This is a genomic window from Pseudomonas sp. SW-3, assembly GCF_016615645.1.
Lineage (GTDB): Bacteria > Pseudomonadota > Gammaproteobacteria > Pseudomonadales > Pseudomonadaceae > Aquipseudomonas > Aquipseudomonas mandelii.
Map to the genome: position 1 here is coordinate 5465776 of NZ_CP067098.1, position 114465 is coordinate 5580240.

General features: G+C 59.0%; 107 protein-coding genes, 6 tRNA genes, 3 rRNA genes and 1 pseudogene (1 of these 117 only partly in view). 52 read left to right on the forward strand and 65 right to left on the reverse strand.

From position 1 onward, the window contains the following. The first annotated feature begins 77 nt into the window (after nucleotides 1-77). Both JIO00_RS24685 and JIO00_RS24690 read left to right on the forward strand, forming a co-directional pair. The gene (locus JIO00_RS24685) at nucleotides 78-380 is read left to right on the forward strand and encodes a type II toxin-antitoxin system HigB family toxin (protein WP_200667017.1); all 303 of its coding nucleotides are present in this window, start codon (nucleotides 78-80) and stop codon (nucleotides 378-380) included. Nucleotides 381-383: 3 nt separating this feature from the next. Continuing rightward, nucleotides 384-755: a helix-turn-helix domain-containing protein gene (locus tag JIO00_RS24690; RefSeq protein WP_077749022.1), complete on the forward strand. Its 372-nt coding sequence runs from the start codon at nucleotides 384-386 to the stop codon at nucleotides 753-755. Nucleotides 756-831: 76 nt separating this feature from the next. Here JIO00_RS24690 and JIO00_RS24695 read toward each other — a convergent pair whose 3' ends face one another. Together JIO00_RS24695 and ddlA are read right to left on the reverse strand one after the other, a co-directional pair. Beyond that, nucleotides 832-1176 (reverse strand): gamma-glutamylcyclotransferase family protein, encoded by a 345-nt coding sequence (locus JIO00_RS24695; protein ID WP_010458309.1) that lies wholly within the window; start codon nucleotides 1174-1176, stop codon nucleotides 832-834. A gap of 33 nt (nucleotides 1177-1209) precedes the next feature. Next, nucleotides 1210-2304: a D-alanine--D-alanine ligase gene (ddlA, locus tag JIO00_RS24700; protein WP_010458310.1), complete on the reverse strand. Its 1095-nt coding sequence runs from the start codon at nucleotides 2302-2304 to the stop codon at nucleotides 1210-1212. Nucleotides 2305-2490: 186 nt separating this feature from the next. On the opposite strand from ddlA, the gene JIO00_RS24705 reads away from it, so the two are divergent. Together JIO00_RS24705 and JIO00_RS24710 are read left to right on the forward strand one after the other, a co-directional pair. Next, complete coding sequence (locus JIO00_RS24705) at nucleotides 2491-3300, forward strand: AraC family transcriptional regulator (RefSeq protein ID WP_077749037.1); 810 nt, start codon at nucleotides 2491-2493, stop codon at nucleotides 3298-3300. 76 nt (nucleotides 3301-3376) lie between these two features. Next, the gene (locus JIO00_RS24710; protein ID WP_077749023.1) at nucleotides 3377-3745 is read left to right on the forward strand and encodes a cupin domain-containing protein; all 369 of its coding nucleotides are present in this window, start codon (nucleotides 3377-3379) and stop codon (nucleotides 3743-3745) included. A 12-nt stretch (nucleotides 3746-3757) separates the two neighbouring features. Here JIO00_RS24710 and JIO00_RS24715 read toward each other — a convergent pair whose 3' ends face one another. From JIO00_RS24715 to JIO00_RS24725, 4 genes and pseudogenes are all read right to left on the reverse strand, one after another. Beyond that, nucleotides 3758-4363, reverse strand: a complete 606-nt coding sequence (locus tag JIO00_RS24715; protein ID WP_200667018.1) for a flavin reductase family protein — start codon at nucleotides 4361-4363, stop codon at nucleotides 3758-3760. 56 nt (nucleotides 4364-4419) lie between these two features. Further along, on the reverse strand, nucleotides 4420-5028 hold the full coding sequence (locus JIO00_RS30255; RefSeq protein WP_372242823.1) for a methyl-accepting chemotaxis protein: 609 nt from the start codon (nucleotides 5026-5028) through the stop codon (nucleotides 4420-4422). Then, nucleotides 5008-5784: pseudogene (locus JIO00_RS30260) on the reverse strand (PAS domain-containing protein); the annotation flags it as partial. The pseudogene JIO00_RS30260 and the gene JIO00_RS30255, both read right to left, overlap by 21 nt. An 80-nt stretch (nucleotides 5785-5864) precedes the next feature. Then, nucleotides 5865-7178, reverse strand: coding sequence for an MFS transporter (locus JIO00_RS24725; protein WP_102594943.1), 1314 nt, complete (start codon nucleotides 7176-7178; stop codon nucleotides 5865-5867). 202 nt (nucleotides 7179-7380) lie between these two features. Here JIO00_RS24725 and JIO00_RS24730 point away from each other — a divergent pair, with 202 nt between their 5' ends. Continuing rightward, the gene (locus JIO00_RS24730; RefSeq protein WP_010458328.1) at nucleotides 7381-8799 is read left to right on the forward strand and encodes a short-chain fatty acid transporter; all 1419 of its coding nucleotides are present in this window, start codon (nucleotides 7381-7383) and stop codon (nucleotides 8797-8799) included. Between the two features lie 35 nt (nucleotides 8800-8834). On the opposite strand, the gene JIO00_RS24735 is transcribed toward JIO00_RS24730, so the two are convergent. Both JIO00_RS24735 and JIO00_RS24740 read right to left on the reverse strand, forming a co-directional pair. Further along, nucleotides 8835-9179, reverse strand: a complete 345-nt coding sequence (locus JIO00_RS24735) for a HepT-like ribonuclease domain-containing protein (protein ID WP_010458329.1) — start codon at nucleotides 9177-9179, stop codon at nucleotides 8835-8837. Further along, nucleotides 9176-9466 carry a nucleotidyltransferase family protein gene (locus JIO00_RS24740; RefSeq protein WP_010458330.1) on the reverse strand — a complete coding sequence of 97 codons (291 nt, stop codon included), beginning with the start codon at nucleotides 9464-9466 and terminating at the stop codon, nucleotides 9176-9178. Before JIO00_RS24740 ends, JIO00_RS24735 begins: the two co-directional genes overlap by 4 nt. A gap of 234 nt (nucleotides 9467-9700) precedes the next feature. Between JIO00_RS24740 and JIO00_RS24745 the strand changes: the two genes are divergently transcribed. From JIO00_RS24745 to JIO00_RS24760, 4 genes are all read left to right on the forward strand, one after another. Continuing rightward, complete coding sequence (locus tag JIO00_RS24745) at nucleotides 9701-11398, forward strand: molecular chaperone HscC (protein WP_077749025.1); 1698 nt, start codon at nucleotides 9701-9703, stop codon at nucleotides 11396-11398. 11 nt (nucleotides 11399-11409) lie between these two features. Beyond that, complete coding sequence (locus JIO00_RS24750) at nucleotides 11410-13131, forward strand: J domain-containing protein (RefSeq protein ID WP_154501756.1); 1722 nt, start codon at nucleotides 11410-11412, stop codon at nucleotides 13129-13131. Nucleotides 13132-13204: 73 nt separating this feature from the next. Beyond that, the gene (locus JIO00_RS24755; protein ID WP_077749027.1) at nucleotides 13205-14377 is read left to right on the forward strand and encodes a hypothetical protein; all 1173 of its coding nucleotides are present in this window, start codon (nucleotides 13205-13207) and stop codon (nucleotides 14375-14377) included. 177 nt (nucleotides 14378-14554) lie between these two features. Beyond that, on the forward strand, nucleotides 14555-15079 hold the full coding sequence (locus JIO00_RS24760) for an SET domain-containing protein-lysine N-methyltransferase (protein ID WP_102594945.1): 525 nt from the start codon (nucleotides 14555-14557) through the stop codon (nucleotides 15077-15079). A 7-nt stretch (nucleotides 15080-15086) separates the two neighbouring features. On the opposite strand, the gene can is transcribed toward JIO00_RS24760, so the two are convergent. Next, nucleotides 15087-15731, reverse strand: a complete 645-nt coding sequence (can, locus tag JIO00_RS24765) for a carbonate dehydratase (protein ID WP_010458342.1) — start codon at nucleotides 15729-15731, stop codon at nucleotides 15087-15089. 142 nt (nucleotides 15732-15873) lie between these two features. Between can and JIO00_RS24770 the strand changes: the two genes are divergently transcribed. After that, nucleotides 15874-16278 (forward strand): hypothetical protein, encoded by a 405-nt coding sequence (locus JIO00_RS24770; protein WP_010458344.1) that lies wholly within the window; start codon nucleotides 15874-15876, stop codon nucleotides 16276-16278. A 107-nt stretch (nucleotides 16279-16385) separates the two neighbouring features. Here the strand turns inward: JIO00_RS24770 and rimI are convergent, their stop codons facing one another. Both rimI and JIO00_RS24780 read right to left on the reverse strand, forming a co-directional pair. Continuing rightward, the gene (gene rimI / locus JIO00_RS24775; protein ID WP_077749029.1) at nucleotides 16386-16838 is read right to left on the reverse strand and encodes a ribosomal protein S18-alanine N-acetyltransferase; all 453 of its coding nucleotides are present in this window, start codon (nucleotides 16836-16838) and stop codon (nucleotides 16386-16388) included. Continuing rightward, the gene (locus tag JIO00_RS24780) at nucleotides 16831-17583 is read right to left on the reverse strand and encodes an energy transducer TonB (protein ID WP_200668669.1); all 753 of its coding nucleotides are present in this window, start codon (nucleotides 17581-17583) and stop codon (nucleotides 16831-16833) included. Before JIO00_RS24780 ends, rimI begins: the two co-directional genes overlap by 8 nt. Before the next feature lie 219 nt (nucleotides 17584-17802). Here JIO00_RS24780 and mksB point away from each other — a divergent pair, with 219 nt between their 5' ends. From mksB to mksF, 3 genes are read left to right on the forward strand one after another with little or no spacing between them, the layout of a single operon-like run. After that, entirely contained in the window at nucleotides 17803-19080 is a 1278-nt protein-coding gene (gene mksB / locus JIO00_RS24785) for an Mks condensin complex protein MksB (RefSeq protein ID WP_010458351.1), read from the forward strand. Continuing rightward, entirely contained in the window at nucleotides 19070-19771 is a 702-nt protein-coding gene (gene mksE, locus JIO00_RS24790; protein WP_077749032.1) for an Mks condensin complex protein MksE, read from the forward strand. The genes mksB and mksE overlap by 11 nt, the downstream gene beginning before the upstream one ends. Next, the gene (gene mksF / locus JIO00_RS24795; protein WP_010458353.1) at nucleotides 19768-22608 is read left to right on the forward strand and encodes an Mks condensin complex protein MksF; all 2841 of its coding nucleotides are present in this window, start codon (nucleotides 19768-19770) and stop codon (nucleotides 22606-22608) included. The genes mksE and mksF overlap by 4 nt, the downstream gene beginning before the upstream one ends. Nucleotides 22609-22823: 215 nt before the next feature. Here the strand turns inward: mksF and JIO00_RS24800 are convergent, their stop codons facing one another. From JIO00_RS24800 to JIO00_RS24865, 14 genes are all read right to left on the reverse strand, one after another. Beyond that, entirely contained in the window at nucleotides 22824-25127 is a 2304-nt protein-coding gene (locus tag JIO00_RS24800; RefSeq protein WP_010458354.1) for a PqiB family protein, read from the reverse strand. Next, nucleotides 25120-25743, reverse strand: a complete 624-nt coding sequence (locus tag JIO00_RS24805; RefSeq protein WP_010458355.1) for a paraquat-inducible protein A — start codon at nucleotides 25741-25743, stop codon at nucleotides 25120-25122. Before JIO00_RS24805 ends, JIO00_RS24800 begins: the two co-directional genes overlap by 8 nt. After that, nucleotides 25730-26389, reverse strand: a complete 660-nt coding sequence (locus JIO00_RS24810; protein ID WP_077749035.1) for a paraquat-inducible protein A — start codon at nucleotides 26387-26389, stop codon at nucleotides 25730-25732. The genes JIO00_RS24805 and JIO00_RS24810 overlap by 14 nt, the downstream gene beginning before the upstream one ends. 150 nt (nucleotides 26390-26539) lie before the next feature. Continuing rightward, nucleotides 26540-26655 (reverse strand): 5S ribosomal RNA (gene rrf, locus JIO00_RS24815). Between the two features lie 158 nt (nucleotides 26656-26813). Continuing rightward, a 23S ribosomal RNA gene (locus JIO00_RS24820) occupies nucleotides 26814-29705 on the reverse strand. Nucleotides 29706-29945: 240 nt separating this feature from the next. Continuing rightward, nucleotides 29946-30021, reverse strand: a tRNA-Ala gene (locus JIO00_RS24825). 10 nt (nucleotides 30022-30031) lie between these two features. Then, a tRNA-Ile gene (locus JIO00_RS24830) sits at nucleotides 30032-30108 on the reverse strand. Between the two features lie 123 nt (nucleotides 30109-30231). After that, nucleotides 30232-31770: ribosomal RNA gene (locus JIO00_RS24835) — 16S ribosomal RNA — on the reverse strand. The 16S, 23S and 5S rRNA genes sit together here with 2 tRNA genes alongside, the layout of an rRNA operon. 544 nt (nucleotides 31771-32314) lie before the next feature. After that, nucleotides 32315-32935 carry a protein-methionine-sulfoxide reductase heme-binding subunit MsrQ gene (gene msrQ, locus JIO00_RS24840; RefSeq protein ID WP_010467642.1) on the reverse strand — a complete coding sequence of 207 codons (621 nt, stop codon included), beginning with the start codon at nucleotides 32933-32935 and terminating at the stop codon, nucleotides 32315-32317. Beyond that, the gene (gene msrP, locus JIO00_RS24845) at nucleotides 32935-33948 is read right to left on the reverse strand and encodes a protein-methionine-sulfoxide reductase catalytic subunit MsrP (RefSeq protein WP_200667020.1); all 1014 of its coding nucleotides are present in this window, start codon (nucleotides 33946-33948) and stop codon (nucleotides 32935-32937) included. Before msrP ends, msrQ begins: the two co-directional genes overlap by 1 nt. A 63-nt stretch (nucleotides 33949-34011) precedes the next feature. Next, nucleotides 34012-34869, reverse strand: coding sequence for a CDP-diacylglycerol--serine O-phosphatidyltransferase (pssA, locus tag JIO00_RS24850; RefSeq protein ID WP_010467638.1), 858 nt, complete (start codon nucleotides 34867-34869; stop codon nucleotides 34012-34014). A gap of 145 nt (nucleotides 34870-35014) precedes the next feature. Then, a complete protein-coding gene (ilvC, locus tag JIO00_RS24855) occupies nucleotides 35015-36031 on the reverse strand; it encodes a ketol-acid reductoisomerase (RefSeq protein WP_007948647.1) in 1017 nt (338 codons plus the stop codon). Between the two features lie 48 nt (nucleotides 36032-36079). After that, nucleotides 36080-36571: an acetolactate synthase small subunit gene (gene ilvN, locus JIO00_RS24860; protein WP_003205610.1), complete on the reverse strand. Its 492-nt coding sequence runs from the start codon at nucleotides 36569-36571 to the stop codon at nucleotides 36080-36082. Between the two features lie 2 nt (nucleotides 36572-36573). Then, a complete protein-coding gene (locus tag JIO00_RS24865; RefSeq protein WP_010467631.1) occupies nucleotides 36574-38298 on the reverse strand; it encodes an acetolactate synthase 3 large subunit in 1725 nt (574 codons plus the stop codon). 399 nt (nucleotides 38299-38697) lie between these two features. Between JIO00_RS24865 and JIO00_RS24870 the strand changes: the two genes are divergently transcribed. Continuing rightward, on the forward strand, nucleotides 38698-39111 hold the full coding sequence (locus JIO00_RS24870; protein ID WP_083375742.1) for a DUF4124 domain-containing protein: 414 nt from the start codon (nucleotides 38698-38700) through the stop codon (nucleotides 39109-39111). A gap of 18 nt (nucleotides 39112-39129) precedes the next feature. Here the strand turns inward: JIO00_RS24870 and JIO00_RS24875 are convergent, their stop codons facing one another. Genes JIO00_RS24875 through mrcB form a run of 3 tightly spaced genes read right to left on the reverse strand, consistent with a single transcriptional unit; the run spans nucleotide 39130 to nucleotide 42540 of the window. Beyond that, nucleotides 39130-39465 (reverse strand): YqcC family protein, encoded by a 336-nt coding sequence (locus JIO00_RS24875; protein ID WP_010467628.1) that lies wholly within the window; start codon nucleotides 39463-39465, stop codon nucleotides 39130-39132. Further along, complete coding sequence (locus tag JIO00_RS24880) at nucleotides 39465-40199, reverse strand: hypothetical protein (RefSeq protein ID WP_010467627.1); 735 nt, start codon at nucleotides 40197-40199, stop codon at nucleotides 39465-39467. Before JIO00_RS24880 ends, JIO00_RS24875 begins: the two co-directional genes overlap by 1 nt. A 16-nt stretch (nucleotides 40200-40215) precedes the next feature. After that, nucleotides 40216-42540, reverse strand: coding sequence for a penicillin-binding protein 1B (gene mrcB / locus JIO00_RS24885; protein ID WP_010467626.1), 2325 nt, complete (start codon nucleotides 42538-42540; stop codon nucleotides 40216-40218). Between the two features lie 118 nt (nucleotides 42541-42658). On the opposite strand from mrcB, the gene JIO00_RS24890 reads away from it, so the two are divergent. From JIO00_RS24890 to JIO00_RS24900, 3 genes are all read left to right on the forward strand, one after another. Then, entirely contained in the window at nucleotides 42659-44215 is a 1557-nt protein-coding gene (locus JIO00_RS24890) for a bifunctional aminoglycoside phosphotransferase/ATP-binding protein (RefSeq protein WP_077750438.1), read from the forward strand. Nucleotides 44216-44305: 90 nt separating this feature from the next. Beyond that, nucleotides 44306-44650, forward strand: coding sequence for a pentapeptide repeat-containing protein (locus JIO00_RS24895; RefSeq protein WP_010467624.1), 345 nt, complete (start codon nucleotides 44306-44308; stop codon nucleotides 44648-44650). A gap of 243 nt (nucleotides 44651-44893) precedes the next feature. Next, nucleotides 44894-45166 (forward strand): TfoX/Sxy family protein, encoded by a 273-nt coding sequence (locus JIO00_RS24900; RefSeq protein WP_010467623.1) that lies wholly within the window; start codon nucleotides 44894-44896, stop codon nucleotides 45164-45166. A 265-nt stretch (nucleotides 45167-45431) separates the two neighbouring features. Here JIO00_RS24900 and JIO00_RS24905 read toward each other — a convergent pair whose 3' ends face one another. The 4 genes from JIO00_RS24905 to JIO00_RS24920 are packed head-to-tail and all read right to left on the reverse strand — an operon-like array spanning nucleotide 45432 to nucleotide 48976. Next, entirely contained in the window at nucleotides 45432-46283 is an 852-nt protein-coding gene (locus JIO00_RS24905) for a ChaN family lipoprotein (RefSeq protein ID WP_200667021.1), read from the reverse strand. Between the two features lie 19 nt (nucleotides 46284-46302). Then, complete coding sequence (locus JIO00_RS24910; protein WP_010467621.1) at nucleotides 46303-47070, reverse strand: heme ABC transporter ATP-binding protein; 768 nt, start codon at nucleotides 47068-47070, stop codon at nucleotides 46303-46305. Beyond that, on the reverse strand, nucleotides 47070-48107 hold the full coding sequence (locus JIO00_RS24915; protein WP_145308742.1) for a FecCD family ABC transporter permease: 1038 nt from the start codon (nucleotides 48105-48107) through the stop codon (nucleotides 47070-47072). Before JIO00_RS24915 ends, JIO00_RS24910 begins: the two co-directional genes overlap by 1 nt. Next, nucleotides 48104-48976 (reverse strand): heme/hemin ABC transporter substrate-binding protein, encoded by an 873-nt coding sequence (locus JIO00_RS24920; RefSeq protein WP_200667022.1) that lies wholly within the window; start codon nucleotides 48974-48976, stop codon nucleotides 48104-48106. The genes JIO00_RS24915 and JIO00_RS24920 overlap by 4 nt, the downstream gene beginning before the upstream one ends. Nucleotides 48977-49142: 166 nt before the next feature. Between JIO00_RS24920 and JIO00_RS24925 the strand changes: the two genes are divergently transcribed. Then, the gene (locus tag JIO00_RS24925) at nucleotides 49143-49460 is read left to right on the forward strand and encodes a Rieske (2Fe-2S) protein (protein ID WP_102595139.1); all 318 of its coding nucleotides are present in this window, start codon (nucleotides 49143-49145) and stop codon (nucleotides 49458-49460) included. On the opposite strand, the gene sfsA is transcribed toward JIO00_RS24925, so the two are convergent. Next, entirely contained in the window at nucleotides 49457-50170 is a 714-nt protein-coding gene (gene sfsA, locus JIO00_RS24930) for a DNA/RNA nuclease SfsA (protein ID WP_010467613.1), read from the reverse strand. The two genes, JIO00_RS24925 and sfsA, sit on opposite strands and share 4 nt — an antisense overlap. Continuing rightward, nucleotides 50170-51342, reverse strand: coding sequence for a pyridoxal phosphate-dependent aminotransferase (locus tag JIO00_RS24935; protein WP_010467611.1), 1173 nt, complete (start codon nucleotides 51340-51342; stop codon nucleotides 50170-50172). The genes sfsA and JIO00_RS24935 overlap by 1 nt, the downstream gene beginning before the upstream one ends. A gap of 333 nt (nucleotides 51343-51675) precedes the next feature. On the opposite strand from JIO00_RS24935, the gene dksA reads away from it, so the two are divergent. From dksA to JIO00_RS25010, 15 genes are all read left to right on the forward strand, one after another. After that, the gene (dksA, locus tag JIO00_RS24940) at nucleotides 51676-52116 is read left to right on the forward strand and encodes an RNA polymerase-binding protein DksA (RefSeq protein WP_007902025.1); all 441 of its coding nucleotides are present in this window, start codon (nucleotides 51676-51678) and stop codon (nucleotides 52114-52116) included. A gap of 194 nt (nucleotides 52117-52310) precedes the next feature. Beyond that, nucleotides 52311-53207, forward strand: coding sequence for a tRNA glutamyl-Q(34) synthetase GluQRS (gluQRS, locus tag JIO00_RS24945; RefSeq protein ID WP_077750276.1), 897 nt, complete (start codon nucleotides 52311-52313; stop codon nucleotides 53205-53207). A gap of 77 nt (nucleotides 53208-53284) precedes the next feature. Further along, nucleotides 53285-53461 (forward strand): hypothetical protein, encoded by a 177-nt coding sequence (locus JIO00_RS24950; protein ID WP_003176118.1) that lies wholly within the window; start codon nucleotides 53285-53287, stop codon nucleotides 53459-53461. After that, the gene (locus tag JIO00_RS24955; RefSeq protein WP_031319123.1) at nucleotides 53445-56399 is read left to right on the forward strand and encodes a sensor histidine kinase; all 2955 of its coding nucleotides are present in this window, start codon (nucleotides 53445-53447) and stop codon (nucleotides 56397-56399) included. Before JIO00_RS24950 ends, JIO00_RS24955 begins: the two co-directional genes overlap by 17 nt. Before the next feature lie 22 nt (nucleotides 56400-56421). Continuing rightward, nucleotides 56422-57858: a sigma-54-dependent transcriptional regulator gene (locus JIO00_RS24960; RefSeq protein ID WP_077750275.1), complete on the forward strand. Its 1437-nt coding sequence runs from the start codon at nucleotides 56422-56424 to the stop codon at nucleotides 57856-57858. Nucleotides 57859-58596: 738 nt separating this feature from the next. Next, nucleotides 58597-59997: a polynucleotide adenylyltransferase PcnB gene (locus JIO00_RS24965; protein ID WP_010467601.1), complete on the forward strand. Its 1401-nt coding sequence runs from the start codon at nucleotides 58597-58599 to the stop codon at nucleotides 59995-59997. A 3-nt stretch (nucleotides 59998-60000) separates the two neighbouring features. Then, nucleotides 60001-60486, forward strand: a complete 486-nt coding sequence (gene folK, locus JIO00_RS24970) for a 2-amino-4-hydroxy-6-hydroxymethyldihydropteridine diphosphokinase (RefSeq protein WP_077750274.1) — start codon at nucleotides 60001-60003, stop codon at nucleotides 60484-60486. 364 nt (nucleotides 60487-60850) lie between these two features. Further along, entirely contained in the window at nucleotides 60851-61651 is an 801-nt protein-coding gene (gene panB / locus JIO00_RS24975; RefSeq protein ID WP_010467597.1) for a 3-methyl-2-oxobutanoate hydroxymethyltransferase, read from the forward strand. After that, nucleotides 61648-62508: a pantoate--beta-alanine ligase gene (gene panC / locus JIO00_RS24980; RefSeq protein ID WP_102595137.1), complete on the forward strand. Its 861-nt coding sequence runs from the start codon at nucleotides 61648-61650 to the stop codon at nucleotides 62506-62508. The genes panB and panC overlap by 4 nt, the downstream gene beginning before the upstream one ends. 194 nt (nucleotides 62509-62702) lie before the next feature. After that, entirely contained in the window at nucleotides 62703-63083 is a 381-nt protein-coding gene (gene panD / locus JIO00_RS24985) for an aspartate 1-decarboxylase (protein ID WP_003228271.1), read from the forward strand. A gap of 225 nt (nucleotides 63084-63308) precedes the next feature. Further along, entirely contained in the window at nucleotides 63309-64973 is a 1665-nt protein-coding gene (gene pgi / locus JIO00_RS24990; RefSeq protein WP_200667024.1) for a glucose-6-phosphate isomerase, read from the forward strand. A gap of 230 nt (nucleotides 64974-65203) precedes the next feature. Then, nucleotides 65204-67141, forward strand: coding sequence for an acetate--CoA ligase (gene acs / locus JIO00_RS24995; protein WP_010467593.1), 1938 nt, complete (start codon nucleotides 65204-65206; stop codon nucleotides 67139-67141). Nucleotides 67142-67316: 175 nt separating this feature from the next. Further along, nucleotides 67317-68333 (forward strand): class I SAM-dependent rRNA methyltransferase, encoded by a 1017-nt coding sequence (locus JIO00_RS25000; protein WP_010467591.1) that lies wholly within the window; start codon nucleotides 67317-67319, stop codon nucleotides 68331-68333. Between the two features lie 104 nt (nucleotides 68334-68437). Next, complete coding sequence (locus tag JIO00_RS25005) at nucleotides 68438-71392, forward strand: DUF748 domain-containing protein (RefSeq protein WP_200667026.1); 2955 nt, start codon at nucleotides 68438-68440, stop codon at nucleotides 71390-71392. Then, a complete protein-coding gene (locus tag JIO00_RS25010) occupies nucleotides 71392-71688 on the forward strand; it encodes a DUF2845 domain-containing protein (protein ID WP_154501766.1) in 297 nt (98 codons plus the stop codon). The genes JIO00_RS25005 and JIO00_RS25010 overlap by 1 nt, the downstream gene beginning before the upstream one ends. 285 nt (nucleotides 71689-71973) lie before the next feature. On the opposite strand, the gene JIO00_RS25015 is transcribed toward JIO00_RS25010, so the two are convergent. Together JIO00_RS25015 and JIO00_RS25020 are read right to left on the reverse strand one after the other, a co-directional pair. Continuing rightward, the gene (locus tag JIO00_RS25015; protein ID WP_010467586.1) at nucleotides 71974-72327 is read right to left on the reverse strand and encodes a BON domain-containing protein; all 354 of its coding nucleotides are present in this window, start codon (nucleotides 72325-72327) and stop codon (nucleotides 71974-71976) included. Nucleotides 72328-72639: 312 nt separating this feature from the next. Continuing rightward, nucleotides 72640-73047, reverse strand: coding sequence for a pilin (locus JIO00_RS25020; protein ID WP_010467585.1), 408 nt, complete (start codon nucleotides 73045-73047; stop codon nucleotides 72640-72642). A 225-nt stretch (nucleotides 73048-73272) separates the two neighbouring features. Here JIO00_RS25020 and pilB point away from each other — a divergent pair, with 225 nt between their 5' ends. Genes pilB through yacG form a run of 5 tightly spaced genes read left to right on the forward strand, consistent with a single transcriptional unit; the run spans nucleotide 73273 to nucleotide 77884 of the window. Beyond that, complete coding sequence (gene pilB, locus JIO00_RS25025) at nucleotides 73273-74973, forward strand: type IV-A pilus assembly ATPase PilB (protein WP_200667028.1); 1701 nt, start codon at nucleotides 73273-73275, stop codon at nucleotides 74971-74973. Between the two features lie 2 nt (nucleotides 74974-74975). Then, nucleotides 74976-76193: a type II secretion system F family protein gene (locus tag JIO00_RS25030; protein WP_010467583.1), complete on the forward strand. Its 1218-nt coding sequence runs from the start codon at nucleotides 74976-74978 to the stop codon at nucleotides 76191-76193. Between the two features lies 1 nt (nucleotide 76194). Next, on the forward strand, nucleotides 76195-77067 hold the full coding sequence (locus JIO00_RS25035; RefSeq protein WP_145308756.1) for a prepilin peptidase: 873 nt from the start codon (nucleotides 76195-76197) through the stop codon (nucleotides 77065-77067). Further along, complete coding sequence (coaE, locus tag JIO00_RS25040) at nucleotides 77064-77687, forward strand: dephospho-CoA kinase (protein ID WP_042932554.1); 624 nt, start codon at nucleotides 77064-77066, stop codon at nucleotides 77685-77687. The genes JIO00_RS25035 and coaE overlap by 4 nt, the downstream gene beginning before the upstream one ends. Beyond that, a complete protein-coding gene (gene yacG / locus JIO00_RS25045; RefSeq protein WP_010467579.1) occupies nucleotides 77684-77884 on the forward strand; it encodes a DNA gyrase inhibitor YacG in 201 nt (66 codons plus the stop codon). Before coaE ends, yacG begins: the two co-directional genes overlap by 4 nt. A 3-nt stretch (nucleotides 77885-77887) precedes the next feature. Here yacG and JIO00_RS25050 read toward each other — a convergent pair whose 3' ends face one another. The 3 genes from JIO00_RS25050 to JIO00_RS25060 all read right to left on the reverse strand — a co-directional run bounded on the left by JIO00_RS25050 (nucleotide 77888) and on the right by JIO00_RS25060 (nucleotide 79320). Then, the gene (locus JIO00_RS25050; RefSeq protein WP_010467577.1) at nucleotides 77888-78103 is read right to left on the reverse strand and encodes a hypothetical protein; all 216 of its coding nucleotides are present in this window, start codon (nucleotides 78101-78103) and stop codon (nucleotides 77888-77890) included. Between the two features lie 63 nt (nucleotides 78104-78166). Beyond that, nucleotides 78167-78856, reverse strand: a complete 690-nt coding sequence (locus tag JIO00_RS25055; protein WP_083375730.1) for an energy-coupling factor ABC transporter permease — start codon at nucleotides 78854-78856, stop codon at nucleotides 78167-78169. After that, nucleotides 78853-79320 carry a hypothetical protein gene (locus tag JIO00_RS25060; protein WP_010467572.1) on the reverse strand — a complete coding sequence of 156 codons (468 nt, stop codon included), beginning with the start codon at nucleotides 79318-79320 and terminating at the stop codon, nucleotides 78853-78855. Before JIO00_RS25060 ends, JIO00_RS25055 begins: the two co-directional genes overlap by 4 nt. Nucleotides 79321-79449: 129 nt before the next feature. Here JIO00_RS25060 and JIO00_RS25065 point away from each other — a divergent pair, with 129 nt between their 5' ends. From JIO00_RS25065 to JIO00_RS25085, 5 genes are all read left to right on the forward strand, one after another. Then, a complete protein-coding gene (locus JIO00_RS25065) occupies nucleotides 79450-80076 on the forward strand; it encodes a DUF1780 domain-containing protein (protein ID WP_007970534.1) in 627 nt (208 codons plus the stop codon). Further along, nucleotides 80073-80600: an MOSC domain-containing protein gene (locus tag JIO00_RS25070; RefSeq protein ID WP_010467568.1), complete on the forward strand. Its 528-nt coding sequence runs from the start codon at nucleotides 80073-80075 to the stop codon at nucleotides 80598-80600. Before JIO00_RS25065 ends, JIO00_RS25070 begins: the two co-directional genes overlap by 4 nt. Nucleotides 80601-80651: 51 nt before the next feature. After that, entirely contained in the window at nucleotides 80652-80825 is a 174-nt protein-coding gene (locus tag JIO00_RS25075) for a DUF3094 domain-containing protein (protein ID WP_008028730.1), read from the forward strand. Nucleotides 80826-80885: 60 nt separating this feature from the next. Then, a complete protein-coding gene (locus JIO00_RS25080; RefSeq protein WP_010467566.1) occupies nucleotides 80886-82184 on the forward strand; it encodes an NAD(P)/FAD-dependent oxidoreductase in 1299 nt (432 codons plus the stop codon). A gap of 304 nt (nucleotides 82185-82488) precedes the next feature. Next, nucleotides 82489-82887, forward strand: a complete 399-nt coding sequence (locus tag JIO00_RS25085) for an HvfA family oxazolone/thioamide-modified RiPP metallophore (protein WP_010467563.1) — start codon at nucleotides 82489-82491, stop codon at nucleotides 82885-82887. Nucleotides 82888-83049: 162 nt separating this feature from the next. Here the strand turns inward: JIO00_RS25085 and JIO00_RS25090 are convergent. The 7 genes from JIO00_RS25090 to rluD form a co-directional block, all read right to left on the reverse strand. Beyond that, nucleotides 83050-83126: transfer RNA gene (locus JIO00_RS25090), tRNA-Pro, on the reverse strand. A gap of 95 nt (nucleotides 83127-83221) precedes the next feature. Beyond that, nucleotides 83222-83297: transfer RNA gene (locus JIO00_RS25095), tRNA-Lys, on the reverse strand. A 5-nt stretch (nucleotides 83298-83302) separates the two neighbouring features. Continuing rightward, a tRNA-Pro gene (locus JIO00_RS25100) sits at nucleotides 83303-83379 on the reverse strand. Between the two features lie 9 nt (nucleotides 83380-83388). Beyond that, a tRNA-Asn gene (locus tag JIO00_RS25105) sits at nucleotides 83389-83464 on the reverse strand. Between the two features lie 300 nt (nucleotides 83465-83764). Further along, nucleotides 83765-86329, reverse strand: a complete 2565-nt coding sequence (gene clpB / locus JIO00_RS25110; protein ID WP_010467561.1) for an ATP-dependent chaperone ClpB — start codon at nucleotides 86327-86329, stop codon at nucleotides 83765-83767. Between the two features lie 156 nt (nucleotides 86330-86485). After that, nucleotides 86486-87205 (reverse strand): peptidoglycan editing factor PgeF, encoded by a 720-nt coding sequence (pgeF, locus tag JIO00_RS25115; RefSeq protein ID WP_200667030.1) that lies wholly within the window; start codon nucleotides 87203-87205, stop codon nucleotides 86486-86488. Next, complete coding sequence (rluD, locus tag JIO00_RS25120; RefSeq protein ID WP_007942311.1) at nucleotides 87202-88164, reverse strand: 23S rRNA pseudouridine(1911/1915/1917) synthase RluD; 963 nt, start codon at nucleotides 88162-88164, stop codon at nucleotides 87202-87204. Before rluD ends, pgeF begins: the two co-directional genes overlap by 4 nt. A gap of 151 nt (nucleotides 88165-88315) precedes the next feature. Here rluD and JIO00_RS25125 point away from each other — a divergent pair, with 151 nt between their 5' ends. The 4 genes from JIO00_RS25125 to JIO00_RS25140 all read left to right on the forward strand — a co-directional run bounded on the left by JIO00_RS25125 (nucleotide 88316) and on the right by JIO00_RS25140 (nucleotide 92607). Then, a complete protein-coding gene (locus tag JIO00_RS25125; protein WP_010467556.1) occupies nucleotides 88316-89338 on the forward strand; it encodes an outer membrane protein assembly factor BamD in 1023 nt (340 codons plus the stop codon). A 113-nt stretch (nucleotides 89339-89451) separates the two neighbouring features. After that, nucleotides 89452-89685 (forward strand): PP0621 family protein, encoded by a 234-nt coding sequence (locus JIO00_RS25130; protein WP_010467554.1) that lies wholly within the window; start codon nucleotides 89452-89454, stop codon nucleotides 89683-89685. Beyond that, nucleotides 89675-91264: a sensor histidine kinase gene (locus JIO00_RS25135; protein WP_083375728.1), complete on the forward strand. Its 1590-nt coding sequence runs from the start codon at nucleotides 89675-89677 to the stop codon at nucleotides 91262-91264. Before JIO00_RS25130 ends, JIO00_RS25135 begins: the two co-directional genes overlap by 11 nt. Nucleotides 91265-91266: 2 nt before the next feature. Continuing rightward, on the forward strand, nucleotides 91267-92607 hold the full coding sequence (locus JIO00_RS25140) for a sigma-54-dependent transcriptional regulator (RefSeq protein WP_200667032.1): 1341 nt from the start codon (nucleotides 91267-91269) through the stop codon (nucleotides 92605-92607). A 129-nt stretch (nucleotides 92608-92736) separates the two neighbouring features. Here JIO00_RS25140 and thiO read toward each other — a convergent pair whose 3' ends face one another. The 7 genes from thiO to JIO00_RS25175 are packed head-to-tail and all read right to left on the reverse strand — an operon-like array spanning nucleotide 92737 to nucleotide 99505. Beyond that, a complete protein-coding gene (thiO, locus tag JIO00_RS25145; RefSeq protein ID WP_200667034.1) occupies nucleotides 92737-93837 on the reverse strand; it encodes a glycine oxidase ThiO in 1101 nt (366 codons plus the stop codon). Between the two features lie 58 nt (nucleotides 93838-93895). Further along, entirely contained in the window at nucleotides 93896-94297 is a 402-nt protein-coding gene (locus tag JIO00_RS25150; RefSeq protein ID WP_077749389.1) for a type IV pilin protein, read from the reverse strand. A 14-nt stretch (nucleotides 94298-94311) separates the two neighbouring features. Then, entirely contained in the window at nucleotides 94312-97422 is a 3111-nt protein-coding gene (locus JIO00_RS25155) for a pilus assembly protein (protein WP_200667036.1), read from the reverse strand. After that, nucleotides 97409-97879, reverse strand: coding sequence for a pilus assembly PilX family protein (locus tag JIO00_RS25160; RefSeq protein ID WP_200667037.1), 471 nt, complete (start codon nucleotides 97877-97879; stop codon nucleotides 97409-97411). The genes JIO00_RS25155 and JIO00_RS25160 overlap by 14 nt, the downstream gene beginning before the upstream one ends. Next, on the reverse strand, nucleotides 97876-98589 hold the full coding sequence (locus JIO00_RS25165) for a PilW family protein (protein ID WP_200667039.1): 714 nt from the start codon (nucleotides 98587-98589) through the stop codon (nucleotides 97876-97878). The genes JIO00_RS25160 and JIO00_RS25165 overlap by 4 nt, the downstream gene beginning before the upstream one ends. After that, nucleotides 98586-99035, reverse strand: a complete 450-nt coding sequence (gene pilV / locus JIO00_RS25170) for a type IV pilus modification protein PilV (RefSeq protein ID WP_200667041.1) — start codon at nucleotides 99033-99035, stop codon at nucleotides 98586-98588. Before pilV ends, JIO00_RS25165 begins: the two co-directional genes overlap by 4 nt. Then, on the reverse strand, nucleotides 99032-99505 hold the full coding sequence (locus JIO00_RS25175; RefSeq protein ID WP_200667043.1) for a GspH/FimT family pseudopilin: 474 nt from the start codon (nucleotides 99503-99505) through the stop codon (nucleotides 99032-99034). Before JIO00_RS25175 ends, pilV begins: the two co-directional genes overlap by 4 nt. A gap of 131 nt (nucleotides 99506-99636) precedes the next feature. Here JIO00_RS25175 and JIO00_RS25180 point away from each other — a divergent pair, with 131 nt between their 5' ends. Then, nucleotides 99637-100194 (forward strand): GspH/FimT family pseudopilin, encoded by a 558-nt coding sequence (locus JIO00_RS25180; RefSeq protein ID WP_200667044.1) that lies wholly within the window; start codon nucleotides 99637-99639, stop codon nucleotides 100192-100194. On the opposite strand, the gene ispH is transcribed toward JIO00_RS25180, so the two are convergent. The 6 genes from ispH to murJ all read right to left on the reverse strand — a co-directional run bounded on the left by ispH (nucleotide 100163) and on the right by murJ (nucleotide 107668). Beyond that, complete coding sequence (gene ispH / locus JIO00_RS25185; RefSeq protein ID WP_010467539.1) at nucleotides 100163-101110, reverse strand: 4-hydroxy-3-methylbut-2-enyl diphosphate reductase; 948 nt, start codon at nucleotides 101108-101110, stop codon at nucleotides 100163-100165. The two genes, JIO00_RS25180 and ispH, sit on opposite strands and share 32 nt — an antisense overlap. Nucleotides 101111-101267: 157 nt before the next feature. Continuing rightward, a complete protein-coding gene (fkpB, locus tag JIO00_RS25190) occupies nucleotides 101268-101705 on the reverse strand; it encodes an FKBP-type peptidyl-prolyl cis-trans isomerase (RefSeq protein WP_010467538.1) in 438 nt (145 codons plus the stop codon). Nucleotides 101706-101712: 7 nt separating this feature from the next. Beyond that, nucleotides 101713-102225: a signal peptidase II gene (lspA, locus tag JIO00_RS25195; protein WP_010467537.1), complete on the reverse strand. Its 513-nt coding sequence runs from the start codon at nucleotides 102223-102225 to the stop codon at nucleotides 101713-101715. After that, nucleotides 102218-105049 (reverse strand): isoleucine--tRNA ligase, encoded by a 2832-nt coding sequence (gene ileS / locus JIO00_RS25200; protein WP_200667047.1) that lies wholly within the window; start codon nucleotides 105047-105049, stop codon nucleotides 102218-102220. Before ileS ends, lspA begins: the two co-directional genes overlap by 8 nt. Beyond that, on the reverse strand, nucleotides 105050-106000 hold the full coding sequence (ribF, locus tag JIO00_RS25205) for a bifunctional riboflavin kinase/FAD synthetase (protein WP_010467535.1): 951 nt from the start codon (nucleotides 105998-106000) through the stop codon (nucleotides 105050-105052). Nucleotides 106001-106129: 129 nt separating this feature from the next. Continuing rightward, complete coding sequence (gene murJ, locus JIO00_RS25210) at nucleotides 106130-107668, reverse strand: murein biosynthesis integral membrane protein MurJ (RefSeq protein WP_010467534.1); 1539 nt, start codon at nucleotides 107666-107668, stop codon at nucleotides 106130-106132. Nucleotides 107669-107920: 252 nt separating this feature from the next. Between murJ and rpsT the strand changes: the two genes are divergently transcribed. Further along, the gene (rpsT, locus tag JIO00_RS25215; protein WP_008154937.1) at nucleotides 107921-108199 is read left to right on the forward strand and encodes a 30S ribosomal protein S20; all 279 of its coding nucleotides are present in this window, start codon (nucleotides 107921-107923) and stop codon (nucleotides 108197-108199) included. A 184-nt stretch (nucleotides 108200-108383) separates the two neighbouring features. On the opposite strand, the gene JIO00_RS25220 is transcribed toward rpsT, so the two are convergent. The 5 genes from JIO00_RS25220 to rplU form a co-directional block, all read right to left on the reverse strand. Then, nucleotides 108384-108848: a CreA family protein gene (locus tag JIO00_RS25220; RefSeq protein WP_010467533.1), complete on the reverse strand. Its 465-nt coding sequence runs from the start codon at nucleotides 108846-108848 to the stop codon at nucleotides 108384-108386. Between the two features lie 12 nt (nucleotides 108849-108860). Next, nucleotides 108861-109979: a glutamate 5-kinase gene (gene proB, locus JIO00_RS25225; RefSeq protein WP_010467532.1), complete on the reverse strand. Its 1119-nt coding sequence runs from the start codon at nucleotides 109977-109979 to the stop codon at nucleotides 108861-108863. A 123-nt stretch (nucleotides 109980-110102) separates the two neighbouring features. Then, entirely contained in the window at nucleotides 110103-111326 is a 1224-nt protein-coding gene (cgtA, locus tag JIO00_RS25230; RefSeq protein ID WP_010467530.1) for an Obg family GTPase CgtA, read from the reverse strand. A gap of 193 nt (nucleotides 111327-111519) precedes the next feature. Next, on the reverse strand, nucleotides 111520-111795 hold the full coding sequence (gene rpmA / locus JIO00_RS25235) for a 50S ribosomal protein L27 (RefSeq protein ID WP_003215862.1): 276 nt from the start codon (nucleotides 111793-111795) through the stop codon (nucleotides 111520-111522). Between the two features lie 34 nt (nucleotides 111796-111829). Then, nucleotides 111830-112144 (reverse strand): 50S ribosomal protein L21, encoded by a 315-nt coding sequence (rplU, locus tag JIO00_RS25240; protein WP_003176051.1) that lies wholly within the window; start codon nucleotides 112142-112144, stop codon nucleotides 111830-111832. 240 nt (nucleotides 112145-112384) lie between these two features. Between rplU and JIO00_RS25245 the strand changes: the two genes are divergently transcribed. The 3 genes from JIO00_RS25245 (at nucleotide 112385) to JIO00_RS25255 (ending at nucleotide 114338) form a co-directional block, all read left to right on the forward strand. Then, nucleotides 112385-113353: a polyprenyl synthetase family protein gene (locus tag JIO00_RS25245; RefSeq protein ID WP_010467528.1), complete on the forward strand. Its 969-nt coding sequence runs from the start codon at nucleotides 112385-112387 to the stop codon at nucleotides 113351-113353. Nucleotides 113354-113533: 180 nt separating this feature from the next. After that, nucleotides 113534-113875, forward strand: coding sequence for a zinc ribbon domain-containing protein YjdM (locus JIO00_RS25250; RefSeq protein WP_010467527.1), 342 nt, complete (start codon nucleotides 113534-113536; stop codon nucleotides 113873-113875). A gap of 205 nt (nucleotides 113876-114080) precedes the next feature. After that, the gene (locus JIO00_RS25255) at nucleotides 114081-114338 is read left to right on the forward strand and encodes a PA4570 family protein (protein ID WP_010467526.1); all 258 of its coding nucleotides are present in this window, start codon (nucleotides 114081-114083) and stop codon (nucleotides 114336-114338) included. Between the two features lie 113 nt (nucleotides 114339-114451). Here the strand turns inward: JIO00_RS25255 and JIO00_RS25260 are convergent, their stop codons facing one another. Next, nucleotides 114452-114465 carry the final stretch of an FKBP-type peptidyl-prolyl cis-trans isomerase gene (locus tag JIO00_RS25260; protein ID WP_010467525.1) on the reverse strand. The gene runs 604 nt beyond the window's last position, so only the last 14 of its 618 coding nucleotides appear in the window; its start codon lies off the right edge, out of view — the gene reads right to left on this strand; its stop codon occupies nucleotides 114452-114454.

Here is a 114465-nt window from a genome sequence, read left to right on the forward strand (position 1 = left end):
AAAGTCGAATCCGCACCTCCCATCGGCCACACATCCACAGACTTGCATCAGTCCCATCACGGGACTAGGATCACGCCATGAGAATTATCGCCATTAGTAAGCTTAAAAGTTTTTGGGAGCGCTACCCGGACGCAGAACAATCCTTACTAGCTTGGATTGACGAGGCAAGAAATGCCGAGTGGAAAACACCTGCGAACATAAAAGCGCACTTTGCTACCGCCAGCATTCTCAAGAGCCGTAGAGTCGTGTTCAACATCAAGGGTAATGACTTTCGGCTGGTAGTCGCTGTGGCTTATCGCTTCGGCGCCGTTTACATAAAATTTGTCGGCACTCACAAGCAGTACGACGCAATCGACGCCGATACCGTCGAGATGGAGTAACCAATGAACATTCGTCCGATTCACACCGACGAGGACTACCGCGCAGCCCTCAAGACTGTATCTGCCCTTTTCGACAATGAGCCAGAGCCTGGCACGCCTGAAGGGGATTATTTCGACATCATGATCACACTGATCGAAGCTTATGAATCGAAGCAGTTTCCAGTTGATCTGCCCAATCCAATCGATGCGATAAAATTTCGCATGGAACAATCAGGTCTGTCCGCAGCGGACCTTGCGCCTGCCATTGGCCGGACAAACCGGGTTTACGAAGTGCTTAATGGCAAGCGTGCGTTGACGCTCCCGATGATATGGAAACTACATGATCTGTTCGGAATACCAGCAGAGAGCCTGATTAAACCTATGAAACAAGCTTGATCAAACGTCGGTCGAAGCATACTGGCCGACGCTGAAAATCTCCCCTCCCCGGCTCATCGGATATCACGCAGGCACACTACACGCTCACGTACACCCACGCTTCAATCCCGGATTGAAGGACTACGCTGACACGCTTGTAATCCGATACCTCATAACTGTCGGCGGCGGCTAGTTCCTCGGGTGTGATCTGGAACACCATGCCGGGAATCGGGACGCTGCTATCGCTTCCCGGACGAAGAATCGGATGGTGAGTCTTGCCGCTGGTGGCCAACACCTCTGGGTCGGTGATTTCGACCCAGGACTGCTCGTACCCCAGCATCGCATCGGCACTGCCGCTGAGCTCGCGCCCGAAGTTGGCCAGTTGCACGACTTTGTCCTGCAAGGTGCCGTAGGAAAACAGGTACTCCGTTTTATCGCTCATCCATAAATCCTTGTTTGAATAGTCCCGAGTAGCTTATCGGGTGATCTTCAACGCTTGCCGTGCCTTGTGCTTCTCCAGCGCCAGATCGATCAAGCGGCTGACCAGCTCGCTGTAAGTCATGCCGGTGGCTTGCCAGAGCTTGGGGTACATGCTGATTCGGGTGAAGCCGGGCAGCGAGTTGATTTCGTTGATCAGCACTTCGCCGCTGTCGGTCAGGAACACATCGACCCGCGCCAGCCCGGAACAGCCGAGCACCTGAAACGCCTCGACAGCCAAGGCGCGGATGCGCTCACTGGCCTCGCTGCTGATGTTGGCCGGCACCACGACCTCTGCCGCTTGAGCGTCGATGTATTTGCTGTCGTAGGAATAGAAGCCGCTGCGCACCACGATCTCGCCACAACCGCTGGCGATGGCATCTTCGTTGCCCAGCACCGCGCACTCGATCTCGCGACCGTTGACGGCGGATTCGATCAATACTTTTTCATCGAAACCCAGGGCCAGTTCCACTGCCGCCGTGTACTCGGCTTCGTCACTGACCTTGCTGACGCCCACGGACGACCCCTGGTTCGCCGGCTTCACGAACAGCGGCAGACCGAGTTTGGCCTGGACCTCGGCGAACCCGGTGCGCGCGGCGCTGGCACGAGTCAGGGTCACGAAGGGCGTGACTGCAATCCCGGCGTCACGCAACAGCCGCTTGCTGATGTCCTTGTCCATGCACACCGCCGAGCCGAGCACATCGGAGCCGACAAAGGGTAAATCCGCCATGCGCAGCAGGCCTTGCAGGCAACCGTCTTCACCCAGCGTGCCGTGCACGATCGGGAAGATCACGTCGACGTGACCCAGCATTTCCTGACTCGAGGTTTCGACCAATTGCTGGCTGGCCTTGCCCGGCACCACGGCCAGTTCCCGGTTGGACTGGTTGAGGGCGATCAGGGCCGGATTTTCCTGGTTGAGCAGGAAGTTCGATGGATCATTGAGGTGCCAATGGCCTTGCTTGTCGATACCGATCAGCACCGGTTCGAAGCGCGACCGATCCAGCGCATCGACGATGTTTTTCGCCGATTGCAGCGATACTTCGTGCTCCGCCGAACGACCACCAAAAATAATCCCTACCCGCAGTTTGCTCATACCAGACACCTCGACGAACGATCAAACGCACCCGCGCCTCGATGGCTTACAGGGTGCAGAGAATGCTCGATACCTTGCTACATTTGTATGCGGTTTTCTACCAGCCCCATGGGTTTTGTCGGCCAGCAGACAGGTGGCCGGTCCCTGGGTTACCGTGATCGACATTGCGCTCAAGACAACGACACCATGGCCAAGCACACGCCTCCCATCGACTGGTTCCATCGCGCCCCCGACGTGGGCGGGGTTCAGCGTTTCGAGGCATTTTTTGCCGGCCACGGCTACGACCTTCACCGCCATGACACCTACGCAATCGGCCGGACCCTGGCCGGCGTGCAGAGTTTTCAATACCGCGGCGGCTGGCGCCACAGCCTGCCCGGCGGGACCCTGGTGCTGCACCCGGACGAAGTCCACGATGGCGAGGCTGGCACCGAGGCCGGCTTCAAGTACCGGATGATGTACATCGAGCCGGCGCTGATCCAGCAGATACTCGGCGGGCAACCGCTGCCGTTCATCAAGACCGGATTGTCGACCGACCCACGCCTGTTCGCCGCCACCGACGTGCTGCTGCGAAGCCTGGATTGCCCCCTCGATCCACTGGAAGAGCAGGACGCGCTGTTCGATCTGGCGCAGGCATTGAGCACTGTCTCCGGCGCGCCCGGTAAACGCCAACGCTTCGACTACGTGGCGGCGGAGCGCGCGCGGGAGTTCATCCACAGCGCCCTGGATCGCACGGTGACACTGGAGGAACTGGCGCAGCACAGCGGTCGGGATCGCTGGAGTCTGTCGAGGGATTTCCGCCTGTTGTTTGGCACCAGCCCTTATCGATACCTGACCATGCGTCGCCTGGACCTGGTCCGCGCCCTGCTGATCCAGGGCCAGTCTCTGGTCAGTGCCGCACTGATCGCCGGTTTCACCGACCAGAGCCACATGACCCGGCAATTCAGCAAGGCATACGGCCTCTCACCGGCCCGCTGGATGAAAATGCACCGCCGCTGAGCGCGCACAATCGTACAAGAAGCCCGCTGCCGTGCTGACTATCGTGGCTTCACGATCAACCACGAGAGCTTTCTTCATGAACGCCTACCAAAGCCTGAACTTCGCTGAAAAAATCGCCCGGATCGACTCGCACTGGAGCCCTCGGGTCATCGCCGAGATGAACGACTACCAGTTCAAAGTGGTGAAACTGCTGGGGGATTTCATCTGGCACGATCACCTGGACACCGACGAGACCTTCATCGTGCTCGAGGGGCAGCTGCGCATCGACTTTCGCGATGGCCACGTCCTGCTGAACGCGGGCGAAATGTACGTGGTGCCAAAGGGTGTCGAGCACAAACCCTCTGCCGCGCAGGAAGTGAAACTGCTGCTGATCGAGCCCAAGGGTGTGCTGAATACAGGCAGCGAAGGCGGCGAACGCACGGCGCAGAATGACGTCTGGGTGTAAAAGGCAGCCGGTTTACGGCTGCAGAGTCTTGCCGTCCACCGGCTCACCGATCGTCAGGAAATGCCCGCCCGCCACATGATGCAGGGTGCGTAGCGCATCGTGTCCCTCGAAGTGCCAACGGCCTTCGCTGAACACGCGCTCATCGGCCTGGGCGGCAATCACCTCGGCCAGGAACAGGTCGTATTGCTGATGGTTGTTGGGCTCCGGCAGCAGTCGGCACTCCAGCCAGGCGACGCAACCTTCAAGCATCGGCACATCGATCAGCTCGCCACTGAACGTCTGCAGGCCGTAGACCTGAAACTTGTCCAGGCCCTGGCCCTGGCCCTGAGTCAGCTCCAGGCCCGACGTCGAGCCCACAGTCTGGGCGATGTCGGCCTGGGCGGCGCAGGGAACGTTCAGCACGAAGGTGCCCGACGCTTCCAGCAGTTGTCGGGTCCAGGTGGACTTGTCCAGCACCACGGCGATTTTCGGCGGTTCGAAGTCCAAAGGCATGGTCCAGGCCGCGGCCATGATGTTGCGCTTGCCGTCATGCGCCGCGCTGACCAGCACGGTCGGCCCGTGATTGAGCAAGCGATAAGCCTTGGACAAGGGAACCGGACGGCGGTGAGAAACGCTCATGAGGGCTGCTCCTGGGAAAACGCCGATTGTAGCGATTTCCACCAGGAGGTCAGGTATCAAGTCGCCAGTTGATTGGCAAACTGCCCGACCGCGTTCACCACTTTCTGTGCGCCGTCCTGAATCTCGACGATCACCGTGCCCGCTTCCGCCGCCAGCGCCAGGCCTTGTTCAGCCTGAAGTTTGCCGTCGGTCATCAGGGCCACGGCATTGCGCGCCATGTCCTGGTTCTGGCGTACCACGCCAACGATTTCATCGGTGGCCTGGCTGGTACGGGACGCCAACTGCCGGACTTCATCCGCCACCACCGCAAAACCTCGCCCCTGTTCACCGGCGCGCGCCGCTTCGATGGCCGCGTTAAGCGCCAGCAGGTTGGTCTGTTCGGCAATGCCGCTGATGGTTTTGACGATGGTGCCAATCACCAGCGACTGCTCGTTCAACGCTTCGATGCCTTCGCCGGCGGTTTGCATGTGCCGGGCCAGGTCACGCATTACGTCCACCGCCTGAGTCACCACGGCGGTTCCACGCTGAGCGCTTTGATCGGTTTGCTGGGAGGTGCTGTAGGCGATGTTGGCCGCTTCGGCGACCGCCTGCTCCTGATTGACCTGATCGGTAATCACCGTGGCGAATTTCACCACTTTGTAGAGCGTGTTGTTGGCATCCACCACCGGGTTGTAGGACGCCTCCAGCCAGACCACACGACCGTGGTTGTCCACACGCTTGAAGCGGCCTGCCACGAATTCGCCGGCGTTCAGGCGGCGCCAGAAGTTCTGGTATTCCGCGCTGTTGTACTCTTCAGGCTCGCAGAACGTACGGTGATGTTTGCCCTTGATTTGCGCCAGGCTGTAACCCATGCCGCTGAGGAACCGCTCGTTGGCCGCCAACACATTGCCATTGAGATCGAACTCGATGACCGCCGTCGAACGCACCAGCGCGCCGATCAGGTTCTCATGCTCGCGGGACGCCTCGATGGTGCGGGTCAGGTCGCTGGAATAAATCGAGAAGTGCTTGATCCGCCCCTCCGAGGACAACACGGGCTGCACAATCGAACGCAACCAGGCTTCCTTGCCATTGCCCCGCAGCAAACGCACGGCGCCGGCAAAGTGCTCGCGGCGGTTCAGTGCAGCCTTGAAGCGGAGGTGGAATTCGTCCGATTTCACATGGGGCGGGACGATGTCTTCAATGTGCCGGCCGATCAGGTCGCTGCTTTTGTAGAGCATCTCGCCGAGGAAGTTCTGGTTGACCAATTGAATCCGTCCATCAGGATCCAGGGTCAGGACCAGCATCTCGCTTTCCAGACTGTCCTTCACTTGCTGAAGGCTGGAGAGTTCTTCGCGAAGAGCCGACAGCTCCTGCTTCAAGCGTTTGTTGAACATGGAAAGCACCGATGGACAGGAATGGAAAGCGGCATGCAGCCTAGCCATCGGCCTTGCGGATATTTTCTGAAGAGCGTTTCAGGGTTGTCCTACAAAAATAGTTGCGGCACGCCTGCGTGACCTTGCGTTCATGCCGTGCCAGCGGCCGGGCAATGCTCAACCCGGGGCATCCGTGTGCCGAAATAAGCAGCGCTGCTCACGCCCACCGCGCCCATCACCGCGCTGAAGATCACGCAAATCCACGGACTCCACGGCATCAGACCGATCAGCAACAACGGTGTGACACTCGCCCACGCTGCGTAGGCAATGTTGTAGGTGAAGGAAATCCCCGAGACGCGAATTCGCGCGGGAAACAGGCTGATCATCACCGACGGCACCGCGCCGACGACCCCGCAACCGAGTCCGGCAATCGCGTAGGCCAAGCCGATCCATTGGCCCCCGGTGATCAGGCACGTATAAAGCACGCCGATGCCCAGCGGCAGCAGCAGGCTATAGAGCATGACCGTGCGCCAGGCGCCGATGCGATCGACGAGCAGCCCGGCGAGTACACAGCCGATGTTCAGGAACACAATGCCCAAGGCACTCAAGGCGAAGGTGTGGCTGGCAGTCATGCCGAAGGTTTTCTGCATCATGGTCGGGGTGATGACCACGAACACCACCACCGCCGACGTCAGTACGCAGGTGAGGAGCATCGCTGGCAATATCGCCAGGCGATGTTCGCGCAAGACCGTGCGCAGCGGCAGTTCGACAGCGGCCTCGCGCTTGGCCTGCATGGCCATGAACACCGGGGTTTCGCTGAGCCAGCGGCGTAGCCAGACGCCAATCACCCCAAACACGCCGCCCAGCAGGAACGGGTAACGCCAGGCGTAATCGAGGATTTCCGCCGGGGTGAACGCCTGCGCCAGAAAGGTCGCGGTCAGGGCGCCGATCAGGTAGCCAAAGGTCAGCCCGGCTTGCAAGAAGCCCAGGGCATAACCGCGATGCCCGGCCGGCGCGTGCTCGGCGACGAACACCCAGGCGCTCGGCACTTCACCGCCGACCGCAGCGCCCTGCAGGACCCGCAGGACCAACAGCAGCAGCGGTGCGAAATAGCCGATCTGGGCGTAGGTCGGCATGATGCCGATCAGCAGGCACGGCAGCGCCATCATCAGGATGCTCAGGCTGAAGACCTTCTTGCGCCCCAGCCGGTCGGCGAAATGCGCCATCAGAATGCCGCCCAATGGGCGCGCCAGATAACCCGTCACGAAAATCCCGAAGCTTTGCAGCAAGCGCAGCCACTCGGGCATTTCCGGTGGGAAAAACAGCTGGCTGAGGGTCAGCGCGAAAAAGACGAAAATGATGAAATCGTAGATTTCCAGGGCGCCGCCAAGGGCCGCCAGGCCAAGGGTCTTGTAGTCCGAGCGGCTGAACGGCGCCGGGCGCGAATCGGTATTGGCAGTCATGAAAAGAACTCTGGCACGGGCAAAAAACCAAGGCGCCCATGGTCTACGCAAACGCGTCCACCGACAACCCGTTAGACCAAAGTCTCAGTCTGGTTAATCTTCGTCACAAAAAAATGACCGATTGAATTACTGTTGGCACCTGTCCAGACGGGCCTTTGCCGCCCCAAAGACCACAATAAACATAAAAATTCGAGGTACTCCCGTGGCCGCTGATATCGAAGATACCCGCTCCGCCCGCTTTGCCCTGCGCTGTTCAAGTTTTGCCGAACGCTGGTTCCCCGACTCGTGGGTATTTGCCGCGTTGGCGGTGATCATCGTGGCCGTGGCGACCCTGTTCATGGGCGCCAAACCCACTGACGCGGCCATGGCTTTCGGTGATGGGTTCTGGAGCCTGATCCCGTTCACCATGCAGATGGCGTTCGTGGTCATCGGCGGTTATGTGGTCGCCAGCTCCCCGCCCGCAGTAAAACTCATCGACCGCCTGGCCCGGATCCCGAAAAACGGCCGCTCGGCCGTAGCCTGGGTCGCGTTGATTTCCATGGTGGCGTCGCTGCTGAACTGGGGCCTGTCGCTGGTGTTCGGCGGTCTGCTGGTGCGCGCCCTCGCTCGCCGCACCGACCTGAAAATGGATTACCGCGCCGCCGGTGCTGCCGCGTATCTGGGCCTTGGCGCCGTGTGGGCCTTGGGCCTGTCGTCGTCCGCCGCGCAATTACAGGCCAACCCGGCCAGCCTGCCGCCCTCGATTCTGTCGATCACCGGCGTCATTCCGTTCACCCAGACCATTTTTCTCTGGCAGTCCGGCGTCATGTTGCTGGCACTGATCGTGATTTCGCTGATCATCGCCTACGCCACCGCGCCGGGGCCGAAAACAGCCCGCGACGCCGAAGCCTGCGGCATTGACCCGAGCTTCAACCTGCCACCGCTGCAACCGCGCACCCGCCCCGGCGAATGGCTGGAGCACAGCCCGTTGCTGACGATTTTGCTGGTGCTGCTGGCCGCAGGGTGGCTGTTCCACGAGTTTTCGACTAAACCGGCGATCAGCGCGATCTCGGGCCTGAACACTTACAACTTCCTGTTCATCATGCTCGGCGCGCTGCTGCACTGGCGCCCGCGCAGCTTCCTCGATGCCGTATCCCGAGCGGTGCCGACCACCACCGGCGTGCTAATCCAGTTTCCGCTCTACGGCTCGATCGCTGCGCTGATGACCACGGTCAAAGGTACTGACGCGCAGACCCTGGCCCACCACATCTCGACCTTCTTCGTCAGCATTGCGTCCCACGACACTTATGCGCTGCTGATGGGCGTTTACTCGGCGATTCTCGGTTTCTTCATTCCATCCGGCGGCGGCAAATGGATCATCGAAGCGCCTTATGTCATGCAGGTGGCCACCGACCTGAATTACCACCTGGGTTGGGCCGTGCAAATCTACAACGCGGCTGAAGCCCTGCCGAACCTGATCAACCCGTTCTACATGCTGCCGCTGCTGGGCGTGCTCGGGTTGAAGGCGCGGGACTTGATTGGCTTCTCGTTCGTGCAATTGCTGGTGCACACGCCGCTGGTGCTGTTTTTGCTGTGGGCGCTGGGGACGACGCTGACGTATACGCCGCCGGTGATGCCGTAAACGAAGTTGATTGCACCTGTGCAAAGCAGGTGCAATCAGATTTGATCGGAGGGTAAAACCTTCAACAACTCAGGCAAGGCCGTCTGAACGGTATCCCACACCACTTCGAGATTGATATCGAAATAGCCGTGAGCAATGCGGTTGCGCATACCTCGCATGCTGCGCCATGGCACTTGTGAATTTTCGCTCGCAAAATCCGCATAGCCATCCATTACTTTGGTGGCTGCTTCACCAATAATGATGAGGCTCATGATCACAGCTTGCTGGGTACGTTTGTCTTCGGAAAACTCTTCTTTACTCAAGCCTTCGACAAAAATCAGCGCATCGCTTGCGGCTTGCCGCATATGGTCAAGGTAATCTGCGAGACGGTTAACAGTCATACGGGACGAGCCTGTTCGAGTACCTGCTGACGAAACTTCAACGGAAGATCTCCCGGCGTCAGCAGATCAACACTGACCCCCAGCAAATCTTCGAGCTCGACTTGAAGCCCTCCGAGATCGAAAAGCGTGGCCCCTGGGAGAGCGTCCACCAGTAAATCAAGGTCACTCCCTTCTTTATCTGTCCCGAGTAACGCGGAACCAAATACACGAGGGTTGGACGTACGAAATCGACCGACGACCTCGCGGACGGCTGCTCGTTTTAGATCCAGTGCAGTAGAAGGTTTCATGGGTGACCTTTGCCAAGTCCAATACTGCGCCAGTCTAGCAGTGCTCGAGAGCGGTAGACACTGCACCTCTTGTAACCCTCTGTCACATCCCACGCTTGCGGACCAAACCACGTCCCGCCGCAAATAATAGCTCAGTGCCACTACTTTCCTTTACCGCCCCGCTGCTCCGGTAATATCCTTGCGCGAATATTATCTGTATCAACTTTTTGCAGGCCGGAAAGGGAGTTCATCGCCATGATCGTAGGGATTGACCTGGGAACCACCAACAGCCTCGTTGCCGTCTGGCGCGGGGAGTCCAGCGAGTTGGTGCCCAATGCACTCGGCCAGTTCCTCACTCCCAGCGTGGTGGGTCTCGATGATCAGGGCCGGGTTCTGGTCGGCCAGGCTGCCCGCGAGCGTTTGCACACTCACCCGCGCCAGACCGCTTCGCTGTTCAAGCGGCACATGGGCAGCGCTACGGAAGTGCGTCTGGGAGACCGGTCATTCCGTCCCGAGGAGCTTTCGGCGCTGGTGCTCAAGAGCCTGAAGGAAGACGTCGAGCGGGCCTTCGGCGAAACCGTGCATGAAGCGGTGATCAGCGTGCCGGCCTACTTCAGCGATGCCCAGCGCAAGGCCACGCGCATTGCCGGTGAGCTGGCGGGTCTGAAGGTTGAAAAACTGATCAACGAGCCAACCGCTGCGGCGCTGGCGTATGGACTGCATCAACGGGACAAGGAAACTTCGTTCCTGGTGTTCGACCTCGGCGGCGGCACCTTCGACGTGTCGATCCTGGAGCTCTTCGACGGGGTCATGGAAGTGCGCGCCAGCGCGGGCGACAACTTCCTGGGTGGTGAAGATTTCGACAGCGTGCTGCTTGAGCATTTCCTTGAGCACCATCGCAACACCGACAACTTTCCTGACCGCAACAGCATCATCCAGCCTTTGCGTCGCGAGGCCGAGCGCGTGCGCAAAGCCCTGGGCCAGGACAGCAGCGCCGAATTCAGCCTGCGGGTCGACGGCCAGCAATGGACGCAAACCATCACCCAAGCGCAATTGGCCACGCTCTACACGCCGCTGCTCGAACGCCTGCGCACACCGATCGAGCGGGCCCTGAGAGACGCGCGGATTCGGGTCAGTGATCTCGACGAAATCCTGCTGGTGGGCGGTACGACGCGCATGCCGCTGGTGCGCAAACTGGCGGCCGGCCTGTTTGGGCGTTTCCCTTCGATCAGTCTCGATCCGGACGAAGTCGTGGCCCACGGTGCGGCGATCCAGGCTGCCTTGAAAGCACGCTCCGCCGCGCTGGAAGAAGTGGTGCTGACCGACGTCTGTTCTTACACATTGGGCATCGAGACTTCGACCCAAATCGGCCAGCAGTACGAAAGCGGGCATTACTTGCCGATCATCGAGCGCAACAGCATCGTGCCGGTGAGCCGGGTCAAGACGGTGTACACATTGCAAGATAACCAAGAGCACGTGCTGCTGAAGATCTTTCAGGGCGAAAGCCGCCTGGTCAAAGACAACGTGGCATTGGGCGAACTGGACATCAAAGTGCCGAAACGCAAGGCCGGCGAAGTCGCCCTCGACGTGCGTTTCACCTACGACAACAACGGTTTGCTCGAAGCCCAGGTGGTCATTCCCCTGACGGGCGACAAGCATTCGCTGGTCATCGAAAACAACCCCGGCGTGCTCACACCCGAAGAGATTCAGGAACGCCTGGAGGGCCTGGCGCTGTTGAAGATTCATCCGCGCGATCAGCAGGTCAATACGGTGTTGACCGCACGTCTTGAGCGTCTCTATCAGGAAAGTCTGGGGCAGATGCGTGAACAGATTGCTCATTGGGCCAAACAGTTTCAGCACGTGCTTGATTCGCAGGATGAACGGCGGATCCGTGAAGCGCGCAGTGAACTGACCCAGCAACTGGGCACGCTGGACAACGGTCTCTGGCACTAAGGAGCAGCAATATGGATTGCTGGTCTGTGCTGGAACTGCCCGAAGACGCTGATGCGCGCACCCTCAAGCGAAGCTATGCAAGGCTGCTGAAAACCTTCCGGCCCGATGAAGATCCCGAAGGCTTTCAGCGCTTGCGTGAAGCCTATGAGCAGGCGCTGGGTGTTGCGCAATGGCGAGCCGAATACGCCGCCGAAGAACATGAAGTCGCAACGGTCGACATTGTCGAGAAGCCCAATCACACCGACCTCCAGGCAGGGTCCGATGTGCTCGGCGTGCGTCCGTTGAGCCTTCAAAATCCGCCTCCACTTCGGCCCTTGAACCTTGAAAGTCCGCCCCCTCTGCACTCGCTGAACCTTGCACCGTCCAACTCCCAGCCCCTTCACGAACCGGTTGCAGCGCCGGACGAACTCGCGGCGCGCGCCTTGCTCGACGGACTCTCCGAGCAGAATCTGTCCGAGCGCTGGGCCCAAGCGCAACAACAGCACTGCGCCAAGGCGTTTGAACAGCGATTGCTGGCGTTGTGCTTCGATCATCCGGGCTTGCGCAATTCGATTGCCGCCTGGGCGGTCCAGCACCTCGATTGGCTCGCGCCCTGGCAAAACGTCGAAATGACCGATTGGCAGCGAGACGCTCTCGCCAGCGGCTTGCTGCAGGATTATCGGCAGGCGTTGCAGGAGTTGCTCGAAGCCGGCAAGGAGCGGGAATTCCTGACACAGCTCAAAAGTTACACCGTGCAACCCTGGCTGCAGGTGTTCGATCGACGTCAGGAGTGGCAGCGGATCCTCCTGCAATTGTTCAACGACACCGAATGGAGCCTGCCACTGTTCGATCGCGTCGGTCAGGTGTTTGGCTGGGACGATAAAAAAGGCATTCATCCTGAACCGATGTCGCTCTGGCAGGCACTGATTGAGCGCTGCAATCAGGAAAGCTTCTACGCAAGCCTGCAGGCCAAGGCCCAAGACAACCGGACCTGGGCCGCTGACGTTCAAGCCGCGCACTTGCTGATGAATCCGATGCAGCCTGGCCAACAAAAGAAAATGATCGACGGCTTTGGCCAGAACGAATGGCAGGCCTGTCATGACCTTGCGCAAACCCTCAAGTGGCGTTATCCGCAATTGCGTTTGCGGTTGCCCCACGCCGATGTTTTTCACTGGCGACGTTTCCTGCCGCGCCCCATCGCCGACGAAACCTGGGTGCGTGTCTGGGCGGGCATCGCACTGGCGCTGTTTTTGTTTTATTTCCCGACCGAATACAAATCCAAAGGCTTCAGCATCAGCATCCCAATGATATTTATCTCGTTGGCATTCGCCTGCGTGCCGGTCTGGTTCTTCCGTTTCGCCATGAGCTGGTGGGTGCCGATCATCTCGCATGTCGTTGTCCAGGACCTGTGGCTGACCGAAGGCCTGGTCCCCCGCCACTGGAACCCGGATACCCGTTGGCTGGTGATGCGACACGGTGTTCCGCAAGCCGTCCTCACGTTGCTGTTCGGGCTTCTGTTGGGTTGGCCGGGCATGGCGACTTATGTCGGTTTCATGCTGATCGGTCTCTTGCACAAACGCCGTATCGGTCAGCTCGACCCTGAACTGGCCGCTCGGCGTCCCTGGCTGACGGCGCTGCATTGGGCGCACTTCAGTCCGTTGCAGTTGGTGTTTTTGCTGGTGATGGTCGGCGTCATCTTCGTGTGTCGGATGTATTTCCCGGAATATCACCTGACTCATTTGATGTTCAGGTGAGCGATTGCCGGCCGATCTGCTTAAGTAACTATCGCCCGCGATCAACGCGGCCCACGCTGAAAAGGATCTGAGCATGTTCAAACTGACAGGACTTACCCTCGCGGCCCTTACCCTGAGCGCCGCCGCCCACGCCAATGTCGATCTGAAACTGGGCAGCACCGAACGCGTCACGCGGCTGTTCGCCTACCCCAACAACTGCAACGTCGTCTGCTTCCGCAACTGGACGCTTGAGCAAACCGTCGAGCACTACCTGACCCAAAGCGTACAGCGCGATGGCTACAGCACTGCGAAAGTGCGGGTCAAAACCGATAACGGTCAGCTCTACGCCGACATCAGCGGCGTGCCGAAGGGTTACGAAAAACCGTTGTCCGCGCTGCTCAATGCCGGTGATCTGGCCTACACGGGCGCCAAAAAGCTCAACGTTGATGGCAAGTGGGCTTACAGCTGGTATCTGTTCCTGCCACTGGGCATGGCCCTGGAAAACCGCAAGAGCGTCGAGCTGCTGCATTTCCCGCCGGATTACTCCCTGACACAGGCCCAGGATTACCTGCGCTCCGCCACCACGGATCGCTGGGCCACGCTGCTGACCGACAACGGTATCCCCGCCGATCAGACGCCGGGTTACCAGACCATCATTGATATCGCGCCGATTGCGGCGCCGGCCAGTGCAGGCAAGGATCTGGAAGGTGTCTACGACTACTTCAAGGACTACCAGACCACCATGGTCAAGGAAGTCAGCCAGAACGCCAGCGGTGCCACGTTGCCGATGGTCGCGTTTGGCGCACCGGTGCGTAACTGGATCAAGCAGCAATACGGGCCGACCGTGAATGTGCTGGGTCTGGCCACGATCAGCCCGAGCGCCGGGGTGAAGGTGCCGGTGCTGGGCTCCAACCACCCGAGCTACATCTGGTACGCCGCCAACCCAGAGAGCTACACCGGCGACGATGCTCAGGCCAAGGCCGATGCCGCGGGCCTGAAAGTCATGGGCCAGGATTTGAGCGCCGCCTGCTGGCAGGCCGGTATGGGCAGCAAACCCGGGACCGACCCGACCGCTCAGCTGAAAGGCTGCACACAGACGTGGCAAGTGACCCAGAAAGAAAAAACCTGCGAGCTGTTCTACACCTCGATCCGTAACCTGACGCCTGAACAAGCCGTGGCCAAATGCGCGACGACGCCGATCCAGTCCGAGCTCAAACAGCTGCAAGCCCCGGCACCTGTGACTGCGGCTCCGGCGCCTGCGCTGTAAACGCCCTTGCACGTTTGCGTGTGAGCGAAGGCTTACGCGCAAAAGCGCACTTTCCTTCTGTCAGTTCTGACAGTAGACCCGTCGTTTCATTTGCGAGATCTTGAGGTAACCCCCTGTGTTGCAGGGCTGACAGGACGTCAGTTGGGAAGTCGCAACGCGCTGCCGACAAGGATCGTTATGAAACCTCATTCCCTGCACGGGCCCCTGGCGCAAGCTCCCGATGGATTCTATCCATTCCCGGAGCTACCGCCAGGCCTTGGATTTCCTTCCCGGGTCGATTTCGAGATTATCTACAACGCGAGTGGATTGGCCGCGGCCATCGTAGCCCTGCGCGAATTTCCACAGATCAGCCGAATCTGCCGCGTGTCGGGGCATCTCGTGCCTTATCGCCATCGACATACCCGGCAGCTGGCGCCTGGTATCCACGTCTACGACCCACACTTCAGCGGGCTGCTGAGGCACTCCTGCGACCCCAATGTCTTTCTCGACATGAGCGAAATGTGGTTGTGGGCACTGACGGATATTAATAAAGGCGACAACTTGACGATGGATTACGCCACGACCGAAGACAAACTGCTGCGCCAGTTCGCCTGTCAGTGCGGGTCCCCGGAGTGTCGAGGCTGGATCTGCGGCTACGATGAACAGCCGAACGCCGACGGCCAGTTGTATTTCCACCACTGGCGTCGGCGCAGTCTCTGTTGAACCGTTTTTACAGCGTTTCGACCGGACGCAGTCGGTACTGCGGCGGCAATTGCTCAAAACCGCTGATGGTCGTGTTCAGGCTTTTCCAGCGGCCATCCTTGATGCCGTAGATGCAACCATGGATCGACAGGTTCTGCCCGCGATGCCAGGCGTTTTGCACAATGCTGGTATGGCCGACGTTGGCCACTTGCTGGATCACGTTGAGCTCGCAGAGACGGTCGACCCGTTCTTCTTCGGTCGGCAACCCGGCCAGTTCTTCACGCTTCTCGTAATAGAGATCACGGATCGAGCGCAGCCAGCCGTCGATCAGGCCCAGCTGGCGATCCTGCATCGAAGCGCGCACACCGCCGCAGCCGTAGTGGCCCGTGACGAGGATGTGTTTGACCTTGAGCACGTCGACCGCGTACTGAATCACCGACAGGCAGTTGAGGTCAGTGTGCAGCACCACGTTGGCCACGTTGCGGTGGACGAACAGGTCGCCGGGCAGCATGCCGACGATCTCGTTGGCAGGCACCCGGGCGTCGGAACAGCCAATCCACAAGTATTCCGGCGTCTGTTGGCGAGCCAGCTTGGAGAAGAAGTCCGGATCTTCCTGTTTGATCGCCTCGGCCCAGCGTTCGTTGTTATCAATCAGATCTTGTAATTCGTTCATGCTGTAAAGCCTCAAGAATGATGCGCTGGTTTGACAGACAACCGCCCGTCGGGGTCACGCGCTTGATGCAAGTAATGCCGGGTGGAATTCTCAGGAGTTCAGCGGGTCCACCCTAGTAAGGCCCACAGTATGAGGAATTGCCATGACTGATTCACGACGTCCGTACGATGCGGTGCAGCCCGAGCCCATCGACGACAACGAAGACCGCATGGGTTCGATGCATGAACTGGATTTCGACGAGGAAGAACCCAGCGCGAAAATAGGCGACGAACTGCCGGAAACCGAGCGCGAACGGCTGATGCCTCGGGAACGTGTGCGTGAAGCGGGCATGACGGGGGCCTCGACCGATGACCATGAGTCTACAGATGATGACATGAGCCCGGAAACGTTGATCCGTGAAGACGGTGCGCGGGATGCCCATGAGGCCGGTGAGGGCAATCAGGCGGATTGGGATTTGAGTATTGTCGATGAAGACGATATTGGCGGGGGCAATGGGCTGGATGAGGCGGAGATGGCGCGGCGGGATCCGATGGACGGTAATCGTTGATCGTAGATGTCAGTCAGGACGCCTTCGCGGGCAAGCCTCGCTCCTACGGGATGGGTAAGACACCAGTCCTGTAGGAGCGAGGCTTGCCCGCGAAGCTTCAAAAAGGCTCAGTCGACCAAAGTGCAGGCCATGACCACGGCATCTTCCCGCCCTCCCACCGCGGGGTAGTAATCCCGCCGCCGCCCAATCTCGTTAAACCCATAACGCTCATACAACTTGAACGCGCCACGGTTGCTGTCGCGCACTTCCAGAAAACATTCCCGCGCCTTGGCGTTATACGCCCGGGACATCAAATGCTCCAGCAGCGTCAAACCCAGCCCACGGCCCTGATTCTCGGGCTTGACGGTGATGTTGAGCAGATGCGCTTCATCCAGAATGATCTGCACCACGCCGTGACCGACCTGTTGCTGCCCTTCGAACATCAGCCAGATCTGGTACTTGCCCAGCCCATCCAGAAAAATCCCGCGGGTCCAGGGATGGCTGTACGCCGCGTATTCGATTTTCAGTACAGCGTCCAGGTCCGCCTCGGTCATCGGGCGGAACGATACAGCGTCACTCATTTGATTCTTTCCAGCGCGCCATCAGCCGACGCATGGCTTGCCAGACATCAGCCTTACGCTGTGGCTCTTCCATTAATAATTCCAGGCCCGGCAGGGCCCAGACCGAGCCCAGGCCTTCGACCTGGAGTTCACGGTTGAAGGATTCGGCGTTCGCCTCACCGGCAAAACGCACCGCTGGCAGGCCGATCAGCCACACGCAAACGCACGGAGCGTCTTCCAGCCGGGCCGAGAGAAAACCTTGCACGAAGTCCCGAGCGGCTTCCGGCCCCTGATCCATGGTGCCCCGGGCCAACAGCGGCCAGCGCACCGGCTCGCCGATGATCTGCGGGCTGTCTGGCAGACCGGCGGCGCGCAGCATGTCTTTGAGCAGCAGATAGGCTGGATCGCGGGTCTGGAACGTTTCGCCTGTGGGTAACTCGACCAACAGCAGGCACCGACCAGCGCGCAGCAATTGCAGGGAAAAACGCGGTGGCGGCACTGGCACAGACTTGGCGACGACCGGCGCGGCTTCTTCTTCGACCTTGGCGTTCGTGCGGGTGCTGGCCAGCGATGGCCGCGGCACCTCGATCTTGACGCGCTCCGTCGGTGCCATCACCGGCGCAGCGGCAGCGACAGCGGCAGGTGCTGGCGCGGAGGCAGGCACCACCGGCGCGACGACCAACGGCTCCGGCATCTCCATCAGCTCGGGACGCGATGGCGCGGCAAAGGGCAATTCAGTGCGCGGCAGCCAGTTGACCACCTGCATGGCAGTCAAATAGGCGCGGCGACGGGACTCGATTAGCAAAGGTCGGCCACTTGAGGATAACTAAAGTGCGCTGATTCTACCGCCCTTCGCTCAAGATCGCCCGCGCTTGATCGATACTCTTTCCCTTAGAAACAGCGACAGCCCGTCCCGAGAGTGAATCGCATCGGTCCCGATGCAGTACAATCGCGGCTTTTAATCGCCAACCAGCCGGCCATTCCGATGATCGAACCCAAGCGCGTCTTGCGCGCCCTCGCTGAACACTGGGCACTTCTAGAGCCACTGTGCGAGCACTTCGACCAAGGCACATTGAGCCTCAACGAACTGCGTTCACAGTTGGCCGCCCAGCAACTCGACAGTACGCCGCAGGACATCACCAGCCTGCTGGACGTGTGGATCCGCCTCGACATTCTGGTTCCCGTGGCAAAAAGCCCGAACCGTTTCGAGCTCAATGCGCAGATCCACGACTTCCTCGCTTACCTGCGCCGTGAGCACCGTCTGGGCCTGTGCCTGGAGATCGAAGCCTATCTGCGTCACCTCGAACGTCTGGCCGGTTATATCCAGGACGCTTTCGACATTCGCGATGGCCACGATCTGGCGCGCCAATTGCGTTTGCTCGACATGCGCGTACGCGATGTATTGAAGAAACTCGCCAACGACGAACAGGCCCTGGTGGCCGTCGCCGAACGCGCCAAGACCAGCGACCGGCAGATCCCGCTGCGTCAGCGTTACGCCGAAGTACTGGCGACCTGGGACGAATACGTCGAGCCGATGATTCAGTTGGTGAACGCCGACGGCGCCTTCGAGCAAGGCGTGCGCAAGGTCGAGAACGTCCTGCTGCGCATGCTCACCGAACAACAGCGCCTCGGTCACCTGGTCGACGACGACATGCTGCTGCGTACTCACGCGCGCATCCTCGAAATGCAGACAAGCGCCCAACTGACCCTGCGCCACGCCCGCGAATTGCTGCTGCCGTTGCGTGAAGAAGCCCGTCGACACAACGCCGTGACCCGTGGCGCTGCGCTGGCCTTGTCGGCCATTCGTCGCAAAGGCATCGATGCGGTGCCGCAAGCGGCGATGCCGATGTTCACCCGCCCGCAAAGCACCTTCCTCGGCAGCGCCAGTCAGGTCGAAGCCTACGTTTATGCGCTGGCCCGATTCGAGCCGAAACCGGCGCGCTTCCCCAAGGCCCACAAAACGCAGAAAGGTGAAGCGCCGCGCGCGCCACGCACGGTTCGGGAAATGCTCGAACGCTGCGAAGACGCCCTGCCGATGCCGGACCTGATGACCTGGCTGCTGGAGCAGGAGCCGGACGGCGCCACCGACGAATTGCTTTACTGGTTCTCGCGCCTGTCGCGGGAAAAACGCTTCACACGCGAGCGTCTGGAACGCCGCGATTACCACACTCACGAGCACCAGGTCAGCCTGCGCTCCTTCGCCCTGCTCTCGGCCCGCGACACCGCCGCCGAGGATTCTGCGAGCACCCCACATGCATCTTGATCTATCCGAACTGTCCCAACTGGCGCCGATCTTTCGCGAGCTGTTCAAGGGCTACCACGTCAGCCGCCGCGACCCGGAGTTGTACGCGCAACTGTCGAACTTCCAGGACCAGTACCGCACGCTGTTCAGGGCGCTGGGCTATGAGTTGGTCTGCGACACCCGTGGTTTCTATTACTTCGTGCCGGACCTTGCGGCGGCAGCGGTGAACAAGACTGCGCAACGTCTGGCGTTGTTCACCTTCATCCTCGTCGAGCACTTGGCGGATCAGGGCCGTGACCCGGTCGCCGTGCTCGACGGTGGCAGCCTCGGCCGCGATGAATTGCCGTCCTTGCTGGAAAAATACCGCGACCTGTTCATCCAGGCCGAAGTGCAGACCGTGGAAGAACTCGAAGAAAAAATCATGCGCCGCATGACCCAGCTCGGTTTTGCCGGCGAAGAAAACGGCATCTACCGCTTCCTGCCGCCGATGCATCGTTTCCTCGACGTTTGCCTGTCGGTTCAACAAGACCGCGATCTGGCGGCCAGCCTGCACAGCGTCTTACCGCTGCCGGTTCCGGTGCTGATCGATGACGACAGCGACGAAAAACTGCTGCAAACCGATGATCCGCTCGATCTGAGTGACTTCGAAGAAGAAAGTGAAGAAGACGCCATGGCCCGCGCCATTGCAGAAGAACAGGAGACCGACGCATGAGCAAGGAACGCTACGGCATTCGCCGCTTTGCCCTTTTGAACACCGCCGGTTACAGCCTCGGCCTGTTCCCGCTGGAAGAACCGTTGTCGGTCTACGGCGCGAACAACCTCGGTAAATCCGCCTCGATCAACGCGTTGCAGTTTCCGATTCTGGCGCGCATGTCGGACATGAGTTTCGGCAAGTACAGCCTGGAACAATCCCGTCGTTTCTACTTCGCCTCGGACACCAGTTACATCCTGGTCGAAGTCTCGCTGCCCCACGGCCCGCACGTAATCGGCGTGGTCGGGCGCGGCCCGGGCGGTGGTTTCGGTCACCAGTTCTTTGCCTACGCCGGCAAACTGGACCTGGCGCATTACCAGAAGAACGACACCTGCCTGCGCCAGAAAGAGCTGTTCACCAACCTTGAGCGTGAGGGCTTGAAAGCCTATGAACTCAAGCCGGATGAGCTGCGTCGCTTGCTGGTCGGCGGTCACACCTCAATCCCGCTGGACTTGACCCTGATCCCGCTGCGCTCCACCAGCGAGCAGAGCCTGAAGACGTTCCGCGCACTGTTCATCAACTTGCTGCACATGCGCGAAATCACCGCGGCCAAGCTCAAGCAACTGTTCCTCGATGCGTTTGAACACAGCTTGCGTTCCGGCAGCGTCGATTACATTGCCGCGTGCGAAGAAGCGTTCCGCGATGTACGACGCATGGAGCAGGATTACAACTCGCTGGTCACCGCCGGCCCATTGGTTGAAGCCCTCGCCGCCGGCGTGACCCAGCGCAATATTCTGCGCGGCAAGTTGCACCGGATCTCGCCGTTGCTCGACTCGCTGCTCGGCACCTGGTCGGATTACGCCAGTGCGCGCAAGGAAGAGCTGACGATTCAGGCCGAGCACTACCGCAACGAGCAGGACGCGCTGCAAAACGATCAGCGTGGCGGCACTCAGGAGTTGATGCGCCTGGAGCGGGAAATCACCGGCATCCAGCGTTGGCTCGGCGAACTCTCGGCGTTGAAGAATCGCTTCGCGTTGGTCGATGACGTCAAAGTGCTGGAGCAGCAGTTGCTCGCGGCCAAGGACGCGCACGATGAACTGGCCGGTGCGCTGGCCCAGTCGCGGCAGTTCTCTGCCGAAGACCTCGAAGAACGTCTGCGGGACCTGGAAAAACGCCTGAAATCGGTGAAACAGCAACTCGATCACGCCGACAACAACAGCTACGCCCGTCTGCGCGAAGAGTTCTCGCAGCAGGACGTTGAGCGTTTGATGCGTCTGTTCAACAGCGCGCTGTTCAGCCTGCCGCTGGGTGAGCATGGCATTACGCTGGATGAGGACGGTCAGTGGGTCAAATCCCTGGAGCTGATCCTCGACGGCTTCAAAGGCGAGCGTTTCGAAGTACCAGGCCTGGCCATCGACATCTCGCACATTGAGCCGCCAGCCCTGCAAGCCTTGGCCGACCGCGCGGCATTGCGCGATCAGAAAGACCGCCTGGAGAAAGAACTCAAGCAACTGAAAACCCAGGCTGCCGTGGTCGCCGACCGCGCAGCGAGCAAGACCCAGACCGAAGCGCTGTACCAGCAAGTGCTGGATGCGCAAAAAGCCCTGGAAGATTTCCGCCGTGCACAAACCCTGAGCGCCGAAGAAGGCGACAAGCTGGAGCAACTGGCGCAGATGGAAGCGGCGCAGGACGAATTGAAGCGTTCCAGCGATGCCTTCACCGAGCGCGTCCAGCAACTGTCCGCCAAGCTGCAACTGGTCGGCCGGCAGATCGGCGACATGGAAGCCAAGCAACGCACCCTAGACGACGCCCTGCGCCGCCGTCAGCTGTTGCCCGCAGACCTGCCGTTCGGTACGCCGTTCATGGACCCGATCGATGATTCCATGGACAACCTGCTGCCGCTGCTCAACGACTATCAGGACAGCTGGCAGGGTTTGCAGCGCAGCGATGGCCAGATCGAGGCGCTTTATGCGCAGGTTCGCCTCAAGGGCGTGGCCAAGTTCGACAGCGAAGACGATATGGAGCGTCGCCTGCAACTGCTGATCAACGCTTACGCGCACCGCACCGACGAAGCGCTGACCCTCGGCAAGGCGCGTCGTGCGGCGGTGACCGACATCGCCCGGACCCTGCGCAACATCCGCAGCGACTACGACAGCCTTGAGCATCAACTGGCGCTGTTCAACCGCGAGATCAACAAACGTCAGGTCTCCAACCTGCAGAGCTTTCGCATCGTGCTCGCGCCGAACAAGGAGGCCCTCAAGCACATCGACCAGATCATCCACAGCGCCGGTCAGTACGAGGAAGGCGAAACCCTTTCGGTCTTCGACCTGAGCCAAAGCGCCGATCAGGACAACAAGAACGAAGAAGCCAAGGAATACCTGGCGCGTCTGGTGGCGGCTAACCACAACCAGCTGGGCCTCAAGGACTTGTTCGAACTGGCGTTCGAGATCACCAAGGTCAATGGTCAACCGGTTATCCACACTGACATCGATGGCGCGGCCTCCAACGGCACCACGATGACCATCAAGGCGCTGACCAACATGTACTTGTTGCTGCACTTGATGGACCGTGATCAAGCCGGTCGCGTGCGCCTGCCGTACTACCTCGACGAGGCGGCGGACATCGACGAGAAGAACCAGGCTGCGCTGCTGGAAACCAGCCTGCAACTGGGCTTTGTGCCGATCCTGGCGAGTGTGAAGCCGCAGGTCTGTGCCAGTGTGGCGATTGACCTGGAAGGTGGCAGTGGGCCAAACGGGATCTACATCGATGAGGCGGACTGGAAGTACATCCGTCGTCATGATGAGGTGAAGGCTGTGGTCAGCGTTGAAGCAGATGAGCCGGAGCTGGACGCGGTTTGATTTGCGTTAATCGAAGGCATTAAAAAGGCCGCGATCCAATGGATCGCGGCCTTTTTTTGGGCATGTCTTTTTAGTGATTCAGTGTACTTGAGGGCCTCTTCGCGAGCAGGCTCGCTCCCACAGGGGGTTGGTGTCGATCACAAATTCCGTGGTCACAGCAAATCCTTTGTGGGAGCGAGCCTGCTCGCGATGGCGGCAACAGGGACACCAATAGTCTATTTACCGAGTGAAATCTTCGGCGCCCAGGTCAGCCATTCATCTTCAAACTTGTCGAACAGCGGGAACGTCTGCTCAGGCCGCGCCGGATTGCCCATGCGATCACCCTCCGGCGTGGCGAAGGCGATACCGCCCTGAATCAGCGTTTCCAACGATTCGGTACGGACCGTCGCGCCTTTGAACAAGCCGTAGTCGAACCCGAAACCGCTGGTGTTCCAGAAACGCGTGCCGCTGCGCACCAATGGCGCGTATTTCGGCTCGATCAGAATGTGCACCAACACACGGTCAGCGGTCTGACCCAATTCATAGCCCGTCACCTTGCCCACGGTGACCTCGCGGTACGTTACCGGCACACCGGTTTTCAGTGAACCACGGCGAGCGGCGCTCAACACCAGACTCAAACCGGCTTCTTGCTTGGCCGATTCCGGTGGAGTGGCCAGGGCGACGAAGTTCTTCTGCGGCCCCAGATTCTTCGCTGCTGGCTGCACTTCGATGTATTGGCCAGTTACCAGCGTTTCCAGGTTGGAGGTCTTGATCAGGCCCAACTCAGGCTTGACCACCCAGAACTGACTGCCGACCCGCGCAATGCGCTCCGGCACTTCGGTGATTCGTGCGGTGAGCATCACCGATTGCAGGTCATCACTGAGGTCGACATCTTCGATCTTGCCGACATCCAGGCCTTTGAATCTCACGGGAGTGCCACTGCGCAAGCCATCGGCGCGATCGACCTTGATCGTAACCACGGCGCCTTTCTGGTTGGCTTCCTCATGGCTGGCAAACAGGCGGAAACGCGGAATGCGTTTTTGCAACGGCGCCTTGGCTTCGGGGGTTTCGAAAGCGATGCCGCCGGCCATCAGGCTTTGCAACGATTCACTTTTGACCTGGATTCCACCGGTCAGTCCGCCTGTGAGCGTGATTCCGCTGGCATTCCAGAAGCGTGTCGAGGCATTGACCAAGCCTTCGTATTCCTTCTCGATGTGGACACCGATCACCAGTTGCTTCTTCTTTTTGGAGAACTGATAGCTCTGCACCGAACCAACCTTGACCTGCTTATAGAGAATCGGACTGCCGACTTCCAGCGAACCCAGGTTTTCGGTGAACAACACCAGGTGCAGACCGGGCGAACGCAGGTCCAACGGCGGCGCCTTGGGTCTGGCCACAAATTCACGTTGCGGCGCGGCCCCTTTGTCGCCCGGTCGCACAGCGATGTAGTTACCTTTGACCAAGGCCTCCAGCCCGGTGATGCCCGCAAGGGAAATCGACGGTTTGACCACCCAGAACTGAGTGCCTTCGACCAGGTAATCCTCGGCCAGTGGATCAAGTGTCAATTCGGCAGTGGCGGCATTCAGGTCCGGATCGACCTTCAGTGCTTTCAGGTTGCCGACCTGGATGCCTTTGTACATGACCGGAGTACGGCCGGCCTGCAGGCCTTCGAAATCGCTGAGTTTGACCTTGACCCGAATACCGGCAGCGGCGGCATCGAAGTCCTCGTAGAGGCGAAACGGCAGGCTTGGATCGGTGGGCGGGCTGTCCTTGCGGTTCTCCGGCGTGGCGAAAGCGATACCGCCGGCGACGATGCTGGCGAGCGATTCGCTACGCACTTTTACACCAGACAGGTTGGCGTCGATGCTGATGCCGCTGGCGTTCCAGAAACGGGTGTGTTTGCGCACCAGATTGGCGTAGGTGGGCTCAATGAACACTTTGAGCTCGACTGTGCTTTGATCTTCCGACAGCAAGTAGCTTTTGACCTGGCCGACCTTGATCTGCTTGTAGAACACGGGGCTGCCGCGATTCAGTGAACCGAGACGATCAGCCTTGATGGTGAGGTGCAGGCCGGGCTGAGAGTCTGACAGCGGGGGCTCTTCAGCCAGGGCCTTGAACTTGCGGGTAGGCTCGCCCTCGCCGGGGCTGATGGCCACGTAGTTGCCGGACACCAGCGTTTCCAGTCCGGTGATACCAGCCAGGGTCACGCTCGGTTTGACCAGCCAGAAACGGGTGCTGGTCTTGAGGTATTGCTCCACGTCCTTGTTCATCTCGACGGTGGCGATCACACCTTTGGAACTGCCTTCATCATCGAGCTTAAGGGTTTTCACCTTGCCGACTGGCATGCCCTTATAGACGACTTCAGTCTTGTTGGCCTGAATGCCTTCACCGCTTTCGAAACGCACCTGTATCTCGATGCCAGTTTCGCTATAGGCACGCCAGCCGAGCCAGCCGCCGATGATCAGGGCGATCAGGGGCAGCACCCAGATGGCAGACCAGTTCGAAGCCGGTCGGGTTTTAGCTGTAGGCAAATCAGTCATGGTCGTCGTCCGACTCCGTGTTATCCCAAATCAGTCGGGGATCGAAAGTAACTGCGGCAAGCATCGTCAAAATCACCACACTGGCGAAAGCGATGGCGCCAAGATTGGCTTCGACGCTGGCAAGCCGTCCGAAATTCACGACCGCCACCAGGATGGCGATCACGAAGATGTCCAGCATCGACCAGCGGCCGATGAACTCGATAAAGCGGTACATCCAGATTCGTTGGCGTGCCGAGAGGGGCTGGCGACGTTGTACTGAAAACAGCAGCAGTGCGATGCCCACCAGCTTGAACGTCGGCACCAGAATACTGGCGATAAAAACCACGGCGGCGATGGGAATCATACCGTGCTGAACCAGCTGGATAACGCCCGACATGATGGTGCTGGGATCGCCCTGCCCTAATGAGCTGACAGTCATGATCGGCAGCACGTTGGCCGGAATGTAGAGAATCGCTGCGGTGACCAGCAGTGCCCAGGTCCGCATGACACTGTTCGGGCGACGGGCGTGCACCAGCGCACCGCAACGGGTGCAGGTTTGCTCGTCGGTGTCGGCTTCCTGCTTGTTCAATTCATGGCATTCGGTGCAAATCAGAATGCCTGCATCAATCGCCCGCATGGGCATCCTCTCCTGACAAAGCCTGCCAGATCTGATGAGGCGACATCACGACCTCCAACCAGACCTGGACCAACAACAAACTGATAAAGCAGGCCAAACCGAGACCTACTGTAATGGCTGCCATATCTGCCAGTTTTACGATCGCCACCAGTACGCCCATGAGGTAAACCTCGAGCATCCCCCAGTCCCTTAGATGGTGATAAATACGGTAGAGCAGCAAACCGTAGCTGCGTCCGATATCAAACCGGATGCTCAACAGCACGGCCAATTGGCAGAGCAACTTGAGCAACGGGATTCCCATGCTGCACAGGAACACAATCACCGAGACGCCTTGCATGCCGGTATCGAACAGACCGACAACGCCGGTCCAGACGGTGTCTTGCGACGATTGCCCGAGTAGATTGAGCTGCATGATGGGTAAAAAGTTCGCCGGGATGTACAACAACAGCGCGGCGATGACCAACGCGAGACTGCGCTGCACTACGTTGTGCCGATGGGCGTAGAGTTCGTAACCGCAGCGCGGGCACAGGGCTTTCTCGCCATGGGCAAGCTCAGGCTTGCGCATCAGCAAGTCACACTCATGGCAGGCCACCAAGTCGTCCAGCGGTAATTCTGACAGCCCGGGGGCGTCAACCGGATCTGGCATAAGGGCTCTGGCTCCGAAAAAAGTTGGACCTATTCTAGTGTCATGAGTCGAAAATAACTGTGCAAATTTGTGTTGTAGCTTGAGGAGAACTTTCCTGCGGACAAAACAAAACCCCTACCTGCATACGCAGATAGGGGTTTCGGAATTTAATCTTGACGATGACCTACTCTCACATGGGGAAACCCCACACTACCATCGGCGATGCATCGTTTCACTGCTGAGTTCGGGATGGGATCAGGTGGTTCCAATGCTCTATGGTCGTCAAGAAATTCGGTAGCCAGGTCGCTTGCCTTACGGCGCACGCTCCAGCGAATGGGTATGTGATAGATCTCGGTGTTTGTGAACAATCGAACTTTCGGTTCGTTTCGTCTTCACACACCGCAATCTGGTGCCTTTTCAGGTCAGCAAATTGCTTGGGTGTTATATGGTCAAGCCTCACGGGCAATTAGTATTGGTTAGCTCAACGCCTCACAGCGCTTACACACCCAACCTATCAACGTCGTAGTCTTCGACGGCCCTTCAGGGGACTCAAGGTCCCAGTGAGATCTCATCTTGAGGCTAGTTTCCCGCTTAGATGCTTTCAGCGGTTATCTATTCCGAACATAGCTACCCGGCAATGCCACTGGCGTGACAACCGGAACACCAGAGGTTCGTCCACTCCGGTCCTCTCGTACTAGGAGCAGCCCCTCTCAAATCTCAAACGTCCACGGCAGATAGGGACCGAACTGTCTCACGACGTTCTAAACCCAGCTCGCGTACCACTTTAAATGGCGAACAGCCATACCCTTGGGACCGGCTTCAGCCCCAGGATGTGATGAGCCGACATCGAGGTGCCAAACACCGCCGTCGATATGAACTCTTGGGCGGTATCAGCCTGTTATCCCCGGAGTACCTTTTATCCGTTGAGCGATGGCCCTTCCATACAGAACCACCGGATCACTAAGACCTACTTTCGTACCTGCTCGACGTGTCTGTCTCGCAGTCAAGCGCGCTTTTGCCTTTATACTCTACGACCGATTTCCGACCGGTCTGAGCGCACCTTCGTACTCCTCCGTTACTCTTTAGGAGGAGACCGCCCCAGTCAAACTACCCACCATACACTGTCCTCGATCCGGATAACGGACCTGAGTTAGAACCTCAAAGTTGCCAGGGTGGTATTTCAAGGTTGGCTCCACGCGAACTGGCGTCCACGCTTCAAAGCCTCCCACCTATCCTACACAAGCAAATTCAAAGTCCAGTGCAAAGCTATAGTAAAGGTTCACGGGGTCTTTCCGTCTAGCCGCGGATACACTGCATCTTCACAGCGATTTCAATTTCACTGAGTCTCGGGTGGAGACAGCGCCGCCATCGTTACGCCATTCGTGCAGGTCGGAACTTACCCGACAAGGAATTTCGCTACCTTAGGACCGTTATAGTTACGGCCGCCGTTTACCGGGGCTTCGATCAAGAGCTTCGCGTTAGCTAACCCCATCAATTAACCTTCCGGCACCGGGCAGGCGTCACACCCTATACGTCCACTTTCGTGTTTGCAGAGTGCTGTGTTTTTAATAAACAGTCGCAGCGGCCTGGTATCTTCGACCGGCATGGGCTTACGCAGTAAATGCTTCACCCTCACCGGCGCACCTTCTCCCGAAGTTACGGTGCCATTTTGCCTAGTTCCTTCACCCGAGTTCTCTCAAGCGCCTTGGTATTCTCTACCCAACCACCTGTGTCGGTTTGGGGTACGGTTCCTGGTTACCTGAAGCTTAGAAGCTTTTCTTGGAAGCATGGCATCAACCACTTCGTGTTCTAAAAGAACACTCGTCATCAGCTCTCGGCCTTAGAATCCCGGATTTACCTAAGATTCCAGCCTACCACCTTAAACTTGGACAACCAACGCCAAGCTGGCCTAGCCTTCTCCGTCCCTCCATCGCAATAACCAGAAGTACAGGAATATTAACCTGTTTTCCATCGACTACGCTTTTCAGCCTCGCCTTAGGGACCGACTAACCCTGCGTCGATTAACGTTGCGCAGGAAACCTTGGTCTTTCGGCGTGGGTGTTTTTCACACCCATTGTCGTTACTCATGTCAGCATTCGCACTTCTGATACCTCCAGCAAGCTTCTCAACTCACCTTCACAGGCTTACAGAACGCTCCTCTACCGCATCACCTAAGTGATACCCGTAGCTTCGGTGTATGGTTTGAGCCCCGTTACATCTTCCGCGCAGGCCGACTCGACTAGTGAGCTATTACGCTTTCTTTAAAGGGTGGCTGCTTCTAAGCCAACCTCCTAGCTGTCTAAGCCTTCCCACATCGTTTCCCACTTAACCATAACTTTGGGACCTTAGCTGACGGTCTGGGTTGTTTCCCTTTTCACGACGGACGTTAGCACCCGCCGTGTGTCTCCCATGCTCGGCACTTGTAGGTATTCGGAGTTTGCATCGGTTTGGTAAGTCGGGATGACCCCCTAGCCGAAACAGTGCTCTACCCCCTACAGTGATACATGAGGCGCTACCTAAATAGCTTTCGAGGAGAACCAGCTATCTCCGAGCTTGATTAGCCTTTCACTCCGATCCACAGGTCATCCGCTAACTTTTCAACGGTAGTCGGTTCGGTCCTCCAGTTAGTGTTACCCAACCTTCAACCTGCCCATGGATAGATCGCCCGGTTTCGGGTCTATTCCCAGCGACTAGACGCCCTATTAAGACTCGCTTTCGCTACGCCTCCCCTATTCGGTTAAGCTCGCCACTGAAAATAAGTCGCTGACCCATTATACAAAAGGTACGCAGTCACCCAACAAAGTGGGCTCCCACTGCTTGTACGCATACGGTTTCAGGATCTATTTCACTCCCCTCTCCGGGGTTCTTTTCGCCTTTCCCTCACGGTACTAGTTCACTATCGGTCAGTCAGTAGTATTTAGCCTTGGAGGATGGTCCCCCCATATTCAGACAAAGTTTCTCGTGCTCCGTCCTACTCGATTTCATGACTAAGAGATTTTCGCGTACAGGGCTATCACCCACTATGGCCGCACTTTCCAGAGCGTTCCGCTAATCTCAAAGCCACTTAAGGGCTAGTCCCCGTTCGCTCGCCACTACTAAGGGAATCTCGGTTGATTTCTTTTCCTCAGGGTACTTAGATGTTTCAGTTCCCCTGGTTCGCCTCTTAAGCCTATGTATTCAGCTTAAGATAACCATCTTATGATGGCTGGGTTCCCCCATTCAGACATCTCCGGATCAAAGTCTGTTTGCCGACTCCCCGAAGCTTTTCGCAGGCTACCACGTCTTTCATCGCCTCTGACTGCCAAGGCATCCACCGTATGCGCTTCTTCACTTGACCATATAACCCCAAGCAATCTGGTTATACTGTGAAGACGACATTCGCCGAAAATTCGATAATACTCAATTAAGAGCAACTCACAAATTTTACCTTAGCCTGATCCGCTACCAGTGAAAGTAACGTTCAGTCTATCTTTCTATCACATACCCAAATTTTTAAAGAACGATCTAATCAAAGACTAGAAATCAATATTCACACCGGAATATTCATTTCTAAACTCTAACAGCAGAAGCAGTTATATGGTGGAGCCAAACGGGATCGAACCGTTGACCTCCTGCGTGCAAGGCAGGCGCTCTCCCAGCTGAGCTATGGCCCCATAACAAAATTGGTGGGTCTGGGCAGATTCGAACTGCCGACCTCACCCTTATCAGGGGTGCGCTCTAACCAACTGAGCTACAGACCCAATTTCGAGCGCGCAACTGTTAGCTTGGAGCTATCAGCTTGGAGCTTAAAGCTGCTTCTATCGTCTTCTTCAATGAATCAAGCAATTCGTGTGGGAACTTATGGAGCAGCTGATGTCGTCGATTAAGGAGGTGATCCAGCCGCAGGTTCCCCTACGGCTACCTTGTTACGACTTCACCCCAGTCATGAATCACACCGTGGTAACCGTCCCCCCGAAGGTTAGACTAGCTACTTCTGGTGCAACCCACTCCCATGGTGTGACGGGCGGTGTGTACAAGGCCCGGGAACGTATTCACCGCGACATTCTGATTCGCGATTACTAGCGATTCCGACTTCACGCAGTCGAGTTGCAGACTGCGATCCGGACTACGATCGGTTTTCTGGGATTAGCTCCACCTCGCGGCTTGGCAACCCTCTGTACCGACCATTGTAGCACGTGTGTAGCCCAGGCCGTAAGGGCCATGATGACTTGACGTCATCCCCACCTTCCTCCGGTTTGTCACCGGCAGTCTCCTTAGAGTGCCCACCATTACGTGCTGGTAACTAAGGACAAGGGTTGCGCTCGTTACGGGACTTAACCCAACATCTCACGACACGAGCTGACGACAGCCATGCAGCACCTGTCTCAATGTTCCCGAAGGCACCAATCCATCTCTGGAAAGTTCATTGGATGTCAAGGCCTGGTAAGGTTCTTCGCGTTGCTTCGAATTAAACCACATGCTCCACCGCTTGTGCGGGCCCCCGTCAATTCATTTGAGTTTTAACCTTGCGGCCGTACTCCCCAGGCGGTCAACTTAATGCGTTAGCTGCGCCACTAAGAGCTCAAGGCTCCCAACGGCTAGTTGACATCGTTTACGGCGTGGACTACCAGGGTATCTAATCCTGTTTGCTCCCCACGCTTTCGCACCTCAGTGTCAGTATCAGTCCAGGTGGTCGCCTTCGCCACTGGTGTTCCTTCCTATATCTACGCATTTCACCGCTACACAGGAAATTCCACCACCCTCTACCATACTCTAGCTTGTCAGTTTTGAATGCAGTTCCCAGGTTGAGCCCGGGGATTTCACATCCAACTTAACAAACCACCTACGCGCGCTTTACGCCCAGTAATTCCGATTAACGCTTGCACCCTCTGTATTACCGCGGCTGCTGGCACAGAGTTAGCCGGTGCTTATTCTGTCGGTAACGTCAAAACAGATACGTATTAGGTAACTGCCCTTCCTCCCAACTTAAAGTGCTTTACAATCCGAAGACCTTCTTCACACACGCGGCATGGCTGGATCAGGCTTTCGCCCATTGTCCAATATTCCCCACTGCTGCCTCCCGTAGGAGTCTGGACCGTGTCTCAGTTCCAGTGTGACTGATCATCCTCTCAGACCAGTTACGGATCGTCGCCTTGGTGAGCCATTACCTCACCAACTAGCTAATCCGACCTAGGCTCATCTGATAGCGCAAGGCCCGAAGGTCCCCTGCTTTCTCCCGTAGGACGTATGCGGTATTAGCGTCCGTTTCCGAGCGTTATCCCCCACTACCAGGCAGATTCCTAGGCATTACTCACCCGTCCGCCGCTCGCCACCAGGTACAAGTACCCGTGCTGCCGCTCGACTTGCATGTGTTAGGCCTGCCGCCAGCGTTCAATCTGAGCCATGATCAAACTCTTCAGTTCAAACATCTTTGGGTTTTTAAGAAACCCTAAACTTGGCTCAGCAATCGTTGGTTACATCTTTGATTTCTCGCGGAGTAACTTGTGATGCTGATAATCTTGTTGACTATCAGTCTGACTCCACAAGCACCCACACGAATTGCTTGATTCAGTTGTTAAAGAGCGGTTGGTTAAGATCTTTCGTCTCAACCGAGGCGCGCATTCTACAGCAGCCTCTGTTGCTGTCAAGCGGTTATTTTCAGAAGTTTTCAAAGTTTCCTTTGCAACTTCAACCACTTGCGCTTCCGATCTCTCGTTAGCGGGAGGCGAATTATACAGCGTTACTCGCTGCTGTCAACACCTCTTTTTCTCCGCTTTCGACCGAGAAGATCGAACCGTCAATCAAGCCAAACAACCCCGCTTGATCAACTCCTTCTGGGCTTCGATGACCTGAAGCAACTCGCTGTCGAAAACTGCGTAACTCTTTGTTTATCAAGGAGTTTTCCGTTTCGACTGCGCCGGAAGTGGGGCGAATTATAGACTTCCAGAATCTGCCGTCAACACCTATTTATGCTTTTCTTGCAGAAGGCGCTTTTTTGGCTATTAAACGCGGGATTCGACGGGCCACAGGCGGAATGCGCAACACTAATAACAGCGCACCTATAGAAGCATAGATCGCCCATTCCTTGAGATCGGCACGAACGATCCACAACATATGCAGCAATCCAAGCCCGAGAATGACATACACCAGCCGATGCAGCTTCTTCCAACGAACACCCAGCCGGCGCTGACTGTAACGATTAGAAGTCATCGCCAATGCCAATAAACAGAGAAAACCCAACGTCCCGACAATGATGTACGGCCGTTTGCGCAACTCGACACCCAGCTGCGACCAATCAAATCCAAGAATAAACGCCGTGTAGCCGCTCAGATGCAGAACCACATAAGCGAAACACCACAACCCCAGCTGCCGGCGCACAGCGATCCACCCCGCCCAACCGGTGAGTTTCTGCAGAGGCGTCATGCTTAACGTTATTAGCAGCAGGATAAGCGTCCCCAGCCCCAGCCGATCAACCAGGACCTTGCCCGGATCGGGACCCAACACATCCTGCCAGGCCTGATACAACCAAAGCAGCGGCCAGACCGCCGCCGCTATAAAGACGCCAATTCGCCAAAACGGATAACGCATCAGTAGTTCTTCCGCAGATCGAGCCCTGTATAGAGAGAAGCGACTTCATCCGAGTAGCCGTTGAACATCTGTGTGTCCCGAACATTGGGCTTGAACAGGCCGCTCGGCAAACGACGCTCACGAGCCTGAGTCCAACGCGGGTGATCAACTATAGGGTTCACGTTGGCGTAGAAGCCGTATTCATCCGCGGCAATGCTCTGCCAGGTGGTTTTCGGCTGTTCGCTGACCAGACTGATCCGCACGATGGATTTGACGCTCTTGAAGCCATACTTCCAGGGCACCACCAAACGCAGAGGCGCCCCGTTCTGATTCGGCAGTTCACGCCCATACATGCCCACCGCAAGAATGGCCAACGGATTCATCGCCTCATCCAGGCGCAAACCCTCTACATAGGGCCACTCGATCAAGGCAAAACCAGAGCGCTGCCCAGGCATGCTCTTGGGATCTTGCAGCGTTTCAAAGCGGATGAACTTGGCCTTCGATGTCGGCTCGACTTGCTTCAGCAACGCCGAAAGAGGAAAACCAATCCAGGGAATAACCATCGACCAGGCCTCGACACAGCGAAGACGATAAATACGCTCCTCCAGCTGATAGGGTTTCATGAAGTCTTCCAGCGCATACCGACCCGGCTTACCTACCTCTCCATCCACCACCACGGTCCAAGGCTCAGTCTTCAGCGAACCGGCATTGGCGGCAGGGTCGCCTTTATCAGTGCCGAACTCGTAGAAGTTGTTGTAGTGGGTCGCATCCTTGAATGGCGTGATCGCCTCATCCTTGACGTTGACTGCCCCCCATTTAGTAGCAGGAAGCTTTTCGGCAAACCAGGAAGGCGCCTTGCCTGGCTCGACATCTGCGTAACGAGCGGCTTCGTCAGCACTGGCCCAGCGCGGCAGACTGCTCACGGCCAGACCGGCAACGGCTGCACCCAGTAGATTGCGTCGAGAAAGATAGAAGGATTCAGGCGTGACGTCCGACTCGTGACAGTCAGACGCTTTGGGGACTTTGATCAGCATGGCAACTCCGCAGCATTGGAGGACAGATGCACCAATAGACTGCGGAGTATGAGGGAAATTACATCACTCGGCGTTTTTGTGCCGACGAAGATGCAACAGGTATTGCACCGGACCAGACGCCGCGTAAGCGAGGAAAACCAGCAGTAGAATGCGCGGCGGATCACTGAAGACCACGGCAAACACCAGGACTACCGCGAGGATCGCGACAAAGGGCACTCGCCCCTTCAAGTCCAGCTCCTTGAAGCTGTTGTACTTGATGTTGCTGACCATCAGCATGCCGGCGGCGGCCACCATCAGCGCAACCAGGAACGACATCTTGGAACCCTGAATGCCGTAGTCACTGAACGCCCAGACAATCCCCGCGACAACACCCGCTGCAGCCGGACTGGCCAGACCGATGAAGTAGCGTTTATCCGCGGTGCCGACTTGCGTATTGAAGCGTGCCAGGCGCAACGCTGCACCCGCGACATAGATGAAGGCAACCATCCAGCCGACCTTGCCCATGTCGCCCAAAGCCCAGCCAAACGCCAGCAACGCCGGCGCGACACCAAAGGCGACCATGTCCGACAGCGAATCGTACTCGGCGCCGAAGGCACTCTGGGTATTGGTCATGCGGGCAACGCGACCATCAAGGCCGTCGAGCACCATGGCGACGAAAATCGCAATCGCGGCAAACGCAAAATACTTGCTCGCGCCAATCGAATCACCGGCACTCAAGGCACTCTGGGCGCTCATCGAGCTGATGATGGAATAAAACCCTGCGAACAGGTTCGCGGTGGTGAACAGATTCGGCAGAAGATAGATACCACGATGCCGGACTTTACGACCTTCAGCGTCATGCCCTTCCTCGATGTGTTCATCGATGGGCAGCAGGCTTTCGGCGTCAGAAGCCTTGTTTGGCTCTTCGGGACGTTCGCTCATGGACATTACCTTGCAACGGGGTGGAAAGTTTCGACAGGTGTCTGGGACGACGGTTCGGCCGCAAACGATGCAGCTTTATACCAGAACCTTTCAGCCCAAACGAAAAAACGCGGCCTAAGCCGCGTTTTTCGTACAAGTGCGCGACTTAGTTTTTAGCTTTGTCGACGATCTTGTTGGCACCGATCCACGGCATCATGGAGCGCAGTTGCTCGCCGATGATTTCGATACCGTGAGCGGCGTTGTTACGACGCTTGGCGGTCATCGAAGGATAGCCGGTCGCGCCTTCGCTGATGAACATCTTGGCGTATTCGCCGTCCTGAATACGTTTCAGGGCGTTGCGCATAGCCTGACGGGACTCGGCGTTGATCACTTCCGGACCCGTCACGTACTCGCCGTATTCAGCGTTGTTGGAGATCGAGTAGTTCATGTTGGCGATACCGCCTTCGTACATGAGGTCAACGATCAGCTTCAGTTCGTGCAGGCATTCGAAGTAGGCCATTTCCGGCGCGTAGCCAGCTTCAACCAGGGTTTCGAAACCGGCTTTGACCAGTTCAACGGTACCGCCGCACAGAACGGCTTGTTCGCCGAACAGGTCCGTTTCGGTCTCGTCCTTAAAGGTGGTTTCGATGATGCCGGTACGACCGCCACCGACGCCTGCGGCGTAGGACAGTGCAACGTTTTTGGCGTTGCCCGAAGCATCCTGATAGATAGCGATCAGGTCAGGGATACCGCCGCCTTTGACGAACTCGGAACGCACGGTGTGGCCCGGTGCTTTCGGCGCGATCATGATCACGTCGAGGTCAGCACGCGGAACAACCTGGTTGTAGTGGATCGCGAAGCCGTGGGAGAAGGCCAGGGTGGCGCCTTTCTTGATGTTCGGCTCGATTTCGTTTTTGTACAGGGCAGACTGGAACTCGTCCGGGGTCAGGATCATGACCAGGTCGGCAGCGGCAACAGCGGAAGCAACGTCGGTCACTTTCAGGCCGTGAGCTTCGGCTTTGGCAACAGTGGCCGAACCTTTGCGCAGACCGACAGTCACGTCAACGCCGGAGTCTTTCAGGTTGCACGCCTGAGCGTGGCCCTGGGAACCGTAACCGATGATGGCAACTTTCTTGCCCTGGATGATCGACAGGTCGCAGTCTTTTTCGTAATAAACTTTCATGAAATTCCCCTATATATCCAGGCCGTTCAGGCCGTTCGCTAATTTGGTTTAGATGCTGAGTACTTTGTCGCCGCGAGCGATACCGGTTACGCCGCTACGGACGGTTTCCAGGATCGAGGCGGTGCCAATGGACTGAATGAAGCTGTCGAGCTTGTCGCTGGTACCGGTCAATTGAACGGTATAAACGCTGGCGCTGACATCGACGATCTGTCCACGGTAAATATCGGTGGTGCGCTTGATCTCGGCGCGCTGGGCGCCGGTAGCCTTGACCTTGACCAGCATCAGTTCGCGCTCGATGTGAGCACTCTCCGACAGGTCGACCAGTTTGACCACTTCGATCAGCTTGTTCAGGTTTTTGGTGATCTGCTCGATGATTTCATCGTGGCCGACAGTGGTCAGCGTCAGACGCGACAAGGTCGGGTCTTCGGTAGGGGCCACGGTCAGGCTTTCGATGTTGTAGTTGCGCTGCGAGAACAGGCCGACTACACGAGACAGAGCGCCGGGTTCGTTTTCCAGAAGCAGGGAAATAATATGTCGCATGATTAAGTACGCTCCGTCTTGCTCAGCCACATATCGCGCATGGAGCCGTCTTTGATCTGCATCGGGTAGACGTGTTCAGCTGCGTCGACCTTGATGTCGATGAACACCAGACGATCCTTCATCGCGAAGGCTTGCTCCATCATCGGCTTCAAATCCTTCAAGTCCGTGATGCGCATGCCGACGTGACCGTAGGCTTCAGCCAACTTGACGAAGTCCGGCAACGATTCCATGTAGGAGTGCGAGTGACGCGCGCCGTAGCTCATGTCCTGCCACTGGCGGACCATGCCGAGCACGCCGTTGTTGAGCAGGATGATCTTCACCGGCAGGTCATGTTGCAGGCAAGTGGACAGCTCCTGGATGTTCATCTGGATGCTGCCTTCACCGGTCACGCAAGCCACATCGGCTTCCGGGAAGCTCAGTTTGACGCCCATTGCTGCCGGGAAACCGAAGCCCATCGTGCCCAGGCCGCCGGAGTTGATCCAGCGATTAGGCTTGTTGAAGCGGTAGTATTGCGCCGCGAACATCTGGTGCTGACCCACGTCGGACGCAATGTAGGCATCGCCCTTGGTCACTTCGTGCAGGGTTTCGATAACGGTTTGCGGCTTGATGATGCTGCCGTCCCCTTTGTTGTAAGGGAACATGTCGCGATCACCGCGCCACTCTTCAACCTGCTTCCACCAGGCAGCCACCGAGTCCTTGTTCGGGGTCTCGCCGATTTCCTTGAAGGTGGCGACCATCTCGGTCAGTACGCTTTCCACCGGGCCTACGATAGGAACGTCGGCCTTGATGGTTTTGGAGATCGAAGCCGGGTCGATGTCGATGTGGATGATCTTGGCGCTTGGGCAGAACTTCGATGCACCGTTGATAACACGGTCATCGAAACGCGCGCCCACGGCCATGATCACGTCCGCATGGTGCATCGCCAGGTTGGCGGTGTAGCTGCCGTGCATACCAAGCATGCCGAGGAACTGACGGTCGCTGCCCGGATAGGCGCCGAGGCCCATCAAGGTATTGGTGACCGGCACGTTCAGCAGTTGCGCCAGTTCGGTCAATGGCGCGGAGCCGTTGCCCAGAATGACGCCGCCGCCGGCATAGATGATCGGCCGCTTGGCTGCCAACAGCATTTCCACCGCTTTGCGGATCTGGCCCGAATGGCCACGAACCGCTGGGCTGTAGGAGCGCAGCTTGGCTTTTTTCGGGAAGATATATTCGAACTTCTCGGCCGGGTTGGTCATGTCTTTCGGAATGTCGACAACGACAGGACCAGGACGCCCCGATTGCGCGAGGTAGAAAGCCTTTTTCATGATCTCCGGGATTTCCGAAGCATGCTTGATCATGAAACTGTGTTTCACGATCGGCCGGGAGATACCGATCATATCGGTTTCCTGGAAGGCATCGGTCCCGACCATGGTGCTAGGCACCTGGGCGGTCAGGATCACCATCGGAATCGAGTCCATGTACGCGGTAGCAATGCCGGTAATGACGTTGGTCGCACCGGGACCGGAGGTCACCAGTACAACGCCGGCCTTGCCGGTGGCGCGCGCATAGCCGTCAGCCATGTGAGTGGCAGCCTGCTCATGACGAACGAGAATATGTTGAACGGCTGGTTCTTTGAACAGCGCGTCGTAGATATGCAATGCGGCACCACCTGGGTACCCATAGATATATTTAACGCCTTCGTCACGCAAAAAGCGGACGAGCATCTCACCGCCAGATAAAAGCTCCACGTTGCTCACCTCTAAAACGCCAGAATACCGCCCACATAAACGGGGACGGGTCTTAATAGGTTTACTTCTCAGCAGAGCATGAGCGACGGTGGTCGCCGACTACGTCAGCACTGACTGAGCAAGTATTGGGATCGTCCCAAGTGTTGCGGGCCTTTCCCACCCAGCGCGAGGTAACGCGTTGCGGGTGTAACAGGTCGGCGCGGATGTGCGCCTCATGATCTGCTGAGTGGGTCTGCTTCTGGCAGTCCCTCTACAGCGGACTTTGGATTCTTCTGTTTCGTCCTCTGCAAGTCAAGCCGTCTATGTGCTTTATTGAAGTAAGCACATGAGAAAGCAAGAAAAAACCGCTAAACCGCAACTGTGTTAGCTTCAATTGCGCAACTCTGGCAAGGAAATGGCATGCGAACGTTCTTAATGATCACTTTGCTGATCAGCCCTTTGTGTATGGCCGCTCAGATCTATAAATGGGTCGACGCCCAAGGCGTTACCCACTTCGACGCGCAACCGCCTCAAGGCCAGGAGGCCACCACCGTGGTGACGCCCTCCCCGCCTGCCGGCAAACCCGCCGCACCAACGCGCAGCACGGCGATTGGCGATCAACAGGCCATCGACAACACAGTGAAAAAGCAGGTTGCCGAGCAGCAAGCCCAGCTAAAGGTATTCTGCGAGCAGGCGCGAACGAACCTGGCCCAGCTGCAGAACAATCCGCGATTGCGTGAGGACGTGGACGGTGAGAGGCGCCGCCTGACCGATGAACAACGTCAGGAGCGCACTACCGAAGCACAGAAACAGATTGCGGATAACTGCCAGTAGGCACTGGCAGTATCCGATTCAGCGAGAGGCGGTGATCAGCAGATCGAACTCTTTGAGCAAGACCTGCAACTGCCGGTCCCTGCCTTGGACATTGCGGGCGGCGAAGACCATTTCGGCCATCTCCTGAATTCCTGACGCGTTGGGCAGCGGCAGATCCTGTTCGAGGATGACCTTCATCTTCGGCAGGAAGATCCATTGCAGCCACTGCTCGAAATCGAGCGTATCGACCGAAAACGGTTCAACGCTGGATAACGCTTCAGCGGATGGTGAAACGTCATCCCACCAACCCTGAACCCGTAGCTCACGTTCGATCAACAGCAGTTGCTCGGCAATCTTGGGGAAGCGTGCGTCCATCACGACACAACCTTGGCCTTCTGACGGGCCAGTGCCGCACCTGCGGAATCACCCTGTTTCTCACGCGCTTGGGCGATCAGTTCCCACAGGCTGGCCTGAAGCGCCGGACGACCATTGGCGAACGTCAGGCCACGGCGGGCGAACTGTTCAGCCTGTGGCGCATCGCCTTGGGCCATGCGCACCTGAGCCAGACGATAAAGCACTTGCGGCTCACGCGGTGCAACTCGCTGGGCGCGCTCGAGGCTGGAGGACGCACCGTTGAGATCGCCGCCGGCCTGTTGCTGCTGAGCAGTGGTCAACAGCGCCAGCACCGGACCGTCCAGTTGCTCATCGGCAGACAATCCACCGGAGCTCGCCGAAGGAATCCCGCTCGGCGTCGACGGCATGCTGTAGCTGCCCTGATTGATCGGTGCCGACTGTACCGGCGAGGTGTCAATCGGCCCTGGGGTAATCGGGCCAGGCGTAATCGGACCGGTGCTGATCGGGGCCGACGCCACTGCGCCGCCACCTGGCACCATCACGACGACACCCGTGTCACCTTGCGGAATCGCTTGAGTCTGGGCTTGCACAGGACGTTTAGTCGTCGTCTTGCGGAAACCGCCATTTGCCGACACTCGCTCACTGTTGGAGACAGCACTGCCAGAGTCCACAACCGGAATCGAACCGCGTTGTACGGAGGAACAACCGCTGAGCAAAGCCACGGCGGTAACCGCTGGAATCAACCACTTGTTCACTTGAAACCCTCTTTGCTTAATTCATCCAGCCCTTGACCCAATCCATCACAGTTTCGCCGGATGCGGGACTGTCGCCACCGCAAGCCGCGCCGGGAGGCGGTTCGCTGCCGCGAATATACGGCATCTGCACGGCACCTGGGCAGCTGCCTTCGGAACCTTGCCCGGTCCGCGAATCGACCCAGGCCTGAACAACATTGTCAGGTTGCGGCATGTCCAGCGGCAATGGATCGGCCTTGCGCATGAAACTGGTCCAGACCTGCAATGCACCGGTGGCACCGGTGAACGGGGTCTTGCCGTTGTCATCGCGTCCCAGCCACACCACCGCCAGCAAGTCCTGGCTGAAACCGGCGAACCAGCTGTCTCGCGAGTCGTTACTGGTACCGGTTTTACCCGCCAGGGTCAGGGTTTTCGGCAGCACGTTGTAAACCGAACTGCCGGTACCTTCACGCATGACTCGCTGCATGGCGCTCTGAATCAGGTAAATGGAGGCCGGATCGAAACGCTGCTCAATCTGGAACGGATAACGCTTGAGCGGCTCGCCTTCGGCGGTCAATACGCTACGAATCCCGCGCATCGGCGTATTGAAGCCGCCGTTGGCCAGCGTCTGGTACATGGTCGCCACTTCGATCGGAGTCAGACCACCGGCTCCCAGCAACATCGAAGGGAACGCCGGGAACTCGCGACTGACACCCAGGCGCGCCAATGTCTTCAGGACATTCGGCACGCCAACCGCCAACCCGAGGCGCGCCGTTGACAGGTTGTAGGAATGGGCCAGGCCTTGGTACAGGAAAACCGTACCGTGGGAACGGCGATCGTAATTCTGGGGTTTCCAGACCTGACCGTCCGCGCCTTTGACCGAGAAGGATTCGTCCGACAGCCAACTGGTCAGCGTGTACTGGCTCGGCTTCTCAAGGGCTGTCAGATAAACCGCAGGCTTGATCAACGAACCGATTGGTCGCACTGCATCCAGCGCCCGGTTGAAGCCGGCGAAACTTGCCTGACGGCTGCCGATCATGGCCTGGACTTCACCGGTTTCCGGGTTGGTCACGACCATCGCCGCCTCAACCTCATCGGAACCCTTGCGTCCGGACAAGCGTTTAAAGGTGTCGTTGACCGACGCTTCGGCTTTCATCTGCAGGATCGGGTCGAAACTGGTGAAGATCCGCAGGCCTTCTTCGGTCAAGTCTTCGTCGCGATAGTCTTCGCGCAGCTGACGTTTAACCAGGTCGAGGAAGCCCGGGAATGAACTGTCCGCCAGCTTGCCGCGCGTCGTCACGCCCAGAGGCATATTCTTCGCCGCTGCGACCTGCTCGGCGGTGGCGACGCCTTGTTGCTCAAGCACATCGAGCACCAGATTGCGCCGCTCCAGCGCCCGTTCCGGGTTGCGACGCGGATTGTAATAGGACGGCCCCTTGACCATCCCCACCAGCATGGCGACTTGATGCAGTTTCAGCTCGGACAATGGCTGCCCGAAGAAGAACTGGCTGGCCAGGCCGAAACCGTGCACCGCGCGCTGCCCATCCTGACCGACGAACACTTCATTGAGGTACGCCTCAAGAATTTCCCGTTTGTCGTAATGCAGCTCAAGCAGCATCGCCATCATGGCTTCGGTGAGTTTGCGGGTCAGGCTGCGTTCGCTGGTCAGGTAGAAATTCTTCACCAACTGCTGGGTCAGCGTACTGCCGCCCTGGGTCATCTTGCCGCCGGACGTGTTGACCCACACAGCTCGGGCAATCGACTTGGGCGACACGCCCCAGTGGCTATAGAAATCCCGGTCTTCCACGGCGACCAGGGTTTCCAGCAGGTACGGCGGGACCTGATCGATTTTGATCAGAATGCGGTCTTCAAGATTTTTCGGGTAAATGCCACCGATCAGCAGAGGCTCCAGACGCACGACTGAAAGCTTCGAACCGTTGGTCGCCGAAAGGTCAGCCACGTAATCGCCGGAGAAACGCACGCGCACCGGCTGAGCTTTTTCCAGGCCTTCATAGAACTGGAAGCCACGGGTATTCAAGTCGACGGTGTTGCCGTTGACCGCCGCTGCGCCGGGGCCGTTGCTCACGGCTTCGCGGCGATAGCCCAAGGCGTCGAGCTCGGTGAGGAAGTCTTCCTTGCTCAGCTTCTGGCCGGTGAACAGCTCCAGCGGGCGCGCATACACCTTGGCCGGGATGGTCCAGCGCTTGCCGGAGAACTTCTCCTGGACCACGGCGTCGAGGTAAACCGCGAACCCGGCGAGCACCACGAGGCCGACCAGACTGAGTTTAAGGGCCCAGCCCAGCCAGGGGCTCAAGCCCCGGGAAGGTGGTTTTTTGGGGGTACGGGGGGATCGAGTACGAGTCATGGCGGCGGATTATACGCACTTTATTCATACTCAACAGGAGCCCTCCGAGGTTTGCGTCAGACGGACTTGCAGCCATAATGGCGGCCGTGAATTTTCCCCAGACTCTGAAGGATCGCCTGTGAGCCAGTCCCTGATCGCCGCCCTGCAAAACCCGGCCCTCTACCCGCATCCTGTCGACGGGTTCCAGGTCATCGAGACCCACATCTCCTGGGTCATCCTCACCGGTCCCTTTGCTTATAAAGTGAAGAAGCCCGTGAATTTCGGCTTCCTCGACTTCACCAGCCTCGACGCTCGCGAGCATTTCTGCGGCGAAGAGCTGCGCCTCAACCAGCGCCTGACCCACGATTTGTACCTGGAAGTGTTGCCGATCACCGGCAGCGAAGCTGCGCCACAACTGGGCGGCGAAGGTCCGGTTGTCGATTTCGCACTGAAAATGCGTCAATTCCCACAAAGCCAGTTGCTCAGCACCCTGCAAGCCAATGGTGAGTTGACCACCGCGCACATCGACGAGATGGCCGCACAGATCGCCCAATTCCACCTCACTGCACCGAAAGTGCCTGGCGAACACGAAGCCGGCACCCCGGACAGCGTGATGGCACCGGTACGCCAGAACTTCGAACAGATCCGCCCGTTCCTCAGCGACAAGGCCGATCTGCTGCAACTTGATGCGTTGCAAGCCTGGGCCGAAAGCAGCTTCGAACGCCTGAAGCCGCTGTTCGCCCAGCGCAAGGCTGAAGGCTTCATCCGCGAATGCCACGGCGACATCCACCTGGGCAACGCCACCGTGATCGATGGCAAGGTCGTGATCTTCGACTGCATCGAGTTCAACGAACCGTTCCGCTTCACCGACGTTTATGCCGACACCGGTTTCCTGGCCATGGATCTGGAAGATCGCGGCCTGAAAAGCCTGGCGCGTCGTTTCATCAGCCAGTACCTGGAACTGACCGGTGACTATCAGGGCCTTGAGCTGCTGAACTTCTACAAAGCGTACCGCGCACTGGTTCGCGCCAAGGTCAGCCTGTTCAGCATGCCGGCCGAAGCCGACCCGGTGCAACGCGCCACCACCCTGCGTCAGTACCGCAACTACGCCAACCTGGCAGAAAGCTACAGCACCATTCCTTCGCGGTTCATGGCGATTACCCACGGCGTTTCCGCTGTCGGCAAAAGCCACGTCGCCATGCGTCTGGTGGAAGCGCTGGGCGCCATTCGCCTGCGTTCGGATGTTGAACGCAAGCGTTTGTTCGGCGAGCAAACCGTACCGAATGACCCGCAGGCCGGTATTTATAGTGCCGACGCGAGCGCCGCCACTTACAGCCGCCTGCATGAGATTGCCGCGGTGATCCTGCGCGCCGGTTTCCCGGTGGTCATCGATGCGACATACCTCAAGCGCGCTCAGCGCGACGGCGCGGCGAAAATCGCCGAAGCCACCGGGGCACCGTTCCTGATCCTCGATTGCAATGCACCACAGGCAGTCATCGAGAGCTGGCTGGCCTTGCGTCAGGCAGACAAGAAGGATCCGTCCGACGCCAACCTCGCTGTTATCGCCGCCCAGCAGGCGAGCCGTGAGCCCCTGACGCCAGCAGAAATTCTGTGCAGCAAACGCGTCCAGACCAATGAAAGCGGGACGCTCGACACCGTTGTTGCCCAGATTCGCCAGCGCATGCCGGGTCTGTAAAAACTATTTCAGCCGTGAAGCCATCGCCGGCTTCACGGCTGCCAAATAGTGGCACTATACTGGCGTCATAAAACCATCAGGTGATGCGACATGAGCCAGCCGAAACTTCTCGACACCCCGCTTTATGCCTTGCTGCACAAAGACGACATCGCAGGCTTTAATGCCGAGCGCGCCAGTCATGCCTCTGTCGACATGGTCGGCGGCGATTTTCGTGGTCTGGACCTGCGTGAGCTGAACGCCGATGGCGTCGATTTCACCGATGCCTATTTCCGCTCCGCTGATTTGCGTGGTATCGACTTCCGCAACTCCTGCCTGGAAGGCGCGAGCCTGGCTCACGCACAGATCTCCGGCGCCTACTTTCCGCCAGAACTGAGTGCTGACGAGATCCTGATGTCGATGAATTTCGGTACTCGCTTGCGTTATCGCACCCGCTAAAAACGACGTTCTACCTGACAAGTCCAGCGCCCCCGCATCGCGCTGGGCGCTGGATTTTTTGTCGGGAAAGTTGATTCCTCCGCGCTTCCTCCGACTGCTCCCGCAGACCTTCACGCAGCTATCTGAGTCTTCCTCTTAGAAGCTTTTGCGTCGAAACCGACCAAACAATCACGCTTTTCCTACTGATGGCTACACTCCTGAGAGGCTCGCCCACGCACCGTTCGGCCGTCGCAAGGAGGCTTGATGAATGATGAACTGCAACACCTGAAGAATCTTGGCAAGACGTCGGCACAGTGGCTGCATGCCGTGGGCATCCACAGCGCGTCGGACTTGCGCCGCCTGGGAGCGGTGGATGCTTATCGGGCCGTGCGTACGCGCGGGTTCCGGGCGTCCAAGGTGTTGTTGTATGCGATCGAAGGCGCGCTGATGGACGTGCACTGGAACGACATTCCAGCTGATCGCAAAGAAGCCTTGAACAAACAACTGGAAGCCATCTCGTCCCGTCACAAGAACTGAACAGGCAGATTCGCCTCAGGATTACCGACTCAGGCGCAATGATTACGGGCTTTCGCGCAAGGAAAAAGGGGATTGCAAAGAAATCAAAAAAACAGCGGTTGACTTGGTAATGAGAATCGCTATGATTATCACAACTGGTCGCGAGACTGGTCGATATTTGAAAAGCCCTTGGTTCGGACTCTCAGATATCTCCTCATCAGGCTAATCACGGTTATTTGACCCGGCTCTTGCCGGGTCTTTTTTTGCCTGTGGAAAAGTCGTCTGTTTACTTGCCGAACTGCTTACGCATTTGGGCGCAGTAATCCTGAGCCGGCTTGGCAGGCGTGTACCAGACGTAATCAGCCATGGCCGACGTGACCTCACCCCCCTCCTCCGCCAGCATCAACACCGTCGGTGCTTCAGGCTCGCCAAGATCAAGGACGTGGATCGGCACGCCAACATCCTTGCGCGCGTGGTAAGCGCCGGCAAACAGCAGCGAAGGCGTCGGTGCCGACAACAAGCGCTCGGCCATCCGACGATCACGTTGTTGCTGGACCGCCAGCATCGCGGGCATCTGCGAGGTGGGCAGCAAGCCGCAATGGGAGTCGTTGATCTGCGCCAGCAACTCATCCTTGACCGACGGAGCATTGGAAAGCCGACCGTTTAATGTCGGTGGCTTGGCATAAACGGTACGGACTTCAAGAGTGTCCAGATTGGCCGCCAACAGCGGGTAGGGTTGAGTCAGCACAAAGCGCACGATCGGCCCGTACAGATTCCAGTCCCACCCCGACTGCCAGTTCAACGCGCCGGGAAGATCTGCGGGTAGCGTCGAGGCACGGCGAATGTCATCGACGCGCGATTGTTGATCCGGCGTGAGCATTTCCAGCAGCAAACTGCCTTGGGGTCGACGTTCGGCCAGCGCCTGTAGCAACCAAAATTGCAGTTGATGGTGATCAGAATTGTCGTGCTGCTCACCGACGATCAGCCGCGACGGCACGGCCAACCGTTCGACCAATTCCGCGGGTGTCAGGATCTGGCCACTGCGCAGGTCCTGAATATCACCGACGACCGGAGGCGGTGCCGAAACGTGCTGGCAGGCACTCAACAACACGACCGCCAGTAGCAAAATTCCTCGCATGCTCACCTCGATGTCTTTCTCAGCGGGCGATGATCAGCGGATGACCACGCTCCGGATGCCGCTGCACCAGCACTTCCAGCCCGAATACCGCTTTGAGTGGTTCCGGGCGCAAGACGTGCTCAGGGGTGTCCAGCGCCACCGGCCGCCCACCTTCGAGCAGTAGAAGGCGATCACAATAGCGCGCCGCGAGATTCAGATCATGCAGGATCACCAGCACCGCAGCGCCATGATCGGCGAACTCGCGCACTGCTTGCAGGGTGGTGTGCTGGTGCAGCGGGTCGAGCATCGAAGTCGGTTCATCGAGCAACAGCGTCTGCCCCACCTCCCCCGGCCAGAGCTGCGCCAGTACCCGCGCCAGGTGTACCCGCTGCCGCTCGCCGCCGGACAGCGCCAGATAGCTGCGGCCACTCAGGTGTCCCGCATCGGCAGCGTGCAAGGCGGCGGCGACGATCTCGTCATCCCGGACCCGCCCGCTTTGATAAGGCAAACGCCCCATGCCGACCACTTCCTCCACACGGAAGGCGAAGTCCAGGGTCGACACCTGCGGCAAGACCGCCAGTCGCTGGGCTCGCTGCGCGCCGGTCCAATGGCTCAATTCGCGCTCATCGAGCCAGACGCTGCCGTGGTCAGCCTTCAACTCGCCGCACAAGGCGCCGAGCAAGGTGCTTTTGCCCGCGCCGTTGGGGCCCAACACACCGAGCACTTCGCCCGGCCTGAGCTCAAGCGTGATGTCCGTCAGTACGATTTTTGCGCCTCGACGGATTTGCAGGCTCTGGGTTCGCAACATCAGGCACGCCCTCTGAGCAGTAAATACAGAAAGAACGGCGCACCGATGAAGGCCGTGACAATTCCGATCGGCAACTCTGCTGGCGCCAGGGCCAGCCTTGCGACCAGGTCGGCAAACAGCAGGAGACTCGCACCGGCCAGCACTGAGGCCGGCAACAACACCCGATGATCAGGACCGGCCAGCAGGCGCACCAGATGCGGCACCACCAGACCGACAAACCCGATCATCCCCGCCGCCGCCACGGCCGCGCCAACTCCCAGCGCGGTGCAAAACACCAATTCGCGCTTGAGCCCTTCGACGTCAATGCCCAGGTGACCGGCCTCCGACTCGCCCAGCAGCAACGCATTCAAGGCCTTGGCCCGGCGCGGCAACCAGAGCGCCACACCGGCGCTCACCAGCAATAAAGGCCAGAGCCGTGAATAGCTGGCGCCGTTCAGGCTGCCGAGGTTCCAGAACGTGAGGGTGCGCAAGGTCGCGTCGTCGGCCAGATAGGTGAACAAACCGACCGCCGACCCCGCCAGCGCCGTTAACGCAATACCGGCCAGGAGCATGGTCGCGACGTTCGTCTGCCCGTTGCGCCGCCCCAGCCGATACACCAACGCCGTCACACCCAACCCGCCGAGAAATGCGCACACTGACAACAGATAAGGCCCGAACGATTCAGGCAGACCACCAAACACCGAACCACCGACAATCGCGATAGCGGCGCCCAGCGCAGCACCGCTGGACACCCCGACCAACCCCGGATCAGCCAGCGGGTTACGAAACAATCCCTGCATTGCCACGCCGGACAACGCCAGTACGCCGCCCACTGCCAGGCCCAACAAGGTTCGAGGCAAGCGTATTTGCCCGAGGATCAGCTCGGCCTGCTCCAGCCCATCAGGGGCAATGGGCAGGCCGATCATGCGCAACGCCGCACGTAGGGTATCGAATAAAGGCAGGCTGACCGGCCCCAGCGCCAAGGACAGCCAGATCGCCACTAAACACAGCAGGCTCAGGCCAATGAACAACGCACGGGGTTTAACCAGAACGGTCATTGGGCCGTATTGCCTGGGAAGAAACCATCAGACAGCGTTTTCAACGCATCGGGCAACCGAGGCCCCAATCCACCTACCAACAAGGTCGGATCGAGCTCCATGACGCGTCCGTCCCTGGCCGCACGGGTCGAGGACAGAATCGGGTTTTCCTTGAACAACGCCGCGCGCGCGGCATCGCCGGTCATCGCTCGGTCAGCAAACACCAGCACGTCGGGGTCAAGACTGACCAGCGACTCAACGGAAAAGGGTTTGTAGCCAGTGTGCGTGGCCAGATTGTGCCCGCCGGCCTTTTGGATGAGCCAATCGGCGGCGGTGTCTTTGCCGGCGATCAGCGGCTTGCCGCCCGCATGGCCCAGCAGCAACAGCACGCCCGGCGATTTTTCCTTCGACTGCGCGCGAGTGACCCGGACCTTCTGCTGTTCGAGTTGCTGCTGGTAGGTCTGGAGCAATTGCGCAGCCCGGTCTTCAGCACCGAGCAACTTGCCCAGATGCGCAAGATTGCCCTGCAACGTCGGCAGATCGGGCTGGGCCGAGAACAGTTCGACCTGCACGCCCGCGCTACGAACCTGCGACAGCACCGGCGGCGGCCCCATTTCTTCGGTGCCGACCAGGATCTGCGGGCGTAAGCTCAAGATGCCCTCCGCCGACAGTTGCCGCTGATAACCGATGCTCGGCAGCGCCTTCAACGAGGCCGGATGCTGACTGGTGGTATCGACGCCGACCAGTTTTGACTCACCGCCCAGCGCGCTCACCCACTCCGACAAGGCGCTACCGGCACTGACCCAACGCTGTGGCAACTCGGCCGCTGCGGCGTGGTGGCTGACGAGGAGTCCGACACACAGCGCAACAACGCGGGTACTCAGGCGCATAAACAGCTTCCTTTTAAGTTTTCCCAGGCATCGAGATGACAGGCCAAGTATCCTCGGCATCCGGCACCTGCACCCGACGGGGCGAAGCGGCCATTTGATAATTGTTTGCATTTGAACGTCAAGCTCGGACATATCCGGTCACGAGCCGCCGAAACAGAGGATAGACATGAAGTTGATTTGTACAGGTGCCGAACTGGCTGACAACAGTAGTCGCGGATTCGACATCGACAGTCAGAAACTTTTTGCTGTGCGCCGGGGCGGCCAAGTGTACGTCTACATCAATCGCTGCCCGCACCGGGGTGTCGGGCTGGAATGGAAACCCGATCAGTTTCTCGACCCCAGCAACAGCCTGATCCAGTGTGCGACCCACGGCGCACTGTTCCTGATCGAAGACGGCGAATGCGTCGCCGGCCCGTGCGCCGGGCAATCCCTCACCCCCGTTGCCTGCCGCGAAGACGAACAAGGTATCTGGATCAACCTTTAACTGTTCAGCAGCACCTCCAGGCGTCGATCGACCACCATCTCTTCATGGGTCAATCGCACGCCATAGGCCATTACCTCGACGCCGCATGCCACCGCCTCTCGCAATGCCACTGCGTAGGCCGAATCGATCTCTTCTGCCGGACGCACCGCTTCAATGCCGGTCAGGTTGACGCAATACAACTGCACCGCGCGAATCCCGTCCCGAGCCAAGTGAGCCAGTTCCCGCAAATGCTTGGCGCCCCGTTGCGTCACTGCATCGGGAAATGCCGCCACCGATGAACCGTCGAAGCCCAGGGTCACGCTTTTGACCTCTACATACGCCGGCCCGCCCGGGTAATCGAGACGGAAATCGATGCGGCTGCTTTCCTGCCCATAGGCCACTTCGCGTTTCAATTCGGTAAAGCCGTTCAGCTCGGTAATCACGCCCGCCCGCAACGCCTCTTCGATCAACCCGTTGGCGCGCCCGGTGTTCACGCAAAACAACCGGCCCTGCGGGGTTTCACCGACTTCCCAAGTGCCGGGCAATTTGCGCTTCGGGTCGTCGGAGCGGCTGAACCAGACCTGCCCACCTTCCACCTGGCAATTGAGCATCGAGCCGGTGTTCGGGCAGTGAATTGTCAGCAATTCGCCGCCAACGGTTTCGATATCGGCGAGAAAACGCTTGTAACGACGGATCAGGCGACCTTCTTCGAGGGGAGGATGAAAACGCATCAGCCTTGCCAGCTCCGCAATCCACGTGCGATCCGCTCGACCGCTTCTTCCAGGCGCGGCAGGCTTTGGGTGTAGGCAAAACGCACATGATGCCCGGCCTGATAACGTCCAAAGTCCAGGCCCGGGGTAATGGCGACATGCTCGGTTTCGAGGAAATGTCGGCAGAATGCGAAGGCATCGCCGCCGAACTTGCTGATATCGGCGTACAAGTAAAACGCGCCTTCCGGCTCGACGGCGATCCCGAAGCCCAGTTCTCTCAGAGCCGGCAACAGGAAATCCCGTCGACGACCGAATTCGGCCCGACGCTCTTCCAGAATGCTGATCGTGGCCGGCTCGAAGCAGGCCAGTGCGGCGTGCTGGGCCATGCTGGGGGCGCTGATGTAGAGATTTTGCGCAAGTTTTTCTAGCTCGCCGACTGCCGCTTCAGGGGCGACCAGCCATCCCAGCCGCCATCCGGTCATGCCGAAATACTTGGAAAAACTATTAAGGACGAAGGCGCTGTCATCGACTTCCAGCACACTGGCGGCATCGGTGCCATACGTCAGGCCATGGTAGATCTCGTCCACCACCAGATGACCGTGTCGCTCCTTGATCGCAACCGACAAGCCCGCCAGTTCGTCACGGGTCAGGATAGTCCCGGTCGGGTTGGCGGGTGAGGCCACCAAGGCGCCGACGCTGTCTTGATCCCAATGGCGCGCCACCAGGTCCGGCGTCAGCTGATAGCGAACGTCCGGGCCGACCGGCACCAGTTGCGCGGCGCCTTCGACCAACCGCAGGAAATGCCGGTTGCAGGGATAACCCGGGTCCGCCAGCAGCCAATGTTTGCCCGGATCGACGAGCAAGGCGCTGGCCAGTAACAAGGCGCCGGAACCGCCAGGCGTGATGAGGATTCGCTGCGGATCGATGTTTAACCCGTAACGCTGCTGATAAAAGCCCGAAATGGCCTCACGCAACTCGGGGATACCGCGCGCAGCGGTGTAACGGGTCTTCCCCGCCGTCAGTGCTGCCTGGCCGGCCTGGATGATCGGCTCGGCGGTGGTGAAGTCCGGCTCGCCGATTTCCAGGTGGATCACATCGTGACCCTCGGCTTGCAGTTCATTGGCCCGCGCCAGCAGCGCCATGACATGGAAAGGTTCGATCGCGCGACTGCGGGCACTGTAGGACTGAGCCATTAGCCTTCCTTACAACGGAGAAAAAAATCGATTCTACCCAAGCGTTGGAACGAGCGAGAACCTAAAGCGGTCAGACGCGTTATAACTTGGCCGTAAACGACTCAAGCGTGTACCTCAGGTTTGACTAAAATCAATAATTGATCAGGTCTCCATCGCCGCCAGACAAGGCTTTGCGATCATTTGCAAGCCCTTTGGGCCACTACCTCGACATCCGGGAGTAGCGCGGCCCGATTTGATCTGGTAAGTTCGCCCGCTTGCAGCCGCAGGGCCGGCAGGTGTCGGTGATGGAGCAATCCTGCGCAATGGATTACAAGAGTAGAGGCGGTCCATTTCATGCCCACCCAAGCAAAGCAGCAAAACCAGTCGATCAGCGGCTTCGAACCCTACAAAGAAGTAAAGGGCGAGGAGTACATGGGCAAGCCCATGCGCGCTCACTTCACCAAGATCCTGAATAAGTGGAAACAGGACTTGATGCAGGAAGTCGACCGCACGGTTGATCACATGAAAGACGAAGCGGCCAACTTCCCTGACCCGGCCGACCGTGCCAGCCAGGAAGAAGAGTTCAGCCTTGAACTGCGTGCCCGCGACCGCGAGCGCAAGTTGATCAAGAAGATCGACAAGACGCTGCAGCTGATCGAAGACGAAGAATATGGCTGGTGCGAGTCCTGCGGCGTCGAGATCGGCGTCAAGCGACTGGAAGCCCGCCCTACCGCCGACATGTGCGTTGACTGCAAGACCCTGGCGGAAATCAAGGAAAAGCAAGTCGGCAAGTAATGTCGCCTTGAACGAAGAACGGAGCGTGCGAACGCTCCGTTTTTGTTTCTGATATTTATTGCGTCTTCGGCATTGCCTTCGCGAGCAAGCTTCGCGCCTACAAAGGCTGGCACGATCTTCTGTAGGAGCGAAGCTTGCTCGCGAAGGCGGCTTCAAGCCATGCTCGAAACGATTGGACAGCCTGACACCGCCTTATGACCGCCATCGCCTCCCCCACCTACATCGGCCGTTTCGCCCCCACGCCCAGCGGCCACCTGCATTTCGGTTCGCTGGTCGCGGCGCTGGCCTCGTACCTCGACGCGCGTGCGGTGGGCGGTCGCTGGTTGATGCGCATGGAAGACCTCGATCCGCCACGGGAAGAACCCGGCGCCCAGGCAGCCATCTTGAAAGCCCTGGAAAGCTACGGTTTCGAGTGGGACGGGGAAGTGGTCCGCCAGAGCGATCGGCATGACGCCTACGCCTTAGTCCTCAATCGCCTGTTCAATCAAGGCCTCGCTTACGCCTGCACCTGCTCGCGCAAGCAATTGGAGCCCTATCACGGCATTTACCCGGGCTTGTGCCGCAACGCCGGCCATGGCACCGAAGATGCCGCGATTCGATTGCGCGTCCCCGAACTGGAATACCACTTCATCGACAGGGTGCAAGGCGAATATCGCCAGCACCTGGGCCGGGACGTCGGCGATTTCGTGATCCGGCGCCGCGACGGGCTCTACGCCTATCAACTGGCGGTAGTGCTGGACGACGCCTGGCAAGGCATCACCGATATCGTCCGTGGCGCTGACCTGCTCGACTCCACGCCGCGCCAGCTTTACCTGCAAGAACTGCTCGGCCTGCCACAACCGCGTTATCTGCACATCCCGCTGATTACCCAGCCCGATGGCAATAAACTCGGCAAGTCCTACCGCTCGCCGCCATTGACCGAAGATCAGGCAACCCCTCTGTTGCTGCGTGCGTTGCGCGCATTGGGGCAAAACCCCGGTGCTGAACTGGCTTACGCCACCCCCCGGGAAGTGCTGGATTGGGGCATCGCCCACTGGGATGCGCTATTAATCCCGCGCACACTGACCCTGCCCGAAGCGCAACTGCAGTGATCACACTTGCAGTGGCGCGCCCATCCGTTACCATCGCCGCACGTTTTCGGGCACGCGCATAAAAAAGAGAGGCCGGGATGTACATCTATCGCTTGGTCCTGCTCCTGGTAGTGGGGATTTACCTGTTCTCCCCGGCCATCATGGATTGGTGGATCGACGCCACTGGCGCCTGGTATCGCCCTTATCTGCTCTGGCTGATTCTGATCGTCGTGACCTTCATCCTGCAGAGCCAAAAAGATGCCGATGAGCTTTAGCCTGACCCAGATGATCCTGATCAGCGCCGCGTACCTGGCGGTGCTGTTCGGCGTCGCCTGGATCAGCGAACGGGGCATGATCCCCCGGGCGATCATTCGCCACCCGCTGACCTACACCCTGTCGCTGGGGGTGTACGCCAGCGCCTGGGCGTTTTACGGCACGGTGGGCCTGGCCTATCAGTACGGCTACGGTTTTCTGTCCAGTTACCTCGGGGTCTCCGGGGCGTTTTTGCTGGCGCCGGTGTTGCTGTACCCGATCCTGAAAATCACCCGCACCTATCAACTGTCGTCGCTGGCCGACTTGTTCGCATTCCGTTTCCGCAGCACGTGGGCCGGAGCGCTGACCACGATTTTCATGTTGATCGGCGTGCTGCCGTTGCTGGCGTTGCAGATCCAGGCGGTGGCCGACTCCATCGGCATCCTGACCCGCGAGCCGGTGCAGCATCGCGTGGCCCTGAGCTTTTGCGCGCTGATTACCCTGTTCACGATCTTCTTCGGCTCGCGCCACATCGCCACCCGTGAGAAACATGAAGGCCTGGTGTTCGCGATTGCCTTCGAGTCGGTGATCAAGCTGATCGCCATTGGCGGTGTCGGCCTCTATGCCCTTTATGGCGTGTTCGACGGCCCGCAACAGCTGGAACTGTGGCTACTGCAAAACCAGACCGCCCTCGCCGCCTTGCACACGCCCTTGCAGGAAGGCCCGTGGCGAACGCTGCTGCTGGTGTTCTTTGCCTCGGCGATTGTGATGCCGCACATGTACCACATGACCTTTACCGAGAATCTCAACCCGCGCTCGCTGGTCAGTGCCAGCTGGGGTCTGCCGCTGTTCCTGCTGTTGATGAGCCTGGCGGTGCCGCTGATTCTCTGGGCCGGACTGAAACTCGGCGCCACTACCAACCCGGAATATTTCACCCTGGGCATCGGCATCGCCGCCAACAGCAAAGCCTTGGCGTTGTTGGCGTATGTCGGCGGGTTGTCGGCCGCGAGCGGACTGATCATCGTCACCACCCTGGCGCTGTCCGGGATGGCGCTGAACCATCTGGTGCTGCCGCTCTACCAACCGCCGGCCGAAGGCAACATCTATCGCTGGTTGAAGTGGACCCGCCGGGCGCTGATCGTTGCGATCATCATGGCCGGCTACGGCTTCTACCTGTTGCTGGGCGCCGAACAGGACCTGGCCAACCTCGGCATCGTCGCGTTTGTGGCCACGCTGCAATTTCTTCCGGGGGTCCTGTCGGTCCTGTATTGGCCGACCGCCAACCGCCGCGGCTTCATCGCCGGTTTGCTGGCGGGGATCCTGGTGTGGCTGGTGACCATGTTGTTGCCGCTGGTCGGCAATCTGCAGGGCTTCTACATTCCGCTGTTGAACATGATCTACGTGCTGGACGACACCAGTTGGCACATGGCAGCGATCGCGTCCCTGGCCGCCAACGTGCTGATGTTCACCCTGATCTCGCTGTTCACCAACGCCAGCCCCGAAGAGGCCAGCGCCGCCGAAGCCTGCGCCGTGGACAACGTGCGTCGCCCGCAGCGCCGGGAACTGCACGCCGCCTCGCCTCAGGAATTCGCCACGCAACTGGCTAAGCCTCTGGGTGCCAAGGCCGCGCAGAAAGAAGTCGAGCAGGCGCTGCGTGATCTCTATCTGCCGTTCGACGAGCGCCGGCCTTATGCCTTGCGCCGTTTGCGCGACCGGATCGAAGCCAACCTCTCCGGCCTGATGGGCCCGAGCGTGGCGCAGGACATGGTCGAGACCTTCCTGCCGTACAAGGCTGGCGGCGAAAACTACGTCACCGAAGACATCCACTTCATCGAAAGCCGTCTCGAGGACTACCACTCGCGCCTCACCGGCCTGGCCGCCGAACTCGATGCCCTGCGCCGCTATCACCGCCAGACCTTGCAGGAATTGCCGATGGGCGTTTGCTCGCTGGCCAAGGATCAGGAAATCCTCATGTGGAACAAAGCCATGGAGGAGCTGACCGGGATTGCCGCGCAGCGTGTGGTCGGATCGCGCCTGAGCACCATCGCCGATCCGTGGAAAGAACTGCTGCAAGGCTTCATCAATCTGCCGGACGAGCATTTGCACAAACAGCACCTGGCCCTTGATGGCCAGACCCGCTGGCTGAACCTGCACAAAGCGGCCATTGATGAACCGCTCGCACCGGGTAACAGTGGCCTGGTGTTGCTGGTGGAAGATCTGACCGAAACCCAGATGCTCGAAGACAAACTGGTGCACTCCGAGCGCCTGGCCAGCATCGGGCGACTCGCGGCGGGTGTGGCCCATGAAATCGGCAACCCGATCACCGGCATCGCGTGCCTGGCGCAGAACCTGCGCGAAGAACGCGAAGACGATGGCGAACTGAAGGAAATCAGCGGTCAGATCCTCGAGCAGACCAAACGCGTTTCGCGCATCGTTCAGTCGCTGATGAGCTTCGCCCACGCCGGCAGTCACCAACACAGCGACGAGCCCGTCTGTCTGGCTGAAGTGGCTCAGGATGCCATCGGTTTGCTGGCCCTGAACCGACGCAATTTCGAAGTGCAGTTCTATAACCTGTGCGACCCCGATCACTGGGTCGAAGGCGATCCGCAACGCCTCGCCCAGGTATTGATCAACCTGCTCTCAAACGCCCGTGACGCCTCGCCTCCCGGCAGTGCGGTGCGGGTCAAGAGCGAAGCCGGCGAACACACGGTCGACTTGATCGTGGAAGACGAAGGCAGCGGTATTCCGAAGAACATCATGGACCGATTGTTCGAACCTTTCTTCACCACCAAGGATCCTGGCGAAGGCACCGGTCTGGGCCTTGCACTGGTCTATTCCATCGTTGAAGAGCATTATGGACAAATCACCATCGACAGCCCGGCTGATGTACAAAGCCAACGCGGCACCCGTATTCGGGTGACCTTGCCGCGTCATGTCGAAGCGACGTCCGCTGTGAACTGAGACCGTCGAGAGTATCGAATCAATGCCGCACATTTTGATCGTCGAAGACGAAACAATTATCCGCTCCGCCTTGCGCCGCCTGCTGGAACGTAACCAGTACCAGGTCAGCGAAGCCGGTTCAGTGCAGGAAGCACAAGAACGCTTCACCATTCCCACGTTCGACCTGATCGTCAGCGACTTGCGTCTTCCGGGCGCTCCGGGCACCGAGTTGATCAAACTCGGCCAGGGCACTCCGGTGCTGATCATGACCAGCTACGCCAGCCTGCGTTCGGCCGTCGACTCGATGAAGATGGGCGCGGTGGATTACATCGCCAAGCCTTTCGATCACGACGAAATGCTCCAGGCTGTCGCCCGTATCCTGCGTGACCGCCAATCGCTGCCGGCCGGCGGTGAACCGGCCACCGGCAAAGCGGCCAATGGCGCGGCGAAACCGGGTGTTGATAACAGCAACGGCGAAATCGGCATCATCGGTTCGTGCCCGCCGATGCAGGACCTGTACAGCAAGATCCGCAAAGTCGCGCCGACCGATTCCAATGTCCTGATCCAGGGTGAATCCGGTACCGGTAAAGAACTGGTGGCCCGCGCCCTGCACAACCTGTCCAAACGAGCCAAGGCACCGATGATTTCGGTGAACTGTGCAGCCATCCCGGAAAGCCTGATCGAGTCCGAACTGTTCGGCCACGAAAAAGGCGCGTTCACTGGCGCCAGCGCCGGGCGTGCCGGTCTGGTGGAAGCGGCGGACGGCGGCACCTTGTTCCTCGACGAAATCGGCGAACTGCCACTGGAAGCCCAGGCCCGCTTGCTGCGCGTGTTGCAGGAAGGCGAAATTCGCCGGGTCGGTTCGGTCCAGTCACAGAAAGTCGATGTGCGCCTGATCGCCGCGACTCACCGGGACCTCAAGAGCCTGGCGAAGATCGGTCAGTTCCGTGAAGACTTGTATTACCGCCTCCATGTGATCGCCCTGAAATTGCCGGCCCTGCGCGAGCGCGGTGCCGATGTCAACGAGATCGCCAATGCCTTCCTGGCGCGACAGAGCGCGCGGGTCAACCGTACCGACCTGAAATTCGCGGTGGATGCCGAACAGGCGATCCGTCATTACTCCTGGCCGGGTAACGTTCGTGAACTGGAAAACGCGGTAGAGCGCGCCGTCATCCTGTGCGAGAGCCCGGAGATTTCCGCCGAGCTGCTGGGGATCGACATCGAACTGAGCGACCTGGAAGACGATGACTTCATTGGTCTGCCGCCGCAACAGGGCAACGGCGCCAGCAACAACAATCATGAGCCAACCGAAGACCTGTCGCTGGAAGACTACTTCCAGCACTTCGTGCTTGAGCATCAGGACCACATGACGGAAACCGAGCTGGCCCGCAAACTCGGGGTGAGTCGCAAGTGCCTGTGGGAACGTCGTCAGCGCCTGGGTATCCCGCGGCGCAAGACCGGGGTCGCCAGCGAGAGCTGAACAGCGCCTGTCTGATGTGCGGGTAACACATGACTTTGTGAAAAAACTGTTACCTCAGTCGTTTCACGTAACAGAAGCCGGGGCTTACGGTAACGAAGTCCCGGCTTTTTTTCGGCCTCGAAAACCCTGTCAGCCCGCCTAACCCCTTGTTTTGCTGGACCTCACAAAAGTTGGCACGCACCCTGCTATATGTTTAGTACAAGAACAATAACAAGCAATGCACAAGACAATAAAAATAAGACGAATCGACTCACGCACAATAAAAACAAGACGGCGAGAGGCGCAGCTAACTGATTCTTTTGGAGAGGCGTTGTATTTGGGGCTTGCCCCACGACCAGGCCGAGAATAATAAAAAACTGTCCCAAGACAGTGCCTGAACTGGTTGGATCGAACGATCACTGCAGCACAGCGACCAAAGCAATCCGTTTGCTCTTGGCTCCCGATTGGGAGGGCCATGAAGGAAACACTTCATGGCGAGGGCACTTAATAAAAACAAAAAGCCCGACTCAAAAATAAAAATAGAGCATGCAACTACTTTCTTGGGGAGCTTCGGCTCCCCTTGTAGTTTCTACGATTCGAAAAACCTACCCAAATCTGCTTTGTTTTCCGCTTGAAGCCTGCGGCTTACAGCTCATATCTGCTGTGTCCTACACCATCCCCTGACTAAATGCTAGAATCCCCGCCCATCATGCGGTCATTCTTCGTTATGGCCGAACATTCCTTCAAACAGTGCATCCCATGCTGAAGAAGTTGTTCCAGTCATTCCGTTCTCCCAAGCGTCATACGCAACACATTCGCAGTACGCCTGAAGTCCTCAACAGCGGCCAACATTCGCTGCAAAAGGCCCAATTCAGCCGTTACGCGGTGAACATCGTCGAACGCCTGCAGAACGCCGGTTACCAGGCCTACCTGGTCGGCGGCTGTGTGCGTGACATGCTCCTTGGCATCACGCCAAAAGATTTCGACGTCGCCACCAGTGCCACGCCTGAGCAGGTGCGAGCCGAATTCCGCAACGCGCGGATCATCGGTCGCCGCTTCAAGCTGGTGCATATCCACTTTGGCCGCGAAATCATCGAAGTCGCGACCTTCCGCGCCAATCACCCGCAAAACGACGAGGAAGAAGACAGCAACCAGTCTTCCCGTAACGAGAGCGGGCGCATCCTGCGCGACAACGTCTACGGCACGCTGGAAGAAGACGCGCAACGCCGCGACTTCACCATCAATGCCTTGTATTACGATCCGGTCAGCGAGCGCATTCTCGATTACGCCAATGGCGTACACGACATCCGCAATCACCTGATCCGCCTGATCGGCGACCCGAAGCAACGCTACCAGGAAGACCCGGTACGGATGCTGCGGGCCGTGCGTTTCGCCGCCAAGCTGAATTTCGGCATCGAAAAACACAGCGCCCTGCCGATCCGCGACCTGGCGCCGATGCTGCGCGAGATCCCGTCAGCCCGTCTGTTCGAAGAAGTGCTCAAGCTGTTCCTCTCCGGCCATGCCGCGGACACCTTCGAGATGCTGGTCGACCTGCAGTTGTTCGATCCGCTGTTCCCGGCCAGTGCCGAGGCGCTGGAATACAACCCGACGTACACCCACACCTTGATCAGCGAAGCGTTGATCAACACTGACCTGCGGATCAAACAGAACAAACCGGTAACCCCGGCGTTCCTGTTTGCAGCCCTGCTGTGGCCTGCCCTGCCGGCCCGCGTCCTGCGCCTGCAAGAACGTGGCATGCCACCGATTCCGGCGATGCAGGAAGCCGCTCACGAGCTGATTGCCGAGCAGTGCCAGCGGATCGCGATTCCGAAACGCTTCACCATGCCGATCCGCGAGATCTGGGACATGCAGGAGCGGCTTCCTCGCCGCAGCGGCAAGCGTGCCGACCTGTTGCTGGACAACCCGCGGTTCCGTGCCGGTTACGACTTCCTGCTGCTGCGAGAAAGCGCTGGCGAGCAGACCGATGGCCTGGGCGAATGGTGGACCGACTATCAGGACGCCAATGACAGTGAGCGTCGGGACATGATCCGCGACCTCAGCGGCAAGGATGAAGGCACCGGCGCACCACGCAAACGGCGTCGCAGCGGTGGCGCCAAGCGCAAACGCGCGGCCGGCGCACCGAGTGCTACGGGCGAGTAATCCATGGAACGCATCTACATCGGCATGGGCAGCAATCTGGCTGACCCCGCCGAACAATTGCGCAGCGCCGTCGAGGCGCTGGCGCAGTTGCCGCAGACCCAACTGGTCGGGGTGTCCGGGTTTTATCAAAGCGACTCGCTTCTGCCCGGCCAGCCGCGTTACACCAACGCGGTCGCCGCCCTCGACAGCACGCTCCCGCCATTGGACCTGCTTGATGCGCTGCAAGCCATCGAGAACGGACAAGGCCGCGAGCGTCTTGAGCGTTGGGGTCCACGAACGCTGGACCTCGACATCGTGCTGTTTGGCGACCGGCTGATCGACGAACCGCGCCTCAAGGTGCCGCACTACCATATGCAGGAGCGGGCCTTCGTTCTGTATCCGCTGGCCGAACTGGCGCCTGCAGAGCTGCGTCTGGCCGATGGCCGCAGCCTGAAGGCATTACTCGCAGCCTGTCCGTTCGTCGGCCTGGAACGCCTCCCTCCGAATTAATGCAAATCCCCTGTGGGAGTGAGCCTGCTCGCGATAGCGACTTAACATTCACCGAAGATGTTGACTGTCAGGACGCAATCGCGAGCAGGCTCACTCCCACATTGGTTTTTGTGTTGAACATAGAATCCGCTGCTGAATCGCATCAGTTACCCCGGTAACACCCCCCGCGTAACAACGCGGTAACACATGCAATTGACTTCCCGAGTTCTCCTCACGACTATAGGCGTCCCGCTGCCGCCAACACGGCGTTGAAGGGCGCAATCCAGGCCTTAAAAGCACGACATCAGAGCGTGCGCCTGTATTTAACGAAGAATCACGCGCGTTACTCGCAGTAGTTTCCAAGCGCCTGAATGAGGAACTTTTCATGCCAGCCATCACCCTGACCACTCTGCAAGGTTTGAAGCAAAAAGGTGAAAAAATCACCATGCTGACCTGCTATGACGCGACCTTCGCCCACGCCTGCAATCAGGCTGGCGTCGAAGTGCTGCTGGTGGGCGACTCCCTCGGCATGGTTTTGCAAGGTCACGACAGCACCCTGCCGGTGACCACCGCGGAAATGGCTTACCACGTGGCAGCCGTCAAACGCGGCAACGCCGATGCGCTGATCCTCGCCGACCTGCCGTTCATGGCCTACGCCACCACCGAACAAGCCATGAGCAACAGCGCCCTGTTGATGCAGGCCGGTGCGCACATGGTCAAGGTTGAAGGCGCATTGTGGCTCGCCGACTCGATCCGCCTGCTGGCCGAACGAGGCATCCCTGTGTGCGCGCACATGGGCCTGACACCGCAATCGGTGAACATGCTGGGCGGTTACAAAGTCCAGGGCCGCAGCGAGAACCAGGCGCGACAGATGCGCGCCGACGCCATCGCGCTGGAACAGGCCGGTGCCGCCATGCTATTGCTTGAGTGCGTACCGAGCGAATTGGCCCAGGAAATTACCCAGGCAGTGGGCATTCCGGTGATCGGTATCGGTGCCGGCAGTGACACCGATGGCCAGGTCCTGGTCCTGCACGACATGCTCGGCCTGTCCATTACCGGTCGCGTACCTAAATTCGTAAAGAACTTCATGAACGGCCAGACCAGCATTCACGCAGCTCTGAGCGCCTACGTCAGTGAAGTCAAAGCCGCCTCTTTCCCTGGGATCGAACACGGATTCTCTGCATGAACACCGTAAAAACAGTACGCGAACTCCGGGCCGCCGTGGCCCGTGCCCGCAGCGAAGGCAAGCGCATCGGCTTCGTGCCGACCATGGGCAACCTGCACAGCGGTCATGTCGCGCTGATTACCAAAGCGACCCAACGGGCGGATTTCGTAGTCGCCAGCATTTTCGTCAACCCGCTGCAATTCGGCGCCGGCGAAGACCTCGACAAGTACCCGCGGACCCTGGCGGCTGACCAGGAGAAACTGCTCCAGGCCGGTTGCCACTTGCTGTTCGCGCCCACCGTCGAAGAAATGTACCCCGACGGCATGGCCGGCCAGACCCGCGTCAGCGTCCCGCAACTCTCCGAAGGCCTGTGCGGCGCCAGCCGTCCCGGGCATTTCGAAGGTGTCGCGACGGTCGTCAGCAAGCTGTTCAACATGGTCCAGCCGGACCTGGCGGTCTTCGGCCAGAAAGATTTCCAGCAACTGGCGGTGATCAAATCCCTGGTCCATGACCTGAACATGCCAGTGCAGATCATTGGCGAACCGACCGTTCGGGCGGCCGATGGCCTGGCGCTGTCGTCGCGCAATGGTTTCCTCAGCGAAGAGCAGCGCGCCGTTGCGCCGGTGGTGTATCGCGGCCTGTGCCAGATTGCCGAGGCGATCAAACAGGGCGAGCGGGATTTCCCGGCGCTGATCGACGCACAGATCAAGCAGCTTGAAGCAGCCGGGTTGCGCACCGATTACCTGGAGATTCGTCACGCGCAAACCTTGCGCCCAGCGACTCCGGAAGATCGGGACCTAGTGATATTGGTTGCGGCGTTCCTGGGCACCACACGGTTGATCGACAACCTGCACCTGAACCTCGACGCCCCCGCCTAAGCACCGCCCCCCCTGTAGGAGCGAAGCTTGCTCGCGAAGAGGCTGTCACACTCGACATTTGTGTCGACTGATACGCCGCGTTCGCGAGCAAGCTTCGCTCCGACAGAAAATTGCGTGGCTTCGCTCCCTTATTGCTGCCTTTTATGCCTTCGGGCAAACTGCCCGCCGTTCGATTCCGACCTGGGAAAACACTCATGCACGCCATCATGCTCAAAGCCAAGCTGCATCGCGCCGAAGTCACTCACGCCGTACTCGATTACGAAGGTTCCTGCGCCATCGACGGCGAATGGCTGGACTTGTCCGGCATCCGTGAGTACGAACAGATCCAGATTTATAACGTCGACAACGGCGAACGCTTCACCACCTACGCGATTCGTGGCGAAGAAGGCTCGCGGATGATCTCGGTCAACGGTGCTGCCGCGCACAAGGCCAAGGTCGGTGACCGTGTGATCATCTGCGCCTACGCCCATTACAGCGAAGCCGAGCTGCTCAACTTCAAACCGCGCATGCTTTACATGGCACCGGGCAATGAACTGAGCCACACCAGCAATGCCATTCCGGTTCAGGTCGCCTGATCGAACCGACGCCCCTCCCGTTTGTCGAACCGTTCCCTGCTTTGTGTATAAAAAAGTACCGGGAACGTGTTAGACAAAGTCAAGACAGATCGCAGCGCGAGGTTTACTGTATTCGCCCTGTGTCATTGAAATCGTGTCGACGCAGTTGACCGGACGCCTGCCTACGGCGCGCCGGGATTTTCAGTGTTCAAAAAAGCCGTTCAAGTAAAAAGGAAACCCGCAGCGATGGCGTACTACCGCACTCCTCACGACGTGACCGCTCTGCCCGCCTGGCAAGCGTTGAATGACCACCGCCAAGCCATGCAGGATTTCAGCATGCGCGAGGCCTTCAATGCCGATCCGCAGCGTTTTACTCAATTCACCCTCAGCAGCTGCGGGCTGTTTCTCGATTACTCGAAGAACCTGATCAACGCCGAGACCCGCAATCTGCTGGTGGGCCTGGCCAATGAAGTCGACCTCAAGGGCGCGATCAAATCGCTGTTCGACGGCGAAATCGTCAACTCGTCGGAAGGTCGTCCAGCCCTGCACACCGCACTGCGTCGCCCGGTTGGCGACAAGCTGTCGGTGAATGGCGTCAACGTGATGCCAGAAGTGCACAAAGTGCTGAACCAGATCACCGACCTCGTCGGCCGCATCCATGACGGTCTGTGGCGTGGCTACACCGAGAAGCCGATCACTGACGTGGTGAACATCGGTATCGGTGGCTCGTTCCTCGGCCCTGAGTTGGTGTCTGAAGCGCTGCTGTCCTACGCCCAGAAAGGCGTGCGTTGCCATTACCTGGCGAACATCGATGGCAGTGAGTTCCACGAACTGACCATGAAGCTGCGCGCTGAAACCACGCTGTTCATCGTGTCGTCGAAATCCTTCAACACCCTCGAAACCCTGAAAAATGCCCAGGCCGCTCGCGCCTGGTACCTGGCTCAGGGCGGTTCGGAAGCCGAGCTGTATCGTCACTTCATCGCCGTATCCAGCAACAACGCGGCGGCCGTGGCGTTCGGTATCCGCGAAGAAAACATCTTCCCGATGTGGGACTGGGTCGGCGGCCGTTACTCGCTGTGGTCGGCCATCGGTTTGCCAATCGCGCTGGCCATCGGCATGTCGAACTTCAAGGAACTGCTGTCCGGTGCCTACACCATGGACCAGCATTTCCAGAGCGCGCCATTCGAACAGAACATGCCGGTGCTGCTGGCGTTGCTTGGCGTGTGGTACGGCAACTTCTGGGGTGCGCAAAGCCACGCGATCCTGCCTTACGACCACTACCTGCGCAACATCACCAAGCACTTGCAACAGCTGGACATGGAATCCAACGGCAAGAGCGTGCGCCAGGACGGTACGCCAGTGTCCACCGATACCGGCCCGGTGATCTGGGGTGGCGTGGGTTGCAACGGTCAGCACGCGTATCACCAGTTGCTGCACCAAGGCACCCAACTGATTCCGGCCGACTTCATCGTGCCGATTGTCAGCTTCAACCCGGTCTCCGACCACCACCAGTGGCTGTACGCCAACTGCCTGTCGCAAAGCCAGGCTCTGATGCTCGGCAAGACCCTTGTCGAAGCCGAAGCCGAACTGCGTGACAAAGGCATGAGCGAAGAAGACGTGCATAAAATCGCGCCGCACAAGGTGATCCCGGGCAACCGTCCGAGCAACACCCTCGTGGTCGAGCGCATCAGCCCCCGTCGTCTCGGTGCGCTGGTGGCGATGTACGAACACAAAGTCTTCGTGCAAAGCGTGGTCTGGGGCATCAATGCCTTCGACCAGTGGGGCGTGGAGCTGGGCAAGGAGCTGGGCAAAGGCGTTTACAACCGCCTGGTCGGCAGCGAAGAAACCCCGGCTGACGATGCTTCCACCCAAGGCCTGATCAACTACTTCCGCGGTCGTCACCGCGGTTGATCTGGCGCCTGCCCACAGGGTTTGTGCCAAACACAAATGCTGTGGGCAACACCAATCCCTGTAGGAGTTAGCCTGCTCGCGATAGCGGTTTTTCATTCAACATCGATGTTGACTGATCCACCGCTATCGCGAGCGGGCTCACTCCTACCGTTGTTTTGTGTCTGGCTTGAACCCTTTCGCTACTCGGCGCATCTTTATTACTTGTCGCAAAACAAGAATAAGGAACCGTCATGTTCGATATCAGCACGTTCCCCAAAGCCGATGCCGTCCGCCGGGCTGCACACTTGAGTCAAGACGACTACCACCGCCTCTACCGTCAATCCATCGAGCACCCCAGTGAGTTCTGGGCCGAGCAGGCCACCCGCTTTCTCGACTGGAGCACGCCGTGGGACACCGTCCAGCGCTATAACCTGAAGACCGGCGAGGCCAGCTGGTTTGCCGGTGGCAAGTTGAACGTCAGTTACAACTGCATCGACCGTCACCTGGAAAAACGCGGCGATCAGATCGCCATTCTCTGGGAAGGCGACGACCCCGCCGAATCCGCGCAGATCACCTACAAGAAACTCCATCACAACGTCTGTCGCCTGGCCAACGTGCTCAAAAGCCGTGGCGTGAAAAAGGGTGACCGCGTGTGCATCTACATGCCGATGATTCCCGAAGCGGCCTACGCCATGCTCGCCTGTACGCGGATTGGCGCGGTGCATTCGGTGGTGTTCGGCGGCTTCTCTCCAGACTCTGTGCGCGACCGGATTCTCGACGCCGATTGCCGCACGGTGATCACCGCCGATGAAGGCGTGCGCGGCGGCAAATTCGTGCCGCTCAAGCAGAAGGTCGACGAGGCACTGCAAAGTTGCCCGAACGTCAGCACCGTCATCGTCGTCGAGCGCACCCAAGGCAAAGTGGACTGGGTTGAAGGTCGCGATCTCTGGTATCACCAGGCGCTACGCGACGTCAGCGACGATTGCCCGCCAGAGCCCATGGACGCCGAAGACCCGCTGTTCATCCTCTACACCTCCGGCAGCACCGGCAAACCCAAAGGCGTACTGCACACCACCGGCGGCTATCTACTGCAAGCGGCGATGACCTTCAAGTACGTACTCGACTACCGCGATGGTGAAGTCTTCTGGTGCACCGCCGACGTCGGCTGGGTCACCGGCCACAGTTACATCGTCTATGGCCCGCTGGCCAACGGCGCGACCACGCTGATCTTCGAAGGCGTGCCAAGTTACCCGAACAGTTCGCGCTTCTGGCAGGTGATCGACAAACACCACGTCAACATTTTCTACACCGCCCCGACTGCGCTGCGCTCGCTGATGCGTGAAGGCCCCGAGCCGTTGAAGGACACTTCTCGCCAGAGCCTCAGATTACTCGGCAGCGTCGGTGAGCCGATCAACCCGGAGGCGTGGGACTGGTACTTCAACGTCGTCGGCGAACAGCGTTGTCCGATCGTCGACACCTGGTGGCAGACCGAAACCGGCGGCATCATGCTCAGCCCGCTGGTCAGCGCGCAACGGATCAAGCCCGGCTGCGCCACCCAACCGATGTTCGGCGTGCAACCGGTGCTGCTGGATGAAACGGGCAAGGAAATCAAAGGCGCCGGCAGCGGCGTGCTGGCGATCAAATCCAGCTGGCCGGCGCAGATCCGCAGCGTCTATGGCGACCCGCAACGGATGGTCGACACCTACTTCAAGCCCTACCCCGGCTACTACTTCACCGGCGACGGCGCGCGGCGTGATGAGGATGGCGATTACTGGATCACCGGGCGCATCGACGACGTGATCAACGTCTCCGGGCACCGCATCGGCACTGCCGAGGTAGAAAGCGCGCTGGTGCTGCACGACAGCATCGCCGAGGCCGCCGTGGTCGGTTATCCCCACGACCTCAAGGGCCAGGGCATCTATGCCTTCGTCACGCCCATGAACGGCACCGAGGCCAATGACGAACTGAAGAAGGAATTGCTGGCTCACGTCAGCAAGGAGATTGGCAGTTTCGCCAAACCGGACTTGATCCAATGGGCCCCGGCCTTGCCGAAAACCCGTTCGGGCAAGATCATGCGGCGCATCCTGCGCAAGATCGCGTGCAACGAACTGGACAGTCTGGGGGACACCTCGACACTGGCCGATCCAAGCGTGGTGCAGGGGCTGATCGACAAACGTCTGAACCAGTAACGCACCTGACAGCATCGCGAGCAGGCTCGCTCCCACATTGGCTTTGTGCGAAACGCAAAACGCTCAGCCAACAATTAGCTCTGTGGGAGCGAGCCTGCTCGCGATGGCAACACCTCGACTTCCCGTCAATGCTGTTAAACTCCCGCGCCAAATTCCCTCCTGCAAGGCGCACAGCATGTCTTCCTTGAATCAGGCGCTGCGCGCCGCCCTCGATCATCGCCAGGACCTGCTCGCCGAGCTGCATCAGCAAGGCACCGATTGCTATCGCCTGTTCCACGGCAGCCAGGAAGGCGCCGGCGGCCTGACCATCGACCGCTACGGCCCGCAACTGCTGGTACAAAGCTTCCACCAGGCGCTGGAACGTGACGCACTGCTGCAACTGCACGAGACCGTCAATCAACACCTGGGCCTCGATACGCTGCTGGTCTACAACGACCGTTCCCGGGGCAACTCGCGTATCGACCGCGAAGACACCGTCTACCGCGCCGACGAGGCAGCCCTGCAAGACTTGATCGGCCATGAATGGGGCCTGAACTATCGGGTTCGCGGTCGTCATGCCGGCCAGGATCCGCTGCTGTTTCTCGACCTGCGCAACACGCGCGGCTGGGTCAAGGAGCACAGCAAAAACAAAAGCGTGCTCAACCTGTTCGCCTACACCTGTGGTGTCGGCCTGAGTGCTGCGGCCGGCGGGGCAAGTGAGGTGTGCAACCTGGATTTCGCCGAGGGCAATCTGGCGGTCGGCCGCGAGAACGGTCTGCTCAATCCGCAATTGCCGGCCATGGAATTCATCCAGTCCGATTACTTCCCGGCCATCCGCCAACTGGCGGGGCTGCCGATCAGTCAGCGACGCGGGCAGAAACTGCCGAGTTACACGCGTCTCGACCAGCGTCAGTACGACCTGGTGCTGCTCGATCCACCCGCCTGGGCCAAGAGCGCGTTCGGCACGGTCGACCTGCTGCGCGACTACCAGAGCCTGCTCAAACCCGCGCTGCTGACCACCGCCGAGAACGGCGTGCTGATCTGCTGCAACAACCTGGCAAAGGTCAGCATGGACGATTGGCGCGAGCAGGTTTTACGTTGCGCAGAGAAGGCCGGGCGGCCTGTGCGTGAGTGGACGGTGATGAAACCGGGCGGTGATTTCCCGTCGATGGATCAACAGCCGCCGCTGAAGACGTTGATTCTGCAACTCTGATCACGCAGGAAATTTCCTACGCAAATTTCTGAAAAACCAGAAGAGTGCGTTCACTTCGGAACCGGAATCGCGTGCCATACTCCAACGCACTCCGATTCAGACAGATGAAGCCACACATGCCCAAAGGATTGATTCGCGCTATTGGCGCATTGTTGACTGCTCTGGCCCTTTATAGCCTGCTGGGGTTTCTGATTTTGCCGGGCATCGCGTTGCGGGTCGCCAACCAACAATTGGCCAATTACGCCACGATGCCCGCGACGATTTCCCGGATCGAGCTCAACCCCTTCAGCCTGGAAGTGACCCTCTGGGGCCTGGTCATCGGCGAGCCGGGCAAAGAACAGGTCGGTTTCGAACGCCTGTACGCCAACCTGCAGATCGACAGCCTGTGGACCAAGGCGCTGCACCTGTCCGATATCGAAATGGACAAACCCAAGACCGAAATCCTTTTCGGCAAGGACGGCAAGCTCAATCTGCTGGGCCTGTTCAAGATCCCCGCCAGCGAACCGACCCCGGCCGACCCGGAAGCCAAGCCGTTCCCGTTGCGTATCGAGCGGATCAAACTGGCGGGCGGCAATGTGCACTTTCAGGATTTGCGCCCCAGCGAACCCATCGAATTCCTCTACGACAAACTCGACTTCGAGCTGAAGAACCTCAGCACGCTGCCGGAAGACAGTGCCGACATGACGTTGGTAGCCATCGGCCCGGGCGGTGGGCAGCTCGACTGGACCGGTAACTTCAGCCTGATCCCGATTGCCTCCGAAGGTAAGCTCAAGATCACCGACGGCAAGATGAAAGCCTTCTGGCCCTATGTGCGTGACGCGTTGCCCCTGGTGCTCGAAGACGGTGTCGTCAACCTGAGCACTGACTACAAGCTCAACTTGTCCAAGGAAACCGAGCTGCTGCTGAGCAACGTCGCCGTCAGCGTCGCGCCATTTGCCATCAAGGCCCCGGACGGTCGACCACTGGCCAAACTCGAGCGCCTGGACATCAGTGAAACCACGGTGGACCTGGCCAAACAGCAAGTGGTGGTCGGCAAGATCCGTAGCAATAAACTGGAAACCTGGGCCGCCCTGGAAGCAGACGGACAACTCGACTGGCAAAAACTGTTCGCCAGCCAACCGTCCAAAGCTGCAGTAAAAGCCAACGCCGAACCAGCGACAACTCCGGCGGCAGCCGATTCGCCTGAAGCCAAACCCGCGCCACCGAGCAAACCGTGGCAAGTGCTGCTCAAAGACGTGCAACTGCGCAATTACCAGGTTCATCTGGCCGACCGCAAGGCACAACCGGCCGTGGCCCTGGATGTCGGTCCGCTGAACCTCGATTTGCAGAATTTCGACAGCCTCAACGGCTCGCCTTTTAACCTCAAGCTCGACACCGGCGTGGGCAAACAGGGCAGGCTTATGGCCGACGGCGTGGTCAATCTGGCACCGGTCAGCGCCAAACTGAATGTGCAAACCAAAGACATCGACCTGCGTGTCGCCCAGTCCTACATCAACCCGTTCATTCGCCTGGAGCTGCGCAGCGGCATGCTCGGCAGTGATCTGGCGGTCGATCTGAAAAGCACCGAGCCATTGGCATTCAGCGTCACCGGTAAAGCGCAGGTCGATCAACTGCACACCCTCGACACCCTCAAGACCCGCGACTTTCTCAAGTGGCAGCAGCTGGTGCTCGAAGGTCTGAACTATCAGCATGGCGACAGCCTGTCGATCGACAAGGTCAACCTGTTCCAGCCTTACGTGCGTTTCATGATCAACGATGACCGCACCACCAACATCGATGACCTGCTGATCCCGCAACCGGCCGACACCGTAGCTGCCAAGACAGCCGCCAGCAAACCCGCCAGCAAGGACAAACCGCTGGGCATCCACATTGGCGGCATTGCCATCAATGACGGTTCGGCGAACTTCGCCGACTTCAGCCTGACCCCGAACTTCGCCACGGCGGTGCAACAACTCAACGGTCAGATCGGCACCATCGACAGCCGTCAGGCGAAACCGGCCAGCGTCGATATCAAAGGCAAGGTCGACCGTTACGCGCCCGTGACCATCAAGGGTTCGGTCAACCCGTTCGACCCGATGGCCAGCCTCGACATCGCCACCAGTTTCAAACGTGTGGAACTGACCACGCTGACGCCCTACTCCGGCAAGTTCGCCGGGTACCGCATCCGCAAGGGCCGGCTCAATCTCGACCTGCACTACATCATCGTCAAGGGCCAGCTCAAGGCCGAAAACAAAGTGGTGGTCGAGCAACTGCAATTGGGTGAAAAGGTCGACAGCCCGGACGCCGTGAGCCTGCCGCTGAAACTGGCGATCGCGTTGCTCAAGGACGTCGACGGCAAGATTTCAATTGAGCTGCCGGTGACCGGCGACCTGAACAACCCGCAGTTCAGCGTCATGCCGATTGTCTGGCAGACCCTGCGCAACCTGATCGTCAAGGCGGCTGCCGCACCGTTCAAAATGATAGGCGGTCTGGTCAGTGGCGGGGGTTCAGAAGATTTGGGCACTGTCTCGTTTGCGCCGGGCTCCAGTGAGCTGAGCAAGGACGCCGAGGGTTCGTTGATCAAACTGTCCCAGGCCCTCAAGGAACGCCCTGCCCTGCGCCTGGAAATCGAAGGCACCGCAGCCGCCAGCAGCGACGGTCCGCTGATTGCCGAGCAACGGCTTGAGCGCGAATACCAGTACAACTACTACAAAATGCTCCAGCGACGCGGTGACAAGGTTCCGGCCCAGGCTTCATTGCTGCAAGTGCCGGACGGCGAGAAAGGTCCGCTGCTGGAAGGGATCTACCGCACGCGCCTGAAGACCCAGCCACCGGCTGAGTGGAAGGATCTGGGCAAGGAAGAACGCACCGCCAAAATGCGCGCAGACGTGATCAAATTCTGGAGCACCAGTGATGTGTTGCTGCGCCAACTGGGTCAGGAACGCGCCAGCAGCATCAAGGATTACCTGGTGGACAAGGCCCAGATGGCCGATGACCGTGTCTACTTCATCGACGCCCAACTGGGCGAGGCGGAAAGTGACGGTCGGGTGGTAACGCCGATGCACCTGGATGCCGAGTGATGTTCAGACAAGTGTTGATCAGCCTGACCCTGGCGCTGGCGGCCAGTCAGGCCTCGGCGGCCGATACCCTGCGCTGTGGCAGTCAGTTGGTCAGCGTCGGGGACAGGTCCAGTGAAGTGCTGCAGAAGTGCGGTGAACCGGTCAGCCGCGATCTGCTGGGCTACAAGCGCAGCGCCAACCGACGGGAAGAGTTTCAGGTAGAGGAATGGACCTACGGGCCCAATGGCGGGATGTATCAATACCTGCGGTTTGAAGGTAATCGCCTGAAACAGATCACCAGCAAGCGCGGTAACTGAACCTCCGATCCGGAGTGGTTACATCACAAAATGTGGGAGCGAGCCTGCTCGCGATAGCGGTGTGTCATACAGCATTGATGTTGGCTGACACACCGCTATCGCGAGCAGGCTCACTCCCACATTGGTTTGTGCGACGCCCACAATAGAACAGGCCCCCGACACGAATGTCGGAGGCCTGTAATGGCCACATCCTTGTGGCCTTTCGCATGAACTCTCCAGATGCGGCTGGCGTATTGCTCGGCCCGCCTGCCGCGCCTTCTCCCAGTCCAGGCGAGAAGTCTTGCCTTACTCGGCTTTCAGGCCGTCAGCGGAGACCGCCTGGACGCCTTTGATTTTCTTGGCGATGGCCACGGCGGTGGTTTTCTGTGCTTCAGTCACTGCAACAGTGGACGACAGGGAAACAACACCTTTGTTGGTCTCAACCTTGATGTCGGTACCAGGAATGCCTTTTTCGGTTACCAGGTCTGCTTTGACTTTGGTGGTGATCCAGGTATCGGAGGTAGCTTCTTTGGCTTGGGTCACTTCACCGGCGGCCAGGACCATTGGAGCCTGAGTCGCTTGGGTTTGAGCGAATGCAGCGTTGGCCATGGTCAGGGTCAGCGCGGTAGCAGTAGCGGCAGCGATAGCGAACTTCTTCATACGAGTAACTCCTGTTTTTCTAGAAAGTCTGCTGCGTGTCTTGTCAGCAGGGTTACTGGGTATATTGCGAACGCTGTGCCAACTTTGAGACAGCCAATAAATCCTTATAAAACAATAACTTATGAAAACACCTGATTTTCGGAATCATGCAAAATGCATGACTTGGTGATTCTCTACATGCAAGTTGCGGGTTTTGACGTGGGCCTAAGGCCATGAATTGTCGAGAATTTCTTTCTTTAACGCGTTTTTCCCTTCAATAGACAAAAAAATGCCCCGCCTCGTGAAAGGCGGGGCATTTGTTAACCGCGAGTATCAGACGCCTGTGCAGCCTTTAGGTGCGTACTCCTGAGCCACTGTGGTGGCGCAAGTCCAGCCAGTCAGAGAGCGCGTCAGGGTAATGGTTTTGCTCAAGACCGGACCTGGAGCGTTAAGGATCGTGCAACCGATGGTGCCGGTACCATCAGTCGCGACACCCGCTGCCGTGGTTGTGCAATTGGAAGTCGTGGCGGTTCCGCCCACTTTTGTCAGATCCGGATTGGTACCAGAGTTCATGAGGTCCTCAAACGGGACTTTCAACGCCGTGATCTCTGCCAGACCGGCCGTCACCTTGGCACGCGCTTGATACTTCGAATAAGCCGGCAACGCAAACGTCGCCAGAATCCCGATGATCGCCACCACGATCAGCAGTTCGATCAGGGTAAAACCTTTTTGAGTATTCATAGACAGGCTCCATGCATGAGTCGAAATCTCATGATCTGAATGAACTTCAGCACAGCCCGTGCCAAGCGCTGCGCCCCCAATTGGCGGGGCGTGAAGCCAGGTCAGGGACCTTTCCTACCCCCAGGATCCGCACTATCTGACACTATTTGTCACCTGACGGCCGCTGGTTTGGCTCAGCGCCTTGACTAGGCTATAAGTCATGAACTGTCTGCGTCCGGTATCCCCATGAATGACATCGCCCTAAGCGGTCTGGCCAAGCAACTGGTCATGGCCGAACTGCTCACTGAGCAAAGCGCGCAACAGGCGTATCTGCATGCCCAACGCAGCAAAATCTCCCTGGTCAGTTACCTGGTGCAGAACAAGCTGGTGAAGAGCAGGCAGGTTGCCGAGATTGCCTCGGAGCATTTCGGCATGGCGCTGCTCGACCTCAATTGCCTGGACAAGGAAGCCCAGCCTCGAGGGTTGGTCAGCGAGAAACTGATCCGTCAGCACCACGCCCTGCCCCTCTGGCGCCGTGGCAACAAACTGTTCGTGGGGGTTTCCGACCCGACCAATCATCAAGCCATCAATGACATCCAGTTCAGCACAGGTCTGAACACCGAAGCCATTCTGGTAGAGGACGATAAGCTCGGCGATGCCATCGAGAAGTTCTTCGACAGCCAAGCAACCGGCCTGGAAGACATGGCCGATGTTGACCTTGACGGGCTGGACATCGAGTCGGTCGACGACAACAAAAAGGACGCCATCGCCGGCCAGGATGCCGATGACGCGCCGGTGGTGCGCTTCGTCCACAAGATGTTGCTCGATGCGATCAAGAGCGGCTCTTCCGACCTGCATTTCGAGCCCTACGAAAAAACCTACCGGGTGCGGATGCGCACCGACGGCATGCTGCGAGAAGTCGCCAAGCCGCCGAGCCAACTGGCCAACCGCATTGCGGCGCGGCTGAAAGTCATGGCCAGCCTCGACATCTCCGAGCGGCGCAAACCCCAGGACGGACGGATCAAGATGCGCCTGTCCAAGACCAAGTCCATCGACTTCCGGGTCAACACCCTGCCGACCCTGTGGGGCGAGAAAGTGGTGATCCGGATCCTCGACCCATCCAGCGCACAAATGGGCATCGACGCCCTCGGCTACGAGCCTGAACAGAAAGCCTTGTACATGGCTGCGCTGAAGCAGCCACAGGGCATGATCCTGGTCACCGGGCCGACCGGTTCGGGCAAGACCGTGTCGCTCTACACCGGGTTGAATATCCTCAACACCGTGGACATCAACATCTCCACCGCCGAAGACCCGGTGGAGATCAACATGGAAGGCATCAATCAGGTCAACGTCAATCCCAAGCAAGGGCTGGATTTCGCCCAGGCTCTGCGCTCGTTCCTGCGTCAGGACCCGGACGTGATCATGGTCGGCGAGATCCGCGACCTCGAAACCGCCGAAATCGCCATCAAGGCCGCCCAGACCGGGCACATGGTGCTTTCCACCCTGCACACCAACAGCGCCGCAGAAACCCTGACCCGCCTGCACAACATGGGCATTCAGGGCTTCAACATCGCCACCTCGGTCACCCTGATCATCGCCCAGCGGCTGGCGCGCAAACTGTGCAGCCATTGCAAGAAACCCATCGAGATTCCCCACGAGGCGTTGCTCAAGGAAGGCTTCCCCGAGGAACGCATCGGCTCGTTCACGATCTATGAGCCGGTCGGTTGCGATCAGTGCAACGGCGGTTACAAGGGGCGAGTGGGGATTTATGAAGTGGTGAAAAACACACCGGACCTGCAACGGCTGATCATGGCCGAAGGCAATTCCCTGGAAATCGACATTCAGATGCGCAAGGACGGTTTTAATGACTTGCGCACCTCGGGCTTGATCAAGGCCATGCAAGGCGTCACCAGCCTTGAAGAAATCAACCGGGTCACCAAGGACTGAACATGGCGGTCAAAGCAGCAAAAATCAGCGTCTACGCCTGGGAAGGCACGGACAGGAAAGGATCAAAGATGACCGGCGAGTTGAGCGGTCTCAACCCGGCCTTGATCAAGGCTCAATTGCGCAAACAGGGGATCAACCCCGGCAAGGTGCGCAAGAAATCCGCCTCGATTTTCAGTTTCGGCAATCGGATCAAGGCTCAGGAAATCGCCCTGTTTACCCGGCAAATGGCAACGATGATGAAAGCCGGCGTGCCGCTGCTGCAATCGTTCGACATCATCGGAGAAGGCTTCGACAACCCGGCCATGCGCAAACTGGTGGACGAGGTGAAGCAGGAAGTCGCGGCGGGTAACAGCTTCGCCGCGTCCTTGCGTAAAAAACCGCAGTATTTCGACGAGCTGTACTGCAACCTCGTCGACGCAGGTGAGCAGGCTGGCGCTCTGGATACCCTGCTGGAACGGGTGGCGACCTATAAGGAAAAGAGCGAAAGCCTCAAGGCCAAGATCAAGAAAGCCATGACCTACCCGCTGGCCGTGGTCTTTGTGGCGATCATTGTCACCGGGATTCTGCTGATCAAGGTGGTGCCGCAGTTCGAGTCGGTGTTCAAGGGCTTTGGCGCCGAGTTGCCGGCCTTCACCGTGATGGTCATCGGCTTGTCGGAGTTCTTGCAGGCCTGGTGGTGGATGATGCTTGGCGCGTTGATCGCCGCGATCTTCGGTGTGCGCCACGCCTTTAAAACATCCGAGGCCTTTCGGGACCGCACGGACACCTGGCTGCTGAAGCTGCCGCTGATCGGCACCTTGATGTACAAGTCCGCCGTGGCCCGTTACGCCCGCACCCTGTCGACCACATTCGCCGCCGGCGTGCCGTTGGTCGAAGCCCTGGATTCAGTGGCGGGCGCGACCGGCAACATCGTGTTCAAACGGGCGGTGCTGCGCATCAAGCAGGACGTGTCGACCGGCATGCAGCTGAATTTCTCGATGCGCACCTCAGGCATCTTTCCCAGTATGGCGATCCAACTGACCGCCATTGGCGAAGAATCCGGCGCTCTGGACGACATGCTCGATAAGGTCGCGAGCTTCTACGAGGACGAAGTGGACAATATGGTCGATAACCTCACCAGCCTGATGGAGCCGTTCATCATGGTGGTGCTGGGTGTTATTGTCGGTGGCCTGGTGGTTGCGATGTACCTGCCCATCTTCCAACTCGGCTCAGCGATCTGACATGCCCTTGAACGAAGTCCTGATCCTCTATCCGCTGGTGTTCGTGGTCATCGCCTTGGCAGTCGGCCTGCTGGTAGGCAGTTTCCTCAACGTGGTGGTCTGGCGCCTGCCGAAAATGCTCCAACGCGAATGGCGGCTGCAAGCCCATGACGTGTTGGGTTTTCCGCCCGAGGCACCGGGCACCGCCTACAACTTGATGCTGCCTCATTCCCACTGCCCGCAGTGCGACCATCGAATCCGCGCCTGGGAAAACATCCCGCTGCTCAGTTATCTGTTTTTACGGGGTCGATGCTCGAACTGCGCCGCGCCAATCAGCAAACGTTATCCGCTGACTGAACTGGCCTGCGGTCTGCTCTCGGGGTTTATCGCCTGGCATTTCGGCTTCGGCTGGCAGGCCTGCATGGTGCTGGTGCTGACCTGGGGCCTGCTGGCGATGAGTCTGATCGACGCCGAGCATCAACTGTTGCCGGATGTGCTGGTACTGCCACTGCTGTGGCTGGGGTTGATCGTCAACAGCTTCGGGCTGTTCGTGTCACTGCATGAGGCATTGTGGGGCGCTGTGGCCGGTTATATGACCTTGTGGTCGGTGTTCTGGCTGTTCAAGCTGCTCACCGGCAAGGACGGAATCGGCCATGGCGATTTCAAGTTACTGGCCCTGCTCGGGGCCTGGGGCGGCTGGCAGATATTGCCGTTGACCATTCTGCTGTCATCGCTCGTGGGGGCCATCATCGGGGTGATTTTGCTGCGACTGCGCAACGCGCAAACCTCAACTCCGATCCCCTTCGGACCCTTTCTGGCAATTGCCGGCTGGATTGCCTTGCTCTGGGGTGGTCAAATAACCGGCTTCTATTGGCAGTTTGTCGGTTTGAAATGAATACCCCTGTGGAAAAACCCTGGATTCTCGGCCTGACCGGCGGCATCGGCAGCGGCAAAAGCGCGGCTGCCCAGCACTTCATCGACCTGGGCGTGCACGTGGTGGACGCCGATCACGCAGCCCGTTGGGTGGTGGAGCCGGGGCGCCCGGCGCTGGCGAAGATCGCTGAACATTTCGGCCCCGGCGTATTGCAAGCCGACGGACAACTGGATCGCGCGGCGTTGCGCAAACTGATCTTTGAGGTGCCGGAGGAACGCCGCTGGCTCGAAGCGTTGCTGCATCCGCTGATCGCCAAGGAAATCACCGATCACCTGGCCAAGGCACAATCGCCTTACGCGATTCTGGTTTCGCCGTTGCTGATCGAGTCCGGGCAGTACGCCATGACCCAACGGGTCCTGGTGATCGATGCCCCGGAACAACTACAGATCGAACGCACCTTGCAGCGTGACCAGACCAGCGAGCAACAGGTCCAGGCGATCCTCAAGGCGCAATCCAGCCGCCAGGACCGCTTGAGCCACGCCGACGATGTGGTGGTCAACGACCGCGACCTCGCCTGGCTGCACAGCGAGGTCGAACGCCTGCATCACTTTTACCTTACTTTGCGTGGAGGCCAGTCATGAGCCAAACCCCAACCGTCAATTGCCCAACCTGTGGCGCCCCTGTCGAATGGAGCGCCGACAGCACGTTCCGGCCATTCTGTTCGGACCGTTGCAAACTGATCGACCTGGGCGCCTGGGCGTCGGAAGAACACAAGATTCCGGTCAGCCCGGACGCCGAAGACGAGATGTTCAGCGAAGACTTCGACCCGCGTCACTGACACTCAAGGCCGCATAAAGCCGTAGTCCTGGTCTTCATCGAGGTTTTCCGCCAGAAAGCGCAACTCGTCGGCCAGGTCTTCGGCACTGCGCACCGCCTTGCTCTGCTGCACCACCGCGCTGAGCAAGGCGCGCAGGCTCAATCCCGGATCAAACCCCACTTCCTGTGCGTTATCCAGACTCTGACGCAACTCCTGCCTTGCCCATTCGTACACACTCATTTCGATGCTCCTGTAGGTTTTGTGGAGCATGAAAGCGTCAGCGTTTTATCGATTTGATGTGGATCAAGATTTGGGATCGTCGTCTTTCCAGGGCGCCGAAAGGTAGCGCGTGCGGTTGAAGGTCTCCAGCCATTCCGGGCTGAACACCACCAGCGCGCTGACAATCATGCCGTTGATGAAGGCTTCGGGAAAAATCAGCAGCCACAGATAACCGACAAAATCTTCCAGCCAGTACGGCATCTCGAAACGTTCGTTGAACCACAACAGCCACAGCGCCAGCAATAGACATAGCAACGCTGACAACGCCGCGGCGAAGAAGCCGGAAACGAAGATATACACAAAGGGATTACGTGGCTGCGCGCGTTCGACCAGGATCGCACAGCATTCGGTCACCAGCACCGGCAGCACAATCAGCAGCGCACCGTTGACCCCGACGGCCGCCAGGTCCTGACGCCCGAGCAGCACCAGCCCGCATTGCGCCACCAAGGCACCGACGATCGCCAACGGCCAATCCAGCAGCAACGTCACAGCCGTCATGCCAATGAAGTGATACGACACGCCTGTATCGAAATCACGTCGCACCAGCCACAGCATGAACAGCGCGAACACTGTGCCGAACAGCAAATGCTGACGGCGGCTGTCGGTGAACAGCTCAACCCAAGGCGCACGCCAGAGGGCCCAGAGCAGCACGGACACATAAATCAGCCAGCCGACTGTCAGCGTTTGCTGGGACAGCAGCTCGGCACCGATCATGGTCCAGCCTTCTCCAGCGCCTCATGCAACTGCGCGGCCGTGGCATATTCGTGTTGCGCAACCAATTGGCCATCTTTGAGTTGCAGCCACAGCACTTTATCCACAGCCCCGGGATAACGCGGCGCCACACGCCCCTCGCGGTCCAACATGACCCGATAGGAGTAATCACGCATGGCCGGAACGGCAAACATCTTCGCGATCAGCCGTGGCATGCGCTGGATGTCCGCTAAAAACACAACGTGGCGCGCCTCCAGATAACCCTTGGGCTCGCCTTTCAGCGCAGCGTCAACCAGTTTGGCGGCGTCCATGCTTCGCGCCACCAGCAACGTCTGAGTCTGGTGATCGAGCGTATAGGCCTGGTCGAATTGATCGAGCAAGGTCCAGGGCGCGAGTCGCTCGCCCACCTCCACCGCCTGGGCCCATAAGGGCAGAAGCCCCAGTAGCAACACCGGCCAATATTTCACATTCACCCCCTTGTCGGATCAATTACACACAGTGGCCATCAGTCTACACCGCCCGATCCGACTGCCCAGTGACGTCCTTTACCGGTAAACGCTTTCTGCTTGTCGCATTTGAACGCTAAGCTTGGGCCTATGGATGACTCAGATTATTTACGCCTGCTGACCATCGCGGCCGAGCAAGCCAACGCCTTTCTGTCCAATGCCCGCAAATGGGAGCGTGAGCGTTGGGTTTGTCAGCGCCTGTTGCAAGGCCTGAACATTCCCTATCGCGCCGACGAGTTCGCGCCTGCCGGGGAGCCGCCGGACGTGCTGTTCCGCGACGCCAGTTTCGAGGTGTTCTTCGTCCTCGACGAGGGACGGCGTCTCAACGACGAATGGCGCGATGAACTGCAACGCCGGCGCAGCGCGTTTTCCCTGAGCCAACTGGTGCGTCGCGAGGCCAAGCCCCGACGCATTCCCGCCAATGAATTCCTGCTGAGACTGGCGCCGACCTTGCGTAAAAAAGCCCACAACTACAAAGAACGCGGCATGGACCTGGGGGAACTGGACATCATTGCGTTCGCCAGCCTCAAGCGTGAAGTACTGGACCTCAACAGCCATTTTCCGCCGCCGACCGAATATTTGCGCCAGGGCTGGCGCTCGCTGTCGTTGGTCGGTCCGACCTTCGCCCGAGTGCTGTTTGCACATCCGGACGCTCCGGACTTCCTGCGCAGTAACCTTGGCCGCAGCATCGTTTTCGACGTCGGGATCAGCCTGTGAGCCCATTGCAGGCATTAATCGCCGAAGTCCCGCAAGCCGGCCGCGTGCGCTGGATCGGCGTGCGCCCGGAGCCTCACGTGCCAATGATCGAACTGGATGCCGTTGAGGCGCGACTTGAAGCCGGCCTGACTGGCGATCGAGCCCGCCCGGGAGTCCGTAACGCACGGCAAGTGACGTTGATTCAGTGGGAGCATCTGGCGGTGATCAGTTCGCTGATGGGCCGCCCGCACGACAAACCGGTCTTGCCTGAAGATTTGCGGCGCAACCTCGTTATCAGTGGTATCAACCTGTTCAGCCTCAAGGGTCGTCGCTTCCGCATCGGCCAGGCGATTTTCGAAACCACCGGCTGGTGCCAGCCTTGCGCGCGCCTGCAAAACAACCTCGGCCCCGGAACGTTTCAGGCTGTGCGCGGACATGGCGGAATCACGGCCCGAGTGCTACAAGGTGGAATCATTCGCCTGGACGACAGGGTGAGCGTCGAGCCCATTCCCGACAGCGGCTATGCTCCGTTCAACGTTCGTTAATCAGCCTGTAGCTTCTACACCTTCAGCAACGTCTACCTGACGAGGCCCAATATGACCAGCCGCCTGAACCCCGACGACCAGAAGCATGTCGAAGAGTACCTGCACCTGTCCCAGCACCGAGTCGAGCGCCGGCCTTTCCGGCCGTGGATGCTCCTGGTGGTGGTGTTGGCAGTGACCATTGGTTTAGGCCTGTTGAGCCGATTTATCAGTTACCTGACGCTATGAGCTGCCTCGCGCTCGCTCGGTTGACTGCACCGATTTCTTTTAGCCTTGCGAGATATCCCTATGACTCATCGTATTGTCATCGTTGGCGGCGGCGCCGGCGGTCTGGAGTTGGCTACCCGTCTGGGTAAGACTCTGGGCAAACGTGGCACTGCCAGCGTGATGCTGGTCGACGCGAACCTGACCCACATCTGGAAGCCGTTGTTGCACGAAGTGGCGGCCGGGTCGCTGAACTCTTCCGAAGACGAACTCAACTATGTTGCCCAGGCGAAATGGAACCACTTCGAGTTCCAGCTGGGGCGCATGAGTGGCCTCGACCGCGAGCAGAAGAAAATCCAGCTGGCCGCCACTTACGACGAAGCCGGCCTGGAACTGGTACCGGCGCGTGAAGTGGCTTACGACTCGCTGGTGATTGCCGTCGGCAGTACCACCAACGATTTCGGCACGCAGGGCGCGGCGCAGCATTGCCTGTTTCTCGACACCCGCAAACAGGCCGAGCGTTTCCACCAGCAACTGCTCAATCACTACCTGCGCGCCCATGCCGGGCAGACCGACAAGGTCGAGCAGATCAGCGTCGCCATCGTTGGCGCGGGTGCCACCGGTGTCGAACTGGCAGCAGAACTGCACAACGCCGCCCACGAGCTGGCGGCCTATGGCCTGGACCGGATCAAACCGGAAAACATGCACATCACCCTGATCGAAGCTGGCCCACGAGTGCTGCCAGCCCTGCCGGAACGCATCGGCGGGCCTGTGCATAAAACCCTGGAGAAACTCGGGGTCAATGTGATGACCAACGCCGCCGTCAGCGAAGTGACCGCTGATAGCTTGATCACTGCCGATGGCAACGTGATCAACGCCAGCCTGAAAGTCTGGGCCGCCGGCATTCGTGCGCCGGGTTTCCTCAAAGACATCGATGGCCTGGAAACCAACCGCATCAACCAGCTGCAAGTGCTGCCGACTCTGCAAACCACCCGCGATGAAAACATCTTCGCCTTCGGTGACTGCGCGGCCTGCCCTCAACCGGGCACCGATCGTAACGTACCGCCGCGCGCGCAAGCCGCACATCAGCAGGCCTCGTTACTGGCAAAATCGCTGAAACTGCGGATCGAAGGCAAGGCGTTGCCGGAGTACAAATACACCGACTACGGCTCACTGATCTCACTGTCGCGTTTTTCGGCTGTGGGTAACTTGATGGGCAACCTGACCGGAAGCGTGATGCTCGAAGGCTGGCTGGCGCGGATGTTTTACGTGTCGCTGTATCGCATGCACCAGATGGCGCTGTATGGCGCGTTTCGCACGGCGATGTTGATGCTCGGCAGCAAGATTGGGCGCGGGACTGAGCCGCGACTCAAACTGCATTAACATCTTCAGCGTCCATTAGGGCCTCTTCGCGGGCACGCTTCGCTCCTACAAGTTAACCACCGATCTGTAGGAGCGAGGCTTGCCCGCGAATGAGGCACCTCGGTCCACTTGTGTGTCCCACTGTATCTCCCCCCACGATTCCTCCCCTTCGCTTACAAACTCCCCCTTGCGCGACACAGTAGCGATACACCCCGCCCCTTAAATGGCCACATCCGAGCAAGGCAACTCGCCCGCTACGGTTATCGCCGCACTCACGTGGCGTCCTTTATCGAACGGTTGTGTCGTGCAACCCAGGAGTATTGAAATGTCCCGTACTACCAAAAACACTATTGGCCTGCTCGGCGCTGTTCTGGCCGGCGGCATGATGTTGTCCGGTTCCGTATTCGCTGCGCAGCCGTTGACCCAAGGCTATTTGCTGGCCTCGGCTGAGCAAGTGGTGAAAACCCCTGAAGGCAAATGTGGCGAAGGCAAGTGTGGCGATGCGTCGATGGCGAAGACCGATACCGATGGCGACGGCAAGGTCTCCCGCGCCGAATTCCAGAAAGTCGCGCCGAAGTCCAATTTCGACAAGATCGACACCAACCATGACGGCTTCATCGACGAGCAAGAGGCTTACGACAACGTAAAAGCCAACTTCGAAGCCAATGGCAAGAAAATGCCAAAAGGTCTGTTCGAACATTTGAAAGACCAAGACGGCGCCTAAGCCTTCAGGAATCAAACCGCGTTTTTCTTTCGGGAAACGCGGTTTTTTTTCGGCTGGCGATTTACACCTGGAAGCGCTGCCCTGGAGTTATACGATAACTGAAGTGTTGTTTTTTGCAGACAAAAAAAATCCCCGTATCTTTCGATACGAGGATTTTTAATATGGTCGGGGTAAGGGGATTCGAACTCCTGACATCCTGCTCCCAAAGCAGGCGCGCTACCGGACTGCGCTATACCCCGGTAAAAAAAAGGCACCTTTTAAAGGCGCCTTCTGCGAACAGAGCTTTTGGCGTCTGATCTTAAGATCTGATCCCAGCGTTAACTGGTTTCAAAAATGGTGGGTCGTGTGGGATTCGAACCTACGACCAATTGGTTAAAAGCCAACTGCTCTACCAACTGAGCTAACGACCCAAAAATGGTCGGGGTAAGGGGATTCGAACTCCTGACATCCTGCTCCCAAAGCAGGCGCGCTACCGGACTGCGCTATACCCCGGTTTGAAATTGGCTCCGTGACCAGGACTCGAACCTGGGACCCAATGATTAACAGTCATTTGCTCTACCGACTGAGCTATCACGGAACTACATATTTCAATTACAACGTTTGACGCTTTGTTGCACTCTCTTCGACCCGTTCGCATCGCTGCGTTCGTGTGTCTGAGGCGCGCTATTCTACAATCTTAAGCACCTCTGTCAACCCCTTAAATTGCATTCAAGTTAATGATTTGCAACTTATTTCAGATTTCTGCTTGGGGAGCAGAAACCCTTACGGGCGACTTACTGCGGGGCGCACTTTACAAGCCTTTTCCTTTCAGTTCAACAACCTGACGAAAAAAAGGCCTCGCAATGCGAGGCCTTGTTTATTTCACCGCCGTGACGGGTCAGGCAAATACGATCTCGTCGTTCTCCACCTTGCCGACAGCCGTGTCGCCAGGCATGAATCGACCGGACAGAATCAGCTGTGCCAGCGGGTTCTCGATCCAGCGCTGAATCGCTCGTTTGAGCGGTCGTGCGCCGTACACCGGGTCGTAACCTACCGCGATCAGCTTGTCCATGGCCTCTGGACTCAGCTCCAGTTTCAACTCGCGCTCAGTCAGGCGACTGCGCAGACGACCCAACTGGATCTCGGTAATGCCCGCGATCTGATCCCGCGCCAACGGCTCGAAGATCACCACTTCGTCGACCCGGTTGATGAACTCCGGCCGGAAGTGCGTGGAAATCGCATCCATCACCGCCGCGCGTTGCGCCTCCCGATCACCGACCAGTTCCTGGATCTGCACCGAGCCCAGGTTGGAGGTCATGACGATCACGGTGTTTTTGAAATCTACCGTGCGGCCATGGCTGTCGGTCAAGCGGCCATCTTCCAGCACTTGCAGCAAGATGTTGAACACATCCGGGTGGGCCTTCTCGACCTCGTCCAGGAGGATCACCGAGTAAGGCTTGCGACGCACCGCCTCGGTCAGGTAACCGCCCTCTTCATAGCCCACGTAGCCCGGTGGTGCACCGATCAGCCGGGCCACGGAATGTTTCTCCATGAACTCGGACATGTCGATCCGCACCATCGCCTCTTCCGTATCAAAGAGGAACTCGGCCAGCGCCTTGCACAGCTCGGTTTTACCGACACCGGTCGGGCCGAGGAACATGAACGAACCGCTCGGACGATTCGGGTCGGACAACCCGGCCCGGGAACGCCGCACCGCGTTGGAAACGGCGATCACCGCTTCGTCCTGACCAATCACACGCTGGTGCAACAGGCTTTCCATCTTCATCAGCTTGTCGCGCTCGCCTTCGAGCATTTTCGACACCGGAATGCCGGTCCACTTCGAGACGACTTCAGCGATTTCTTCTTCAGTCACCTTGCTGCGAAGCAACTGGTTTTCGCTTTTGCCATGCTGGTCGACCATTTGCAGGCTGCGCTCCAGGTCCGGGATCACCCCGTATTGCAGCTCGGCCATGCGGTTCAGGTCGCCTTTACGGCGCGCGGCTTCCAGTTCCTGGCGGGACTGTTCGATTTTCTGCTGGATCTGCGCAGAACCCTGTACCTCGGCTTTTTCCGAGTTCCAGATTTCTTCGAGGTCCGAATACTCACGTTCGAGTCGAACGATTTCTTCCTGCAACTTCTCCAGACGTTTCTTCGCCGCGTCGTCGCTTTCTTTCTTCAGCGCCTGGGATTCCACCTTCAGCTGAATCAGACGGCGCTCCAGACGGTCGAGGACCTCCGGCTTGGAGTCGATCTCCATGCGGATACGGCTGGCCGCTTCGTCGATCAGGTCGATGGCCTTGTCCGGCAATTGACGGTCGGTAATGTAGCGATGGCTGAGCTTGGCCGCGGCAATGATGGCACCGTCGGTGATCGCGACTTTGTGGTGAACCTCATAACGCTCTTTGAGGCCCCGCAGAATCGCGATGGTGTCCTCTTCGCTCGGCTCGTCCACCAGGACTTTCTGGAAGCGCCGTTCGAGTGCCGCATCCTTCTCTATATATTGGCGGTACTCGTTCAGCGTGGTCGCACCAACGCAATGCAATTCGCCGCGTGCCAACGCAGGCTTGAGCATGTTGCCCGCGTCCATCGAGCCTTCGCCCTTACCGGCGCCGACCATGGTGTGCAGTTCGTCGATGAACAGAATGATCTGCCCTTCCTGCTTCGACAGCTCGTTGAGCAGCGATTTCAGGCGTTCTTCGAACTCGCCGCGGTACTTGGCACCGGCAATCAGCGACCCCATGTCCAGGGACAGCAGGCGCTTGCCCTTCAGACCATCCGGCACTTCACCGTTGATGATGCGCTGGGCCAGGCCTTCGGCAATGGCGGTTTTACCCACGCCAGGCTCACCGATCAGCACCGGGTTGTTCTTGGTGCGACGTTGCAGGACCTGGATGGTCCGGCGAATTTCGTCGTCACGGCCGATCACCGGGTCGAGCTTGCCTTCTTCGGCACGCTTGGTCAGGTCGACGGTGTATTTATCCAGCGCCTGGCGCGACTCTTCGTGATTGGCGTCATTGACCGCTTCGCCACCACGCAGGTTAGTGATCGCGTTTTCGAGGGCTTTTTTGCTGACGCCCTGACCGAGCAGCAATTTGCCGAGCTTGCTGTTCTCGTCCATCGCGGCGAGCAACACCAGTTCACTGGAAATGAACTGATCGCCCTTCTGCTGGGCCAGGCGATCGGCCTGGTTAAGCAGGCGCGCCAGATCCTGCGACATGTTCACGTCGCCGGTCGGGTTCTGGATTTTCGGGAGCTGGTCGAGCTCTTTGGTCAGCTCTTTACGCAGGCTGTTGACGTCGAAACCGACCTGCATCAGCAGGGGCTTGATCGAACCACCCTGCTGTTCAAGCATGGCTTGCATCAAGTGCGCCGGCTCGATGCCGGGATGGTCAAGGCCGACGGCCAGCGATTGGGCGTCGGATAGAGCTAACTGCAATTTGCTGGTTAAACGATCTATGCGCATGGGTCACCTTCCTTTTGAGCAGGCCGGACCTATAAAACATCCTGAATGAAGAAACCTGCCAGATACCTCATTAGATGTGGTCGATTCTGGGAGATTCAAGCGTCTTGGAATTGATGTAGATCAGAGAAGTCTAGCGTTCGTACCCCAGACAGGGCACTACAGCCAGATAAGAGAGGCAAACCGACCCGTGCGTGGATTGCGGCGGTAAGAAAAGAAGCGAGGATCGGTCACGGTGCAGAAACCGCCACCATAAACAGCGGTGACACCGCGCACAGCAAGACGCAAACGCGCCAGTTCGTAGATGTCGGCCATGAACTTGCCAGCGTTTTGGCTGGGCACAAAGGCTTTGGCCGCTTCGGGCAGTTGCTGGACGAAGGTCTCGCGCACTTCCGGGCCGACTTCAAAGGCTTGCGGGCCAATGGCCGGGCCCAGCCAGACCAGCACGTCTTCTGGAGGCACCGCCAGGCTGTCGAGCGTCGCTTCGAGCACACCTGCCGCCAATCCACGCCAACCGGCATGGGCCGCCGCGACGCGAGTACCGGCACGGTCACAAAATAGCGCTGGCAGGCAATCGGCAGTCATTGCCGCGCAGGCAATGCCGGGGGTTGTCGTCCAACTGGCATCAGCGGTTGCCGTGATATTGGGGTCGGCATGGGCCACGGCAATGCCGTGAACCTGCTTTAACCAGGCCGGCTGAATAAAGAAATGATCGGTGAGGCGTCGGCGATTTTCGGCAACCGCTTCCGGGTTGTCGCCGACGTGATCGCCAAGGTTGAGGCTGTCGAACGGCGCCAGACTGACGCCGCCCGCACGGGTGGTAACGCAGGCTTTCACCCCGGCAGGCGCAGGCCAGTCGGGAATCAGCCAGTCACTCATCCGATGAACGCCTCGCGGTCTTGCTTGAGCAGCGTCAGCAACCAGACGAAATCATCCGGCAATGGCGATTCCCAGCTCATGCGTTTACCGGTGGTCGGGTGATCCAGCTCCAGGAACCGCGCATGCAGTGCCTGACGCGGGAACGCCTTCAACGATTCGACCATGGTCACACTGGCGGCCGGTGGAATGCGGAAGCGACCGCCGTAGGCAGGATCTCCGACCAACGGGTAGTTGATGTGGGCCATGTGCACGCGAATCTGGTGTGTACGACCGGTTTCCAGCTTCACCCGCACGTGCGTGTGAGAGCGGAAACGCTCAAGTACGCGGTAATGGCTGACGGCTTGCTTGCCCCCTTCCATCACGGCCATGCGCTGGCGTTGCTGGCCATGACGACCGATCGGCGCATTGATCTTGCCGCCGGCCGTCACCACACCGATCACGATGCATTCGTAGATCCGGCTTACGCTACGGCTCTGCAATTGCGTGACAAGCTGTGTCTGCGCCTGAATGGTCTTGGCCACCACCATCAGACCGGTGGTGTCCTTGTCCAGGCGATGCACGATACCGGCGCGGGGCACATTGATAATGTCCGGCACGTGGTGCAGCAAGGCGTTGAGCAAGGTGCCATCCGCGTGACCGGCGGCAGGATGCACCACCAGGCCCGCAGGTTTGTTGATCACCAGGATGTCATCGTCTTCATAGACGATGTCCAGCTCGATGTCTTGAGCGATCCATTCGCCCTGAGCTTCCTGCTCGGCAGTCAGTTCAAGAATGGCGCCACCATGAACGATGTCTCGCGGGCGGATAACCGCCCCATCCACAGTCAGGCGGCCGTCTTTGATCCAGGCGGAAAGGCGCGAGCGCGAGTGCTCAGCGAATAATTGTGCGGCGACTTGATCGAGGCGTTGGCCGCCCAATTCGGACGGCACCTCTGCGCGAAGTTCAATTTTATCGGACATGCTCAGACTAGGCGTCGGCACAGCCTTTGGTTTCGGCTGCGCGCTTGTGGTTAAATACGGCGTCTTTTGCCCCGAGGCTATTCAACGGGGCGCTCATCATAACAGGACGGCCCCGCCCAAGACAGCGGCCGTCATAGGGACGCAAGCCGCCATGCAAGTGAAACACCTGCTGCTGATCGCCATCCTCGCATTGACCGCTGCTTGCTCATCGAAGGAAGTCGTAGACGAAAACCTTAGCGAAGTCGAGCTGTACCAGCAGGCTCAGACCGACCTGGACAACAATAGCTACACTGCCGCCACAGCCAAGCTGAAGGCGCTGGAGTCGCGTTATCCGTTCGGGCGCTACGCCGATCAGGCTCAACTCGAGCTGATCTACGCCAACTACAAGAACGCCGAGCCTGAGGCTGCGAAGTCTGCTGCCGAGCGTTTCATTCGTTTGCACCCACAGCATCCGAACGTGGATTACGCGTATTACCTCAAGGGCCTGACCTCCTTCGACCAGGACGTCGGCCTGTTGTCGCGCTTCCTGCCGCTGGACATGACCAAGCGTGACCCGGGTGCGGCCCGCGACTCGTACAACGAGTTCGCCCAGCTGACCAGCCGTTTCCCGAACAGCCGCTACTCGCCGGACGCCAAGCAGCGCATGATCTACCTGCGCAATCTGCTGGCGGCCTACGAGATTCACGTTGCCGACTACTACCTGACCCGTCAGGCCTATGTCGCCGCTGCGAACCGTGGCCGTTACGTAGTGGAAAACTTCCAGGAAACCCCTTCGGTCGGTGACGGCCTGGCGGTGATGACTGAAGCCTACCAACGTCTGCACCTGGACGACCTGGCAGCCACCAGCCTTGAAACCCTGAAGCTCAACTACCCGAACCACCCAAGCCTGGTAGACGGTCAGTTCAAGCCTTCGGTCGACGAAGCCGACAACCGTTCGTGGCTGAGCAAGGCCACCTTGGGCCTGATCGAATCCCGTCCTCCTCTGCCGCCGGGCGAAACCCGCGCCAACCAGGACGTGCAGAAGCAGTTCCAGGATGCCAAGGACGCGATTCCGAACGATCTGAAGCCTAAAGATGCAGATGGCGACGTGATCGAAGAAGAGGAACACGAGTCCGAAGCCAACAGCGAAGACCGCTCGTGGTTCAGCTACATGACCTTCGGCGTGTTCGACTGACACATCGGGTTATGCAAAAAGGGAGACTCTTGAGTCTCCCTTTTTTATTGCGCTGTGCGCAGGTCAGGTCCTTGGCTAAACTGCCTGCTCATTAGCCAATAAAGCAGCTCACCATGCTTCGTTTACTGTTCTGGATCGCCCTGATTGCCGCTGCGGTATGGTTCTGGCGCAAGTTCAAGGCTTCGAATTCCGCGCCCAGGTCCTCCGCCGAGCTGGATGCCGCACCGATGGTCCGCTGCGCGCATTGCGGCGTACACCTGCCCCGCGATCGCGCGCTGAGCCTTCAACAACAGTGGTATTGCAGCCAGGCTCACCTTGAGCAAGGCCCGGGCCCAAGTGGTCGCTGAGACGTCCACTCCCGGCGGCAAACAGGCACAGCGACTGCTGCGTCTTTACCATCTCTACCGTTTAAGCGTCGGCATCACTCTCGTACTGTTGATTTCCAGCAACATGGACAACCAGCTGCTGGCCTTCGCCCAGGATGACCTGCTGCGCAGTGGCAGTTGGTTGTACCTGGTGCTGAACATCCTGCTGGTGGTCTTTTGGCAGAACACCCGACGGCCGGCACAGCTTTTCAGCCTTGCATTGGTCGATGTCCTGCTGCTGTGCGGCCTGTTCTATGCCGCGGGCGGTGTGGCCAGCGCCATCGGCAACCTGCTCATTGTCTCGGTGGCCATCAGCAACACCCTGTTGCGCGGACGTATCGGCTTGTTGATCGCGGCGGTCGCCGCCCTTGGCATCGTCGGCCTTGGCTTCCTCCTGAGTTTCAGTCACCCGATCAGTCCCGGCGAGTACCTGCAAGTCGGCACTCTCGGCGCGCTGTGTTTTGCCGCGGCGTTGCTGGTGCAAGGTCTGATCAGGCGACTGGAAGTCAGCGAAAACCTCGCCGAACAGCGAGCCAGTGAAGTGCTTGGCCTGGAAGCGCTCAATGCGCTGATCCTGCACCGCATGCGCACGGGCATTCTGGTGCTGGACGACCAGCGGCGGGTGCGACTGGCCAATCAAAGCGCCTTGACCTTACTGGGGCAGAACGACCTCGATGGTCAGCTGATCGACGACTATTCGCCGGCCTTGGTCGAACGCCTTCAGCTGTGGTTCAACAATCCATCGCTGCGACCGCAAAGCCTGAAAATCGCCAGCAATGGCATAGAACTGCAACCCAGCTTCATTGCGTTGGACCAAAGCCCGAACCACCACACCCTGGTATTTCTGGAGGACCTCGCCCAGATCGCTCAACAAGCGCAGCAACTGAAGCTCGCCGCACTCGGGCGCCTGACGGCGGGTATCGCCCATGAAATCCGCAATCCACTGGGCGCCGTTAGTCATGCCGCGCAGCTATTGCAGGAATCCGAGGAACTGAACGGCGCGGATCGGCGTCTGACGCAGATTATTCAAGACCACTCTCAGCGAATGAATCGGGTTATCGAAAACGTCCTGCAACTGTCCCGCCGCCAGCAAACCGTACCGCAACGGCTCGATCTGAAGCCGTGGCTGGAGCATTTCGTCGCCGAAACCCGTGAAGGCGCGACCGATCGCCAGTTGATTCACCTGCACATCGGCCCGGGCGACTTCAAAACCCTGATGGACCCGAATCAGCTGACTCAGATTCTCGACAATCTGTTGCGCAATGCCTGGCGCCATAGCGCCCTGAATCACGACCTGGCGCAGGCCTGGCTCGAGTTGTTTGTCGAGCCCGACAGCCAGTTGCCGACGCTCGAAGTCCGGGACAACGGCCCCGGCGTGGCGCCGGACCAACAGACGCATTTGTTCGAACCGTTCTTCACCACCAGTAGCCAGGGCACAGGCCTGGGGCTTTATCTGTCCCGTGAGCTGTGCGAAAGCAACCAGGCCCGCCTAGACTTCAAACCACGCCAAGGTGGCGGCTGCTTTCGCATCACTTTTGCTCACGGACGGAAACAAAGTTGAACATGAGCCCACGGCCAAAAGTCCTGATCGTCGACGACGAACCCGATATCCGCGAACTACTGGAAATCACCCTGGGACGGATGAAACTCGATACCTACAGTGCCCGCAACCTTGGCGAAGCCCAAGCCTTGTTGATGCGCGAGACATTCGAGCTGTGCCTGACCGACATGCGCCTGCCCGACGGCACCGGCCTTGAGTTGGTGCAGTACATCCAGCAGCGTTACCCACACGTGCCGGTGGCGATGATCACCGCTTACGGCAGCCTCGAAACAGCGATCAACGCCCTCAAGGCAGGGGCTTTCGACTTCCTGACCAAGCCGGTTGACCTGACGCGCCTGCGCGAACTGGTCACCAGCGCCCTGCGCTTGCCGGCACCGGGTGGCGCCAGTACCGCCATCGATCGCCGGTTGCTGGGCGATTCACTGCCCATGCGCAACCTGCGCAAACAAATCGACAAACTCGCACGCAGTCAGGCCCCGGTGTACATCAGCGGCGAATCCGGCAGTGGCAAGGAATTGGTCGCCCGACTGATCCACGAGCAGGGCCCGCGGGCTAATCAACCGTTCGTCCCGGTCAACTGCGGGGCAATTCCGTCAGAGTTGATGGAGAGCGAATTCTTCGGCCATCGCAAAGGCAGTTTCAGCGGCGCCATCGAAGACAAACCAGGGCTGTTCCAGGCCGCCCACGGCGGCACACTGTTTCTCGACGAAGTGGCCGATCTGCCCTTGGCGATGCAGGTCAAACTGCTCCGAGCCATTCAGGAGAAAGCCATTCGCAGTGTCGGCGGTCAGCAAGAAATGGTGGTTGATGTCCGCATCCTTTGTGCCACCCACAAAGACCTCGATGCCGAAGTCACCGCCGAACGCTTTCGCCAGGATTTGTACTACCGGTTGAACGTGATCGAACTGCGCGTCCCCCCTTTGCGCGAGCGCCGCGACGACATCGAACCGCTGGCCAGCCATGTGCTCAAGCGCCTGGCGGCCGGCAGCGGTCAACCCGCCGCAAAACTCCATCCACTCGCCCTGGACGCACTGAAAAGTTACCGTTTTCCGGGCAACGTGCGGGAGCTGGAGAACGTGCTGGAGCGGGCTTACACCCTGTGCGAGAACAAACAGATTGAAGCCAGCGACCTGCGACTGGCCGAAGGTAACTGCACGGCAGAGAGCGGCGTGCCGGACCTGACGCAAATCGATAACCTGGAAGATTATCTGGAAAACGTCGAACGCAAACTCATCCTCCAGGCACTGGAGGAAACCCGCTGGAACCGCACGGCGGCGGCTCAGCGGTTGAATCTTTCATTCAGATCGATGCGATATCGGCTCAAGAAATTGGGTCTGGATTGAGGGCTCCTTCGCGGGCAAGCCTCGCTCCTACAGGGGGTGTGTCGTTCACAAGTGTATTGAACGACTCAAACCTGTAGGAGCGAGGCTTGCCCGCGAAAGCGATCTGGCAGGCAATAAAGAATCTTGCTGTCAGATCCGCCCGGTCGGCGCATACGGCGCAGGATCAATAATCGGCGCCCTGCCCAACATCACATCCGCAAACAACTGACACGACGCCGGCGCCAGCACCAGCCCGTTACGGTAATGCCCGCAGTTGAGCCAAAGTCCATCGAACCCCGGCACTCGGCCAATGTAGGGAATGCCTTCCGGCGAACCCGGGCGCAATCCGGCCCAATGCCCCACCACTTCGGCCTCTGCCAGCGCAGGAATCAACTCTACCGCTGATGCCTTCAGACTCTCCAGCGCCGAGTCGGTCGGCGTCTTGTCGTAGCCTTCATGCTCCAGCGTACTGCCTATCAGAATGTGTCCGTCGCGCCGGGGAATCGCATAACGCCCCTTGGCCAGCACCATGCTCGGCAGGAAGTCCGCCGCGCACTTGTAAAGAATCATCTGCCCTTTGACCGGCTCGACCGGCAACTCAAGGTCCAGACTCTTGAGCAAGTCACCACTCCAGGCGCCAGCCGTCAGGACCACCTGATCACCGTGGACGGGGCCCACCGAAGTCTGCACGCCGACAACCCTGTCGCCTTCGCGAATAAACCCGCTGACTTCGCACTGCTCACGAATCGTCACGTTCGGCAGCGCCAACAATGCAGCCTTCAGGGACTTTACCAGCCGTGGATTACGCACGTTGGCCACATCAGCCATATAGATCGCCCGGGAAAACCCGGGGCCCAGCACTGGTACGGCATCGTGTGCCGCCGAGATATCCACAGCCCGCAACGGACGGTTTTCCCGCTCGGCCCAGGCCAACGCCTCGGCCTCGTCATCCAGATCCAGCCAGTACAGGCCGGTGGTATGCACTTCGGGATCAACCCCGGTTGCGGCGAACAGTCGCTCACCGAGCTGCGGATAAAAATCCTGGGACCAATGCGCCAGCGCGGTGACTGCCGGACTGTAGCGCCATGGATAGAGCGGGGAAACAATCCCGCCACCGGCCCATGACGATTCCTGCCCCACGCTCGAACGATCCAGCAACACAACACTTTGCATTTCAGATGCGAGATTGAACGCTGTCAGCAGCCCAATCACGCCGCCGCCGACAATCACCACTTGCTGTTGCCTGCTCATGTTCTGATCCAACCGGTAAATAGACAGAGGGCGCAAAAAAGGCGCCCGAAAAAGGAACTCAGCGACCCCAGCAATCTTTGGTCGCCAACCCGGACGTCGCATTGACCATGCTTCTGACGCCGGTGTTGGTGAGGGTGAAATCCCCGCACTTGTCAGTCGCCATCGCAGCGCCGGTCTTGCGCGTTGCCGTCAGCAAAAAGGTTTGATCGGTCAGGGTCGGGGTGATGGTGTAAAAATCGTTGCCGGCGCTCAGTCCGGTGGCAGCGGTATAGACATTGTTCTTCGAGTAGAACCGCTCAAGGATCTGTGCCTGCTCGGAGAGCAGCCCGGCCACTTCGGTGCGGCGGCCCTTTTTCACGTACTCGGTGAGGCTCGGAGCACCAATGGTGATGACGATCCCGATGATCGCAATCACGATCATGATTTCGATCAGGGTGAAACCTCGGTTGGATCTACGCATTCCTTCACTCTCACTTACTGTATTTGTCGCCACATGATGCGACGGCTGCCGCCGCCGGATTTTTCCACCAGGGTGCTGATGCCGCCACTGGAATCGTTCACGACCTTGCGGGTCGCGCCGTTGACGATGGCGTTCAGGGTCGGGATGCCACCGGTAAAAATCACTCCGCTGGACACCGTGTCCGTGCTGTCGACCGTCCCGTCGTTATTGGTGTCGAGCACCGCATAATTGAGCATCTTACCGCTGAACGCATCCAGTTCGACCAGTTTGCCGGTACCAAAGCTGGCACACGGGTCAGTGGTGTCCACACTCGCCGTGGTAAAGACGATCCGTCCCAGCACCAGGCTGGCCTGATTGATCACCCGCTCCCCCGTCAACACGCTGTTGTACACCAGCGGCAAGTACCAGCCCTTCTCCCCCGGATAGGTCACGTCGTTTTGGCTGGTGGTGATGAACTGTCCGGTGCTGCCCGAGAACACACCGGTCACCGCTTGTGCCTGCAAACTGGACACGGTGATCTGACCCGCGCCGCCCTCCGCATCCCACACGGCGTAGAACGCCTGCAAATCCTTGTTGGTCTTGTCGGCAGTCTCGTTGAATTTGCCGGTGCCGAAAAACACTTCCTTGCCGCCCAATGAATTGTCCGCCAGCAACGGCTGCACAGTAATGGGCTGAGTGGCGCCGCCCGCCGTGGTAAACAGCGGCTTGCCGGAGAATGCCACGCCCCAGGAGTCGGGGGCGGTAGCGCTCAAATCGAACTTCCATAACCGCCCTTTCAGGTCGCCACCATAGGCGGCCTGCACCACATTCTGCGAGTTGACCCTGAGCTTCACCGACGACAGGCCATTGTTGGTGTCGGCGCTGTCGACCACGATTTTCTTGATCAACGAGCCGTCACGAACGTCCACCACGTACAACGCCGCCACCCCGGAGTTACTGCCATAGCCGTTGGAAATGAACGCGGCCCAGCGACCGTCGGCCAAGCGTGCCACTTCCGGCCGTGCATAGGCATAACCCAGATCATTGAAAGCGTTCGCAGTACTGGCCGTGGCCGGCGCACTGATTTCCCACAGCGCCTTGAACACGTTGCCCGCTGACGCATCGAACAGCTGCAACGCATAAAAAGTCCTGCCGCCAGCCCCGGTTCCGCCAATGGCCAGGGTTTTCCAGACGCTGCTGAACTGGGCATCGAACACCCCGACCTGACCGTCGACCAGAAACTTGTGGCTCACACCGTTGATGTAGGTCGGGTCGGCGATGTAGCGCAGTGATGGCAACACGCTGGACGGCATGTAGGCATAACGCCGGGTGCCATTGGCCGAGTTGATGACATTCACAAACCCGTCGTTGGCATTCACCACCAGGCTGGGACTCATGGTGGCGGCTTTGGTGGTCAGGTAGGTGCTGTAAGTGGTGTCCCCCACCAGATCAGAGGCGGTCTTGTCCGTGGGTGACGCCAGCACGAGGGGTGAATTGATGATGTCGCCGAGCAGCACGCTACGCACCTTGAGCCCGGTTTTGTTGGTGCCCTTGCTCCACTCCACCAGATCGCTGCCGGTAATGCCGGTGGGCAGGCTTTGGCTGAGGGAGGTCTGTTGTGCCGGGGAAAAACTGGCATACGCCAAGGTGACTGCGGCGTTGGTCAGGGTGTTCCAGGACTGGTAAGTCGGCGCTGTGGCACCCGGGACGATCGTGGTGTCGGTGGTCCAGAGTGCCGCAGAGGTATTCACGATACCCGCCGAGGTGAAGCCAAAGGACTTGATCGTGCCGCGCCAGTCCTTGGGGTCATAAATGGTCTGAAAGTAACTCGAATTGCTGGCCAGGGTGGTGCCGCTGGTGACGCCGCTGCCACCGGAACCGGCCTTGGAGGTGATGTCGCTCAGCGCCGAGGACAGCGCACTGCTGAGTCCTGCGCTGTCGGTCGCCTGATAGTACTTGCCCTGTCCGTAGTTGGCGGCGTCCGACAGCATTTGGTTCGCGGCGGTGAAGCCCACGGTATAGGTGTTGATGTTCTGCTTGGGAAAATCCCCAGCGTTCCAGCTTTTGCCTGCCAGATCGGTTCCCGTGGAACGCATGTCGATGTCGAAGCCAAACTTGGCGATGTCGTCCAGATACAGCGTGTCGCCTTCTCCATCACCATTGAGGTTGTCGCCATCGTTATTCACGCCATCCCAGTTTGGAAGGCGAGCGCCCGCCAGTGGGTCAGTGCCCGGAAAAGTCCGGTCAAAGGTCGGCAAGCCATCGGTGATCACCACGCCATAGTTTTTCTGGCAGCGATACTGGATCGGGCTGCTGTAAGTCGCCGGTGTCGAGTTGTAGACCGGCGCCAGGCCTCGAAAATAACGGTTTATTTCATAGTAGGTTTCCGCCAGCGGTGTATTGGCCACGGCACTCAAGCCGTTGATGGCAGAGATCAGGTTGTTGTAGTTGGTATCCGCCTGGGATTGGGTGACGCTGCCGCTCACCGCAGAGAGATCGCTGATCGATCGGGCGATGAAGCCACCACCACCGGAGTTGCTGGTTGTAGGCGGATTGAACGTCGCAAGACCGATACGCAGCGAGCGATTGCTGGAGACCAGGCTTGTGGAGACATCCTGGGCCACGCTGATCCGGTATTCATTGGGGATCGCGCTGGCGCCCGTGGTGAAATCCTTGCTCGAACCGTTGGCCAACCCCAGCAGATAAGCCAGGTAGTCGGCGGTGTAGCGCGTATTTTCATTGCCCACCGGGTCCGGCAGCTTCAGGCAGATGGGTGTCAAACCGAGAAAGCCGCGATAAAAACCGTACCAGTTGCCGTTGGTCGAACAACCGCCGCGATTGAGGCTCGACAGCAAAATATTGGTATCACTCATGTTCAGGTTCTGACCGCTTAAACAGGAGGTGTTGGAACTGCAAATCGCGATCTGCCCATAGTTGGCCGCCGGATTGAACCCCGACGCCCAAATGATGTTGTTCATGCTCCCCGAGTCGTCGATCAGCAGCATGACGTTCGGAGGGACGGCTGCGCCGCTCAACAGCGGTGAATCCGACGGCGTGAAGGCATACGCCGGTGCGGACAGGTAAAGCCCCAGTACAACGCCGCAAAACAGCTGCCACACGCCACGGCGCCCTTCAGTACTTCGCATAAATACTCTCCACGACGCTGCGCGAGTTGCCCGCGATGCCGACGGCGGTCACCCGGTAAAGCGTCGCCGAGGTGTTGCTCGGCACATTCACGGCGTTGACCGTAGTACCGATATTCTGCACCCCGTAAAAGCCCTTGCCCGAGGCGATCCAGGTCACGCCGGGGGTCGAACCGGGGCCGGCGGCAGTGACCGTCAACGCGTCCGACGGTGGCGCGCACTGGCTGCAGACCGGCAATGAATAGCTGTCCAGTTGCACCGCGCTTTCTCCCACGCGTAATGCAGCTTCGGCGCCCTGGAACGATTGGTTGCGCAAGCTCACGCTGCCGGCCATTTTTTCCTGCAGCGTGGCGTTCTGCATTGATGAAAGACCGATCAAGGTCAGCAACAGCAGAAACACCAGGCTGACCAGCAGCGCCATACCCCGCTGGGCATGAAACGTCATGGAGGCCTCCTTCATGGCAACCTGTTGCGCAAGGCGGCAACCACGGTGAAGGTTTGATTTTTAACCCGACTGTTCGGGTCGTAGAGAGTCATCGTCAGGCGCACACTGCGAATTCGCGCGGGGTCGGACGGGTTGGCGCTGTAGCTGGAAGCGGCTACATCAGTGGCCGAATTGGCGAGGCCGAAGAGCACGCTGAAGGCACTGACGTTATCGACCAGTACGAACTGGGCCGGCGTGCCGGGACCGGAGCCCATCATGATTTTGTTATTGCTGAAGCTGTAGATCAGCCGCCGTATGGGAAACGCCAATTGCCCCGATGTCAGCGCCGGTGGATTCGTATACGCCGTCGCCGTATTTCGACAGTCGGAAACCACTGTCCAGGCTGGCGCCCCGCCACCCGCTCCCACATCGGCGGCCACCAGGGTCAATTTCTGGTTGGCATTATCCCAGCTGATCGGCGTTATCTGACTGGCAGCGAAACTCCCCCCTGTACTTGAATCGGTGATCGTCCCCAGGCAGCCAAACATGCCGACCATGCGGATTTCCTGAATCATCTTGCTGAGCACAAAACGCGCATCTTCCTGCATGGCGGCGGCGGCGTTCTGGCTGATGTAGGTGTTCTTGGCGGCGATGAAGATCTGCGCCACGCCCAGCACCACAATCAAACTCAACGCGAGGGCGATCAACAACTCGATCAGCCCGAAACCTCTGCTGGACTGCCTCATGGAGTTGCCACCGGGTCGACCGTGGCGCGACTGGTCAAGACAAAGCTGCGGCGCGAGTTGGCGATATTGGCGGCGCGCGAGTCATCCCAGGTGATGGTGATGGTGTACACGCGCTGATTCAGCGTAACGGCGCCAGTGGCCGTCGCACCGCCGAAATTGACGATATTGGTGGTGAAATCGTAGAGATCCTGATCGCGGGCGACGTTCAGGTTGCCCGATGTCGGAGGCGTCACAGTGTAGTCGGCGCCGGAATTGGCGCGGATACGGTCCATCATGTCGTAGGCGATAAAACTCGCCTGGCTGGTCATCCGCGAGCTGTCGGTGTATTTCAGCGCATTGAGCTGAATCGCCGCCGCGCCCAGCAGCCCCACGGTCAGAATCACCAACGCGACCAGCACTTCGATCAGCGTCATGCCCTCCTGTGCATGTTTGCCCCGTTCCCTCATCCGCAACTTCCACCCAATAGAATTCGTCCGTTCAAACACACATTCAGCGTCCTGGTTTGCGCCCCCAATACATAGCTGATCACCACGGGTGTGGCTGGCGCTGACAAACCACCCAGATTGTTGAAATCGATGGCGGTCACTCCTGAGGGTAGCGTCAGACTCGCGCCGCTGCTCAGTGCTGGAACAACCCGCAATACATTGGCCGGGGTGTTCGTACTGTCATATACCGCCAAGTCACCGGTCCAGGCGCCACCAACAGCGATCGGACGAACCCGAATGGAGACGCCCCGGTTGATGGCCTCGAGTCGTGCGAAATTGAGTCCGCGTTGCAGGTCGCCGATTTCGGTGTCTGCCTTGGTGCCTTGCACCGACCGGGTGAACGCCGGTACGGCCAGGGTGATCAGGATCAAAAAGACCGCGAGCGAGACCAGCAGCTCGATCAGCGTGAAACCTTTTGTACGATGATCCATCGATGCCCTCCGTTGCCGTCGGCTATACCTGCTTCTACACGCTAGAACATTCGACCGCCCGGCGTGCGGTTGATTTGCCATTACTCGCGCACGGAATGCGCGGGCCGCAGCACTCCACGGAGGGAGATGACATGCATCAGCGAGGTTTCAGCCTGATCGAACTGCTCATGGGACTGACAATTGCCGGGATTGTTCTGCTGTTGGTCAGTCCGGCGTTCGCGGCCCTTACAGAATCGAATCATCGCGAGGCGGCGGCAAAGTCTCTTGCCAGTGGTATTCGCAGCGCCAGAAGCGAAGCTCTCGCGCGAAATCAGACCATCGTCATTCATGGCATCAACGACGACTGGGGTCAGGGCTGGCGCATCATTCTGGATATCAGCGGCAAAGGGCCGGAGGACAGCAGCAATCCGCTGCTGATTGAGCGCGTGAGTGGCGCTCGGGTGCCGATTGTTGGCAATTGGCCGGTCAGACGATACATCCGTTTCAGCCGTATCGGCGAGCCACAGATGCCTAGCCGGGCGTTTCAAGCGGGGACGCTGCACGTTTGCACAGTCCGCGAACCGGTTAGCCAGCTTCAGGTGGTGCTGGCCGCGACCGGTCGCGTCAGCCTGCGCAGCGATAAGGCTGAGCAGGCGCTATGTCCGGGAGGAAAAAAAGTTAAAGCAGGGAGCGCACGCGCAACTCTTTAGGCATGGAGAATGTGATGTTCTCCTCGCGACCCGCCAATTCATCGGCCCCGGTAGCACCCCAGGCCTGCAACTGCTGGATCACGCCACGCACCAGCACTTCCGGTGCGGAGGCGCCAGCGGTGATGCCGATACGCTCGACACCGTCGAACCAGCTTTTTTGCAGGTCTTCGGCGCCATCGATCAGATAAGCCGGGGTGGCCATGCGCTCGGCGAGTTCACGCAAGCGGTTGGAGTTGGAGCTGTTCGGGCTGCCAACCACCAAGACCACATCGCATTCGTCGGCCAGTTGTTTGACGGCGTCCTGACGGTTTTGCGTGGCGTAGCAGATATCGTCCTTGCGCGGACCACCGATCGCCGGGAAGCGTGCACGCAGAGCGTCGATCACGCGGCTGGTGTCGTCCATGGACAGCGTGGTCTGGGTCACGAACGCGAGTTTGTCGGGATTGACCACCTGCAGCGCGGCGACGTCTTTCTCGTCTTCAACCAGATAGATGGCACCACCGTTGCTGCCATCGTACTGGCCCATGGTGCCTTCGACTTCCGGGTGACCGGCGTGGCCGATGAGAATGCATTCACGGCCGTCACGGCTGTAACGCGCGACTTCGATGTGCACCTTGGTCACCAGCGGGCAGGTCGCGTCGAACACTTTCAGGCCACGGCCAGCGGCTTCGGTACGCACAGCCTGGGAAACCCCGTGGGCACTGAAGATCACGATGACATCGTCCGGCACCTGATCCAGTTCTTCGACGAAGATCGCCCCGCGAGCACGCAGGTCCTCGACGACGAATTTGTTGTGGACCACTTCGTGGCGCACATAGATAGGCGGCCCGAAGACTTCCAGGGCGCGGTTGACGATTTCGATCGCCCGGTCCACGCCGGCGCAGAAGCCACGGGGGTTGGCGAGTTTGATTTGCATGCTGTGCCTCGTGTCTTGCGCGCAAGAAATTAGAACATTACATCCCTGTAGCAGCGAAGCTTGCTCGCGAAAGCGGTGCGTCAGTCGACATTGATGGTGAATGTGATGACGCCTTCGCGAGCAAGCTCTGCCCCTACATTGGACCGCATTCGGTCAGTTACAGCGATTTGACGCTGATGATTTCTACGTCAAAGGTCAATGTCTTGCCGGCCAGCGGGTGGTTGAAGTCGATGGTCACTTGCTCGTCATCGAATTCCTTCACCACGCCAGGCAGCTCAGTATTGGCCGCATCGTTGAAGATCACCAGCAAACCCGGCGAAAGCTCCATGTCCTTGAACTGCGAACGCGGGATGATCTGCACGTTTTGCGGGTTCGGCTGGCCAAACGCGTTTTCCGGCTGAATCGTCAGCGTGCGCTTGTCGCCTGCCTTGAAGCCGAACAGCGCTGCTTCGAAACCTGGCAACAGGTTGCCATCGCCGACCTGGAAGGTCGCCGGGGCTTTGTCGAAGGTGCTGTCGACGGTGTCGCCGTTCTCCAGGCGCAGTGCAAAGTGCAAAGTGACTTCCGTGTTCTGGCGGATGCGTTGCTCAGCCAATACCTGTTCAGTCATGAACGGCTTCTCCGGTCTTTTTACTTTTGAACATGTCCAGCGCGAGCATAACGGCGCCGACGCTGATGGCGCTGTCGGCAAAGTTGAACGCCGGGAAATACCAGCGGTTCTGCCAATGCACCAGAATGAAGTCGATCACATGGCCCAGGGCGATGCGGTCATACAGATTGCCCAGCGCCCCGCCCAGCACCAGCGCCAAAGCGACGGCCAGCCAGGTTTCGTTGCGCCCCAGACGCTTGAGCCACACCACCAGCACCGCACTGACCACCACGGCGATCAGGGCAAACAACCAGCGCTGCCAGCCGGAGCTGTCGGCCAGGAAGCTGAATGCCGCGCCAGTGTTGTAGGCCAGGGTCCAGCTGAAATAATCGGGAATCACCACGATTTGCTGGTACATCTTCAACGAGCCTTCGAAGTAGAACTTGCTGGCCTGGTCGATGACCAGAACCAGCAAGCTCAACCAGAGCCAGCTCAGCCGTCCGAAACGGCCAGCAGCGTTAGGCATAATGACGAACCTCGCCCGCACCGCTGATGTTGTCGACGCAACGACCGCAGATTTCCGGATGCTCCGGGTTCACGCCGACGTCTTCACGGCAGTGCCAGCAACGGGCGCACTTGGCGAAGGCCGACTTGACGATTTTCAGCTTCAGGCCGCTGACTTCGGTGACTACCGCGTCCGCAGGTGCCTGAACAAAAGGCGCCACGCTGGCGGTCGAGGTGATCAGCACGAAGCGCAGTTCGTTGCTCAGCTTGGCCAGGTCGGCGCTCAGCGCTTCTTCGGCGAACAGCGTCACCTCGGCTTGCAGGTTGCCACCGACGGCCTTGGCCGCGCGCTGGATTTCCATTTCCTTGTTGACCGCGACCTTCACCGCCATGATCCGCTCCCAGTAGGCGCGGCCCAGTTCGACGTTGTCCGGCAGTTCGGTCAGGCCTTCGTACCAGGTGTTGAGCATCACCGATTCGTTGCGCTCGCCCGGCAGGTATTCCCACAGCTCGTCGGCGGTGAAGGCGAGGATCGGCGCGATCCAGCGCACCAGCGCTTCGGAGATGTGGTACAGCGCGGTTTGCGCCGAACGGCGCGCCTTGCTGTTGGCGCCAGTGGTGTACTGACGGTCCTTGATGATGTCGAGGTAGAAACCACCCAGCTCCTGCACGCAGAAGTTGTGGATCTTGGAGTAGACGTTCCAGAAGCGGTATTCGCCGTAGTGCTCTTGCAACTCGCGTTGCAGCAGCAGGGTGCGGTCCACGGCCCAACGGTCCAGGGCGAGCATTTCCTCGGCCGGCAGGATGTCGGTGGCCGGATTGAACCCGGTCAGGTTGGAGAGCAGGAAGCGCGCGGTGTTACGGATGCGCCGGTAGGCGTCCGCACTGCGTTGCAGAATCTGCTCGGAAACCGCCATTTCACCCGAGTAATCGGTGGAAGCCACCCACAGCCGCATGATGTCGGCGCCCAGGGTGTCGTTGACCTTTTGCGGCGCGATCACGTTGCCCAGCGATTTGGACATTTTGCGACCGGACTCATCCACGGTGAAACCGTGGGTCAGCAGCTCGCGGTACGGCGCGTGGTTGTCGATGGCGCAACCAGTCAGCAAGGACGAGTGGAACCAGCCACGGTGTTGGTCCGAACCTTCCAGGTACAAGTCGGCACGCGGGCCGGTCTCGTGGCCCATCGGGTGCGAACCGCGCAGGACGTGCCAGTGCGTGGTGCCCGAATCGAACCAGACGTCCAAGGTGTCGCTGATCTTGTCGTACAGCGGCGCCTCGTCACCCAGCAGTTCGGCAGCGTCCATCTTGAACCACGCTTCGATGCCTTCGACTTCAACACGCTTGGCGACTTCTTCCATCAGCTCGGCAGTGCGCGGGTGCAGCTCGCCGCTTTCCTTGTTCAGGAAGAACGGGATCGGCACGCCCCAGTTGCGCTGACGGGAGATGCACCAGTCTGGACGGTTGGCGATCATCGAGTGCAGACGTGCCTGGCCCCAGGCCGGGACGAACTGAGTCTCTTCGATGGCTTTCAGTGCGCGCTTGCGCAGGGTGTCGCCGCTGACAGGCTCTTTATCCATGCCGATGAACCACTGCGCGGTGGCGCGGTAGATCAGCGGGGTCTTGTGACGCCAGCAGTGCATGTAGCTGTGTTCGATGATGGTGGTGTGCAGCAGCGCACCGACTTCGGTCAGTTTGTCGACGATGGCCGGGTTGGCTTTCCAGATGAACTGGCCGCCGAAGAACTCCAGCGATGTCACGTAGACGCCGTTGCTCTGTACCGGGTTGAGGATGTCGTCGTTGACCATGCCGTACTTCTTGCAGGTCACGAAGTCGTCCACGCCATAGGCCGGGGCGGAGTGAACCACGCCGGTGCCAGCGCCCAGCTCAACGTAATCGGCCAGGTAAACCGGCGACAGGCGATCGTAGAACGGGTGACGGAAGTTGATCAGTTCCAGTTCTTTACCGGTGGTGGTCGCGATGACCGAGCCTTCCAGGCTGTAGCGGGCAAGGCACGACTCGACCAGCTCTTCAGCCAGCACCAGCAGTTTGTCGCCGACGTCGACCAGGGCGTAGTTGAATTCCGGGTGAACGTTCAGCGCCTGGTTGGCCGGGATGGTCCACGGGGTGGTGGTCCAGATCACGATCGAGGCAGGCTTGGCCAGGGACCCCAGACCGAAAGCGGCAGCCAGCTTGGCTTCGTCGGCAATCGGGAAGGCCACGTCGATGGTCGAGGACTTTTTGTTTTCGTACTCGACTTCCGCTTCAGCCAGGGCTGAACCGCAGTCGAAGCACCAGTTCACGGGCTTCAGGCCCTTGAACACGAAACCGCCCTTGACGATTTCGGCGAGCGCGCGGATTTCACCGGCCTCGTTCTTGAAATCCATGGTCTTGTACGGGTTGGCGAAGTCGCCCAACACGCCCAGACGGATGAATTCGGATTTCTGGCCTTCGATCTGCTCGGTGGCGTAGGCGCGGCACAGTTCGCGGGTCTTGTCCGCGCCCAGGTTTTTGCCGTGGGTCACTTCGACTTTGTGTTCGATCGGCAGACCGTGGCAATCCCAGCCCGGAACATAAGGCGCGTCGAAACCCGACAGGGTTTTCGAGCGGATGATCATGTCCTTGAGAATCTTGTTCAGCGCATGACCGATGTGAATCGTGCCGTTGGCGTAAGGAGGACCATCATGAAGTACGAACTTCGGACGATCCTTGCCAATCTCGCGCAACTTACCGTACAGGCCAATGCTGTCCCAGCGCTGCAGAATCTGCGGTTCGCGCTGAGGCAGGCCGGCCTTCATTGGGAAGGCGGTGTCCGGAAGGTTTAGCGTGGCTTTATAGTCGGTCATTTAAGGCTCTTCATTAGCGATTGGCGCTAGGTGCGACAGGGCACGGGCGGCGGCAACATCCGCATTGATCGCCGTCTTAAGCGCCTCCAGAGAGGCGAAACGCTGCTCTTCACGCAGCTTGTGGTGGAAAACCACCGTCAAACGCCGGTCATACAGATCGCCGGCAAAATCTAAAAGGTGCACTTCGAGGTGGGCTTTGCCATCACCTTGTACCGTGGGCCGCACGCCAATATTGGCGACGCCGGGCCAGGTCTTGCCGTCGATGTCGACGTTGACCAGGTACACCCCGGTCAAGGGCACGCGACGACGCTTGAGTTGAATGTTGGCGGTGGGCGTACCCAGTTGGCGCGCCAGCTTCTGGCCATGCAGGACCCGCCCGGTGATCTGGAACGGACGCCCGAGCAGCCGCTCGGCCAAGGCAAAATCGGCAGCGGCCAGGGCATTGCGGACCTGCGTGCTGCTGACGCGAATGCCGTCCAGCTCGACGGTTTGCGCCGCTTCAACGGTAAAGCCCTGAACGATGCCAGCCTGCTGCAGGAAATCGAAATCCCCTACCCGGTCACAGCCGAACCGGAAGTCGTCACCGACCTCCAGGTGCTGGACGCCGAGACCGTCGACCAGAATGGCATCGACGAATTCACTGGCACTGAGCTTGCTCAGCCGGTGGTTGAAGGCCAGGCACAGGACCCGGTCGACACCTTCGTCGGCCAGCAGCTGCAGTTTGTCCCGCAGCCGGGCCAGACGGGCCGGGGCCGTGTCCGGGGCGAAGAACTCTCGCGGCTGTGGTTCGAAAATCACCACGCAGCTGGGCACGCCCAACTCGATAGCGCGCTCACGCAGCCTCGCCAGGATAGCCTGGTGGCCACGGTGAACACCGTCAAAGTTGCCAATAGTGGCGACACAGCCCCGATGCTGGGGGCGCAGGTTGTGGAGGCCTCGAACCAGCTGCATAACGCGCTTCTTGCTCATAAAGTGGTCGATTATAACCACACCCGGCGGCCGACGACAGGCAACACCGTAACCCAAAGTAATCGAGCCGACAAAACTGCCGGTTCGCCCATGTTTATCGAGGCCCAAGCCTCAGCTCAGCGCCTTGCGATTGAAGTCGCGCAAACGAAAGCCCATCAACAGCAGCATGCCGAAATAACTGATCACCCCGGCAGCGACCAACGCGCCCAGGCGCAGGAACCGCTCCAGCATATGCCCCTGATCCCAGGCCGGCATGAAGTGCATCCCGGCCAGCAGCACAGCAGACATCACCAACACCGCAATCACAAGCTTCAGACCGAATTTGGCCCAACCCGGTTGCGGTTGATACATCTGCTGCTTGCGCAGCTGATAGAACAATAGCCCGGCGTTGATGCAGGCACCGATGCTGATGGCCAGGGCCAGACCGGCGTGAGCCAGCGGGCCGATGAGCACGAGGTTGAACAGCTGAGTAACGATCAGGGTGAAAATCGCTATTTTTACCGGAGTGCGGATGTTTTGTTGCGCATAAAAGCCCGGCGCCAGCACTTTGATCACGATAATTCCGAGTAAACCGACTGAATAAGCGATCAACGCCCGCTGTGTCATGGAGGCATCAAACGCGCTGAATTGGCCGTACTGGAACAGCGAAACGGTCAGCGGCTCGGCCAGAATCCCCAGTGCCAGAGAACACGGCAACACCAGCACGAAGCACAGACGCAGGCCCCAATCGAGGATTCGCGAATATTCGTGGCGATCTTTGCTGGCGTAGGTCTTGGCCAGGGTCGGCAGCAGAATGGTGCCCAACGCTACGCCCAGTACGCCGGACGGCAACTCCATCAAACGGTCGGCGTAATACATCCACGACACGGAGCCGGCGACCAGGAACGAGGCGAAGATGGTGTTGATGATCAGGGAAATCTGGCTCACTGACACGCCGAGAATCGCCGGTAACATCTGCTTCATCACCCGCCAGACACCGCTGTCACGCAGATTCAGGCGTGGCAGCACGAGCATGCCGATCTTTTTCAGGTGGGGCAGCTGATAAAGCAACTGCGCCAGGCCACCCACCAGTACCGCCCAACCCAAGGCCATGACGGGAGGGTCGAAGTATGGCGTGAGGAATACCGAAAAGACGATCATGCTGACGTTGAGCAACGTCGGCACGAAAGCCGGCACCGAGAATCGGTTGTACGTATTGAGGACCGCACCGGCCAATGAAGACAGGGAGATCAGTAATATATAAGGAAAAGTCACGCGCAACAGATCGGTCGTCAGCTCGAATTTTTCCGGGGTATCGGTAAAACCCGGCGCAGTTGCCCAGATGACCCACGGCGCGGCGAGGATGCCCAGCGCGGTGACCAGGGCCAGTACCAGCGTCAGCAGTCCAGACACGTAAGCGATGAACGTTCGCGTCGCCTCCTCGCCCTTCTGGCTCTTGTATTCAGCAAGAATCGGCACGAATGCCTGGGAAAAGGCACCCTCGGCGAAGATTCTTCGCAGCAGATTGGGCAGTTTGAAGGCGATAAAGAAGGCGTCCGTCGCCATCCCGGCGCCAAATGTGCGTGCGATGAGGGTGTCACGAACGAACCCCAGAATCCGGGAAAGCATCGTGATAGAGCTGACGGCGGCCAACGATTTGAGCAGATTCATTGAAAGAGTTTGTGCCTGTCGATAAACAGCAGGCGAACAAAGCGCCTACTTATGCGATACTCCGCGCCGCAGCAGCACAGAGCCAAAGCTCGCGAGTTTACAGGTCAAGCGCCGGAAATAAATATCCCGCCTCTTTATACCTACCACTTAGCGGAACGTCTCAACCGCCCTTGACAAGACATCAACTCATCGGCATGATTCGCGGCCTATTTTGTTTGCTATTTCCTAAAAAGTCTTTCGAGGAGCTCGACGGTGGCCAACACACCTTCCGCCAAAAAACGTGCAAAACAGGCTGAGAAGCGTCGCAGCCACAACGCCAGCCTGCGTTCCATGGTTCGTACCTACATCAAGAATGTAGTTAAGGCCATCGACGCAAAAGACGCTGAAAAAGCTCAAGCAGCTTACGTTCTGGCTGTGCCAGTTATCGACCGTATGGCCGATAAAGGCATCATCCACAAGAACAAGGCAGCTCGTCATAAGAGCCGCCTGAACGGTCACGTCAAGGCTCTGAACCTTGCTGTAGCCGCATAAGCGATAAGCTTGTTGAAAAACCGACCTCAGGGTCGGTTTTTTATTGCCTGCGATTTGGTAAACGCCGCGCAAAAAAATGTGGGAGTGGGCCTGCTCGCGATAGCGGTGCAACACTCAACATTGATGCCGACTGTTACACCGCTATCGCGAGCAGGCTCACTCCCACATTTCGATTTGCGCCAGCTTATTGGGCGTGCGTCCACGGCAGGATCGGGATCGCCGTCACCGCATTCTGCGGGCTGCCTTCGATCAAGCGATCGCTGTAGACCAGATACACCAGCGTATTGCGCTTCTTGTCGAGGAAGCGCACCACCTGCATGGTCTTGAACACCAGCGACGTGCGCTCCTTGAACACCTCATCGCCATCCTTCAGCTCACCCTTGAAGCTGATCGGACCTACCTGACGGCACGCGATAGACGCTTCAGCGCGATCTTCCGCCAAACCCAACCCACCTTTCACACCGCCCGTCTTGGCCCGCGAGAGGTAGCAAGTCACACCCTCGACCTTCGGATCATCAAACGCCTCGACGACGATACGGTCGTTCGGGCCGACGAACTTGAACACCGTCGATACTTGGCCAATCTCCTCAGCCGAAGCCAGCAGCGGCATTGCCAACAGCAAACCCAACAATCCTTTTGCCACACGCATTCAAATATTCCTTCAGACCAGAATCAGGTTATCGCGGTGAACCAGTTCCGGCTCCGCCATGTAACCCAACAGACCGACAATCGCCTCAGACGACTGACCGATGATTTTTTGTGCTTCCAGCGCGCTGTAGTTGGCCAGGCCACGGGCAATTTCACGACCGTCCGGCGCCACGCACACCACCATTTCACCGCGCCGGAAACTGCCTTGAACCAGTTTGACGCCAACCGGCAGCAAACTTTTGTTGCCCTGGGACAGCGCGGTCACTGCACCCGCATCCAGCACCAGGGTGCCACGGGTCTGCAGATGACCGGCCAGCCATTGCTTGCGCGCCGCCAGCATGCCGCGCTCAGGTGACAACAAGGTGCCGATGCGCTCGCCCGCCTTCAGACGATCCAGAACACGCTCAATGCGCCCGCCGACGATGATGGTGTGCGCACCGGAACGCGCCGCCAGGCGTGCAGCACGTAATTTGGTCTGCATACCGCCACGACCCAACGCACCACCGGTACCGCCAGCGACGGCATCCAGCGCCGGATCATCGGCGCGCGCCTCGTAAATCAGGTTGGCGTCGGGGTTGTTGCGCGGATCGGCATCGAACATGCCGTCGCGATCGGTGAGGATCACCAGCAAGTCCGCCTCGACCAGATTGGCCACCAGCGCCGCCAGGGTGTCGTTGTCGCCGAAGCGGATCTCGTCGGTGACCACGGTGTCGTTTTCGTTGATCACCGGGATCACTTTCAGCTCGACCAACGCACGCAGGGTGCTGCGGGCGTTCAGGTAACGCTTGCGGTCAGACAAGTCATCGTGCGTCAGGAGAATCTGCGCGGTATGCCGGCCATGCTCGGCAAAGCTCGACTCCCAGGCTTGCACCAGGCCCATCTGACCGATGGCGGCAGCGGCCTGCAGCTCGTGCATTGCACTGGGTCGCACGGTCCAGCCCAGGCGACTCATCCCCGCCGCCACCGCCCCGGAGGACACCAGCACCAGTTCGACGCCCGCCTCATGCAAAGCCACCATCTGCTCGACCCAGACACTCATTGCCGCGCGATCCAGGCCCTTGCCGTCAGCCGTCAGCAAAGCGCTGCCGATCTTCACGACCCAACGCTGCGCACCTGTCACCTTGCTCCGCATCATCTTCAACCTTAGCTTGAGGGCAGCGCGACCCAGCGCCGCCCGTAACGTTATTCGTGACTACCGATTTCCAGATACTAAAACGCCGCTCGATTGAGCGGCGCTTAAGTTTACTGCAACGAATCAGTCACGCACGTAAATGATTTCCGGACCGTCTTCGTCATCCACATCTTCTTCGTCCCAGTCATCGTCGCCGATGTCATGGACCGACTTCACGCCGCTGCGACGCAGGGCACGCTGGTCATCCAGCGCTTGCAACTGGGCACGGGCTTCGTCTTCGATGCGCTGATCGAGCTCGGCCAGCTCTTCCTTGTAAACCGGGTCGTTAGCCAGACGGTCAGCACGATCTTCCATGTAACGCATGATGTCGTGGCACAGACGCTCGGTGCCCAGCTTGGAGATGGCGGAGATCACATAGACCGGACCGGTCCATTCCAGGCGATCAACGATTTCCTTGACGCGAGCGTCATGCTCTTCTTCAAGGATCTGGTCGCACTTGTTCAGCACCAACCAGCGATCACGCTCAGCCAGGGACGGACTGAACTTGGTCAGCTCGCTGACGATCACTTCAGCAGCATCCGGAGCGCTGGCGTCATCCAGCGGCGCCATGTCCACGAGGTGCAACAGCAAACGGGTACGCGACAAGTGCTTGAGGAAGCGAATCCCCAGGCCAGCGCCATCGGAAGCACCTTCGATCAGGCCCGGAATGTCCGCGACCACGAAGCTCTTCCAGCGATCGACGCTGACCACACCCAGGTTCGGCACCAGCGTGGTGAACGGGTAGTCGGCGACTTTCGGCTTGGCGGCCGATACGGAGCGAATGAAGGTACTTTTACCGGCGTTCGGCAAACCCAGCAGACCGACGTCAGCCAATACTTTCATTTCCAGCTTGAGATCACGCGCCTCGCCCGGCTTACCCGGAGTGGTCTGGCGCGGAGCACGGTTGGTACTGGATTTGAAACGGGTGTTACCCAGACCGTGCCAGCCGCCATGAGCCACCAGCAGTTTCTGGCCAGCCTTGGTCAGGTCGCCGATCACTTCCTGAGTGGCTGAGTCGATGACGGTGGTGCCAACCGGAACACGCAGCACCAACTCTTCACCTTTCTTGCCGGTGCAGTCGGTGCTGCCGCCGTTGGAACCGCGCTCGGCATCGAAATGCCGGGTGTAACGGTAGTCCACCAGGGTGTTGAGGTTTTCGTCGGCGATCATGTAGACCGAGCCGCCATCACCACCGTCACCGCCGTTCGGGCCGCCGTTTTCAATGAATTTCTCGCGACGGAAGCTCATGCAACCGTTGCCGCCGTCACCGGCTTTTACTCGAATCGATACTTCGTCAACAAACTTCATAACAAAACGCCTCTCGTCATACGGACGAGCCGAAAAAATCTAGACATAAGACTCTTGCAAAAATGAGCGCAGCGACCTCAATCAACGACCGCAAATCCAGCGCTGGAGCCCATCACAAACAGCTTTGCAAGAGACTCACCCCACAAACGAAAAAGCCCCGTCGCGAGACAGGGCTTTTCCAGCAACTACGCAATTATGCCGCGACGACTTCAGTCTTCGGGACAATGCTCACGTAACGGCGGTTGAAAGCGCCTTTTACTTCGAACTTGATCACGCCGTCGATTTTAGCGAACAGAGTGTGATCTTTACCCATGCCAACACCGTAACCGGCGTGGAATTGGGTGCCGCGCTGACGCACGATGATGTTGCCCGGAATGATAACCTGGCCGCCATACATCTTCACGCCAAGGCGTTTGGCTTCTGAGTCGCGACCGTTACGGGTACTACCACCAGCTTTTTTGTGTGCCATGAGTCAATTCTCCTAGTGAGGAATTAGGCTGAAATTAAGCCTGAATACCGGTGATTTTGATCTCGGTGTACCACTGGCGGTGGCCCATACGCTTCATGTGGTGCTTACGACGACGGAACTTGATGATGCGGACTTTATCGTGACGACCTTGGGAGATCACTTCAGCCACAACGGTAGCGCCAGCAACAACTGGAGCGCCGATGTTCACGTCATCGCCATTGGCGACCAACAGAACGCGATCAAAAGTAACGGATTCGCCGGTAGCGATTTCCAGTTTTTCGATCTTCAGGTATTCACCTGGGGCGACCTTGTATTGCTTGCCACCAGTAACAATTACTGCGTACGACATGGTATTTCTCCGATAATCCTGCTCACCCAGCTCTTTATAAGAAGAGGTATTGGCTGGCATGGCTGCATTGGGCTGGAAGGCCTGTTTGCAATTGCGTAAGGCAGGTGCTGCCCAGGAAGTTCAGGGTGCGCGATTGTACGCAAGCTGCCGGGGCGATGCAAGAGGCCGTCCATCGTGCCTTGACACCCGCCGACGTGGGTCCTAGCATGCCGCGCAACCCTTCTGGAGCAACTGTCGCTGATGCAACCCCAAGCTTTCTACCGCGCGGTGGCGGACGATTTTAGCGCCGTCGACGGCATCATCAAGAAGCAGCTGACTTCCCGAGTGCCGCTGGTATCGAAAATCGGCGATTACATTACCTCGGCTGGCGGTAAACGCCTGCGTCCCCTATTAGTGTTGCTGTGTGGCAAGGCTCTGGGTCGCGAAGGCGATGACCTGCGCCTGCTGGCCGCGACCATCGAGTTCCTGCACACCGCCACCCTGCTGCACGACGACGTGGTCGACATGTCCGGCATGCGCCGTGGCCGCTCGACCGCCAACGCCATGTGGGGCAACGCGCCAAGCGTGCTGGTGGGCGACTTCCTGTATTCGCGCTCCTTCGAAATGATGGTCGAACTGGGCTCCATGCCGGTGATGAAGATCCTTTCGCAAGCCACGCGCATCATCGCCGAAGGCGAAGTGCTGCAGCTGTCTAAAGTGCGTGATGCCAGCACCACCGAAGAAACCTACATGGAAGTCATCCGCGGCAAAACCGCGATGCTCTTCGAAGCTTCGACCCACAGTGCGGCAGCCCTGGCTGGTGCCACACCGGAACAGAGCGAAGCGCTGCGCACCTTCGGCGATCATCTGGGCGTGGCCTTCCAACTCGTCGACGACCTGCTGGACTACCGTGGCGACGCGGAAACCCTGGGCAAGAACGTCGGTGACGACCTGGCCGAAGGCAAGCCGACCCTGCCGCTGATCTACACCATGCGCGAAGGCACGCCGGAGCAGGCTGCACTGGTGCGCAAGGCGATCCAGAAAGGCGGTATCGAAGACCTGGAAAGCATCCGCGAAGCCGTGGAAGCGTCCGGTTCGCTGGATTACACCGCGCAACTGGCCCGCGATTACGTGGCCCGTGCAATCAAATGCCTCGACGCGCTGCCCGCCAGCGAATACCGCGATGCATTGGTTGAGCTCAGTGAGTTTGCGGTCGCCCGTACGCACTAACTGCACCGTAATACCCTGTGGGAGCAAGCCTGCTCGCGAAAGCAATCTGTCAGTCGAATGCTGACTGGCACACCGCTTTCGCGAGCAGGCTCGCTCCCACAGTTTTTTGGCGTCGCCCCCTCCCAGCTAAAACCCTATATAATGTGCGCTTTTTAGCGATCCTGAATCCAAGGAGCTTTAGTGAGCACGTTGCCACCCTGCCCAAAATGCAATTCCGAATACACCTACGAAGACGGCGCTCAGCTGATCTGCCCCGAGTGCGCCCACGAGTGGTCCGCCAGCGGCGAAGCCGAAGCGGCGTCCGATGACACCGTGAAAAAAGATTCGGTCGGCAACGTCCTGCAGGACGGCGACACCATCACCGTGATCAAGGACCTGAAGGTCAAAGGCACGTCGCTGGTGGTCAAGGTCGGCACCAAGGTCAAGAACATCCGCCTGTGCGATGGCGATCACGACATCGACTGCAAGATCGACGGCATCGGCCCGATGAAGCTCAAGTCCGAGTTCGTCAGAAAAGTCTGATTCTGTTGTCTTCCATCCCGCGCCCTGCGTGGGATGGTGCTTCACCCGCCCCGCCTCTCCCCACATATCCTCGCAATAGCCAAACGCCAGCCGTTTTGACCTTACGCAATCTTTACCCGGAAAAAATCACAAACCGCCAATAGGTCCTTGCTATTTAATGAATAAGAATTATTCTCATTGAAACCCATCAATGGAGATGAGACCCATGACTTATTTGATCGATGCCTGGCTGGACCGCCCACACCCCTACCTCAGGATCCTGCATCGGGAAACCGGGGAAGTCTGTGCAGTGCTTGAAGAAGAAGCCTTGAACGAGCTGCAGGATCAGGGTGATCTGGACGTCAATGGCTTGAGTTCCTGCGAGCCGGTGGTGCTCAAGGAACTGGTGCGCAATCTGTTTCTGTTCTGCTACGCCCGGGCGTTGCGCCCGACGAGCGATCTGAACCACAAGATCGAAGTATGAGTAGCACTAAGCCCCGTAGGAGCGAGGCTTGCCCGCGAACCTGACAACTCGGTTCTGACTTGAACCGAGGTGATGCATTCGCGAGCAAGCTTCACTCCTACAGAATCAAGAGCTTACAAAACGTCGA

Coding starts and splice junctions, on each gene's coding strand:
- JIO00_RS24685 (WP_200667017.1), top strand. CDS start 78: ATGAGAATTATCGCCATTAGTAAGCTTAAAAGTTTTTGGGAGCGCTAC.
- JIO00_RS24690 (WP_077749022.1), top strand. CDS start 384: ATGAACATTCGTCCGATTCACACCGACGAGGACTACCGCGCAGCCCTC.
- JIO00_RS24695 (WP_010458309.1), bottom strand. CDS start 1,176: ATGAGCGATAAAACGGAGTACCTGTTTTCCTACGGCACCTTGCAGGAC.
- ddlA (WP_010458310.1), bottom strand. CDS start 2,304: ATGAGCAAACTGCGGGTAGGGATTATTTTTGGTGGTCGTTCGGCGGAG.
- JIO00_RS24705 (WP_077749037.1), top strand. CDS start 2,491: ATGGCCAAGCACACGCCTCCCATCGACTGGTTCCATCGCGCCCCCGAC.
- JIO00_RS24710 (WP_077749023.1), top strand. CDS start 3,377: ATGAACGCCTACCAAAGCCTGAACTTCGCTGAAAAAATCGCCCGGATC.
- JIO00_RS24715 (WP_200667018.1), bottom strand. CDS start 4,363: ATGAGCGTTTCTCACCGCCGTCCGGTTCCCTTGTCCAAGGCTTATCGC.
- JIO00_RS24725 (WP_102594943.1), bottom strand. CDS start 7,178: ATGACTGCCAATACCGATTCGCGCCCGGCGCCGTTCAGCCGCTCGGAC.
- JIO00_RS24735 (WP_010458329.1), bottom strand. CDS start 9,179: ATGACTGTTAACCGTCTCGCAGATTACCTTGACCATATGCGGCAAGCC.
- JIO00_RS24740 (WP_010458330.1), bottom strand. CDS start 9,466: ATGAAACCTTCTACTGCACTGGATCTAAAACGAGCAGCCGTCCGCGAG.
- JIO00_RS24745 (WP_077749025.1), top strand. CDS start 9,701: ATGATCGTAGGGATTGACCTGGGAACCACCAACAGCCTCGTTGCCGTC.
- JIO00_RS24750 (WP_154501756.1), top strand. CDS start 11,410: ATGGATTGCTGGTCTGTGCTGGAACTGCCCGAAGACGCTGATGCGCGC.
- JIO00_RS24755 (WP_077749027.1), top strand. CDS start 13,205: ATGTTCAAACTGACAGGACTTACCCTCGCGGCCCTTACCCTGAGCGCC.
- JIO00_RS24760 (WP_102594945.1), top strand. CDS start 14,555: ATGAAACCTCATTCCCTGCACGGGCCCCTGGCGCAAGCTCCCGATGGA.
- can (WP_010458342.1), bottom strand. CDS start 15,731: ATGAACGAATTACAAGATCTGATTGATAACAACGAACGCTGGGCCGAG.
- JIO00_RS24770 (WP_010458344.1), top strand. CDS start 15,874: ATGACTGATTCACGACGTCCGTACGATGCGGTGCAGCCCGAGCCCATC.
- rimI (WP_077749029.1), bottom strand. CDS start 16,838: ATGAGTGACGCTGTATCGTTCCGCCCGATGACCGAGGCGGACCTGGAC.
- JIO00_RS24780 (WP_200668669.1), bottom strand. CDS start 17,583: ATGCAGGTGGTCAACTGGCTGCCGCGCACTGAATTGCCCTTTGCCGCG.
- mksB (WP_010458351.1), top strand. CDS start 17,803: ATGATCGAACCCAAGCGCGTCTTGCGCGCCCTCGCTGAACACTGGGCA.
- mksE (WP_077749032.1), top strand. CDS start 19,070: ATGCATCTTGATCTATCCGAACTGTCCCAACTGGCGCCGATCTTTCGC.
- mksF (WP_010458353.1), top strand. CDS start 19,768: ATGAGCAAGGAACGCTACGGCATTCGCCGCTTTGCCCTTTTGAACACC.
- JIO00_RS24800 (WP_010458354.1), bottom strand. CDS start 25,127: ATGACTGATTTGCCTACAGCTAAAACCCGACCGGCTTCGAACTGGTCT.
- JIO00_RS24805 (WP_010458355.1), bottom strand. CDS start 25,743: ATGCGGGCGATTGATGCAGGCATTCTGATTTGCACCGAATGCCATGAA.
- JIO00_RS24810 (WP_077749035.1), bottom strand. CDS start 26,389: ATGCCAGATCCGGTTGACGCCCCCGGGCTGTCAGAATTACCGCTGGAC.
- msrQ (WP_010467642.1), bottom strand. CDS start 32,935: ATGCGTTATCCGTTTTGGCGAATTGGCGTCTTTATAGCGGCGGCGGTC.
- msrP (WP_200667020.1), bottom strand. CDS start 33,948: ATGCTGATCAAAGTCCCCAAAGCGTCTGACTGTCACGAGTCGGACGTC.
- pssA (WP_010467638.1), bottom strand. CDS start 34,869: ATGAGCGAACGTCCCGAAGAGCCAAACAAGGCTTCTGACGCCGAAAGC.
- ilvC (WP_007948647.1), bottom strand. CDS start 36,031: ATGAAAGTTTATTACGAAAAAGACTGCGACCTGTCGATCATCCAGGGC.
- ilvN (WP_003205610.1), bottom strand. CDS start 36,571: ATGCGACATATTATTTCCCTGCTTCTGGAAAACGAACCCGGCGCTCTG.
- JIO00_RS24870 (WP_083375742.1), top strand. CDS start 38,698: ATGCGAACGTTCTTAATGATCACTTTGCTGATCAGCCCTTTGTGTATG.
- JIO00_RS24875 (WP_010467628.1), bottom strand. CDS start 39,465: ATGGACGCACGCTTCCCCAAGATTGCCGAGCAACTGCTGTTGATCGAA.
- mrcB (WP_010467626.1), bottom strand. CDS start 42,540: ATGACTCGTACTCGATCCCCCCGTACCCCCAAAAAACCACCTTCCCGG.
- JIO00_RS24895 (WP_010467624.1), top strand. CDS start 44,306: ATGAGCCAGCCGAAACTTCTCGACACCCCGCTTTATGCCTTGCTGCAC.
- JIO00_RS24900 (WP_010467623.1), top strand. CDS start 44,894: ATGAATGATGAACTGCAACACCTGAAGAATCTTGGCAAGACGTCGGCA.
- JIO00_RS24905 (WP_200667021.1), bottom strand. CDS start 46,283: ATGCGAGGAATTTTGCTACTGGCGGTCGTGTTGTTGAGTGCCTGCCAG.
- JIO00_RS24910 (WP_010467621.1), bottom strand. CDS start 47,070: ATGTTGCGAACCCAGAGCCTGCAAATCCGTCGAGGCGCAAAAATCGTA.
- JIO00_RS24915 (WP_145308742.1), bottom strand. CDS start 48,107: ATGACCGTTCTGGTTAAACCCCGTGCGTTGTTCATTGGCCTGAGCCTG.
- JIO00_RS24920 (WP_200667022.1), bottom strand. CDS start 48,976: ATGCGCCTGAGTACCCGCGTTGTTGCGCTGTGTGTCGGACTCCTCGTC.
- JIO00_RS24925 (WP_102595139.1), top strand. CDS start 49,143: ATGAAGTTGATTTGTACAGGTGCCGAACTGGCTGACAACAGTAGTCGC.
- sfsA (WP_010467613.1), bottom strand. CDS start 50,170: ATGCGTTTTCATCCTCCCCTCGAAGAAGGTCGCCTGATCCGTCGTTAC.
- JIO00_RS24935 (WP_010467611.1), bottom strand. CDS start 51,342: ATGGCTCAGTCCTACAGTGCCCGCAGTCGCGCGATCGAACCTTTCCAT.
- dksA (WP_007902025.1), top strand. CDS start 51,676: ATGCCCACCCAAGCAAAGCAGCAAAACCAGTCGATCAGCGGCTTCGAA.
- gluQRS (WP_077750276.1), top strand. CDS start 52,311: ATGACCGCCATCGCCTCCCCCACCTACATCGGCCGTTTCGCCCCCACG.
- JIO00_RS24950 (WP_003176118.1), top strand. CDS start 53,285: ATGTACATCTATCGCTTGGTCCTGCTCCTGGTAGTGGGGATTTACCTG.
- JIO00_RS24955 (WP_031319123.1), top strand. CDS start 53,445: ATGCCGATGAGCTTTAGCCTGACCCAGATGATCCTGATCAGCGCCGCG.
- JIO00_RS24960 (WP_077750275.1), top strand. CDS start 56,422: ATGCCGCACATTTTGATCGTCGAAGACGAAACAATTATCCGCTCCGCC.
- JIO00_RS24965 (WP_010467601.1), top strand. CDS start 58,597: ATGCTGAAGAAGTTGTTCCAGTCATTCCGTTCTCCCAAGCGTCATACG.
- folK (WP_077750274.1), top strand. CDS start 60,001: ATGGAACGCATCTACATCGGCATGGGCAGCAATCTGGCTGACCCCGCC.
- panB (WP_010467597.1), top strand. CDS start 60,851: ATGCCAGCCATCACCCTGACCACTCTGCAAGGTTTGAAGCAAAAAGGT.
- panC (WP_102595137.1), top strand. CDS start 61,648: ATGAACACCGTAAAAACAGTACGCGAACTCCGGGCCGCCGTGGCCCGT.
- panD (WP_003228271.1), top strand. CDS start 62,703: ATGCACGCCATCATGCTCAAAGCCAAGCTGCATCGCGCCGAAGTCACT.
- pgi (WP_200667024.1), top strand. CDS start 63,309: ATGGCGTACTACCGCACTCCTCACGACGTGACCGCTCTGCCCGCCTGG.
- acs (WP_010467593.1), top strand. CDS start 65,204: ATGTTCGATATCAGCACGTTCCCCAAAGCCGATGCCGTCCGCCGGGCT.
- JIO00_RS25000 (WP_010467591.1), top strand. CDS start 67,317: ATGTCTTCCTTGAATCAGGCGCTGCGCGCCGCCCTCGATCATCGCCAG.
- JIO00_RS25005 (WP_200667026.1), top strand. CDS start 68,438: ATGAAGCCACACATGCCCAAAGGATTGATTCGCGCTATTGGCGCATTG.
- JIO00_RS25010 (WP_154501766.1), top strand. CDS start 71,392: ATGTTCAGACAAGTGTTGATCAGCCTGACCCTGGCGCTGGCGGCCAGT.
- JIO00_RS25015 (WP_010467586.1), bottom strand. CDS start 72,327: ATGAAGAAGTTCGCTATCGCTGCCGCTACTGCTACCGCGCTGACCCTG.
- JIO00_RS25020 (WP_010467585.1), bottom strand. CDS start 73,047: ATGAATACTCAAAAAGGTTTTACCCTGATCGAACTGCTGATCGTGGTG.
- pilB (WP_200667028.1), top strand. CDS start 73,273: ATGAATGACATCGCCCTAAGCGGTCTGGCCAAGCAACTGGTCATGGCC.
- JIO00_RS25030 (WP_010467583.1), top strand. CDS start 74,976: ATGGCGGTCAAAGCAGCAAAAATCAGCGTCTACGCCTGGGAAGGCACG.
- JIO00_RS25035 (WP_145308756.1), top strand. CDS start 76,195: ATGCCCTTGAACGAAGTCCTGATCCTCTATCCGCTGGTGTTCGTGGTC.
- coaE (WP_042932554.1), top strand. CDS start 77,064: ATGAATACCCCTGTGGAAAAACCCTGGATTCTCGGCCTGACCGGCGGC.
- yacG (WP_010467579.1), top strand. CDS start 77,684: ATGAGCCAAACCCCAACCGTCAATTGCCCAACCTGTGGCGCCCCTGTC.
- JIO00_RS25050 (WP_010467577.1), bottom strand. CDS start 78,103: ATGAGTGTGTACGAATGGGCAAGGCAGGAGTTGCGTCAGAGTCTGGAT.
- JIO00_RS25055 (WP_083375730.1), bottom strand. CDS start 78,856: ATGATCGGTGCCGAGCTGCTGTCCCAGCAAACGCTGACAGTCGGCTGG.
- JIO00_RS25065 (WP_007970534.1), top strand. CDS start 79,450: ATGGATGACTCAGATTATTTACGCCTGCTGACCATCGCGGCCGAGCAA.
- JIO00_RS25075 (WP_008028730.1), top strand. CDS start 80,652: ATGACCAGCCGCCTGAACCCCGACGACCAGAAGCATGTCGAAGAGTAC.
- JIO00_RS25080 (WP_010467566.1), top strand. CDS start 80,886: ATGACTCATCGTATTGTCATCGTTGGCGGCGGCGCCGGCGGTCTGGAG.
- JIO00_RS25085 (WP_010467563.1), top strand. CDS start 82,489: ATGTCCCGTACTACCAAAAACACTATTGGCCTGCTCGGCGCTGTTCTG.
- clpB (WP_010467561.1), bottom strand. CDS start 86,329: ATGCGCATAGATCGTTTAACCAGCAAATTGCAGTTAGCTCTATCCGAC.
- pgeF (WP_200667030.1), bottom strand. CDS start 87,205: ATGAGTGACTGGCTGATTCCCGACTGGCCTGCGCCTGCCGGGGTGAAA.
- rluD (WP_007942311.1), bottom strand. CDS start 88,164: ATGTCCGATAAAATTGAACTTCGCGCAGAGGTGCCGTCCGAATTGGGC.
- JIO00_RS25125 (WP_010467556.1), top strand. CDS start 88,316: ATGCAAGTGAAACACCTGCTGCTGATCGCCATCCTCGCATTGACCGCT.
- JIO00_RS25130 (WP_010467554.1), top strand. CDS start 89,452: ATGCTTCGTTTACTGTTCTGGATCGCCCTGATTGCCGCTGCGGTATGG.
- JIO00_RS25140 (WP_200667032.1), top strand. CDS start 91,267: ATGAGCCCACGGCCAAAAGTCCTGATCGTCGACGACGAACCCGATATC.
- thiO (WP_200667034.1), bottom strand. CDS start 93,837: ATGAGCAGGCAACAGCAAGTGGTGATTGTCGGCGGCGGCGTGATTGGG.
- JIO00_RS25150 (WP_077749389.1), bottom strand. CDS start 94,297: ATGCGTAGATCCAACCGAGGTTTCACCCTGATCGAAATCATGATCGTG.
- JIO00_RS25155 (WP_200667036.1), bottom strand. CDS start 97,422: ATGCGAAGTACTGAAGGGCGCCGTGGCGTGTGGCAGCTGTTTTGCGGC.
- JIO00_RS25160 (WP_200667037.1), bottom strand. CDS start 97,879: ATGAAGGAGGCCTCCATGACGTTTCATGCCCAGCGGGGTATGGCGCTG.
- JIO00_RS25165 (WP_200667039.1), bottom strand. CDS start 98,589: ATGAGGCAGTCCAGCAGAGGTTTCGGGCTGATCGAGTTGTTGATCGCC.
- pilV (WP_200667041.1), bottom strand. CDS start 99,035: ATGAGGGAACGGGGCAAACATGCACAGGAGGGCATGACGCTGATCGAA.
- JIO00_RS25175 (WP_200667043.1), bottom strand. CDS start 99,505: ATGGATCATCGTACAAAAGGTTTCACGCTGATCGAGCTGCTGGTCTCG.
- JIO00_RS25180 (WP_200667044.1), top strand. CDS start 99,637: ATGCATCAGCGAGGTTTCAGCCTGATCGAACTGCTCATGGGACTGACA.
- ispH (WP_010467539.1), bottom strand. CDS start 101,110: ATGCAAATCAAACTCGCCAACCCCCGTGGCTTCTGCGCCGGCGTGGAC.
- lspA (WP_010467537.1), bottom strand. CDS start 102,225: ATGCCTAACGCTGCTGGCCGTTTCGGACGGCTGAGCTGGCTCTGGTTG.
- ileS (WP_200667047.1), bottom strand. CDS start 105,049: ATGACCGACTATAAAGCCACGCTAAACCTTCCGGACACCGCCTTCCCA.
- ribF (WP_010467535.1), bottom strand. CDS start 106,000: ATGCAGCTGGTTCGAGGCCTCCACAACCTGCGCCCCCAGCATCGGGGC.
- murJ (WP_010467534.1), bottom strand. CDS start 107,668: ATGAATCTGCTCAAATCGTTGGCCGCCGTCAGCTCTATCACGATGCTT.
- JIO00_RS25220 (WP_010467533.1), bottom strand. CDS start 108,848: ATGCGTGTGGCAAAAGGATTGTTGGGTTTGCTGTTGGCAATGCCGCTG.
- proB (WP_010467532.1), bottom strand. CDS start 109,979: ATGCGGAGCAAGGTGACAGGTGCGCAGCGTTGGGTCGTGAAGATCGGC.
- cgtA (WP_010467530.1), bottom strand. CDS start 111,326: ATGAAGTTTGTTGACGAAGTATCGATTCGAGTAAAAGCCGGTGACGGC.
- rpmA (WP_003215862.1), bottom strand. CDS start 111,795: ATGGCACACAAAAAAGCTGGTGGTAGTACCCGTAACGGTCGCGACTCA.
- rplU (WP_003176051.1), bottom strand. CDS start 112,144: ATGTCGTACGCAGTAATTGTTACTGGTGGCAAGCAATACAAGGTCGCC.
- JIO00_RS25245 (WP_010467528.1), top strand. CDS start 112,385: ATGCAACCCCAAGCTTTCTACCGCGCGGTGGCGGACGATTTTAGCGCC.
- JIO00_RS25255 (WP_010467526.1), top strand. CDS start 114,081: ATGACTTATTTGATCGATGCCTGGCTGGACCGCCCACACCCCTACCTC.